The sequence below is a fragment of the Pseudomonas sp. JC1203 genome (assembly GCF_056175065.1).
The window spans coordinates 169,746-277,141 of the sequence record NZ_JBWCAM010000007.1; the positions used below are offsets into that span (position 1 = coordinate 169,746).

Sequence of the window (107,396 nt, forward strand, 5' to 3'; positions counted from 1 at the left end):
CATCAACGTGCGCGCCACGGAGATCCAGATGTCCGACCGTTCCACGGTGATCGTGCCGAACTCGCAGTTCATCACCCAGAACGTGCGCAACGTGACCATGGGCAACGCCCTTGGCGTGGTCGGCATTACCCTGACCCTGCCGTTGGACACCGATGTGCTGAAAATCCGCGAGCTGCTGCTCAACGCGTTGAATGCCCATGAGTCGATTCTGGATGCGCCGGCGCCGTCGGTGTCGTTCAAGGACCTGACCACCAGTGGGTTGATCATCAGCGCCAGCGGGTATGTGAACAGCCCTCGTTCGGTGTCGGGGGCGCGGAGTGATCTGCTGTTTACCATTCTGGGTCAACTGCGTGAGATGGGCGTGGCGCTGTCTTCGCCGCAAAGCATGCTGCTGATCAATGACGAATCGGGCAAAGCCCCCGTGCCCCTGTAACAGCGGCACCTAGAAGCGTTGCATACGACGCGCTTGTGATCTGCTTGTGATCTGGCTTGTGATCTTGATCTGGCTTTTGATCTTGATTGTATGCCCCGTAAAGCGCCCGGGCCGACTGGAGGCGTCGATCAACGGGCTGCCCGCAGGGCCGAGGCCGCAGGCCGAAGAGACGGTAACCCGCAGGCTTCTATAGCGGGTGCCGTCTGCCCGTTGAGCGGCGCCGGAAGGAGGGGACCCGTAGCGCAGCGGAGGGCCCAAGCAGGGGCAAGCGTTTTTTGCTTACTTTTTTTGGCGTCTGAAAAAAAGTGAGTCGGCGTAAGGCCGAAACGGTCGGTGGTATCCCCGCGAAAATGGATATGTCCGAAATCGCCGAAGCGCGCTACGCCGTGGACCGCTTGGCACGCCTCCAGTCGGCCCTGGCGCTTTATGGGGCACACAATCAAGATCAACGGCCTCACGGGATCAAGATCAAACGCAGTTCGCGGCGTTTCCTGGGCGCGGCTGCGCTGCGCCGCACCGACCATCGGACCTCCCCCCACCCTTCCCATATTAGATTCACTGTGTAATATTATGACCATAATATAAACACCCTCCGAACAACACGAGGCCGCCCGCCATGGACGCTCACGTCACCCCCGCACCCGAAACCACCACCGCCACCCCTGGCGCCAGCCGCAGGAAAGCCCTGCGCCTGGGTGCGCTGGCCCTCGCCGTGCTCGGCGCCCTGGCCTACGGCGGCCATTGGTGGCTGGACGGCCGCTTCATCGAAGACACCGACGATGCCTACGTGGGCGCCGACGTCACCGTGATCAGCGCCAAGGTGCCTGGCTATATCACCGACGTGACAGTGCAGGACAACCAGTTCGTCAAGGCCGGCGACCTGCTGGCGCGCATCGATGTGCGCGACTACCGCGCCGCCCTGGCCAAGGCCGACGGCGCCGTGGCGGCGCAGCAAGCGACGCTGGTCAACCTCGACGCCACCGAGCAGCTGCAGCAAGCGGTGATCAACCAGGCCCGCGCGCAGATTGACGCAGCGGACGCCGAAGCCCAGCGCGCCGGCGATGACCACGTGCGCTACCAGACCCTGGTACGCAGCCAGGCGGTGTCAGTGGAAAGCGCCCAGCGCGTGAACGCCACCTGGAAGACCGCGCGGGCCGACCATGCCCGCGCCGAAGCCGGGCTGCAGGCCGCGCAGCGCCAGCTGGGCGTGATCGACAGCCAGCGCGGCCAGGCCCGCGCCGCGTTGCAGCAGGCACAGGCCGAACGCGACCAGGCGCAATTGAACATCGGCTACACCGAGCTGCGCGCGCCGGTGGACGGCTACGTCGGCAACCGCCGTGCGCGGGTGGGCGCCTTCGCCGCGGCCGGCACCCAGCTGATTTCCGTGGTGCCGGCCAAGGGGCTGTGGGTCGACGCCAATTTCAAGGAGGACCAGCTGGCGCGCATGCAGGTGGGCCAGGGCGTGAGTATCCGCGCCGATATCCTTCCCGGCCGCGAATTCCACGGCCACATCGACAGCCTGGCGCCGGCCACCGGTGCGCAGTTCAGCGTGCTGCCACCCGAGAACGCCACCGGCAACTTCACCAAGATTGTCCAGCGCGTGCCGGTGCGGGTGCGGCTGGACAGCAGCGACGCCGAGTTCGGCGCACTGCGCCCGGGGCTGTCGGTGACCGCACGGGTCGATACCCAGCAACCCGCTGCCGGCGATGACGTGGCCGTGGCCAGCCGGCCATGAACAGCCCGCTGCCCACCCTGAGCACAGGCCAAAAGGTCGCCGCCTTCGCCACCATGTGCGTCGGCATGTTCATTGCGCTGATCGATATCCAGATCGTTTCCGCCTCGCTCAAGGACATCGGCGGCGGCCTGTCCGCCGGCGCCGACGACACCGCGTGGGTGCAGACCGCCTACCTGATCGCCGAAATCATCGTCATCCCCATGTCCGGCTGGCTCTCGCGGGTGATGAGCACGCGCTGGCTGTTCGCCGCCTCCGCCGCCGGTTTCACCCTCACCAGTTTGCTGTGCGCACTGGCCTGGAACATCCAGAGCATGATCGCCTTCCGCGCCCTGCAGGGCTTTCTGGGTGGTTCGATGATCCCGCTGGTGTTCACCACCGCGTTCATGTATTTCACCGGCAAGCAACGCGTTATCGCCGCCTCCACCATTGGCGCCATCGCCTCCCTGGCGCCTACCCTGGGCCCGGCGGTGGGCGGCTGGATCACCGACATCTCATCCTGGCACTGGCTGTTCTACATCAACCTGCTGCCCGGGCTGTTCGTGACCTTCGCCGTGCCGATGCTGGTCAAGGTCGACCGCCCCAACCCCAGCCTGCTCAAGGGCGCCGACTACATCGGCATGGCGTTGATGGCGGTATTCCTCGGCTGCCTGGAATACACCCTGGAGGAAGGCCCGCGCTGGAACTGGTTCAGCGACAGCACCATCGCCACCACCGCCTGGATCGCTGCGGTCAGCGGCGCGCTGTTCATCTGGCGCTGCCTGGAAATACGCGAGCCTATCGTCGACCTGCGCGCCCTGGGCGAGCGCAACTTCGCCCTGGGCTGCCTGTTCTCCTTCATCACCGGCATCGGCATTTTCGCCACCATCTACCTCACCCCGCTGTTCCTGGGCCGGGTGCGCGGCTACGGTTCGCTGGACATTGGCCTGGCGGTGTTCTCCACCGGCATCTTCCAACTGTTGGCGATTCCGGTGTACGCGCTGCTGGCCAACCGCATCGACCTGCGCTGGATACTGATGCTGGGGCTGGCGTTGTTCGCCCTGTCCATGTGGGACTTTTCGCCCATCACCCACGACTGGGGCGCAAAAGAACTGCTGCTGCCCCAGGCTATACGTGGTTTTGCCCAGCAGATGGCGGTGCCGCCGGTGGTCACCCTGACCCTCGGCTCGCTAGCCCCCGACCGCCTGAAGCTGGCCTCGGGCCTGTTCAACCTGATGCGCAACCTGGGCGGCGCCCTCGGCATCGCCGCGTGCGCCACGGTGCTCAACGACCGCAGCAACCTGCATTTCCTGCGCCTGGCCGAACACCTCAATACCCGCAACGAGAGCATGAACACCTGGCTCGAACAGCTGACGCTGAACGCCCAACTGCTGGGCCAGAACAGCCTCGACGCCAGCCAGACCGCGCTCCGCCAGCTGTGGGCGCTGACCTGGCGCGAGGCGCAGACCCTGACCTACGCCGACGCGTTCCTGATGATCATGACCTGCTTCATCGTCGCCACGGCACTGGTGCCACTGATGCACAAGGTGCAGCCGCCGCCGCAGCCGTCGGCAGATGCCCATTGAACGCGAGGGTGCCGGGACGCAGCCTTCGGCAGCTGCTACGGGTTTTGTGTGCAGCTCGCTTCCCTGTAGCAGCGGCCGCAGGCCGCGTCCCGGCAACGCGGATCCGCAGGCTCGCCGCCGGACGCAGCCTTCGGCTGCTATTTCCTGTGGGAGCTGGCTTGCCAGCGAGCTGTTTGGGCCATAAAAGCTCGCTGGCAAGCCAGCTCCCACAAGACAGTTGCTGCTACGGCGTCAGCGTTGGGGCGCCACCAGGCGGAATTTTATTGCGATGTCGTCCGACACCATGCTTTCCGCCCACTCGCCCTTACCCACGTTGAAGTCGCTGCGCTTGAGCGTCAGTTCACCCTCGAAAATGCCGATGCCGCCCTCGGCCTTCAGCCGAAAAGGCACTGTCACCTCGCGGGTGATGCCGCGCAGGGTAAGCTTGCCGGTGACCTGGTAGCGATTGTCGCCCAAGTCCCGGGTGGCCGTGGATTCGAAGGTGGCCTGGGGGTTGGCGGTGGTGTCGAACCAGGCGGGTTTCTGCAGTTCGGTGTTGGCGGTCTCGCTGCCGGCGTCGATGCTGGCAAGCTCGATCACCAGCCGTGAATGCGCAGCCTGGGGGTGCTCGGTGTCGAAATCCAGGGTGCCGACAAAGGTCTTGAAGGTGCCGTAGACCCGCGACCCCATCTGGCTGAAGGTGAAGCTCAAGGTGCTGGCCGTGGGGTTGACGGTGGTGTATTGCGCCGCAGCGGCAGCGCCGGTAAACCCGAGGGCAGCCACTACCGCGAAACAGCGCAAACGATTCATGGCACGCTCCACAGCCTTGGCATACCCCTAACTGTAGCAGCGGCCGCGAGGCCGCGTCACAGGCAACGCGCAGCCTTTGGACGCCGCCTGCGGCAGCTGCTACGGGGGCTATTGCAGAAGTTCACCGCCGCCCATGGCGGTCTTGGCCAGGCCGGCGATCACCCGTTCGCCGGTTTCTGCCGCCAGTTCCTGGTACCAGGCCTGGGTGGCCTGCGGCTCGCCGCCATGGGTAACGGCCGAACGCGCACGGGCGCGCTGCATGATCTGCGCGGTGCGCTCGGCGCGGGCGGCGTCATAGCATTGCAGCGCGGCATCAAGGCCTGGGCCAGCGCCGTCCAGGCAGCGCGCCAGCACCCAGGCGTCCTCCATGGCCTGGCAGCCACCCTGCCCCAGGTCCGGGGCCATGGGGTGGGCAGCGTCGCCGAGCAGCACCACGCGGCCTTTGACGAAGCTGGCGATAGGCGCCATGTCGTGGATTTCCACCCGGCTGACGATGCCTGGGTCCAGGCGTTCGACCAGCCGTTGCACCGGCGCCGCCCAGCCGCTGAAATGCTCCGCCAGGTCGTCGCGGTAAGCCTCGCGCTGGTTGGGCGTGCCGGCCGGCAACGGCACGTCGAAGAAGAAATACAGCTGGCCGTTGCCCATGGGCATCAGCGACACACGCTTGTGGTCACCCACGAACTGCGTCCACTCCCCCTCGGCGGCCAGGTCGGCGGCAGCGTCGATGCGGCCGTTCCAGTTGACGTAGCCACAGTACTCGCGCTGCACCTCGCGCCCCACCACATGGTTGCGCAGGCGCGAGTGGGTACCGTCGGCGGCCACCACCAGGTCGGCCTTGATCTGCTGGCCGTCGCTGAAGGTCACCCGCACGCCATCGTCCAGGGGCTCGACGGTTTCATAACTCACCCCCAGGGTGACATTCTGCGGCCCGCAGGCCTCCAGCAGAATCGCCTGCAAGGCGGTGCGGGCGATCGGGCAGGCACGCTGGCCGACGCTTTCATACAGCGGTTCCAGGCTGAAGCGGGTCAACAGCTCGCCTTCGGCGGTGCTGTAGCTCATGCCACGCATGTTGCCGCTGGCCGCCTTGATCGCAGCGCCCAGGCCGAGTTTGGCCAGCACGTTGACGCCGTTGGGCCAGATGGAAATGGCCGCGCCGGCCGGGGTCAGCTGCGGCACCCGGTCGAACAGCCGCACGCGGTGGCCGCCGCGCTGCAGGGCGATGCCGGCGGACAGGCCACCGATGCCTGCGCCGATGATAACGATGTCGAGGGGGCGGGAAGATGGGGACATGGCGAAGTACCTTGATAACAAACCTGATCGATTGGTCAGGTATTGCAGGTTGCTTGCCAGCTCTGCCGGTCGCCACATGAAGCTTGTGCCAGAGCCCTCGCGGGCCTTTATCGGCGGGGCCATGAGGGCGTTGCCCAGCATTCGCACCGGGAGCAAAAAATGCCACACGCCGGAGCGCAGCGCTGCAGGGCGCCCCAAGGTGGGGCGTCACCGCGCCGGTTGCAGCAGCTTGAACTGCCGCTGATACTCGTCCGTCACCTCGCGCGCTTCGCTGTTGTTGGTCACCACCCGTGGGGTGATCAGAACGATCAACTCGGTGCGCCCCTTGCTGCGCGTGGTGGCGCCGAACAGCCAGCCCAGGCCGGGGATGGAACCCAGGTACGGCACCTTGTTCACCGTCTCGGTGTTGTCCTGCTTGATCAGCCCGCCCAGCAGCACGGTCTGGCCGCTTTGCACCGCCACCTGGGTGGCGATGGAGCGCGTGGAAATGCGCGGGTTGACGTCGGCGCTGGTGGTGGTGCCGGCGTCGCTGACCTGCTGCTTGATGTCCATGTACACCAGGCCACCGGGGTTGATGCGCGGCACCACGTCGAGGATCACCCCGGTCTGCACGTATTCGACGCTGCTCAGGGTAGTGTCCGAGGCAATGGTGTTCACCGTGGTCTGGCTGATGGGAATGTCGTCGCCCACCTGGATCTGCGCCTGCTGGTTGTTCATCACCACCAGCGACGGCGCCGACAGCACCTGGGTCTTGCCACTGGCTTCGAGGGCACGAATGGCGATCTGCAGGTTATTGCCAACGAAGGAATAGAACAGCGCATCAGTGGCGCCCAACCCCGCGCCGCCACTGCCCAACGCACCCTGGCTGCCTGCGACGTCACCAATGCCGGTGGTAGTGGAGTTGCCGGCCAGGCGCCCCAGGTACCATTGCACGCCCAGGTCCAGTTCGCCGGTCAACGACACTTCAAGAATGCGCGTCTCGATCTGTACCTGCATGGGCGGGTTGTCCAGCCGGCGAATGGCGCTTTCAATCTCGGCCCATTGGCTGGGGCGGGTGCGGATCAGCAGCTGGTTGCTGCTTTGCTGGGCAGTGATGCGGGTGCTGTCGTCGAGGCTCTTGCGGCCGCCGCTGGTGGCGGTGTCGGCGTTGTCAGTGTCATCGGTATTCGCGCTGCCGTTGGCCGCGCCCTGCCCCTGTTGGCCGTAGCCCTGGGTCTGGGTATTGGCGCCCTGGATGATCGGGTTGTTGCCCTGGCCAATGGCGTTGCTACGGCTCAGGCTGCTGAGGCCGCCGCCGCCCATGCCGCTGCCGTTGCTGCCGATGGGCGTGCCCAGGGTGGTGGTGGTCAGCCCCGGCGCCACCTCGGCGGCGGCCTCTTCCTTGATGGCGCCGCTGCCGTAGATCTGCCGCAGGTAGCGGGCCAGGTCGCTGGCCTTCATGTTGCGTACGTCGTACACGTACAGCTGCGGCTCGTTGCCGCCGCCGTTGTCGATGGTGCGAATCCACTCGCCCACCTCTTGCAGGTACTGCGGCTGCGAGGAAATCGCCACCACCGAATTGGTCCGTTCGATGGGCATGAAGCGCAGCATGCCAGCCAGCGGCGTGCCGCTGTCGGGGCCGAAGACCTTCTGCAGCTCAGGCATCAGTTCCGCCACCGTCGCGCGTTGCAGGCCGAACACGCCGATGGACATGCCACGCAGCCAGTCAACGTCGAAGGTGCTGATGCTGGCCTGGTAGTTGGCCAGCTCATCGCTGGTGCCGGCCATGCCCAGCACGTTGCGCGCGGGGTCCACCAGCAGGAAAGCATTTTCGCGGGCAAACGGCTTGAGCAGCTTCTGCATTTCCGTGGCCGAGATGAAGCGCAGCGGGAACAGCCGCACCGACAGCCCCGCCGCCGGCTGGCGCAGTTCCATGGACGGCACCAACTGCCCGGCTACCGCCTGGCTGGCCGGCAGGATCAGGTAGCGGTCGCCCTGGCGGATCATGGCGTTGTTGGTCCACGACAGCAGCGACTGCAGGATGGCCATGGACTGGGCCTTGTCCACCGGCTTTGAGGTGGAGAACGACACGTCGCCCGTCACCCCTTGGGCGATGCTGTAATTTTCCTGCAACAGGTCGCCCATGATGGTGTTGATCACGGCGACGATGGACTGGTTGTTGAAGTTGAACATCACCCCACCGCTGCCATCGCCCTGGCGCGCCGCACCCGGGGCCGCCACCGGCCGGCCAACGGTGTTGCCAGGGCCCTGGACGAAGCGCTGGTTGCCCTGGATGATCTGCCGCTGGCTGCCGCTGACGGTGCCCGGCGGGTTGGCCACGGGGGCCGGCATGGGCGTGGGCGGCACCGACCCGCGCTGGTCGCCGGTGCCGCGCAGGGCCTCGCGTTCCAGGCTGTAGTCGTTGTCCAGGCTGTGCGGCGCGGTGGAACAGGCGGCCAGGATGAACACGGCGAGCAGGACGGGAACGAAGGACGATGGCATATTCAATGACCCCCGGGGGCTGGCGGTGAAGGCGCGGGCCCGTTTGGCAGTATGGACGACGGCGAAGGCTTCACCGGCATATTTGGCAGGCGTGGTGCGGGCAGTTGCAGGCGCCGGCTCTCGCCGTTCAGCTCCAGTTGCACGGCCTGGTTCTCGACGTGCAGCAGGCGCCAGCCGTTGGCCAGTTGCGCGCCCTCGCGCAGGCTCAGGTCGCGGCCGTCGGCCTGCTTGAACAACGCCCGGCGCACGCTGCCGTCGATCACCACGCCGGTCAGGCGCAAGCCGTTCAGGTCTGGCGCCGCCTTGGCAGCCTGCACGGCCCGGTCGGGCGCGCGGTCAGGGCTGAACAACGGGCTTTGCCAGGTGTTGCCCAGCTGCTGCAGTTCCGGCGCCTCGGGCAAGGCCGGCGCCTCGGCGGCCACCACCGGTGCCGGCTGGGCCTGGGTGGGCGGCCACTGCGGCTGGCTGCCTACGCCGCTGCACAACCAGGCCAGGGCGGCCGCCAGCAACAGCGCCAGCAGCGCCAATGCCTGCACCAGCGGCCGCCGCCAGGCAGTCATTGCGCCGGTTCCTCGGTGGGCGCGGTGGCAGGCGCAGCGCTCAGGTATCCACTGACCAACAGGTGCACCACCAGCCGCCCGGCGCCACCGGCGGGCGGCGCGTTATTGGCGCGATGCACGTTGAGTTCGTCGACGAACAGCAGCGGTTGCGCCGCCTCCAGCTGCTGCAGCAACACCGTCAGCGGTTCAATGGCGCAGTCCAGGTCCAGGCTCAGGCGCACCTGGCGGAACGGCGCCGTGGCCTGGTCCTGGGTGACGATGGGCATGCGCTGGGTCAGTTGGCAGCCAGCGCCACGCCCGGCCAGGTCCTTAATGCGCTGGGCGACATCCTGCATCAGGTCGGCGGCCACCGCGCTGGGGTCGTCGCCGGGCAGCAGGCCGACATCATCGCCCTGGGCAGCCTGCAAGCTCTGCTCCAACGCCGGGCGCTGGGCCAGCAGTTGCTGGTAGCGCTGGCGTTGCTGGGCCAGGGCCTGCGCCTGGGCGTCGAGTTCTTGCGCGGGGGCCACGTACAGCGGCCAGATCACCAGGCCATACACCAGCGCCAGCAGCGCCGCCAGCAGCAGCCAGGCGCCAATGCGCCGTTCACGGGGCGTCAGAGTGCGGCGCATCGCCGGCCTCCCCGCGCGCCCGGGCGCGCATGTAGAAACGGTCGCGGCCACTGGCCTCGTCGGGCTGGATGACCCCCTGGTATTGGGCGTCGACCAAATGCGGGCAGCCCTTGATCTGGCCAATCAAGGCGCTGGCCCGGGCGCTGAACCCGGCCAGGTCGACCTGCCCGTCGGCGTGCACCTCCAGGCTTTGCAACCAGGTATCCGCCGGCAGGCAGGCCGTAAGTTCGCTGAGCAGCAACGCGCGGCCCGGCTGCACCTGGCGGCGCTTGCCGAGGAACTGCGCGGCGCCCTGGGCGGCGTCCAGCGAGGTGCGCAGCGCCGCCACTTCCCCTGCCTGCTGGCGCAGCGCCTGGACCTCTGCGTGCATGGCAGCCACGGCGGTGCCGCGGTTGTGCAACCACACCGCCGGCAGCGCCAGCGCCAACACCAGGCACAGCAACGCCAGCCCCGGCACCAGGTAGCGGCCGCGGCCGCTGGCCACCGCCTGATGGGTGCGGGGCAGCAAATCCAGGCCCGTCGGCAAGCCCTGGGCATCGAGTACTTCGATGCCGTCCAGCACCAGGCCGCTTTCACTGCACTGGGCCAGGCACTGCTGCAGCCACTCGCGACGCACCAGCGCCAAGGTCACCCACAGCTGCTCGGCGTCCACGGCTTCGCGGCGCAGCACGTAATGAACCTGGTCGGGTGTAAAGGGGGTGAAACGGTCGAGCTCGAACTGCATGACCTGGGGCAAGTCACGGGCAGCCGCCAGCGGCAACGCCAGGCGCTGGGTCAGTACCAGCTCGGCAGGCAGGTCGAGAATCACCCGTTCGCCAATGGCTGCCGCCGCCGGCTGGGCCGGCAGTGGCCACGGGCAATGCCGGGGCGCACGGCGCGGTTGCAGGCCGCGCCGCAGGGCCGCAGGCAGGCTGGCCAGCAGCTCCCGGCCCCAGGCATGGAAAAAAGCCTGCGCCGGGCTACCATGCCATCGCCCCTTTAGCCGTTCTTGCCAGAGCCACAGAGTGACTGCACGCATGGGCCGGGGTCTCATTCGTTATAGCGCACGATACGGAACGGCCGCGCGCTGTCCTCCATGCCTGACAGTAGCACCGTGCTGTCGATCACGGCGGTGAATCCGTCGGGCAGTTGCGCCTGGCTGCGAATGTTCAGTACTTCACCGGCCTCCGCACCCAGGCTGGCGACCCTGGGCAACCCCAGGGCCTGCTGCAGCGCCGGGCTGGCGAAAGCCGGGTCTGGGCTTTCCTGGCCGCTCCACACCGTGACCTGGGGCAGCAGCGCCTGGTACAGCGCAGCGCTCATGCCGGGCAGGTCGCGCAGCTCTTCCAGGGCGCGCAGCGGTGGCTGGTTGTCGCCCCGGCGCTGTTCCAGCGCCACCGCCAGCGCCCTCCCCTGGGCGGGCGAGGCGCCCAGGGCCTGGGCCAGGCGGGCGAAGTCGGCGGCCGGGGCGGCATTGAGGTCAAGCTTGCCGCGCTCGCTGCGCACGCTCACCAACAGCCGCGCGTCGTCGAATTGCAGGGTTCGCACGCGGCCATCGGCCAGCCAGCGGCGCTGGCCGTCCTGGTCACTGAGGGCGCGCACCGCCAGGTTCAGCCCGGCCTCGGCGGCAAGGCTTGCGCGGGTGTGCTCGCGCTGCCACAGGCTCAGCCGCGCCTGCTGGCGCACCTCCAGCACCAGCCCGCCCAGCAGCATGGCCAGCAGCGCCAGCGCCCACAACACCAGCAGCAGTGCCATGCCCTGTTGTCGACGGTTCATGGTGCCCCCTGCTGTTCGCTGAGTTCCAGGCGCAGGGCGATGGTTTGCGTGGCCCAGGGCACTGCGTCACCGCTGCCAAGGTCAATGCGCACCGCCTGTGGCAGCCGCGCAGGCCAGGGCCAACGCGGCAGCCAGGCGGTAGCGCGGCCCCGGTCGTCACGGCCGCGGTAGCTCAGGCGCAGGTCGTGCACATCGTCCAGCAATACCTGGGGCTGGCCCCACGGGCGTGGGCCGTCGCGCTGCATCTGGGCAAAGCGCACCTGCAGCGCCTGGTGGCCGTCCTGCCCCACCAGTTCCACCGTGTGCACCTGGATGCCACCGCCCAGGGCGCTGTTGAGCCCGGCGGCGAACACCAGGCGCTGGGGTTCGCCATCGAACACCCGCAGCTGCTCGCCACTGGTGCCCGGAACGTCCACCGGCAGTGCCCCCTGCAGCGCCCGGTAGAGAAAATCCTGGCTGGCGCGCACCTGCGCAAGCCGCTGGCTGTAGCGCTCGCCCTTGAGCAGCGCGCGGTTGGCACCGATCAGCGCGGTGCCAACCAGGCCCAGCAACACCGCCAGCAGGGCCAGCGTCAGCAGCATCTCCAGCAGCGTGAACGCCTGTACGCTGCGCTTCATCGGCGCGCTTCCAGGGGGGGCTGCGCCTGCACCGCCAGGGTGCTCAGGCGCAGCTTGCGCGAGCCTTCGCGCACTTGCAGGTCCAGGCGCAGCAGCGGCAGCAGGTTCGCCGCGCCGGGCTCGCGGCTGACGCGCAGGCGCCAGGCCACGCCGGCCTCCACGCCCTGCTGTTCACCCACCTGCCAGGGCTGGCCGCGCCGGGCGTCGATCAGGCTGCGCGCCACCAGGCTCAGGTGGTCGTTGCCGCGCACCTGTTCGAGGGTTCGCGCGGCCTGCCCGAACGCTACCAACAGCACCGTGCAGCCAAGGGCGAACACTGCCAGCGCAGCGAGCATTTCCAGCAGCGTGAAGCCGTGTGCACGGCGTTTCATTGCAGCGCCCGCAAGCGTACATCGCCCAGCAGCCAGCCGACGTCGATACGCCACGTCTGCGTGCCACGCGCCAGCAGCAGGTGGCCGCCGCTGGAGCTGCCGTCGGGGAAGAACGCCACCGCCGCGCCCAGGTCGGCCGCCGTGGTCAGCTGCAGGCCAAGGTCAGCCGGCCAGTGCCCCGGCGCCTGCCCAGGGGCCTGGAAACGGTGGCCCGGCAGGTCGAAGCGCACCTGCTGCGGCACGCCACTGAGTACTGACTGGGTGCGCGCCTGACGCAGAGCGCCGACGATGTCGCGCAGCGCCTGGCGCTCGCGGGCGGCCTCCAGGCCACGGCCCAGGCCGAAGCTGAGTACGCCCAGGGCCACCGCCATCAGGGCGATGACCAGCAGCAGTTCCAGCAGGGTGAAGCCGGCGGCTTTCACTCCCAGTTCCCCAGGTCGGCGTTGTAGCCCTCGCCGCCCGGCTGGCCATCCTGGCCGTAGAAAATCAGGTCGAAGGCGCCATGCTGGCCGGGGTAGCGATAGCCGAAGGGGTGGCCGAACGGGTCCTTGAGGTCGGACGGCTTGACGTAGGGGCCGGCCCAGTGGCTGGCACCCGCCGGCTTGTCCACCAGTTGGTTGAGGTCGCGAGGGGGTGCGCCCATGTCCAGGCCGTAGCTTTCGACCTTCATCGACAGGCTGGCCAACTGCGCCTTGCCCGCGCCGTACTTGCCCTTGTCAACGTTGCCACCCACTTGCCGCACGACAATGGTGGCGACGATGCCCAGCAGCACAATCACCGCCAGCATCTCCAGCAAGGTGAACCCACGCGTACGTGACAGCCTCATGGTCAGCCCTCAGATATTACTGGTCAGGCTCATCAGCGGCAGCATGATGGCCAACATGATGAACGCCACCAGCACCGCCATGACAATGGTCAGGGTGGGTACCAGGGCGGCAAGCAACCGCGCGATGCTGCGCCGCGCCTCGGCGTCGAACACCTCGGCCACCTTCAATAGCATGCTGTCGAGCTGGCCGGCCTCCTCGCCCACCTCAATCATCTGCAGCGCCAATTCCGGCAGCACGCCATGGCCGCTCAGCGCCACGGCCAACGGCCCGCCACCCTTGACCTGCTCGGTAGCGGCTACCACCTGGGCGCGCACGGCGCGGTTGCCGGCCACCTCGCAAGCAATTTTCAACGCCGCCAGCAGCGCCACGCCGTTGTGCAGCAGCGTGCCCAGGGTGCGCGCCAACCGCGCGGCTTCCAGGCGCTGCAACAGCCCGCCCAGCACCGGCCAGCGCAACAGGCGGCGGTCCCAGCGCAGGCGTAGCGCCGGCCGCTGCCAGGCACGGCGGCCCACCACCGCCAGCACCACCAGCGCCGCCAGCAGCACCAGGCCGAAGCGGTTGAAGAACTGCCCCAGCCCGAGAATAAACTCGGTCACCAGCGGAATCGGCACACCCAAGTCCTGGAAGATCGGCACGAACTGCGGCACCACGTAGGCCAGCAACAGCACCAGCGAACCGAGCACGCCCACCACCAGGAACGCCGGGTAGATCAGCGCGTTGACCACCTCGCCACGCAGTGCCTGGCTGCGCTCCAGGTAGTCGGCCAGCTGTTGCAGGCTGTCCTGCAGCGCCCCGCCCGCCTCGCCGGCACGCACCAGGCTCAAGTACAACGGGCTGAACTGCGCCGGCTCCTGGGCCAGCGCCGCCGACAGTGGCTGGCCGGCCTTGACCCGTTCGCGCACCCGGGTCACCAGCGCCCGCACGGGCGCCTGGGCCTTGCCGGGCTGATGAATGAGGATGCCCAGGGCGCGGTCCAGCGCCAGGCCGGCGTTGAGCAGAATCGCCAACTGCGCGGTGAACGCCACCAGCGCCGCGCCACTCAGGCTGCGCCGTGGCTGCCAGGCCAGCCAGCGCTGGCCCGCCGGCTCGATGTGCAGCACCAACGCGCCCTGGCGCTGCAACTGCGCCGCCAGCGCTTGCGGGTCGGCGGCTTCCAGCACGCCCTGGCGGGCGCTGCCATCGGGGTCGAGAATGCGGTAGCGAAACCTGGCCATGGGCGCCGTTCACTCGCTGCGCGTGACGCGCAGCACCTCTTCCAGCGAAGTGGTGCCGGCCAGCGCCTGGCGCAGGCCGTCTTCGTACAGGGTGCGCAGGCCGCCGCGGCGCGCCGCCTGTTCCAAAGTAGCGGCGTCGGCGTGGTTCATCAGCAGGCCGCGCAGCTCATCGTTCATCACCAGCAGCTCGGTAATGGCGCAACGCCCGCGGTAACCACCGCCCGGGGCGTCGGCCTGGGGCCGGTACAGCAGAATCGGCCGCTGCCCGGTAAAACGCTCAAGCCCATGCTCGGCCACCAGCGCCGGCGGCGCCTCGAACGCCTGCGCATACTGCGGGTCGAGCCGGCGCACCAGGCGCTGGGCGAGGATGCCGATCACCGTGGAAGCAATCATGTAGCTTTCCACGCCCATGTCCAGCAGCCGCGTGATGCTGGCGGCGGCGCTGTTGGTGTGCAGCGTCGACAGCACCAAATGCCCGGTGAGCGAGGACTGGATGGCGATGCGGCAGGTTTCCAGGTCGCGCATCTCGCCAATCATGATCACGTCCGGGTCCTGGCGCACGATAGAGCGCAAGGTGGCGGCAAAATCCAGGCCGATGGCGGGCTTGACCTGGATCTGGTTGATGCCCTCGATCTGGTACTCCACCGGGTCTTCGACGGTAATGATCTTGCGCTCGCTGGTGTTGAGCCGGGTCAACGCGGTGTACAGCGTGGTGGTCTTGCCCGAGCCGGTGGGCCCGGTCACCAGCAGGATGCCGTGGGGCCGCTCCAGCATGGCCAGGAAACCCTGCAGGCGTTCGCCATCGAAGCCCAGGCTGGGCAGGTCGAAGTTCACCGTCTGGCGGTCCAGCAGGCGCATCACCACCGACTCGCCGAAACTGGTGGGCACTGTCGACACGCGCAGGTCCAGCTCGCGCCCCTGCATGCGCAGCATGATGCGGCCGTCCTGGGGCAGGCGGCGTTCGGCGATGTCCAGGCGCGCCATGATCTTCACCCGGCTGATGACCGCCGGCGCCGAGGTGGCCGGCGGCGCCTCGCCGTCCAGCAGCACGCCGTCGATGCGGTAGCGCACCTTGAACTGGCTTTCGAAGGGTTCGATGTGAATGTCAGAGGCGCGCTGTTCCACCGCGCGCTGCAAAATCAGGTTGACCATGCGGATCACCGGCGCCTCGCTGGCCAGGTCCTTCAGGTGTTCAATGTCGTCGGCCTGCTCGCCAGTGCCGCCGTCGAGGTTCTCGATCAGGCTGCCCATGGCCGAGCGCCCCTGCCCGTAATAGCGCTCTATCAAGCTGTCGACGTCGCTGCGCGTACCCACCCGCGGCTGCACCGGGCACTGGCAGGCGAACGCCACCGCGCGCAACGGGTAGCCATCGGCCGGCTCGCTCACCACCACCTGCAGCTGGCCGTCGGCCCAGGCCAGCGGCACCAGGTGGTGGTGGCGCAGAAACCGCTCGCTCAGCGCAGGCACAGGGTCGAGGCTGACAGGGGCTGTGTCGGCGGCCTGCAGTGGCAGCTGCAGCACCGCCGCCCAACCCCGGGCCATTTCCGGCTCGGAGACAATGCCCAGCCGAGTCAGCAGGCCCGGCAAGGCCAGATGCGGGTTGCCTGGCGGTGCCAGGCGCGTGGCGCGTTCAAGGTCGGCAGGCTTCAAGCCCGCATGGTGCCCCAGCCACTGGCACAGCGCGGTAACCGCTTCACCCTCAGGGTTTGCCGGCGCTGGTGCTCTGGACGGTTGGGCGCCCACCCCTGGTGTCGTCGCCATGTTCAATGCCTGCCGCCTTGCTGTCGTGGGTCAGGGTCAGGACGCTAGCGTCCAGGGCGCCGGAGGTATTGTCGGTGTCCTCACCATAGGCCAGGCCGGAAACAACCATTAATGGAACAACCAGCACTATCATCGTGGATATTTTCATCGTTATCTCCACCTTAGTTAGCCAGGCAATAATCGCTACCGCCCGCCCTCCGCCAAACTCCTGTAGAAATAGCATTTACCTTAGTCCCCCTATGGGTACTTGGCAACTTCGCTACTCATGCTCCAATGATTCGACAGACGCACTTCTCAGACCAATTTATAATAACCATTGCACCATCAATGTTTTACAGAACGCCGCGAAAACGGATCCAACGCGCAACTTTCAGCACATTGGATTAAAACAGCACCCTGTTTCATTTCATTAACAATGTGCCTGCACTTCGAGGTTAATTAGCGCAGCGGGGCATTGAGTGTTGCCGCCATCGACGACAATAGTGCGGGATACTTCAACTGCACTTCCGGGGAAGAAAGTGGCGATATTGAAAGTATTTCAGGTCAACGCAGGAGGGAAAAATGCAAGACACAGCCTGGCGGCGGATGGCCGCCAGGCCGCGTCAGGGGTGCTTACACCAGCGCGCTGCGGCGCTTGAGTTCGCTGTTGAGAATGAAGTCATTCTCGGAGTAATCGACCGGGCAGTCGATCACGTGCACGCCCGGGGTGGACAGGCACTGTTCCAGCAGCGGCAGGAAGCCTTCGGCGCTTTCCACGCGGTGGCCCTTGGCACCGTAGGACTGCGCGTACATAACGAAGTCCGGGTTGCCGTAGTCCAGGCCGTAGTCGGTGAAGCCCATGTTCGACTGTTTCCAGCGGATCATGCCGTAGCCGTCGTCACGCAGGATGATGACGGTGAGGTTCATCTTCAGGCGTACCGCGGTTTCCAGTTCCTGGCTGTTCATCATGAAGCCGCCGTCGCCGCACACGGCAACCACCGGACGGTCCGGGTACACCAGGTGCGAGGCCATGGCCGACGGCAGGCCGGCGCCCATGGTCGCCAGGGCGTTGTCCAGCAGCACGGTGTTAGGCTTGTGGGCCTTGTAGTTGCGCGCGAACCAGATCTTGTAGATACCGTTGTCCAGCGCCACGATGCCTTCCGAAGGCAAGGCGCGACGGACGTCGGCGACCATGCGCTGCGGGTAGATCGGGAAGCGGTTGTCGTCGGCGCCTTCGGCGATCTGGCCTTCGTTGGCCTCGCGGATGGTCATCAGGCGGCTGAAGTCCCAGTGCGGCTGGGGCTCCAGGGCTTCGCTGATCTGCCATACGGCGTTGGCGATGTCGCCCACCACTTCGATCTGCGGGAAGTACACCGGGTCCACTTCAGCCGAACGGAAGTTGATGTGGATGACTTCGGTACCGCCACGCACCATGAAGAACGGCGGTTTCTCGATCACGTCGTGGCCGATGTTGACGATCAGGTCGGCCGCTTCTACAGCGCGGTGCACGAAGTCACCGGCCGACAGCGCGGCGTTGCCCAGGAAGCGCGGGTGGCGCTCGTCGACCACACCCTTGCCCATTTGCGTGGTGACAAATGGCACGTTGGTCTTGTCGATCAGTTGGCGCAGGACCTTGGCGGTCATCTTGCGGTTGGCGCCGGCGCCGATCACCAGGATAGGTGCGCGGGCAGCCTTGAGCTTGGCAACGGCAGCTTCGATGGCCTTGTTTTCGGCCAGCGGGCGACGGTGCAGGCTTGGGGTGATCGGCATGCTGTCGGTCTGCTCGGCAGCGATGTCTTCTGGCAGTTCCAGGTGCACGGCACCGGGTTTTTCTTCTTCGGCCAGGCGGAAGGCTTCACGAACGCGCGACGGGATGTTGTCGGCGGAAGCCAGTTGATGCGTGTACTTGGTCAGTGGTTGCATCATGCCGACCACGTCCAGAATCTGGAAGCGGCCTTGCTTGGACTTTTTAATCGGCTTTTGGCCGGTGATCATCAGCATGGGCATGCCGCCCAGGTAGGCATAGGCGCCAGCGGTCACCAGGTTGGTGGCGCCCGGGCCCAGGGTGGACAGGCTGACGCCAGTCTTGCCCGTCAGGCGGCCGTAGGTGGCAGCCATGAAGCCGGCCGATTGCTCGTGACGAGTCAAAATCAGCTTGATCGGCGATTTGCGCAGGGATTCAAGCAGGTCCAGGTTTTCTTCACCTGGAATACCGAACACATATTCGACGCCTTCGTTTTCCAGGCATTGAACGACGACATCTGCGGCCTTGGCCATTTTTATTCCTCAAATCTGGGCATGCGGATGCAGCCCGGGGTCCCTCATTGGCCCCGGGGCTGGGAGTTGCCGGCATAGGTTAGCCGTAACTGGCCGGCGGAGCGAGCCCGGATGTTGGTACACGTACAATTGATCGTTCGGTCAACAAAAACGGCTGGCCAGGCGGCCCCACGCAATAAGCCTGGCGCAGCGCCTGGGCCGCGGTGTCGGCCGCCGCCTCGCAGGCCGCGTGCACCCAGCCCAGTGGCCGCTGGGGCCCCACCGTTTCGCCGACGAATGCCAGGTCGCTGTAGCCCACCGACAGGTCCAACACATCGTCAGGATGGCGGCGGCCGCCGCCCAGTTGCACCACGCCCATGCCCACCGCGCGGGTGTCTATGGCATGGACCTGGCCTGGCTCGGCAGGCCAGACCGGGCGTCTCACCGGTGCCTGCGGCAGGTAATGGCCGGGGCGCTGCACCAGGTCGGCCGGGCCACCCAGGGCGCTGACCATTTGCTGAAAACGCCCCAGCGCCGCGCCGCTGTGCCACGCATGTAATAACTGCGCCCGCGCCGCGTCGGGGTTGCCGGCCACGCCTGCGGCCACCAGCGCCTCCACGCCCAGGGCCAGGGTCACCTCCCACAGCCGTGTGCTATGGACCTGGCCGTGCAACAGAGCAATGGCCTCGGCCACCTCCAGGGCATTGCCGGCGCTGCGTGCCAACGGCTGGTTCATGTCGGTGACCAGCGCGCGGGTCGGCACGCCGGCGCCGTTGGCCACGGCGACGATGCTGGCGGCCAGGGCCTGGGCGTCCTGCTCGGCGACCATGAAGGCGCCGTTGCCGGTTTTCACGTCCATTACCAGCACATCCAGGCCGGCTGCCAGCTTCTTGGCCAGGATCGAGGCGGTGATCAGGTCGATGGACTCTACCGTCGCGGTCACGTCGCGAATGCTGTACAGGCGGCGGTCGGCCGGCGCCAGGTCGGCGGTCTGGCCGATGATGGCGCAGCCGACCGTGGCGACTACCTCGCGCAATTGCATGGCGCTGGGCTGCAGGTTGTAGCCGGGAATGCTGTCGAGCTTGTCCAGGGTGCCGCCGGTGTGGCCCAGGCCGCGCCCGGAAATCATCGGCACGTAGCAGCCGCACGCCGCCAACAGGGGTGCCAGCACCAGGCTGACGAAATCGCCGACGCCGCCGGTGGAGTGCTTGTCCACTACCGGCCCCGGCAATTGCCAGCGCAGCACCTGGCCGGAGTCGCGCATGGCGGTGGTCAGGGCGATGCGCTCATCCAGGTTCATGCCGCGCAGGCACACCGCCATGGCGAACGCCGCCACCTGGCCCTCGCTGAGGCTGGCGTTGGCGATGCCGGCCACGAAACGGCGGATATCGGCCGCTGCCAACGCCCCGCCGTCGCGTTTTATGCGGATGACCTCCTGCGCCAGCCAGCCATCATGCACGGCTGCGACTACTTCAACAGGTTGGGACTGCATGTACACCCTCCATGGAAATACTTCACCAGTAAGTCATCCGCCAGACGATAACCGGCGGCGCGCCGCCAAGCCAGATCAGAATTGGTAGCCCACCCCGAAGTAGTAGCCCCAGCCCGTGGAACGGGCGTTGAAATTGCCGTCGCCGAAGTTCAGTTCGGTGCCGTCCTTCCACTGCCCGCCGTTGTGGAAGTAGCGCCCGGCCGCCATCAGCCGCAGGTGCTTGAAGTTGTACAGCAGCACGTTGGTGGCCACCGTGGCGTTGGCGGTGCGCGAAGCGCCGGCCTCCTCGTGCAGGTCGGAGCCGAAGTCATAGTTGGTGAAGCCGATGTAGGTCAGCGAGGCGCCGTTGTCGAAGTGCTTGAGCGGCAAAATGTACTTGAGCTGCGCCCGGTAGCCGTCCCAGGAATTCTCGTTGGCGGCGCCGTAGTTTTCCCATTGCCGGCGCGCGTACAGGTTGGCCGAGAGAATCACCGGGGTGCCGGTCTTGATGTCGGTGCCCAGGCCGCTGTACAGGGTGTTGGCGCGGTCGGCCTTGGTGTGGCCCATGTCGTAGATCCAGTCGAACGCCAGGTAGAACTCCTTGAACGGCCCGAAGCCCAGCGCGTGGCCGGTGAGTTCGTCGATGGAAATGCGCGGTTCGTGCTCCATGAACACCGGCGAACCCTTGTCCCACTCGCCGCTGTCATGGCTGTTGCCGATGCCTAGCACCTTGGGGGCGTCAATGTAGCCGTACAGCTCATACGGGCCCTTGCGGCCGTAGTACTCGTACTCAAGGTAAATGTCATCGGCAGGCCGGGGGCCGAAGCTGATGTCCTTGCTGCCGATCAGGGTGACGTCCTGGTTGAACCAGGGCGTGTCATCGGGCAGCGGGTTGGCGGCCACCGAGGGGCCGGTAGCGGCCCAACTGGTGGGCGCAACGGCCAGGGTCAATGCGGTAAGGGCCCACACACGCGGGAAAGAACAGTGCTCCACAATCACTTCTCCATAAGTAGCTGCAGGCAAATGCCTTGGCATGACCGGGTTCAGCGATAGCAGGATGTGTGCCAGGGGAAGAAGGCTTTGTGGATCAAATGGATAGCAACCAGGCGCAGTTGGTTTTTTACCAATTGGTCTGGTGTGGAGCACTCGGTTTGTGCGCGCTGCGCCGTGTTGGCGCAGCGCCTGTGGACGCGGCCTGCGGCCGCTGCTACAGGTACCCCCCCCCCGCATCCCCGTAGCAGCGGCCGCAGCGGGCCGGCCGCTCCCCCCGCCCCCCCCCCCCCCCCCCCCGCCCGCCCCCCCCCCCCCCCGCGTCCACAGGCACCACATATCCTCAGGGCTTGAGCAACTGCATCTGCTGCCGGTAATCGTCGGTGGCCTGCCGCGCATCATTGGCACTGGCGACCACGCGCGGGGTGATCAGCACGATCAGCTCGGTGCGGTCCTTGGCCTTGCTGGTGCTGCCGAACAACCAGCGCAGACCGGGAATGCGGCCAAGGCCGGGGACGCTGGACACCGTCTCGCTGTTGTCCTGCTTGATCAGCCCGCCCAGCAGCACGGTCTGGCCGCTCTGCACCGCCACCTGGGTGGACACCGAGCGCGTGGAGATGCTGGGGTTGGGCTGGCTGGTGGTGACGCTGCTGGTGTCGGCGTCGCTGACCTGCTGCTGCACGTCCAGGTACACCAGGCCACCGGGGTTGATGCGCGGGGTGACGTCAAGAATTACCCCGGTCTGCACGTATTCGACGCTGCTCAGGGTGGTGTCCGAGGTGCTGGTGTTGACCGTGGTCTGGCTGATGGGAATGTTGTCGCCGACCTGGATCTGCGCCTGCTGGTTGTTCATCACCACCAGCGATGGCGCTGACAGCACTTGGGTGCGGCCGCTGGTTTCCAGCGCATGCAAGGCCACCTGGAAGTTGCTGCTGACAAAGGAGTAGAACATCGAGTCGGTGGACCCCAGCCCTGCCCCGCCACCGCCTAGCGCGCCCTGCGAACCACTGCTGTTGGCCACCGTGGTGCTGGTGGAGTTGCCGGCCAGCTTGCCCAGGTACCACTGCACCCCCAGGTCCAGTTCACCGGTGAGTTTCACCTCAAGGATGCGCGTCTCGATCTGCACCTGCAGCGGGCGGTTATCCAGGCGCTTGATGGCCGCCTCGATCTCCTTCCATTGCGCCGGCCGCGTGCGCACCAGCAGCTGGTTGGTGCCCTTCTGCGCGGTGATGCGCACGCTTTCTTCGAGGGTTTTCTGCGTGCCCTGGGTAACGGCGCCGCTGTCGTCGGCGCTGGTGTCGCTGTCGCTGTCGTCGTCGCCCTGGGCCTGCTGGCTTGTGCTGCCTTGGGTCGCCAAGCCAGCGGTGGCAGCGGTGGCAGTGCTGGTGCCGCTGGTGCCATTGAGCGATGACAGCGTGGTGGTGCGCAGCCCCGGCGCCACCTTGGCCGCGCTGTCGTCCTTGATGGCGCCGTTGCCGTAGATCTGCCGCAGGTATTTGGCGAGGTCCGTAGCTTTCATATTACGTACGTCGTACACATACATCTGCGGCTCGTTGCCACCGCCTTCGTCGATGGTCTTGATCCAGTCGCCCACCTCCTGCAGGTAGGCCGGCTGCGCCGAAATGGCGACGATGGAATTGGTGCGCTCGTTGGGCATGAACTTGACCATGCTCGCCAACGGCATGCCGCTGTCGGGGCCGAACAGCTTCTGCAGTTGCGGCATCAGCTCGGCCACCGAGGCATGCTGCAGGCCATAGACGCCAATGGACATGCCCTTGAGCCAGTCGACGTCGAAGGTGTCGATGGTGTCCTGGTAGTTGGCCAGCTCCTGCGGCGTGCCGGCCAGGCTCAGCACGTTGCGCGCAGGGTCCACCAGCAGGAAAGCGTTGTCGCGGGCGAAGGGCTTGAGCAGTTTCTGCATCTCGCCGGCGGCGATATAACGCAGCGGGTACAGCCGTGCCGACAGGCCGCTGGTAGGCTGCGCCACCGGCATCTCCGGCACCAGCTTGCCGGCCACCGCCTGGGCGGCGGGCAGAATCACGTAGCGGTCGCCCTGGCGGATCATGGCGTTGTCGCTCCACGACAGCAGCGTCTCCAGGATAGACAGCGCCTGCTGCTTGTTCACCGGCTTGGAGGTGGAGAAGCTGACGTTGCCCTTCACGCCCTGGGCGATGCTGTAGTTGGCGTGCAGCAGGTCGCCCATCACCGTGTTGATCACCGCCTCGATGGGTTGGTCGGTGAAATTGAACATGATGTCGCCGGCCTCCCCTCCCGCCGCAGCCTTCGCCGGGGCCTGGGAATGAATGAAGCGCTGGTTGCCGGTGATGATCTGCCGCGCGGCGGGCGCCTTGACCGGCGCCGGCGTGTCCATGACTGCCGCAGCGGGGGGCAGCACGGGCCGTTGCGCACCGGTGCCGTTCAGGGCTTCATGCATCAGCGCCGGGTCGTTGGCCAGTTCCTGGGATTGCCCGGCGCAACCGGCCAGGGCCAGGGCGGCCGCCAGCCCCAGCGAAGGGGTGCGCAGGCGCGCGGCAAGGGGGGTGAGGCGATAGGTGTGGGTCATGGTGCCGTTACGTGTGGAAGGGTAATGGGGGGTACGGCGGCCGACGCTGGCAGGCGCGGCGCCGGCAGACTCAAGGTGCGGGACTGGCCCTGGCGCTGGAAGGTGGCGGTGGTGGCCTCGACCTGGCTCAACACCCAGCCGCTGTCCAGCGCAGAGCCACGCGCCAGTTTCAGCGAGCGCTGGTCGGCCAGGCGCAACAGCGCCCAGCTGGCCTGGCCGTCCACCACCACGCCGCTCAGGCGCACGCCGTCCAGGGTCTGCGCCGCAGCGCCGGTCCTGGCGGCGTCGGGTTGGCGGCCAGGGCTGAACAGCGGCTGCTGCCAGGCCAGCTGGCGCTGGGCTTCAGGCAAGTCCGCCATGGCCGGCGGCGCGGTGGGGGCTGGCGGCACAGGGGCCTTGCCCTCGGCGGGCAGCCAGGCCACGGGGCGATCGTGGGCTGTCCACGCCCAGGTCAGCCCAGCCAGCAGCAGCGCATTGGCGGCCAACAGCGACAGGCGCTTGCGGGTCATGGCTGTGGCTCCTTCGCTGCAACAGCGCCGCTGAGATAACCGCGCAACAGCAGTTGCACGCTCAGGCGCCCGGCGCCGCCTGCGGCCGGTGCGTCGCTGTTGCGGTGCACGCTGAGCGCTTCGACGAACAGGTACGGCTGGCCATATTCCAGGCCGTGCAGCAGTTGCATCAACGGCTCGCTGGCGCAGGCCAGGGTCAGGCTGACCTTAACCTGGCGGTAGGCCTGGCCGCTGTCGGCTTCGGGCACGATGGGCATGCGCTGGGTAACTTCACAGCCAGGCCCAAGTGCCGCCACCGCCTTGACCCGGTCGACGGCGGCCTGCATCAGGTCGGCCGCCGCGGCACTGGGGTCATTGCCGGGCAGCAGGCTACGCCGCGCGCTGGGGTTCTGCCGGGCCTGGGCCAACGCCGCCTGCACGGCCGGCCCTTCGGCCAACGCGCGGGCGTAGCGCTGGTGCTGGGCCTGCAGGGTGGCCGCCTGTTCAGCCAACTCGGCCATGGGCGCGGCGAACCAGCTGGCGACCAGCACCTGCCACGCTGCCCACAGCAGCAGCGCGAGCAGCGCCATGGCGGCAATGCGCCGCTCATGGCGCGTGGGTTGACGGCGCATCGATGGCCTCCTGGGGCAGTTGGGCAACCAGCGAAAACCGCTCGCTGCCGGTGGTTCCGTCCGGCTGGATCACACCCTGGAAGCGCGGGTCCTGCAGGCTGTGGCAAGCGTGGGCGCGGGTGATCAAGGCGCTGGCATGTTTGCTCTGGCCACTGATGTTCACTTCGCCGCCATCGCGCACCTCCAACTGTTCAAGCCAGGTGTCGTCACCCAGGCACTGGGTCAGCTCGGTCAACAGCGCCGTCAGGGTCGGGCGCGCCTGCTTGAGGCGCGCCAGGTAGCTGGCGGCGCCCTGGGTATCGGTGAGTTCGCGGCGCTGTTGCTCCAGCGCCTGCACCTGCTGGCGTTGCTGCTGCACCTCGGCCTGCATGCGCGCGACGCTGGCCTGGCGGCCGTTCAGCACGACCAGCATCAGCGCCCCCAGCAGCACCACGACGCTCAACGCCAGCACGCGGTTGAACCAGGCGGCCGGCGCCTGGGGGCGCAACTCGGCCGGCAGCAGGTCAACGCCTTGGGCATCAACGCCGGCCACCGGCAAACCTGCCCCGTGGCAGTGATCGAGAATGGCTTGCAGCCGCTGGCGATGCACAGCCACAAGCAGCACCTGCGCCGTGTCGCCACGCCTGCCCTCGACCCGCGCGGCGAACTGCACCTGCTCGGCCGGGTAAGGCGTGTAGCGGTCGATCTCGAAGGCCAGCACCCGCTGCAAATCTGCCGTGGCCGCAACGGGCAGGCTGATGGTCTGCGCCATGAACTCGTGCGCCGGCAAGACCAGCCTGGCAGGCAAGCGCCGGTCGAAGGTGTCAGGCAGCGGCCACGCCAGCCGTTGCGTCAAAGGCGCTGCGGCCAACCGCGTACGCCATGGGGGCGGCAGCAGGCCGAGCAGCTCGTCCAGCCACAGTTGCAGCCAGCGCTGCGCCGGGCTGGCCTGCCAGCGGCGTTGAAGGTCGGCGAGCTGCCGACGAATTCCGCTCAGGTTCATTCTTGCCAGCGCAGGACACGGTATGGCCTGGCGCCCTCCTTTGCCGTGATCAACATCAGGGTTACCTGCAAGGTGGCGTGGTAGCCGCTGGGCAAGGTTGCCTGGCTGACCACGGTGAAAATCGGGCCCGGCTCGGCGCCGCTGTTGCGCACGCGCGGCAGGCCCAGGGCCTGGGCCAATGGCGCGGGCGCCAGCGCCGGGTCGGGTTGCGCCTGGCCAGACCACACCGTCACCCAGGGCAAGGCACAGTGGTACAGCGCATAGGTCATGCCCGGCAGCTCGCGCAACTCGTCCAGGGTGCGCAGCGGCACGGGGCCGTTGCGCTGCCGCTGCAGGGCCTGGACGGCAGACTCGGGCGCGCCGCCGCAGGCCTTCAGCAGCCGTCGCACATCGCCCAGGGCCGCAGCATTGAGGTCGAGCTTGCCGCGCTCGCTGACCACGCTGACCGCCACCTGCGCGCCATCGAACACCAGCGCATGCGCTGCGCCATCGGCGCGCCAGCGGGCCTGCACGTCACGGCCCTGCAGGGCCATCACCGCCTGCCCCAGGCCGGCTTCGGCGGCGAACAGCGCCTGGGCATTGGCCGCCTGCCACAGCGCCTGGCGGTGCTGCAGTTGCACGGTGCCGGCCAGTGCCGCCAGCAAGGTGCCCAGCAACGCCAGCACCCACAGCACCAGCAGCAGCGCCACGCCGCGTTGCCGGTTCATGGCGCCGCCTCGCTGGCCAGGTCCAGGCGCAGGCTGACCTGCTCGCGCACCCAGGGCACCACGCCGCTCAACGTCGCCTCGATGCGCACCGCCCGCGGCAGGCGCTCGGGCCACGGCCACTCGGCCAGCCAACCGCTGTCCTGCGCCAGGGGCGACAGCCCGCGGTAACTGAAAGCCAACTGCTGCACACCACGCACCAGCACCTGGGGCGCGCCAAAGGCGCTGAGGGCCTGGCCGTCCAGGCGCGCCAGGCGCACCTGCAGTTGCTGCTGCACCAGGCTCAACTGCTGCTGGTACAGGCCGCCGCCAATCGAGTCCGGCAGCGGCGCATAAAAGGTCATGGCGCTGGCGTGGCCAATGAAGCGCGCCGGCTTTGCCGTGAGCTCGCCCTGGGCCACCGGCAGTGCCTGGCCGATGGCCCGGCGCACAAAGTTCTGCGCCCCGCGCACCTCGTCCAGGCGTTCGCTGAACACTTGGGCCTTGGCGACTGCGCGGTTGGCGCTGACCAGTGCCGTGCCTACCAGGCCCAGCAGCACGCCCAGCAAACTCAGCACCACGAGAATTTCCAGCAAGGTAAAACCACGCTCACGCCTCACGAGCCGCGCACCCGCAAGGTGCTGAACTGCGCCTGGCGGCCGTCGGCCTGCAGGGTCAGTTGCAGGCGGAACAGCCGCGCCGCGCCGGCCACCGAGGGCACCTGACTGACGTCGCAGGCCCAGGCGATGCCGCCCCATTGGCCCTGGCGGCGGCCGCTGGCCAGCGGGCCTTCGCCCAATTCGTCCATCAGCGAGCGCGCCGCCAGGTTCAGGCGGTCACTGCGCGCGCTCTGCTGCAAGGCGCGCGCGCTTTCGCCGAAGGCGCCCAGCAGCACCGTCGCGCACAGCGCCAGCACCGCCAGCGCCGCGAGCATTTCCAGCAGCGTGAACCCCTGTTGACGGTTCATGGCAGGTCGCGCAGGCGCACGTTGCCGGTCAACCAGGCGACATCGATGCGCCACCGGCGCTGGCCCTGGCTGATCAGCACGTTGCCGCCACTGGCGCCGCCGTCCGGGTAGAACTCGAAACCGGCTCCCAGGCCATCGGCGGTCTGCAGGCGCACCTGCCAGTCACTGGGCCACTGGGCCACCGGTTTGCCCGGCGCCTGCACCGTGCGCGCACGCAGGTCAAAGCGCGTGCGCGCCGGTTGCCCGGTGACAATCGCCTGCACCCGCGAGGCGCGCAGGGCATCGACCATCTGCGCCAGCGCCTTGCGCTCGCCGGCACTGTGCAACCCGCGCTGCAAGCCATAGCCCACCAGCCCTGCGGCCACGCCGATGAGCACGATGACCACGAGCATTTCCAGCAGGGTGAAGCCGCGGGCACGCTGCATGGTTATTCCCAGTTGCCCAGGTCGGCGTTGTAGCCTTCGCCGCCTGGCTGGCCGTCCTGGCCGTAGAAGATCAGGTCGAAGCTGCCGTGCTCACCGGGGAAGCGGTAGCCGAACGGGTGGCCGAACGGGTCTTTCAAGTCCGAAGGTTTGGCGTACGGGCCGGCCCAACTGCCTGCCGTGGAAGGCTTGGTCACCAGCTGGTTGAGGTTGGCGGGCGGTGCGCCCATGTCCAGGGCGTAGCTCTCGACTTTCATGCTCAGGCTGGCCAGCTGCGCCTTGCCGGCGCCGTATTTGCCCTTGTCGACGTTGCCGCCCACCTGCCGCACGACGATGGTGGCGACGATGCCCAGCAGCACGATCACTGCCAGCATTTCCAGCAAGGTGAAACCGCCCTGGCGGCGGCCCGTGTTCATGGTTTTCATGGGGTGTGGTCCTTTAAATGTTACTGGTGAGGCTCATCAGCGGCAGCATGATGGCGAGCATGATCACGGCAACCATCACCGCCATGACCACCGTAAGGGTGGGTACCAGGGCGGCGAGCATGCGGTCGATGCCGCGCTTGGCTTCCACGTCGAACACGTCGGCGACTTTCAGCAGCATGCCGTCGAGCTCGCCGGCCTGTTCGCCGACGTCGATCATTTGGATGGCCAGTTCCGGCAGCAGCGGCTGCTGGCCGAAGGCGCTGGCCAGGGTGCCGCCGCCCTTGACCCAGTCGGTGGCCTGTTCCACCTGGGCGACGATGGCGCGGTTGCTGCACACCTGGCGCACAATCAGCAGCGCCTGCAGCAAGGCCACGCCGTTGCTGAGCAAGGTGCCCAGGGTGCGCGCCAGACGCGCGGCCTCGATGCGTTGCAGCAGCGGGCCGATGACTTTTATCTTCAGCAGGCGCAGGTCGTTGCGCTGACGCCGGGCCGGGTCGCGCAAGGCGATGGCGCTGCCCCAGATAACCACGATAAAGGCGGCGAGAACGACCAGCCCCCAGGCGCTGAGAAACTCGCCCATGGCCAGGATCACTTGGGTAATCAGCGGGATCGGCACGCCCAGGTCACGGAAAATCGGCACGAACTGCGGCACCACATAGGCCAGCAGCAGGGCCAGGGAACCGAGCACGCCGACGACAAGAAACGCCGGGTAGATCAGCGCGTTGATCACCTCGCCACGCAGGGTCTGGCTGCGTTCCAGGTAATCACTGAGCTGCCGTAAAGTGTTTTCCAGCGCACCGCCCGCCTCACCGGCGCGGACCATGCTGATGTACAGCGTGGAGAACTGCCCGCCCTCTTCTTCCAGCGCCTGGGACAGCGGCTTGCCGGCCTTGACCTGTTCGCGGATGCGTTCGATCAGCGCCCGGGCTTTGGCCTCCTGGGTCTGCTTGAGCAGGATGCCCAGCGAACGCTCCAGCGGCTGGCCGGCACCCAGCAAGGTGGCCAGTTGTTGGGTGAAACTGACCAGGGCGGCGCCGTTCATGGCCTGGCTGGCACGGGCGCTGCGCGGGCTGCCGGCTTCAAGGCTCAGTACCAGCCAGCCACGGCCTTGCAACTGGGCCACGGCGGCCTGCTCGCTGACGGCGTCGAGGCTGCCCTTGTGGGCCGTGCCATCGCCGGCCAATGCGCGGTAACGGAATGTCTGCATGTCAGTCGCCGCGTGCCACGCGCAGCACCTCTTCCAGCGAGGTGATGCCAGCCAGGGCCTGGCGCAGGCCATCCTCGTACAGGGTCACCAGGCCGTGGCGGCGCGCTGCCTCTTCGAGGGTCGCGGCATCGGCCTGGCGCATCAGCAGGCTGCGCAGTTCGTCATTCATCACCAGCAGTTCGGTGATGGCGCTGCGGCCGTGGTAACCGCCGCCAGGGCTGTCGGTGGCCGGCCGGTACAGCACAATGGGCCGCTGCGCGGTGTACTGGTCGAGGCGGTGGCGGGCAATCAGCTCCGGCGGTGCTTCGAAGGCCACGCGGGTCGCCGGGTCGAGGCGCCGCACCAGGCGCTGGGCGAGGATGCCCTGCAGGGTCGAGGCAATCAGGTAGTGCTCCACGCCCATGTCCAGCAGCCTTGTGATACTGGCGGCGGCGCTGTTGGTGTGCAGCGTCGACAGCACCAAATGCCCGGTGAGCGAGGACTGGATGGCGATGCGGCAGGTTTCCAGGTCGCGCATCTCGCCGATCATGATCACGTCCGGGTCCTGGCGCACGATAGAGCGCAGCGCTCCCGGGAAATCCAGGCCAATGGCGGGTTTCACCTGGATCTGGTTAATGCCCGGCAACTGGTATTCCACCGGGTCTTCGACGGTGATGATCTTGCGCTCGGCGGTGTTGAGGCGCGACAGCGCGGTGTACAGCGTGGTGGTCTTGCCCGAGCCGGTGGGGCCGGTGACCAGGAAGATACCGTGTGGGCGCTCAAGCAACTCCAGCAGGCTGCGCAGGCGCGGGCCATCAATACCCAGGGTGGGAAAATCGAAACTCACGGTCTGGCGGTCCAGCAAACGCATCACCACCGACTCGCCGAAACTGGTGGGCACCGTCGACACACGCAGGTCCAGTTCCTTGCCCTGGATGCGCAACATGATGCGGCCATCCTGCGGCAGGCGGCGCTCGGCAATGTCCAGGCGGGCCATGATTTTCAAACGCGAGATGACCGCCGCAGCCAGGCTCGGCGGCGGCGCTTCGCCCTGCACCAGCATGCCGTCGACGCGGTAGCGCACCTGCAGCTGGTCTTCGAACGGTTCAACGTGCACGTCGGAGGCACGGTCCTGCACGGCTTTCTGCAGGATAAGGTTGACCAGGCGAATCACCGGGGCCTCGGACGCCAGGTCCTTGAGGTGCTCGATGTCTTCCTGCGCGTCCTGGTCGCCGTCCAGGGATTCGATCAGCGCATCCATGGCACTGCGGCCCTGGCCGTGGAAACGCTCGATCAGCGTATTGACCTCGGCGGCAGTGGCAACCGCCAGCGCCAGCGGGCGTTGCGCACAGTAACGCAGGGCGTCCAGGGCATAAGCCGACAGCGGTGCGCTGGCAGCCACCTCGATATGCCCCGGCTGTGCAGCCAGCACCACCAGCCCGTAGTGGCGCAGAAAGCGCTCGCTGCCCAGCATCGGGGGTGCTGCATCATCAGGCAGCTCTGCCAGCGCCAGGCGCGGCACGCCCAGCAGGGCCGCGCAGGCCTGGGCCACCTCGTCGTCGCGCACCGCGCCCAGGCGCACCAGGGTGCGCAGAATGTCATCTTCGCTGCCAGTTTCCGCCAGGCACAGTTTTCGCGCCCGGTTGATATCCGAGACTTTGACTTCAGTATATTCGGCCAACCACTGGCACAGTTCCAGTTGCGTGGGGAGTTGCACGCAATCGTTCAGAATGATGACGGGGGACACTACATCGCTCGATGGCCAGGCCATGAATCATGAATAACAAAAACACACTTGCACGCCTGCACTTCGCGCACAGAACCGTCCAAGCGAGTCATAAATTCAAATTAAACAATTAAACTTTGAAGGCGTATTTTTCAACGCTGACACAGCTTACCAGAGGCTAAAACCTAACTGCAATTAGGTTTACCAAAACGACCATTAATTGCCGCCTTAAGCCATTAGACACCATTTCATTGCCGAAAATAGCCATTTTTACGCACGCAAACATAACTAATCTCCGTTGTTCATGAAGAATTCAGCTGGTAGCATTCCCCCACCCGCGTGCCCCTTCATCGCTTTTTCGGCCATTTTTATCCGTTCGGAAAAATATCTTTGCGAACATTGAACTTTTAAAGGCATCATCTGGACTTACACTTCGGCGCAACTTCGCCATAACATCGAAGTGCCATCATTTAACCTTTCAATCGAGAATCAATCGATGAACCGACTCATGTTGCCTGTCATGGGCACTGTGCTCTTGTGCGCCCAGAGTTTCTGCGCGCTGGCGGCGGATACAACTTCCACGACCAACACCCACGAACAACTTCGCGAACAACTGGAAGCCAAGCGCGACCAACTGTCCGGCGCCGCCAACGTCAGCAAGGCCGCCCAGGCCACCGCCGCCACCGTCCAGGACAGCCCCGTGGTGACCGACGACGCCCCCAGCCAGGAGCAACAGCAATGAGCATGGTATTCAAACAGGCGCTGAGCCTCAGCGTACTGGCCTTCAGCGTGGCCCAGGCCAACCTGGCGCTGGCCGAAGTCACCCCGGCCACCGGTGACGCGGTGGAAGCGCGGGTCAGCTCGATTCTCGACAACATGAGCACGTCGGAAAAGATCAACTTCACCCGCGTCGACGACGGCCACATGATCCCCAAGCTCACCAAGTGGGGCATCCAGGGCACCGTGGCGTATGACTCGTCCATGGGCGTGCACGTCAACAACGCCACCTTCGGCGCGCAATACCCGTCGCAGTCGGCTATCGCGGCCACCTGGAGCATCAACCGCGCCAAGGAATTCGGCCTGGCCATCGCCTACGAGACGCGCATCTCCGGCGGCCAGCAAATGCTGTCCCCGGGCGTCAACCTGTACCGCACCCCGTACGGCGGCCGCGCGGCCGAATACCTGAGCGGTGAAGACCCTTTCCTGGGCGCCGTGCTGGCCCCGGCCGTGGTCAACGCCATCCAGGCCCAGGGCATCCAGGCCAGCGGCAAGCACTACCTGGCCAACGAGCAGGAAGCCAACCGCCAGGCGGTGAACGTGGTAGTGGACGAGCGCACCCTGCGTGAAATGTACCTGCCGGGCTTCGAGTCGATGGTCAAGAACGCCAACGTGGCGTCGATCATGTGCGGCTTCAACAAGGTCAACGGCGACTACGCCTGTGAAAACCATCACCTGATCACCGACGTGCTCAAGGGCGAATGGGGTTACCAGGGCATGGTGATCAGCGACTTCAACGCCATTCACGATGCGTTCAAGGGCGCCTGGGCCGGCACCGACATCGACATGCCGTCGGGCCTGCAATTCACTGAAGCCAACCTGCTGCCACTGCTGTACAGCGGCCAGTTGACCCAGAACGTGATCGACGACAAGGTCAAGCGCAACCTGCGCGGCATTGTCAGCTACGACCTGCAGGAACACCTGAACACCGCGCAGACCCTGACCCACACCGAGTACGGCGCCAAGGCCGCGCTGGACACCGCGCGCGAATCCACCATCCTGCTGCGCAACGAGAACACCAGCGCCGGCGCCCCGCTGCTGCCGCTGGCGCGCACTGCCAAGATTGCCGTCATCGGTGACTGGGCCTACCAGGCGCCGGGCTCGCCGTTCGGCACCGCCAACTCGCCGCCCAACAGCTACGTGACCGAACTCAGCGGCCTGCAGCAGCTGGCGTCGGACAGCAGCAACGTCACCTACCTGCCGGCCCTGAGCCTCAACCCGCAGGCGTCGGTGTGGTACCAGCCGTCCAGCGGCGAAAGCGACATCAGCAACTCCGGCATCAAGGCCGAGTACTACGCCAACACCAGCTTCTCCGGCGACCCGGCGCTGACCCGCGTGGAGCCAGGCGTCAACCTGAACTGGACCACCAGCACCAACGTCACCAACGCCGGCACCACCACCGTGTCGGGCTTCACCCCCACCGCCGGCGCGTTCTCGGCGCGCTTCACCGGTGTGATCAAGCCTACCGTCACCGGCCCGCAAGTGTTCAAGGTCCGCGCCGACGGCCCGTACAAGCTGTGGGTGAACGATGTGCTGGTGCTGCAGAGCGACGGCGTGCCGTACTCCTCCGACGTGGTCAACGCCATGGTCACCTCGGGCAAGACCGCCTCGCTGACCGCCGGCAAACCTTACACCGTGAAGCTTGAGTACGAGCGCGTGCAAGGCAACTTCACCCCGGCCCTGGGCGGCCTGGCGGGCGTGCAGATGAGCTGGGCGGCACTGGCTGCGCCTAAAGACCTGGCAAGCTACGATGCGGTGGTGGTGTCTGCCGGCACCAATTACGAAAACGAAGGCGAAGGCTCGGACCATGGTTTCGACCTGCCTGACCAGCAGGCTGACCTGATTACCGCGGTAGCCAAGGCCAACCCCAACACCATCGTGGTAATGCACGGCGGCGGTATCGCCAACATGCAGCCATGGGCGAAAAAAGTCGGCGCCACCCTTGAAGCCTGGCTGCCAGGCCAGCAAGGCGGCCAGGCGTTGGCGGAGATCATCTTCGGCAAGGTCAACCCGTCGGGCAAACTGCCAGTCACCATCGACAAGAAAATCGAGGACAACGCCAGCTACGCCTCCTACCCGGACCCGGCGCAGTACCGTGGCGACAACGCCCTCACCCAGCTGACCTACAGCGAAGGCCTGTACCTGGGCTACCGTGCGTATGACAAGAACAACACCAAGCCGCTGTACCCGTTCGGCTTCGGTCTGTCGTACACCACCTTCGGCTACAGCGACCTGAAACTGTCGACCAACGTGCTGACCCCAGGCGCCACTGTCAACGCCAAATTCACCATCACCAACACCGGCTCCAAGGCCGGCTATGAAGTGGCACAGCTGTACGTGCAGCCGGTGAACCCGAGCGTCGACCGCCCCGAGAAAGAGCTGAAGGGCTTCACCAAGGTGTACCTGCAGCCAGGCGAGAGCAAGACCGTGAGCATCCCACTGGATTCGCGTTCGCTGGCCTACTACGTGGACAACACCGACAGCTGGAACGTCGATGCCGGCAAGTTCAAGATCCGCGTGGGCACCAGCTCCGCCGACCTGTCGCTGAGCCAGACGCTGACCACGCTGTACGCCGAGCAGTTGACCACCCGCGACAGCAACCCGCTGCCGCTGCCACTGCGCAAGGCCGTGCAGGTGTCCACCTCGCAGACCTATTAAGCAATTGATGCAGCCTCAAGGATGAGGCTGCAGGTCCTTGGCCAGGCGGCCCAGGTAGGCGTCGAACACCTGCATCACGTCGACGCTTTCCCGCCCCCTGAGCCACTGGATCTGCAAGCCATCCATCACCGAGAACAGCTCCAGGGCCAGCGTCCCGGGCTGCACGTCCGCACGAATCGCGCCGCTGGCCACCAGTGACGCCAGGTGCGCCTGGGCGTGGCCATGCACCACTTCGAATTTCTCCTGGTACCAGGGAAACGCCGGATGCTTGTCCGACAGGCTCTCGACGTTGATCATCAGTGCCGCCTGGCATTCCGCCGCATCTTCCACGCTGAAACCCATGCTCATGCGCAAAAAGCGCAGGAAGCCATCGAGGGTGGGCGCTGTTTCCAGCTCGCTGAAACGCTCGGTCACGCGCTGGTCGCGACGGTCGAGCAAAGCCCGCAGCAGCGCCACCTTGTTGGGAAAATGATGCAGCAGGCCGACGGTGGTGATGCCGGCGATGTCGGCCACGTCCCGCATCGACGCGCCCTGGTAACCGTCCCTGGCGAACACTTGCGTGGCCGCGTCCAGCAACGCCATGCGGCGCATCTCGCCCTTGGGCGCGCGCCGGCGCTTGGGGGCTGGCAGCTGCGCCGCGTCGTGCTGGTTATCCGTATCTGACATAAAAACCCGTTGCACTTGAATTCATTGATTGGCCCGGCGCAGCAGGCGCCAGGCGGTGCCGATTGCCAGCAGCGCCACCACCGCGTTGCCCAGCCACATGCCCAGCACCGCGCCGCTGCCGCCATGGGCATGGGCGCCGGCATAGACCCAGGGCATGGTGCCCAGGGTGCCACGTAGCCAGCCGAAGGTAGGCACCCACCAGGCGCGGCCGAGGGTGAGGAACAGCGGCTGGGCGACGAAGTCCAGGCCGAACAGCACCCACAGGCCCATGCCCAGGCGGGTCACGGTGAGGAAAATATCGCGGCCGGCGCCCTGCAGCTGGAAATAATCGGCCACCAGCGGGCCTGCCGCCAGCACCAGCAGCCAGAACGCCACACCATAGAGGACCACCCAGCGGCCTGTAAAGGCGATGGCCTGGCGCACCCGGACGTGGCGGCCGGCGCCCAGGTTCTGCGCCAGCACCGGCACCAGCGCGGTGGGCAAGGCAAAATAGACGCAGTAGCCCAATTGCAGCACCCGGTCCACCACTGCCATGCCCGCCAAGGCCGAGGCGCCCAGCCCGGCCAGGGTGATCATCAAGTAGCTGATGCCCACCGGCATGGCCAGGTTGCCCAGCATTGCCGGCACCGCTAGCCGCGCCGTGCGGCTGACGTGCAGGCACAGTAACCGGCCGTTCAGGCGCAGCGCCAGGCCCAGGTGGCGCTTGAGCCAGCACAGCCCCACCAGCATCGACACCAGCGCCGCCAGCAGGCAGGACCAGCCCGCGCCTTGCAGGCCCATGCCCAGGCCCAGGATCAGCAGCGGGTCGGCCACCGCCAGGGTCAGTGCGCCGCTGAGCAGTACCAGCAGCGCCAGGCGCACGTGGCCCTGGGCCTTGAGCAACTGCGCGCTCATCTGCGCCAGCGCCACCGGCACGCTGGCGGCCAGGGTCATGCACACGAACGCGCGGGCCGATGCATAGGCGCCGGGGTCGGCACCCAGCCAGCGCGCCAGCGGCGCCATGGCCAGCCACTCCAGCGCCGCCACGCCTGCCGCCACTGCCAGCACCATCAGCAACAGGTGCGTCACCAGCCGCGCCAGGCGCTGGCCGCCATGCTTGCCGATGCGTTCGGACAGCAGCGCGCCGCCGGCAATCACCACCCCGGCGGCGAACGCGCCGTTGAGGAACATCAAGGTCTTGGCCAGGCCCACCGCCGCCAGCAGGCGTTGGTCGCCCAGGCGCGACACGTACACCAGGGTCAGGATATCCACCATGAACACCGCCAGCAGGCTCAGCGCGCTGGTGCTGGCCATGGCCAGCACATGGCGCGCAATCGAGCCTTCGGTGAACCGGGCGTTGGGGGTGGGCATGGGTGGAGTACTCGGGGATGGACACCAATGTTAGCGCGCCCCGGTACCACGCACCAAATCCTGAGACGCGGCCGGCGGCGGATGGCCGCCCCGCCGCTGCTACATCCTGTGGGAGCTGGCTTGCCCGCGCGCTGTTGGGGCCATAAAAGCTCGCTGGCCAGCCCGCTCCCACAACAACGTCGGGGGTACAGGGGCGTGCGTGCTGCGCTATCCCATACCCACATCACCTGACCGATCGCGGCATCGATCTGCGCGCAGGCCACGCCATCGCGCGCCAGGGTCGAGATGCCCAGCAGGAAACTGTCGAACACCGTGGCCAGCACCTGCGCATCGACCGTCTCCCGCAACTCGCCGCTGGCCACCCCGCGCTGGACGCATTGCAGCAACCCGGCCCGGGTGCGCTCGCGTGACGCGGTCAACGGCGCCGCCACAGCGGCGTATTCGGCACTGGGAGCGCTCATCACGCCAAGGCTGACCATGCAGCCCTTGGGGTGGCCGACAGCGCATTGCATGCGGGCCGAGCGCCGCAGCGCCGTTTCAATCGCCTGGCGCGGTGGCAATTCAGCGTCCCACAGGCATTCGGTGACCTGCCCGTGGCTGCCCAGGTAGCGCGCCACTGCCTCGCGGAACAGCACTTCCTTGGAGCCGAAGGCGGCGTAAAAACTGGGCGCGGAGATGCCGCCCATGCTGGCCTTGAGCTGGCTGAGCGAGGTGGCTTCATAGCCGTGTTCCCAGAACAGCAGCATCGCCTGTTCCACGGCGTGGTCACGATCAAAGGAACGGGGACGGCCCATCTGCGCCATGTCGAACTCCCGGTGGCTGACCACTTAAATACTAGTCGATACAGAAGTCATTGACAATCGGGCGCCTTCTCTGGGCATATATATACCGACCGATACACAACTATTTTCAAGGACCCTCCATGAACCCTTCACCCCCCTTGCCCATGGCCGCCCTGCTCGCCCTGGCCATGACCGGCTTCCTGTGCATTGCCACCGAAACCCTGCCCGCCGGCCTGCTGCCGCAGATCAGCGATGGCCTGGGCATCAGCGCCGCGCTGGCCGGGCAGACGATCAGCGCCTACGCCCTGGGCTCGGTGCTCGCCGCCATCCCGCTGGTGCTGGCCACACGCAACTGGTCGCGGCGCAACGTGTTGCTGCTGAGCATCATTGGTTTTCTGCTGTTCAACTCGGTCACCGCCTGGTCCAGCCACTACATCCTGACGCTGGCCGCACGCTTCGGCGCCGGCATGGCCGCGGGCCTGGCCTGGAGCCAACTGGCAGGCTACGCCCGGCGCATGGTGCAGCCCCGGCAACAGGGCAAGGCCATGGCCATCGCCATGGTCGGCACGCCCATCGCCCTGGCCCTCGGCGTGCCGCTGGGCACCTGGCTGGGCACGCTGCTGGGTTGGCGCGCCACCTTCTGGGTGATGTCGGCGGTCACCCTGGGCCTGGTCGGCTGGGTCGTCGCCAAGGTGCCGAATTACCCCGGGCAGGCCAGCCACGAACAGCTGCCACTGCGCCGCGTGCTCACCACCCCAGGCGTGCGCCCGGTGCTGGCGGTGGTCATCGCCTGGATGCTGGCCCATAACCTTCTCTACACCTACATTGCCCCGTTCGTGGCACGTGCCGGCCTGGGCGCGCGGGTGGACCTGGTGCTGCTGGCCTTCGGCGTGGCGGCATTGCTGGGCATCTGGGTCACCGGCCGCCTGGTGGACCACTACCTGCGCCGGGCGGTGCTGTTCAGCCTCGCCACCTTCGCCGCCGTCGCCTTGTTGCTCAGCGTCGCCGGCAGCCACCCGGCAGTGGTAGGCGTGGCGGTGCTGCTCTGGGGGCTGAGCTTCGGTGGCGCAGCGACCCTGCTACAGACCGCCCTGGCCGACAGCGCCGGGCCAGGTGCCGACGTGGCGCTGTCGATGAACGTGGTGGCGTGGAACGGCGCGATCACCGGCGCCGGGGTGTTGGGTGGGGTGCTGCTGGAATACGCCGGCATCGGCGTGTTCCCGTGGGCAGTGTTGGCGCTGCTGGGGGTGGCGCTGGTGATCGCCGCCGGGGCACGGGCGCATGGGTTCCGGCCAGGCGTGCGTGAGCATGGGGTGCCTGTCACAGGCTAACCGAACTCGGAAGGAACCGCTTTGGCACGCAGGCTATCTACACTCGATACCGCACCCCGCCACAAGGATCGCCCCGTGCCCATTCGCCCTTCCGCTTTACTGTGCGGCTTCTCGCTGCTGTGCGCCGCCACCTGTGCTGGCGCCGGCGGCGAGCCGCCGGTGTCACCCACGCCCGAACAACTGGCCGCCAGCGACATCCACCACGCCCCGCGTGCAGACGGCCATTTCGAAAACAACGACGGCCCGCTGGCGCGCGGCAACGTCTGGAAGTGGCGCTGGCACGCCTTCATCAACCGGCTGCCACCGCCGCCGGCGAACAATTACCAGTTTCCCATCGACCACCCCGACGTGGCATGGCTCAAGGCCAACCACAGCGACAACACCCTGACCTGGATCGGCCATGCCAGCGCCCTGCTGCAGATCAATGGCGTGAACATCCTCACCGACCCGGTGTTTTCCGACCGCGCCTCGCCGTTCTCCTTCATCGGGCCCAAGCGCAAGGTGGCGCCCGGCCTTGCCCTGGGCCAGCTACCGCACATTGACGTGGTGCTGATTTCCCACAGCCATTACGACCACCTCGACACTGCCAGCGTGCAGGCGCTGAACCAGCAGGCCGGCGGCCCGCCACGCTTCCTGGTGCCGCTGGGCATCAAGCAGTGGATGGCCGGCAAGGGCATCGACAACGTCGAGGAACTGGACTGGAGCGACCACACCCGGGTGGCCGGCCTGGACTTCTGGTTCGTGCCCGCCACCCACTGGTCCGCGCGCAGCCTGGGCGACCGCAACGACACCCTCTGGGGCGGCTGGGCGGTGAAGACGCCGCCCGCCGCCCAGCGCCCGTTCTCGCTGTATTTTGCCGGCGACACCGGTTACTCCAACGACAGCAAGCGCATCGGCAAGGCCTTCGGTTGCTTCGACCTGGCGCTGATTCCCATCGGTGCGTACGCGCCGCGCTGGTTCATGGGCCCGCAGCACGTGGACCCCGAGCAGGCGGTAAAAATCTTCCAGGACATCGGCGCGAAAAAGGCCATCGGCATTCACTGGGGCACCTTCGAGCTGACCGACGAGCCGCTGGATGAACCACCGAAAAAACTGCGTGAGGCGACCACGGCCGCGGGCCTGGCGGATGATGCCTTCTCGGTGTTGCACCACGGCCAGATGATTCCCCTGGCCAGGGACGGCTGTGGCCATTGAGGCGCCGCGCCGCTATCTGCACACCGCGCCAAGCGGCATTCATGCAATGTGCACGGCGCCCAAGCACTGGACGGCGGCCCAAGCCCTTGGCAAATAACGGATTGTGCCGGTGGTCGAAAGTGGCATAGGCGATGCACCACTCTTTCCAGCTTCTCCCAGGATCGGCGTCAGATCGGTCCATCAACCGTGATAGGGGTACTGGAAAATGAATGCAATCGACATGCTGGTGGCCGACCACGAACGCGTGAAAGCCATTCTTGAGCAACTGAGCGACTCCACCGAGCGCGGCGTGAAAAAGCGCACCGACCTGTTGGCCAAGCTGGAAATGGAGATCACCCTCCACACCCAACTGGAAGAAGAGATTTTGTACCCTGCCTTCAAGGCGGCGGGTAGCAAGGAGCAGGACGTGATGTACTACGAGGCCAAGGAAGAACACCGCACGGTGGACTCACTGGTATTGCCCGACCTGAAGGCAACCGAGCCAGGCACGGTGGAGTTTTCCGGCCGGGTGAAGGTGGTCAAGGAACTGCTTGAGCACCATATCGAGGAAGAAGAAAGCGAGATGTTCCCCCAGGCGCAGAAACTTCTGGGCGACGAGAAGCTGGAAGAACTGGGTGCACAAATGGAAGCCATGAAGAAAGCGGCCCACAAAAAGGCCGCTTGAGTGGGGGCAAGCCCAGCACAACCCGTAGCAGCTGCCGCAGGCGGCGTCCCGCCACTGCGGTGTTGCTGACAAAAATCGACCACGTGAGACGAGGTTGAAGCCCCAGCCACTCAAGCTCCACGTATCACCGCCGATACCATCAGTACCAATCACGATACATGGACTGATGAAATGGATCTTTCTGTCAGCACCACCTCGGCTGCCGCCCTCACGGTTTCCGAGCAGAAAATCACCCTGCAGCCGGTCACAGGTGCCGCCGCGCAAACGCTGCAGGCCGCCAGCGCCGGCCCGGCCGCGGTGTATTACCCCAGCGAAGCGGCGCAGCAACTGGGCCTGAGCATGGAGGCGGTGGAGACCTGGATCGGCCGCGAACAATCGGCGGACTTTCCGCAGAAAGCCGCCGCGCACAAGGTGGCGCACGCCTCGTTGAAAACGGCGTTCGAAGACTTCAAGGCCAACCTGGCGTCGACCTTCCCGGCCATCGCCGGCAAGAAATTCGGCTTTACCGTGCAGGCCGATGGCAGCTTGCAGGCGCTGAACAGTGGCGGCCAACTGAGCGCCGCCGACCTTGCGGACCTGAATACCCTGCTCAATGGCTCTGCCGACCTGAAGAGCGCCGCCGCAACCTACCGCGACGCCGCCATTGAGGTGGTCAACGCCGACTCGCCCTGGAGCGGCAGCTACCTGGGCGGCTACAGCCTGACCCAGGACAACTTCGCCAAGACCATCGACCTGGGCGCCCTGTTCGTCCCCAAAGGCCCCGTCCCGACGAAGGAGTCCATCCAGGGGCTGTTCTTCACCCAGCTATACACCAAGGGCGAGAGAATGACCCAGCAAATGGAAACCGTCATGCTCGCCGGGCGTACCTGACCCCCGTGGGAGCTGGCTTGCCAGCGAGCTTTTCAATCGCCGCAAAGCTCGCTGGCAAGCCAGCTCCCACAGGCATATTCATGCGTACCGATAAAAACCTGTACAAAAAAAGCACCTTTTCCAAACACCCCTGTCATACCTAGGTTACCCCCGCCAAATCCCCCTGCCGCCTGTCGCGCAACTCGTGCTAGCGCCAAAGCTAGCGTACGTTTTCGTATCCATTTGCTATACATGAAGGATCCAATTCGTACAGGATTTTTCGGCGCTGCCGTGTCTGGCAAGCCCGTATCGATCACCACGCCATTTGCTGTGTGGTGACGGAAGAAGCGAAAGGAAGAGCCGATAATGGACAATATCGTCGTCGCTGACAAAGCCACTGCCCAAGTCACTGCCCAAGCGTTTGGTAACGTTGCCCTGCAAGACCCCGCCGTAGTCCAGATCCCCGTGCCACCCGAGCAGGTGGCCTCCGTTGGCCGCAGCGGTGACGCCGCGGTGCTGCACCTCAAGAACGGCGAGCAGGTGCGGGTCGACAACTTCTTCAAGGCCAACCCCCAGGGCGTGCACAGCGACATGGTGTTCCAGGGTGAGAACGGCACCCTGTGGCAAGCGCAATACAACGCCGAAGCCTTCCACGGTTTCACTTTCGCCGAAGTCTCCTCCATCGATGACCTGCTGGCTGGCGTCGCCGTGGTCGGCAGCGCCACGCCCGAATGGGCCATTGCTGGCCTCGGCCTGCTGGGTGCCGGCGGTGCCACGGCGGCGGCCGTGGGTACGGGTGGTGGTGGCGGTGGTGGCAGTGACGACGGCACGGCGGCGGACACCACCGCCCCCGACGCGCCCACCGGCCTTGCCCTTTCCGCCAACGGCCTGACCCTGAGCGGCCTGGGCGAGGCCGGCAGCACCGTCACCGTGCGCGACGCCGCCGGCAATGTGCTGGGCACCGGCACCGTGGGTAGCGACGGCAGCTTCCAGGTGCCCTTGGGTAGCGCGCAAAGCAACGGCCAGACCCTGGACGTGACCCTGACCGATGGCGCCGGCAATACCTCGGCGCCCGGCACCGTTACCGCCCCGGACACCACTGCGCCCACCGCCCCCGCCGACCTGGCGCTGACCGGTGACGGCCTGACCCTGAGCGGCAGCGGCGAGGCCGGCAGCACCGTCACCGTGCGTGACGCCGCCGGCAATGTGCTGGGCACCGGCACCGTAGGCAGCGACGGCAGCTTCCAAGTCACCCTTAGCCAACCCGAGACCAACGGCCAGACGCTCAACGTCACCCTCACCGACGCCGCCGGCAACAGCTCGGCGCCCGGCACCCTGGTGGCGGCCGACACCACCGCGCCGGCCGCCCCCGGCAACCTTGCGGTCAACGCCGACGGCACCACCCTGACCGGCACCGGCGAAGCCGGCTCGGCCATCACCGTCAAGGCTGCCGACGGCACCGTGCTGGGCAGCGCCCTGGTGGCCGGCGACGGCAGTTTCAGCGTGACCCTGACGCCTGCGCAAACCGCCGGGCAGACGTTGACAGTAATCGACACCGACGCGGCGGGGAACGCCTCGCCCGCCGCCACGGCCCAGGCGCCCGATGCCGGCCAGCCCGAAGGCCCCGATACCACGCCGCCCGATGCGCCCACCGATGTCGTCATCAGCGGTAGCGGCACCCTGGTCAGCGGCCATGGCGAGGCCGGCACCACCGCCACCATCATCGACGCCAACGGCGCAGTACTGGGCAGCGGCGTGGTGGGCAGCGACGGCCTGTTCAGCATCGCCATCAGCCCGGCGCAAAGCAACGGCCAGGTGTTGCAGGTGACCCTTACCGACAGCGCCGGCAACGTCTCGGCCAACGTGCCGCTGACTGCCCCCGACACCACCGCCCCCGCGCAACCCGCCAATCTGGTACTGGCTGCCGATGGCCTCACCCTGACCGGCACCGCCGAGCCCGGCTCGCGGGTGCTGGTGCACGACGCCAACGGCCAGGTGATCGGCGCCACCCGCGCCAATGCCGACGGCACCTTCAGCCTGACCTTGGACAGCGCCCAGGCCAATGGCGAACACCTGGACGTCACGGCCACCGATGGGGCCAACAACACCAGCGCGCCGGTGTTGCTCACTGCCGCAGACACAACCGCACCCGACCGGGTGACCGATGTGGTGATCAGCGCCGATGGCCAGGCGCTGTCGGGCCAGGGCGAGCCCGGTGCCACCGTAACCGTGCGCGACATCAATAACGAGGTGCTGGCCACCGGCGTGGTGAGCGCCAATGGCACCTTCGCAGTCACCCTGCAGCCACCCGTCACCGAGGGTGACATCGTGCGTATCACCCAGGCGGACGCCGCCGGCAACGCCTCCCCCACACTCGCCGTCATCGCCCCGGACGCCGATGGCCCCGGCACCCCAACCGACCTGGTGGTCAATGCCGACGGCTCGCAAGTCAGCGGCAGCGGCACCGCCGGCAACCTGATCGAGGTGCGTGACGGCGCCGGCAACCTGCTGGGCTCTGCGGTAGTAGACAACGATGGCCACTTCACCGTGGACCTGGCTACCCCCCAGGCCAACGGCGAGGTACTCAACGTACAGGCCACCGATACCAATGGCGAAGCCTCGGTCAACGTCCCCGTCTTCGCCCCCGACATCACCGGCCCCGCCGCTGCCACCGCCCTGGTGGTCAACGCCGATGGCCTGCTGCTGACCGGCCGCGGCGAAGTCGGCGCCACCGTCACCGTCAAGGATGCCGCCGGCAATGTCCTGGGCACCGCCGTGGTGTCGCCCACCGGCAGCTTCGCCGTCACCCTGGCCAGCGCGCAGATAGACGGCCAGCCCCTGCACGTGACCCTGACCGATGCGGCCGGCAACCCGTCGCCCACCGCCGATGTCGACGCCCCCGACCTGGACGGCCCGCTGCAGCCGGGCAACCTCAGCGTCAATACCGCCGGCACCGTGCTCAGCGGCATGGGCGAGGCTGGCGCGCATATTACCGTCACCAGCGCCAATGGCACCGTGCTCGGCACTGCCGTGGTGGCCGCCGACGGCACCTTCAGCGTTACCCTGAGCAGCCCGCAGCACAACGGCCAGACGCTGCTGGTGGCCGCTACCGACAGCGTCGGCAACGGCGCCGGCCCGGTAAGCTACGTCACCCCCGACACCCAGGCCCCCGCGCCTGTCACCGACCTTGGGGTAAACGCCACTGGGCAGGTGCTGACCGGCAGCGGCGAGATCGGCGCCAGCATCACCGTGCGCGACCCTTCAGGCAGCGTGATCGGCACTGCCACGGTGGACGGCGACGGCCGCTTCACCGTCAACCTCACCACCGCACAAACCAATGCGCAGGCACTGCAAGTGGTACAGGCCGACGCCGCCGGCAACCCGTCGACGCCCGCCGCCGTGGCCGCGCCGGACCTCACACCACCGGCGCAAATCGCCGACGCCGGCATTTCCGCCAACGGCGCGATCGTCAGCGGCCACGGCGAAGTGGGCGCCACCGTCACCGTGCTGGACGCCAGCAATCAGCCGCTGGGCAGCGCCGTGGTGGGCAGCAACGGCCTGTTCCAGGTGACCCTGGGCACCGCGCAAACCAATGGCCAGGCGCTGACCGTGCTGCAGACTGACGCTGCCGGCAACCCCTCGCCTGCCAGCGCCCTGACCGCACCCGATACCCAGGCGCCCGCCGCGCCCACCGGGCTTACCCTCAACGCCGACGGCAACGCACTCCGCGGCACCGGCGAGGTGGGAGCCACGGTGCATGTCTACGCCCAGGACGGTACTGAACTGGGCTCCGTAGTGGTGACCAACAGCGATGGCAGCTTCACTGTCCCTCTCACCACCGTGCAGGCCGATGGCCAGGCGCTGCACGTCAACCAGAGCGATGCGCACGACAACGTTTCCGCCGACGCCGCCTTCACCGCGCCGGACACCACCGCGCCCGGCGCGCTCGCCAACCTGGCGATAAGTGCCAACGGTGCCACGGTTACCGGCACCGGCGTGGCCGGTGATACCGTGTACGTACGCGCCCCCGACGGCAGCCTTCTGGGCAGCGCCGTGGTGGCCGGCAACGGCAGCTTCAGCGTCACCCTGAGCCCTGCCCAGCTGGACGGCCAGACGCTTGCCGTGCACCAGGAAGACGCCAGCAGCAACGCCTCGGCCAACCAGACCGTGATCGCCCCAGACCTGACCGCCCCCGCGCCGGCCACCGACCTGGCAGTGGACCCCACCGGCACCACGCTCACCGGCAACGCCGAGGCCAACAGCACGGTGAAAGTGCTGGACGCCAACGGCAACCTGCTGGTTGCCGTAACCGCCGGCACCGACGGCCATTTCACCGCCATCCTGCCCAGCGCGCAGACCGACGCGCAAACACTGCAGGTCACGGTCTCGGACGGCACCTACACCTCGCTGCCGGCCACCGTTACGGCGCCGGACACCACAGCGCCGGCCGACCCCGAAAACCTTGCCGTGACCCCGGATGGCACCCAGGTGTCGGGCACCGGTGAAGCCGGCAGCACGGTCACCGTGCGCGACGGCACCACCGTGCTGGGCAGCGGCACCGTGGGCAGCGACGGCGTCTTCGTGATCACCCTGACCACCCCTGCCGCCACCGGCAGCACCCTTACCGTCACCAGCAGCGACGCTGGCGGCAACTCGAACGCCATTGGCCTCACCGGCCCCGACGGCACCCAGGTGGCCAGCCCCACCGACCTGGCCCTGGCCAGCGACGGCAGCACCCTCACCGGCAGCGGCACCGCCGGCACTACCGTCAACGTGCTGGACAGCACCGGCGCCAGCCTTGGCACCGCGGTGGTCAACAGCAGCGGGCGCTTCAGCGTACTGTTGCGCATCGCCCAGGTGAACGCCCAAACCCTGCACGTGACCGCCAGCGACGGCAGCCACACCTCGGTGCCTGCCACTGTAGTGGCCAGCGACAGCACCGTGCCCGATGCGCCTACCGACGTCGCCGTGGCGGCCAACGGCAGCATCCTCACCGGCAAGGGCGAAGCCGGTGCCACGGTGTCGGTCAGCGACGCCAGCGGCACCGTGGTCGGCAGCGCGCTGGTGGCCAGCAATGGCAGCTTCGTCGTCACCTTCACCACCCCGCAGCTCAACGCCCAGGCGCTGACCGTGACCCAGAGCGACCCTGCCGGCAACGTCTCGCAGCCGGCCAGCACCGTGGCCCCCGACCTGACCGCGCCGGACGCGGCCGCCAACCTGTCCATCAACAACGTCGGCACCGTGGTCAGCGGCACCGGCGAGGTGGGTGCGGCCGTGACCATACGCGACGCCAATGGCACCGTGCTGGGCACCGGCACCGTGGACCAGAGCGGCAACTTCCAGATCAGCCTCGGCAGCGCGCAGACCAATGGCGCGGCCCTGCATGTGAGCCTGACCGACGCGGCGGGCAACGTTTCCGCCGACGCCAGCCTGACCACCGTCGACACCACCCCGCCGGCCGTGGTCAGCAACCTGACCATCAGCAACGACGGCACCACCCTCAATGGCAGCGGCGAGCCCGGCGCCACCGTGCGCGTCACCGACAGCAGCGGCAACCCGCTGGGCAGCGCCGTGGTGGGCAGCAACGGCAGCTTTTCGGTCACCCTGACCACTGCGCAAACCGCCGGCCAGACCCTGGATGTCAGCCAGGCCGACCCCAGCGGCAACGTCTCGCCATCGGTCACCCAACTGGCCCCCGACACCACGCCGCCCGCCGCCCTCACCCTGGTGGCCATCAACGCCGACGGCGTCACCGTGACGGGCCACGGCGAACCGGGCGCTACCGTGCACGTCTACAGCGCCGACAACACGCTGCTGGGCACAGGCCTTGTGGCCACCAACGGCGCTTTCAGCCTGACCCTGAACACCGCGCAACTTAACGCGCAGGTGCTCACCGTCACCCAGGAAGACCCGCCCGGCAACGTCTCAACGGCGGTGGACATCACCGCCGTGGACCTCACCCCGCCCGCCACCCCCAGCGGCCTTGTGCTCAATGGCGCCGGCCTGCAACTGACCGGCAACGCCGAAGCCGGCAGCACCGTGACCGTGCGCAACGCCCAGGGTACGGTGCTGGGCACAATCACCAGCGGCAGCGATGGCGTGTTCCACGTCACCCTCGGCAGCGCGCAAACCAACGGCCAGGCCCTGACGGTCACCGCCACGGACGCCGCCGGCAATATCTCTACTGCGGCCAGCCTCACCGCCGCCGACACCACCGCGCCGCTGGCGGTCGGCAACCTGGCCGTCGCCAGCGATGGCGCCACCCTGGCCGGCAGCGGCGAAGCCGGTGCCACCGTCACCGTGCGCGACGCCAGCGGCACCCTGCTGGGCACCGTGGTGGTGGGCAGCAACGGCAGCTTCAGCGTTGGCCTGGCCCCCAGTGCCAGCGCCGGCAGTACCCTCAACGTGGTGCAGACCGACGTAGCCGGCAACGCCTCGCCCAATGCCTCGGTGACCGCCCCCGGCACCCTGGCCGAGCCTGCCCCCGCCAACCTGGTGCTCAGCGCCGATGGCCTGACCCTGACCGGTACCGCCACCGCCGGCAGCACCGTCAGCGTGCACAACGCCGCCGGCACGCTGCTGGGCACCACCCAGGTGCTCAACGACGGCACCTTCAGCGTCACCCTGGCCAGCGCGCAACTGAACGGCGAGGTACTGACAGCCAACGCCACCTCAAGCGATGGCATCAACTCGTTGCCCGCCGGCCTCACGGCTACCGACCTGACACCGCCAGCGCCGCTCAGCGACCTGCACCTGGCCGCCAATGGCGCCTCGCTGGCCGGGCGTGGCGAAGCCGGCGCCACTGTCACCGTGCTGGGCCAGGGCGGCATCGAGCTGGGCACTGCCGTGGTCGCCGCCAACGGCACGTTCAGCATCACCCTGAGCACTGCGCAAACCAACGGCCAGGTACTCAGCCTCAGCCAGAGCGATGTGGCCGGCAACGAATCGAACAGCGTCAACCTCACCGCGCCCGACCTGGTCGCCCCCACTGCGCCTGCCGTCAGCGGCGTCAGCAGCGACGGCCTGGTGCTGTCGGGTAGCGGCGAAGCCGGCGCCACCGTCAAGGTCCTGGGCACCGACGGCACGCTGCTGGGCACCGGCACCGTGCGCCTGGACGGCACTTTCCAGGTCACCTTGAACACACCGCAGGCCAACGGCCAGACCCTGGCCGTGACCCTCACCGATGCCGCCGGCAACACCTCGCCGGCCACCAGCCACGTGTCGGTGGACACCACCGCGCCCGCCGTGCTCACGCAACTGGCCATCGGCAGCGATGGCGCCAGCATCACCGGCCACGGTGAAGCCGGGGCCACGGTCACCGTCAGCGACGCCGACGGCAACCCGCTGGGCCAGGCGGTGGTCGGCAGCACCGGCACCTTCACCCTGGTACTGGTTACCCCACTCACCAACGCCGAAGTGTTGACCCTGGTACAGGCCGACGCCGCTGGCAACGTGTCGCCGGCCACCAACCTGACCACCCCGGACTTCACCCCGCCGGCGGACCTGGCAGGCGTCACCATAAACAGCGCCGGGAGCGTGATCACCGGCACGGGTGAAGCCGGCGCCACCGTCACCGTAAAAGACGCCGCCGGCGTTGAGCTGGGCCGCACCACCGTGCTTGGCGATGGCACCTTCACCGTCAGCCTGAGCACCCCGCAGGTCAACCATGAAACGTTGGCCGTGCAACAAGCCGACCCGCCCGGCAACGTCAGCAACCCCTTCCAGGTCATTGCACCGGACCTGACCCCGCCGGGCGTGCCCACGCAGTTGCTGTTCAACGCCACCGGCACCACGATCAGTGGCACCGGCGAAGCCAACGCAGACGTGACCATCAAGCTGGCCGACGGCACTCAGATCGGCACCGGCACGGTCGACAGCACCGGGCACTTCCTGGTGACCCTGGATGCCGGCTATGCCCAGACCAACGGCCAGGGCGTGTGGGTAACGCTCACCGACAGGGCCGGCAACACCTCGGCGCCGGGCACCCTGAGCGCCCCCGACATCACCGCGCCTGACCCGGTAGCGGGCCTGACGCTGAGCGCCAGCGGCCTGCTGTTGAGCGGCACCGGTGAAGCCGGCGCCACGGTCACGGTCACCTCCAGCAGCGGCTCTGCCGTGGGCACCGGCACCGTGGCCGCCGATGGCACCTTCAGCATCACCCTGGACAGCCCGCAACTCAACGGCCAGACACTGGCGGTGGTGCAGCAGGACGTGGCGGGCAACAACGCTGTCGCCACGCCGTTCACCGCACCCGACGTGACCGCGCCAACCGCGCCACTGGTCACCGCGCTGAGCAGCGACGGCCTGACCCTGACCGGCACCGGCGAGGCCAACGCCACGCTGGTGGTGACCACGGCCAGCGGTTCGGCACTGGGCACCACCACCGTCAACGCCGATGGTACGTTCAGCGTCACCCTTGGCAGTGCGCAATTGAACGGCCAGGCCCTGACCCTGGTGCAGACCGACGTGGCCGGCAACCATGGCACGCCACTGGTCTACACCGCTGCCGACGTCACTACACCCGACGCCGTGGCCAACCTTGCGGTCAGCCCGAACGGGCTGGTGTTGACCGGTACCGGCGAGGCCAATGCCACCGTGCGCGTCACCTTGGCCGGCGTCGAACTGGGCACCGCCACGGTGGCAGCCGACGGCACCTTCAGCGTCAACCTGAGCGGTGCGCAGATCAACGCCCAGCTGCTGAGCGTCACCCAGGCCGATGCGGCCTTGCACGTATCGACGGCGGCCACTGTCACTGCCCCGGACATGACGGCGCCGGCAACCCCTGCCGTCACCTCGATGACCGCCAGCGGCGCCACCCTCAATGGCACCGCCGAGCCCAACAGCACCATCACCGTCACCAACGCCGCCGGTACCGTGGTGGGCACCGGCACTACCGGCACGGACGGCATCTTCCATGTCACCCTGAGCCCGGTCCAGGCCAACGGCGAGGCGCTGTCGGTGGTGGCGACCGATGCTGCCCAGAACCATTCCACAGCCCTGGGCTACGCAGCGCCGGATATCACCGCACCTTTGGTGGCCACTAACCTGAGCATCAGCGCCGACCACAGCGTGCTGGCCGGGCGCGGCGAAGTCGGCGCCAGCGTCGTGGTCACCAATGCCAGCAACACTGTGGTGGGCAGCGGCACCGTGGCCGCCAACGGCAGCTTCCTGGTCAACCTGGACCCCGGCATTGCTGCCAACGCCGTGCTGACAGTGAAACTCAGTGATGGCACCAACGTGTCTGCTGGCGCCGACCTGACCGTGCCGGTCAACCCCGCGCCCGATGCGCCGGACAACCTGGTACTGGCCGCCAATGGCTTGACCCTCACCGGTACCGCCGCAGCCTCCAGTGTCATCACTGTGTACAACGCGGCGGGCACCTTGCTGGGCAGCGCCACCAGCGTCGGCGGCGTGTTCACCGTGACCCTGGATACCGCGCAAACCAACGGCCAGACCCTGTCCGTGGTCGCCACCACGACCCTGGGCGGCGCCTCGCTGCCCGCCTCCGTGGTGGCAGCCGATACCACCGCCCCCGACGCCCTCGACAGCCTGGCGGTGAACGCCACCGGCCTGGTGGTGACCGGGCATGGCGAGGTGGGCGCCACAGTGACCCTCACCTCCAGCACCGGCAGCGCCCTGGGCAGCGGTATCGTGGCGGCCAACGGCACCTTCAGCATTACCCTGGGCAGCGCCCTCACCAACGGCCAGTTGATCAACGCAACCCAAGCCGACAGTGCCGGCAATGCCTCGGCGAATGCCACCGTCAACGCGCCCGACACCACCGCGCCCGTCGCACCCAGCGTGCTGGGCCTCAACGCCGCCGGCCTGGTGCTGTCGGGCGTGGGCGAAACGGGCGCCACCGTCACCGTGCGCAACGCAGCAGGCGACGTGCTCGGCACCGGCAGCGTGGTGGCCGGCGCCTTCGCCGTCACCCTCAACGCAGCCCAACTCAACGGCCAGACCCTCAGCGTCAGCCAGGCCGACGCCGCCGGCAACGTCTCCGCCAGCGGCACCCTGGTGGCCAACGACACCACCGCCCCTGCCGGCCTCACCAACCTGGCGCTGAGCAGCAGCGGCCTGCAGGTCACCGGCAGCGGCGAGGCCGGTGCGACGGTGACCGTGGCCAGCGGCACCACCACCCTGGGCACCGCCGTGGTCAACGCCCAAGGCACCTTCACCGTGACCCTCAACAGCGCCCAGCTCAACGGCCAGGTGCTGAGCGTGTCGCAGGCCGATGCCGCGCTGAACGTGTCGCCCATCTCGACCCTCAACGCCACCGACGTGCAGGCGCCCACGGCGGCGACCGGCGTCAGCCTGGCCGCGAACGGCCTGACCCTGACCGGCACCGGCGAAATCGGCGCCACAGTGGCCGTCACCAACGCTGCGGGCACATCCTTGGGCACCGGCACCGTAGGCGCCGGCGGCACCTTCACCATCACCTTGAACAGCGCGCAGCTGGACGGCCAGGTGCTGACCGTGCGCCTGACCGACGCCGCCAACAACGTCTCGGCCGGCGCCAGCGTGACTGCGCCGGACACCACCGCTCCGGCCGCGCCCACCGGCATTGCCGTGAACGCCAGCGGTACCCTGGTCAGCGGCACCGGCGTCGCCGGCTCCACGGTCAAGGTGCTGCTGGGCGCCACTGTGCTGGGTACCGGCACGGTCGCGGCCAATGGCAGCTTCTCGGTGGCGATTGCCGCGCAAACCAACAGCCAGGTGCTGACCGTCACCCAGGCCGACCCCACCGGCAACGTCTCGGTGGCCGCCACGGCTACCGCGCCCGACCTCACCCCGCCTGCCGCCGCCAGCGGCCTGGTGGTAGCTGCCGACGGCCTGTCCCTGAGCGGCACCGGCGAGGCAGGCAGCACGGTCACGGTCAAGACCGCCGCCGGCCTGGTCCTGGGGACGACCAGCGTCGGTAACACCGGGCTGTTCACCGTCACCCTGGGCACCGCGCAAAACCACGGCGAAACCCTGACCGTCAGCCTGGCCGACAGCAGTGGCAACGTCTCCAGCGGCGCCACCGTGGTCGCCACCAACATCGACGCCAACATCCCGCTGGTGGCCAGCAACGACCTGGCCACCGCCACGGTCAACCTGGCGCCGGTGAGCACCACCACCCACTACGCCGACTCGTTCAGCACCCTGCTGTCGGGCTTCTCCAAAACTTACTCGTTCAGCATCAGCGCGGGTACCACTGGCACCCCAACCCTGACCCTGACCGCCAGCAGCCTGGTGTCGCTGCTCAACGGCGTGGTCTACGCCCTGCAGGTCAAGGATGCCAGCGGCGCCTGGGTGACCCTGGACATCAACGGCAACGGCGGCCTGCTGGACCTGCTGACCCTGGGCTCGCAACAGGTGCAGGCGAAGATCGGCACCTTGCTGGCCGGCGACTACAGACTGGTGGTCTCCAGCACCGGCATCGGCCTGCTGACCACGGTCACCAGCGACCTGTCGCTGCAGACCACCAGCCTCACGCAGTTCACCGGCACCGCCGGCGCTGCCACCCTTGGCAACGTGCTCACCGACCTGGGCACCAGCGGCGTCGCCGACCAGCTGGGGCCCAACAACCTCGCCGTGCTCAAGGTGCTGGTGAACGGCAGCTACGTCACCGTCGCCAGCGGTGCCGGCACCACGGTGCAGGGGCTGTACGGCACGCTGGTGATCCATGCCGACGGCAGCTACACCTACACCGCCAACGGCAGCACCAGCAGCGTGGGCAAGGTCGACACCTTCAGCTATGAGCTGGTGCACCCCACCGCCGGCACCGCCACCGCCACCCTCTATGTGCGCATCGACAGCCCCCAGGCCACGGAAACCTGGAGCAGCACCAACCTCGCCAGCCCGGCCGTGGTGGTCGACGCCACCAACGACATTGCCAGCACCAGCATTACCCTGGCGGCCAAGGAGGTCACCACCACTTCCACCCTGGGCACCCTCAACGTGCCGCTGTTGGGCGGTAGCGCCACCTACACCACCAGTGTCGCCAGCAACACGGTCAGTGACCTGACCGTGACCCTCAACGCCAGCAACCTGCTGAGCGTGGCCGGTGGCTTGACGGTGACGCTGTACAAGCAGAACACCTCCGGCGTCTACGTGGCGGTGAAGACCGTCAGCGGCAGCTCGCTGCTGAGCCTGGGCAGCAACAACTACGGCGTCACCTTCGAAGATCAGACCGCGGGCAGCTACCAGGTGAAAGTGGCAGTGACCGGGCTGGGCATTCTCAGCACCATCACCACCAGCCTCACCAACGTCGCCACCTACACCAACCAGAACGTGGTGGGCACCTACACCCCGGTCAGCGGCAACCTGCTGACCGACACCGCCGGTGGTGGCGTGGACGTGCTGGGCTCGGCCTACACCGTGCTCAGCGTGCTGCTGGCCGGCACCTACGTGACGCCGGGCTACAACGGCACCACGCTGACCGGCACCTATGGTTCATTGCTGGTGCACGCCGACGGCAGCTACGTGTACACGCTCAATGCCGGCCTGACCGACGCGGTCATTGGCCACAGCGACGTGTTCACTTACGAACTCACCCACCCCAATGGCACCACCGACGTCGCCACCCTGACCATCGGCCTCAACCAGGCCAGCGCGGTGGCCACGTTCTCGGCCCTGTCGCTGGTCAGCGACGACAGCACCGCCGCCGCCACTGCGGCGGTGGCCAGCACCACCGAGGTCATCCAGGGCACCAGCGGCAACGACACCCTGGATGCCGGCCACGGCGGCGCGGTGACCCTCAACGGTGGCGCCGGCAACGACACCCTGATCGTCCACGACCAGAACTTCACCTCGGTGGACGGCGGCACCGGCACCGACACCCTGCAGTGGGCCGGTGGCGACGCCACCATCGACCTCGGCAACCTGGCCAGCCGCATCCACAACATCGAGATCCTCGACCTCAACACCACCGGCACGGTGAGCCTGACGCTGAACCTGGCGGACATTATCGCGGTCACCGAAACCGGCGCCGACAAGCTGATCATCAAGGGCGGCAGCAACGACAGCGTGCACATGACCGGCAGCACCTGGGTGGCCGACGCCAGTGAACAATCAGGCGGCGTGGACTATACCCAATACACGCCACAGGAGGATCCAAGTCATCACCTTTGGGTACAGAGCGGGGTGCATGTGGTGTAACCCACCCGTTCTGCCGTTCTGTGGGAGCTGGCTTGCCAGCGAGTTTCAGGGCCTCAACAGCTCGCTGGCAAGCCAGCTCCCACAAGGGCCCGGGGGTATAGGTTAATTCAGGAAGAACCTAATAACAGTAAGGGAACCCAGTGAAGCCAGTTCGCCTTTCGAAGTTGTCGGCGGTCGTGCTGTCCGTCGGCCTGCAGCATTGCATCACGGTGTCGGCCCTTGCCGACGATCATCTGGAACCCGGGCTCAGCGTCATCAGCCCGACCAAACTGCAACCCAACCCCGGCAAGCCCGCCCGCGCGCCCGCGGCGCCGCGCACGGTCAGCGCCAGTGAACAGCGCCTGGGCCTGGAACAAGCCATCCGCGTGGCCGTGGACTGGCACCCCAGCATCGCCGAGGCCGTGGGCACCCTGATGCAACAGGGCGAGAACATCAACGTCGCCCAGGCCGGCTACTACCCCCAGGTCACCGGTGGCATCAAGGGCGGCTACGACAGCGGCTATGACGGCGACCGCAACACCCAGGCCATCAGCATTTCCCTCAAGCAGATGCTCTACGACTTCGGCAAGGTCGACAGCTCGGTCGACGCCGCCCGCGCCAAGGCTGCGCAGAGCCAGGCAAACATTCTGCTGTCCATCGACCAGGTGGCGCGCGACACCGCCTACGCCTACATCGAGGTGCAGCGCTACCAGAACCTGCTGGGCACCGCCCGCGACCAGATCAAGGGCATCGGCGACATCGTCGAACTGGCCCAGCAGCGCAGTGACATGGGCGCCAGCACCCGTTCCGACGTGGTGCAGGCGCAGTCCCGGGCCGACGGCGGCCTGGCCACCCTGCAGGACTACAAGGCCCAGTACGCGCGCTGGCAGACCACCCTGGCGAACCTGCTGGGGCAACGCAGCGTGCCCCAGGTCACCGACGCCTTCGCCCCCGGCCTCAACCAGTCGTGCCAGGCCCCCGACAACGGCGATGCCCTGCCCGCGGTGCTGGCCGCCGTGGCCCAGCGCACCCAGGCCCAGGCCGAGCTGGCCAACGCCAAGGCCCAGGCCTACCCCACCCTGTCGCTGGAGCCGTCGCTGAACCAGTACCTGGACAACGACTACAACCAGAACAACCCCGACATCAACCGCACCCAGGTGGGTATCTTCCTCAACCTGGAAGTGCCGATCTACCAGGGCGGTGCCACCAGCGCCCGCACCCGCGCCGCCGGCCACGCGCTGAGCGCCGCCGACTCGGCCGAGGACGCCGCCCGCCTGCAGGCGCGCCAGGGGCTCACCGAAGCCCAGGCGCAAACCTCCAGCCTGAACCGCCGCCTCGGCGCGCTGCAAACCCGCGAAGCCAGCATCAGCCAGGCCCGTGAACTGTACGGCAAGCAATACCTGGAACTGGGCACCCGGCCGCTGCTGGACCTGCTGAACGCCGAGCAGGAGATCTACCAGTCACGCTTCGACCTGGAAAACACCGTGGCCGACATGCGCCGCCTGCAAATCGATTGCCTGTACAACAGCGGCGGCCTGCGCCGCGCCTTCGGCATCGACCACAGCACCATCCAGCACGTGGAGATCCTGCCATGACCGACGCCATCGTCATCCCCCACGACCCTGCCGCGCCACCGCCGCGCGCCGACTACGCGCCGTGGCTGGAAGCGGTGCTGACCATCGCCCGCCATTACCGCCTGGACGTGTCCCCGGAAAGCATCCGCATTGCCTCGCAGCAACCCGACGCACGCCTGGAAGACGTGGTGCGGCACATGGCGCGCCAGGCGGGCTTGAGCGTCAAGTTCGCCGGCTTCGACCGCCGCAGCCTCAGCCGCTGGCGCGCGCCGCTGGTGGTGCAGCTGCGCGACGGCCAGGTGGGCGTGGTGGAAAGCGTGGGCGAGGACGGCGAGCTGGGCATCGTCTTCAGCGGCGACCAGGGCCTGCAAAGCCGCATCGACCCGGCCACCCTCGCCGGCCAGGCCATTCGCACGGTGGTGCTGCGCCCCACCCAGGTGCTCAGCGACGTGCGCACCGACGACTACGTCAAACCCTTCGACGAACACTGGTTCCGGCGCATCGTGCTGCGCGACCTGCGGCCCTACACCCAGGTAATGATCGCCTCGCTGGTGGCCAACCTGCTGGGCATGGCCGGCGTGCTGTTTTCCATGCAGGTGTACGACCGGGTGATTCCCGCCGAGTCGCTGCCCACCCTCTACGTGCTGTTCGGCGGCGTGCTGCTGGCAGTGGTGTTTGACTTCGTGATGCGCATCATGCGCCTGCGCATCACCGACCTGCTGGGCAAACGCGCCGACCTGCGCGTGTCCGACCTGGTGTTCGGCCACGCCCTGCGCCTGCGCAATTCGGCGCGACCGCGCTCCACCGGCTCGTTCATTTCGCAGCTGCGCGAGCTGGAGCAGATCCGCGACCTGATCACCTCCAGCACCGCCACGGCGCTGGCCGACCTGCCGTTCTTCCTGATGTTCCTGCTGGTGTTCTACCTGATCGGCGGCGCGCTGGTCGCCATCCCCATCGTCGCCCTGGTGCTGATGGTGCTGCCCGGGGTGCTGGCCCAGCGCAAGCTGGCGCGGCTGGCCAACGAGTCCATGCGCGAGGCAGCCCTGCGCAACGCCATGCTGGTGGAGGCCATCCAGGGCCTGGACGACATCAAGGCGCTGCAGGCCGAACAGCGCTTCCAGCAGCAGTGGAACCACTACAACGCCGCTTCGGCGGAAAGCAGCCTGCGCCTGCGCAACCTCACCAACAGCCTGGTGGCCTGGACCCAGAACGTGCAGAGCGCGGTGTTCGCCGTGGTCATCGTGTTTGGCGCGCCCATGGTCATCGCCGGCGACCTGACCACCGGCAGCCTGGTGGCCGCGTCCATCCTGTCATCGCGGATGATGGCGCCCATGGCCCAGCTCACCCATGTGCTCACCCGCTGGCAACAGGCCAAGGTGGCGTTGCAGGGCCTCAACCGCATCATGCAGCTGCCGGTCGACCACCCCCAGGGCAGCCAGCGCGTGCACCTGCCGGCGATTCGCGGCGAATACCAGTTCCGCCAGGCCGGCTTCCGCTACAGCGAAGAAGCGGCGCCGGCCCTCAGCGGCATCAACCTGACCATCCGCCCCGGCGAACACATCGCCATCCTGGGCCGCAACGGCGCCGGCAAATCCACGCTGTTGCAGGCGCTGGCCGGCGGCATGGACCTGAGCACCGGCGAAACCACCCTTGACGGCATCGCCCTGGCCCACCTGGACCCTGCCGACCTGCGCCGCGACGTCGGCCTGCTGGCCCAGCACGCGCGGCTGTTCCACGGCACCCTGCGCGACAACATCACCCTGGGCGCCGGCCAGGCCAGCGACCAGGAGATCCTCGCCGCGCTGTCGCACACCGGCGCCCTGGATTTTGTGCGCATGCTGCCCAAGGGCATGGACCACGTGATCCTCGAAGGCGGCCAGGGCCTGTCGGGCGGGCAACGGCAAAGCCTGCTGCTGTCGCGCCTGCTGTTGCGCCAGCCGCAGGTGCTGCTGCTGGATGAGCCCACCGCCAGCCTCGACGACATCACTGAACGGCGGCTGCTGGAACAACTGGCGCAATTCACCCAGGGCCGCACCCTGGTGGTGGCCACCCACCGCATCAGCCTGCTGCAACTGGTGGAGCGCATCATCGTGGTGGACGGCGGGCGCATCGTCATCGACGACCACCGCGACGCCGCCCTCGCCCGTCTCAAGCAACCGCAAGGAGCGCAGGCATGAGCACTTACGAACACGCGTCATACCTGGACGGCGACGACGACCGTGGGCTGGTGCGTGGCGCCCGGGTGATCTGGGGCTGCGCGATCATGCTCGGCTGTTTCTTCGCCTGGGCCTACTGGTTCCAGGTGGTGGAAGTGTCCACCGGCACCGGCAAGGTCATCCCCAGTTCCCACGAACAGGTGATCCAGTCCATGGAGGGCGGCATCGTCAAGCAGTTGAACGTCAGCGAAGGCGCGCTGGTGGAGCGCGGCGAGGTGCTGGCGCAGCTGGACCCGGTGAAAAACGAGTCCAACGTCGGTGAAAGCGAGGCCAAGTACCGCGCCGCCCTGGCCAGCGTCAACCGCCTGCAGGCCGAGGTAAATGACACGCCGCTGAAATTTGCCCCTTCGCTGCAAGGCTACCCCGACCTGATCAGCGCCGAGACCGCGCTGTACACCACCCGCCGGCGTGGCCTGGAGTCGACCCTGGCGGGTATCCAGGAGTCGCTGCGGCTGGTGCGCAGCGAATTGCAGATTACCGAGAACCTGGCGAAGATCGGCGCCTCCAGCCGTGTCGAAGTGCTGCGCCTGAACCGCCAGCGCTCGGAGCTGGAACTGAAGGCCACCGAGGCGCGCTCAGACTACATGGTGCGCGCCCGCGAAGACCTGGCCAAGGCCAACGCCGAGGCGGACATGCTGGTGGCGGTGATTCGCGGCCGCAACGATTCGCTGGAACGCCTGACCCTGCGCTCGCCGGTGCGCGGCGTGGTCAAGGACATCGAGGTGACCACCGTGGGCGGGGTGATTCCGCCCAACGGCAAGCTGATGGAAATCGTGCCGCTGGACGAGCAGTTGCTGATCGAGACGCGCATCGCCCCCCGCGACATCGCCTTCATCCACCCCGACCAGGAAGCCAAGGTGAAGATCACCGCCTACGACTATTCCATCTACGGCAGCCTCGACGGCAAGGTGGTGACCATCTCCCCCGATACTATCCAGGACGAGGCCAAGCCGGAGATCTTCTACTACCGGGTGTTCATCCGCACCAACGCCGACGTGCTGCGCAACAAGGCCGGCAAGACCTTCGCCATCGTCCCAGGGATGATCGCCACGGTGGACATCCGCACCGGCGAGAAGACCGTGCTCGACTACCTGATCAAACCCCTGAACCGCGCACGCGAGGCGCTGCGCGAACGATAAGGCATTGCATCAGCGGCTGGCCAGGTTGGTCGGCGCCTTCAACGGCTGCGACTGCGCCAGGTAACGGTTCCACTCGCGGGTGATCTCGGCATACGGCAGGAAAATGCTCACCCGTGGCTGATTGGCAAGGTCGGCACGCTTGAGCCCTGCCAGGTCGCCCTGGGTGAGGTACGCCACGTTGATCCCCACCACCTTGCCATCGGCGGCAAACACCGGCCCGCCGGACATGCCCTTGGCCGTGGGCGCATCGTTGGTGGCGTACATCACGTTGCCTTCCTTCGCGTCCAGCCGCACCATGGCCGACAGTGCGCGGCCCTGGCCTTTCACCGGCACGTAGAGGGAATTGAAGCCCACCGCCGTCAGCGTCTCGCCTGGCACATAGGCCCGCCACAGCGGCGCACCGTCGGCCTTGTGACGGAAGAACTGCACGTCCGCCTGGCCCTGATAGACGGCGCCGGGCAGGTATGGAATGTGTTTCACCGTGACCGCATAATCGGCGTTCCACTGCACCGCCGTGCCCATCAGCATAAAGGGCAATGGCCCCCCTGAATGAACGACGAAGGCTTGGTCATAGACGGGGTCCGTGGTGTAAGCGGTCGGCATTCCATTGCACCCGCTGAGCAGCACACAGGCTGCCAGGAGCGACTTGAGGGGGTTCATTTCTGCACGCTGAGGTGAGTGAGTGATGGCAGGAATATATCAGTGTGCCATCACTGGGTCGATAGCGTGAGCCTACCGTTCGGCTGGATCCAATTTATTTTGGGTATCGTCTGACTAATTGAATTTTTCCGCCCGTGATACCCAAACAAGGGAGATCAACCCACCCGGAGATCCCCATGCCCGTCACGAAACAATCCTTCCCCGTCGCCAACGTCCGCCACTTCCTGGAACCCGGCCCCATCGTGCTGCTGTCGTCGCGCTGGCGAGACCAGACGAACATCATGACCCTGGGCTGGCACATGGACACCGCCCCGTAGCAGCAATTTTCTTGAAGCCGCGTTGCCTGCATCGCGACTAAAGTCGGCTCCTACGCCGTGCGTGGTAGGAGCCGGCCTTGGCCGCGATGCAAACGATGCCGCCCTGTAGCAGCTGCCGCAGGCGGCGTCCGCCGCCAATGATTAACCCGGAATCACCGCAATCACATCAATCTCCATCAACCACTGCGGCTGCCCCAGCGCCGACACCACCAGCCCGGTGGAAATCGGGAACACGCCCTTCAGCCATTTTCCCACTTCCTGGTACACCGGCTCGCGGTAACGCGGGTCGATCAGGTAGGTGGTGGTCTTGACGATGTGCGACAGGTCCGAGCCCGCCTCTTCCAGCAATTGCTTGACGTTTTTCATTGCCTGCTCGGCCTGGGCGCGGGGGTCGCCGAGGCCGACCAGGTTACCCTCGAAATCGGTGCCCACCTGGCCGCGCACGTACACGGTGTTGCCGGCGCGCACGGCCTGGCACAGGTCGTTGTCCAGGGATTGGTTGGGGTAGGTTTCCTTGGTGTTGAACATGCGAATACGGGTATGGGTTGGCATCGGTGGCTCCTTGGCAAATGGCAGAAATCAGGCGCTGACAGTGGTTTTTTCCGCGACCGGGGCCTGACGCAGGCTGGCATCACGGTGGTAGGCGGCGTACTGGCGCTGGATGGCGATCTGGTCGGCAATGTACTTGGCGTCGTGCCACACGCCCCAGATGAACGACGAACCGCGCCGCGACTGCCACGGCAGGCCCAGGAAATACACGCCGGGTTCGGTGGACACACCGCGCTGGTGCGTCGGCTTGCCCTTGGCGTCGAAGGCGTCCACGGCCAGCCAGGTGTAGTCGGTGGCAAAGCCGGTGGCCCAGATGATGGTGCTGACGCCGGCTGCCAGCAGGTCCAGTTGCTGCAGCGGCTGGCTGATGCACGGCGCATCGGCGAACACCCGGCGCGCGCCGGGCTCGGGCGCAAGGTCGATGCCGTTGCGCTCGATGTAGGCATCGGCGGCGTTCAGCAGCGCCAGGTAGTTGTCGTCGCCGCGCTTGAGGTTGTCGACCAGGTCGGGCTGGAAGCGCGCCACCGCGCCGTCGAAGGCCTGGGTCAGGCCCACCAGGGTCATGCCCTGCTGCGCCAGTTCGCGGAAGTCCACGGTGCGCCCGCCATGGGCGCCGCTGACGGCGATGGTGACGTGCTCGCGGCCCGGTTTCATGGCCGCCGCGTCCCACTCGCCCAGCACCCCCAGCCACCAGCAGAAATCCCGCCCGCGGTAGGCGCGTGGCGGCCGGTCGTGCTGGCCCACCGACAAGTACACATCGCGGCCGGCGCGGCGCAGTTCATCGGCGATCTGCACGCCGGAGGACCCGGCGCCCACCACCAGCACGCCGCCGGCCGGCAGCTGCTGCGGGTTGCGGTAGTCGGCGGAGTGGAGCTGCGTCAACGGCACGTTCCTGGGGGCAATGGCCGGAATCACCGGCACCTGGAACGGGCCGGTGGCGACCACCACGCGGTTGGCCTCGATGACGCCCTCGCTGGTCACCACGGTGAAGCCGGGGCGGCCGACGTTGCGCTGCACCTTCTTCACCTCCACGCCGGTGCGGATCGGCGCGTTGAATTTGCGTGCATAGGCTTCGAAGTAGTCGGCCACGCGCTCCTTGGGGGCAAAACCGTCGGGGCTCAGGTCATCGAATTCCATGCCGGGAAAACGGTCGTGCCAGGCCGGGCCGTTGGCCACCAGCGAATCCCAGCGGCCGGTGCGCCAGCGCTCGGCGATGCGGTTGCGCTCCAGCACCAGGTGCGGCACACCCAGCTTGCCCAGGTGCTCACTCATGGCCACGCCGGCCTGGCCGGCGCCGACGATAAGCGTATCGATTTCCACGGTTGCCACTGTCATGTCTGTGTCCTTCTCAAAAGCGTGCCGAAGTGGTTCGGTCAGGTGGGTGCTCTTGAGCGCATTCTGTGCAAGGACGGTGGCGGGCGAAATGAGGTTTTTTGTGGTCGCAGGGCAGGAAAAAGCTAGGCGGCCGAAGAACCGCGTCGCTAGTGACGCAGCCTCCGGCAGCTGCTACAGCGCGTTACCTGTAGCAGCGGCCGTCAGGCCGCGTCACTAGCACCGCGCAGCCAGCAGGCCATGGCACAGCAGCCCGAGCATGGCGCGCATGTGCGCGGCATGGGCGGCGCGATCGGGAGCAGGCTCGGTGGCCAGGCGGATAAACGCCAGGTTCGCATACTGGTTGAACAGCGTCGCCGCGACGTCAATGTCCACCTCGGCGCGCACCTTGCCCAGGCGCTGGAAGTGCGCCAGCAACGCGCGGGTCTCGGCCACCACCGCGTCGTTCCAGGGCTGCAGCACCGCGGCAAATTCGCCGGTGAACAGGAACGGCGCCAGCTCGCGCCACAAGGTGGCCGGCATGGCCTGCAGCTGGTAGCGGGTCATCAGCCCTTCCAGTTCGCACAGGGCTTCCAGCGGGTCGGAGTCGTCGCCCAGGTGCGCCCGCGCCTCTGCCATGGCCTGCTGGTCGGGGCCCTTGAGCAGGGTCAGCAAAATCTCCTGCTTGCCGCCGAAATAGTTTACCACCGTGGGCGCCGAGACCCCGGCGCGGTTGGCGATCTGCTCAAGCGTGGTGGCGACAAAGCCCTGGCTGATGAACAACGCCAGGGCCGCCTCTGCGATGATCTGGCGGCGCTGTTCTTTCTGTCTTTCGCGTAGACCGGTCATGGGGGCTCTGGGCTGCGGCATGGGAGCCCCTAGGGTAAGGGTTTGTCTTTTTCCTGCAAAATATTTTGTTTACAAAAATATTTTTGGCTGCGAATAATTTATCCATACCCCGCCGCCACAGGAGCCAGGCAATGTCCGACCAGACCCGCCCCACCCGCAGCACTCGTGATTACCAGGCCGCCGACGCCGCCCACCACATCCACGCCTTCGTCGACCAGAAGGCCCTGAACGCCGAAGGCCCGCGGGTGATGGTGCGCGGTGAGCGCCTGGCCCTGTGGGACAACGAAGGCAAGCGCTACCTGGACGGCATGTCCGGCCTGTGGTGCACCAACCTGGGCTACGGCCGCAAGGACCTGGCCGCTGCCGCCAGCCAGCAGCTGGAGCAACTGCCGTACTACAACATGTTCTTCCACACCACCCACCCGGCGGTCATCGAACTGTCCGAGCTGCTGTTCAGCCTGCTGCCCGGCCACTACAGCCACGCGATCTACACCAACTCTGGCTCCGAGGCCAACGAGGTGCTGATCCGCACCGTGCGCAAGTTCTGGCAGGTGCAGGGCAAGCCCGAGAAGAAAATCATGATCGGCCGCTGGAACGGCTACCACGGCTCCACTCTGGCCGCCACCGCGCTGGGCGGCATGAAGTTCATGCACGACATGGGCGGCACCGTGCCCGACGTGGCGCACATTGACGAGCCCTACTGGTACGCCCACGAAGGCAACCTGACGCCGGAGGAATTCGGCCTGCGCGCGGCGCGGCAGCTGGAAGAAAAAATCCTGGAGCTGGGCGCCGACAAGGTCGCCGCCTTCGTCGCCGAACCCTTCCAGGGCGCCGGCGGCATGATCATCCCGCCGGCCACCTACTGGCCGGAAATCCAGCGCATCTGCCGCAAACATGACGTGCTGCTGTGCGCCGACGAAGTCATCGGCGGCTTTGGCCGCACCGGCGAGTGGTTCGCCCACCAGGCGCTGGGCTTCGAGCCCGACACCCTGTCCATCGCCAAGGGCCTGACCTCGGGCTACATCCCCATGGGCGGGCTGATCCTGTGCAAACGCATGGCCGAGGCGCTGGTGGAGCGCGGCGGCGTGTTCGCCCACGGCCTCACCTACTCCGGGCACCCGGTGGCGGCGGCGGTGGCGATTGCTAACCTCAAGGCCCTGCGTGACGAAGGCGTGGTCGCCCAGGTAAAGAAAGACACCGGCCCCTACCTGCAGAACACCCTGCGCGAGGTGTTCGGCAACCACCCGCTGGTGGGCGAGGTGCAAGGCATCGGCCTGGTGGCGGCGCTGCAGTTCACCCAGGACAAGGCCACGCGCCAACGCTTCGCCAACGAGAACGACATCGCCTGGCGCTGCCGCACCATCGGCTTCGAGGAAGGCCTGATCATCCGCAGCACCCTGGGGCGCATGATCATGGCCCCGGCGCTGGTGGCCACGCGGCTGGAGCTGGACGAACTGGTGGACAAGACCCGCATCGCCGTGGACCGCACCGCACGCGAGATCGGCGTGCTTTAACGTGTGCGCGGTGCCCGTCAGGGCCAGCGCAGCCTGCGGCAGCGGCTACTGGGTGTAGCCGCTGCCGTAGGCTGCGCTGGCCTTTTTGGGCACAGGCGATTATTCAGTTACAGAGCTTTTTACGAACCTGCGACGATAAAAATCCTCGTTTCGCCCGCCCGGGGCCATGGCCATGATGGTCTTGAGCACTCAACAGGACGAACCCCCATGACGTTTTCCATCGTCGGCCGCTGCGCCGAAACCGGCCAGCTGGGCATTGCCATCAGCTCTTCCAGCATCGCCGTGGGCGCCCGTTGCCCGTGGCTGCGCCCAGGCGTTGGCGCGGTGTCCACCCAGAACATCACCCTGCCGGCCCTGGGCCCGCAGGTGCTTGACCAGCTGGAACAGGGCCTCACCCCCGCCCAGGCGCTGGACAAGGCGCTGACCAGCAACGGCTACAGCCAGTACCGCCAGGTCACCGCCCTGGACCACTTGGGCAATGCCGCGCACTTCAGCGGCAGCGAAACCCTGGGCACACACAACGCCGTGGCAGGCGAACAATGCGTGGGCGCCGGCAACATGCTCGCCGACCGCAGCGTGATCGACACCCTGGTGCGCACCTTCGAAACCAGCGAGGGCCAACTGGCCGACCGCCTGCTGGCCGCCATGCAGGCCGCCGTGGCCGCCGGTGGCGAAGCCGGGCCGGTGCATTCGGCCGCGCTGGTGGTGGTGGGCGAGCTGACCTGGCCCATCGTCGACCTGCGCGTGGACTGGGCCGACGAGGCGCCCATCGATGCCCTGGCAACGCTTTGGCACGCCTACCGCCCGCAGTTGCAGGACTACCTGACCCGCGCCCTGGACCCCACCAAGGCCCCCAGCTACGGCGTGCCCGGCGATGAATAGTCGCGCCCTGCTGGCCGACCTGATCGCCTTCGACACCACCAGCCGCGAGTCCAACCTGCAACTGATCGAATACGTGCGCGACTACCTGGCCCGCTTCGATGTGCCCTGCCAGCTGATCTTCAACGAGCAGCGCAGCAAGGCCAACCTGTTCGCCACCCTGGGCCCGGACGACCGCCCCGGCATCGTGCTGTCGGGCCACACCGACGTAGTGCCCGCCGACGGCCAGGCCTGGAGCGTGCCGCCATTCAGCCTCACCGAGCACGGCGGCAAGCTGTACGGCCGTGGCACCGCCGACATGAAAGGCTACATTGCCTGCGTACTGGCGGCGGTGCCGGCGTTGCTGGCCGCGCCGCTGCGCCTGCCGGTGCATATCGCCTTGAGCTACGACGAGGAAGTAGGCTGCCTGGGCGTGCGCTCGCTGCTCGCCGAACTGGCCCAGCGGCCGCACCGGCCGCTGCTGTGCATCATCGGCGAGCCCACCGAACTCAAGCCGGTGCTGGGCCACAAGGGCAAGCTGGCCATACGCTGCGACGTGCACGGGGCGGCCTGCCATTCGGCCTATGCACCGCAGGGGGTTAACGCCATCGAGTACGCCGCCCAGCTGATCGGCGAGCTGGGCCGCATCGGCGCCGGGCTGCGCGCGCCGGCGCTCCATGACGAGCGCTTCGACCCACCGTTCAGCACCGTGCAGGCCGGTGTGATCAGCGGCGGCAAGGCGCTGAACATCGTGCCCGAGGACTGCCGCTTCGACTTCGAGGTGCGCGCCCTCCCCGCCCAAGACCCGCGCCAGGTGGCCGAACAGCTGCAACGCTACGCGCGCACTGAAGTGCTGCCGCGCATGCAGGCGGTGCACGCCGACAGTGCCATCCACTTCCGCGAACTATCGGCCTACCCGGGCCTGGCCACCGACCGGCACAGCCAGGCGGCGCAGTTGATTGCGCAGTTTTGCGGCAGCGACGCCTTCGGCACGGTGGCGTTCGGCACCGAGGGCGGGCTGTTCGACGCCCTTGGCATCGCCACGGTGGTGTGCGGGCCGGGCAGCATGGACCAGGGGCACAAGCCCGACGAGTTCGTCAGCGTGGCGCAATTGGAGGCGTGCGATGTGATGCTGGGGCGTATTGCCGAGTATCTGCATACGCCGTAACGCAACCACCGCAGGAGCCGGAACTGCCGAGGTTTTTTATCGAGGCGGAGCACATTTTTACTAATTTCCTGCCCGCCACGCATCGCCCAGTATCACCCCATCAACCGTGGACATGGATTCTGGAGACCACCGTGACCGACCTCAGCACCTGGCAACGCCTGGCCCGCGAACAACGCTTCATCAGCACCGCCCACATCGACGGCCGCGCCCATGCGGCGCTGTCGGGCGAGACCTTCGCGGTCATCAATCCCGCCACCAACGCCCTGCTCGCCGACGTTGCCGCCTGTGGCGACGCCGACGTCGACCTGGCCGTGCAGGTGGCGCGCAACAGCTTCGCCAACGGCCCGTGGGCGCGCATGGCACCGCGCGAGCGCAAGGCGGTGCTGCTGCGCCTGGCCGAGCTGATCCTGGCGCACCGTGAAGAACTGGCGCTGCTGGACTCGCTGAGCATGGGCAAGCCAGTGATGGACGCCTGGAACATCGACGTGCCCGGCGCCGCCCAGGTGTTCGCCTGGTACGCCGAAAGCCTCGACAAACTCTACGACCAGGTGGCGCCCACCGGGCCCGGCACCCTGGCCACCATCACCCGCGAGCCGCTGGGGGTGATCGCCGCCGTGGTGCCGTGGAACTTCCCGCTGGACATGGCTGCCTGGAAGCTGGCCCCGGCGCTGGCCGCCGGCAACAGCGTAATCCTCAAGCCCGCCGAACAGTCACCGTTCTCGGCCCTGCGCCTGGTGGAACTGGCCCTGCAGGCCGGCGTGCCCGAGGGCGTGTTCAGCGTGGTCACCGGCCTCGGCGAGCAGGCCGGCCGTGCCCTGGGCCTGCACCCGGACGTCGATGCCCTGGCGTTCACCGGCTCCACCCAGGTGGGCAAATACTTCATGCAGTACGCCGCGCAGTCCAACCTCAAGCAGGTGTGGCTGGAGTGCGGCGGCAAGAGCCCGAACCTGGTGTTCGCCGACTGCCAGGACCTGGACCTGGCCGCCGAGAAAGCCGCCTTTGGCATTTTCTTCAACCAGGGCGAGGTGTGCTCGGCCAACTCGCGGCTGCTGGTGGAGCGCAGCATCCATGATGAATTCGTCGAACGCCTGGTGGCCAAGGCCCGCGACTGGCAGCCCGGCGACCCGCTGGACCCGGCCAGCAAGATGGGCGCCATCGTCGACGCCAGCCAGGCGGCGCGCATCATGGAACATATTGCCGACGCCGACGCCAGCGGCGCCCGCCGCGTGGCCGGTGGCGAACGCCTGACCTTCAACGGCTCGAACAACTTCATCCAGCCGACGCTGTTCACCGGGGTGAGCGCCGACATGCGGCTGGCTCGCGAAGAAGTATTCGGCCCGGTGCTGGCCATCAGCGCCTTCGACCACGAGGACGAAGCCGTGCACCTGGCCAACGACCACATCTACGGCCTGGCCGCTTCGTTGTGGACCGATGACCTCAACCGCGCCCACCGGGTGGCACGGCGCTTGAATGCCGGCACCGTGTCGGTGAACACCGTGGACGCCCTGGACGTGTGCGTGCCCTTCGGCGGCGGCAAACAGTCGGGCTTTGGCCGTGACCTGTCGCTGCACTCGTTCGACAAGTACACGCAGCTGAAAACCACCTGGTTCCAGCTGCGCTGATCGCCACCACGACACTGACTTTTTATTGTGGGAGCGGGCTCTGCCCGCGAAAAGAACACCGCGTAAACACCGCCATACCGAGGTGTCGCTTTCGCGGGCAGAGCCCGCTCCCACAAAACAATAAAAACCCTGCCGCCCGTCCTTGATTTATCTGCCCGCCACCCATAGAGCGAACGCATGCCATGAATCACCCCACCCCCAAGCCCGCCACCCTGGAGCTGAGCACCATCCAGCCCATTGCCGCCGACCAGCGCCACGGCCGCGCCCGCGACCTGTTCACCATCTGGTTCGGTTCCAACATCATGCTGCTGACCGTGGTCACCGGCGCCCTGGCGGTGACGGTGTTCAAGCTGCCCTTCATCACCGCCATGCTGGCGCTGGTGGCCGGCAACCTCATCGGCGGCGTGTTCATGGCCCTGCACTCGGCGCAGGGCCCGCAGTTGGGCGTGCCGCAGATGGTGCAGACCCGCGGCCAGTTCGGTTCCTACGGCTCGTTGCTGGTGGTGGCCCTGGTGGTGATCATGTACCTGGGCTTCTTCGCCTCCAACCTGGTGCTGGGCGGGCAGTCGCTGCACAGCCAATACACCCTGGTCAGCACCAACCTGGGCATTGTCCTGGTGGGGCTGATCAGCGTGGTGGCGACGGTGTTCGGCTACCGCCTGATCCACGCCTACACGCGAGTGATGTCCTACCTGTCGGGCGCCATCCTGCTGCTGTGCTTCATCTGGATCGTCGCCGTGCACGGCCTGCCCGCCGACTTCCTGCAACGCAACGTCTTCAACCTGCCCGGCTTCCTCGGCACCCTGTCGGTGGCGGCGCTGTGGCAGCTGGCCTATGCGCCCTACGTGTCGGACTACTCGCGCTACATGCCCGCCGACACCGGCGGCCGCTCGGCCTTCTGGTCCAGCTACTGGGGCTGCTGCCTGGGCTCCATCCTGCCCATGGCCCTGGGCGTGATCGTCGGCCTCAGCGTTGACGGCGACATCATCGCCGGCCTGATCGAACTGACCGGCCCCATCGCCACCCTGGTGGTGGCCGTGTTCTCTGTGGGCATCGCCGCCACCAATGCGATGAACCTGTACTGCGGCACCCTGTCGGCCATCACCGTGGGCCAGACCCTGGTGCCGAAATGGTCGGCCGGCGCCCTGTCGCGCACCGTTACCGCACTGGTGCTGTTCGGCATTTCCCTGGCCCTGGCGCTGCTGGGCCAGGATGACTTCATGGCCAACTACACCAACTTCATCCTGTTGCTGCTGTACGTGCTGGTGCCCTGGACCGCCATCAACCTGGTGGACTACTACCTGGTGGCCCACGGCAGCTACGACGTGGCGTCGTTCTTCCGCCGCGACGGCGGCATCTACGGCACCTTCAACTGGACCGCGGTGGGCTGTTACGTGCTGGGCGTGCTGGTGCAGGTGCCCTTCATGGCCACCGAGCTGTACACCGGCGTGGTGGCCAAGGCCATGGGCGGCGCCGACATTTCCTGGATCGTCGGGCTGCTGGTGATCTCACCGGTCTACTACCTGCTCAGCCGTCGCTTCCGCGCGCCGGCCCTGCGCACTGCCGGGAGAAACGCATGAATACCGATTTCGACTACATCATCGTCGGCGCCGGCTCTTCGGGCTGCGTGCTGGCCAACCGGCTCAGCGCCGACCCCGCCGTGAAGGTCTGCCTGATCGAGGCCGGCGGCCACGACAACAGCCCGCGCATCCAGACCCCGGCGGGCACCATCACCCTGTACAAAAGCCGAAAATACAGCTGGAACTTCTTTTCCGCGCCGCAGAAAAACCTCGCCAACCGCTCACTGCACACGCCGCGCGGCAAGGCCCTGGGCGGCTCCAGCTCGATGAACAGCATGATCTACATCCGTGGCCACGCCAGCGACTACGACCGCTGGGCGCAGCCGGGTTGGGACTGGGCCAGCGTGCTGCCGTACTTCAAGCAGTCGGAAAACAACCGCCTGGGCCAGGACCCGGCCCTGCACGGCAGCGGCGGTGAACTGAACGTGGAAGCGGCGCGCGACCCCAACCCGGTGTCGGCGCTGTTCGTGAAGGCCGCGGAAAAGATCGGCATTCGCCGCAACGACGACTTCAACGGCCGCCAGCTGGAAGGTTGCGGCATCTACAACCTGACACAGAAAAACGCCAAGCGCCTGTCCAGCTACCGAGCCTTCGTGGCGCCGGTGCTGGCGCGCGCCAACCTTACCGTGGTCACCGACTGCACGGTGCTGCAAGTGGTGCTGGAGCAGAAGGTAGCCAAGGGCGTGGTGGTGGACAGCGACGGCGTGCAGACCTTCCTCAAGGCGCGCCGTGAAGTCATCCTCAGCGCCGGTGCACTGGGCAGCCCGCAGCTGCTGCTGGCCTCGGGCATCGGCCCGGCGCAGCAGTTGCAGCAGGCTGGCCTCGAGGTGCGCCACGACCTGCCCGGCGTCGGCAAGAACCTCCAGGACCACCTCGACGGCCTGGTCACGGTGCGCTCGAAAAGCCCGCTCACCCTGGGCTTTTCCGCGGGCGCCCTGCCGGCCATCCTCGCCGCGCCCCTGCGCTACGTGGTGAGGAAAATGGGCTGGCTGACCACCAACTACGTGGAAGCCGGCGGCTTCGCGCGCACCCCCTTGGCCGAGGGGCTGCCGGACGTACAGTTTCACTTCGTGCCCGGTTACCGCAGCCACCGTGGGCGGCTGTTCGAATGGGGCCACGGCTACGCGGTGCACACCTGCGTGCTGCGCCCCGGCAGCATCGGCGAGCTGCGCCTGGACCGCGACGGCAAACTGGTGATCGACTTCAACTTCCTCAGCGACCCGCATGACGCCAAGGTGCTGGTCGAAGGCATCAAGCTGGCGCGGCGAATTCTGGCCGACTCCACCTTCGACGCCATCCGCGGCAAGGAAATGCTGCCCGGCGCCCAGGTGCAGAGCGACGCGCAACTGCTGGACTACGTGCGCAACCATGCCGCCACGGTGTTTCACCCGGTGGGCACCTGCAAGATGGGCAGCGACCCGCTGGCCGTGGTCGACCCGCAGCTGCGCGTGCACGGCGTGCGCGGGCTGCGGGTGGTGGATGCGTCGATCATGCCGACGCTGATCAGCGGCAACACCAATGCGCCGTGCATCATGATTGGCGAGAAGGCGGCGGCGATGATGCTGCAGCCGACAACGAGCCCGAACCTGGCGCACGCTGAAGCCTGACACTCACTTGTAGGAGCCGACCTTGGTCGCGATAGGGCCACCGCGATTGCGCGTCGCCTGCATCGCGGCCAAGGCCGGCTCCTACAAAAAACCGACCTGCACCGAACAACCTTTTTCCTCGCTAGCGACCACATATTTCATCGTTTTCCTGCCCCGCCACATGGGCCAACATCGACCCTGCCGCACAGAGGCAAAAGGTCCGTCAGAGACCCCACGTTGAACGTTTTTGGCGTTACGCCCACTGCCCCGAGAAACCACGTAGAAAACCAACATTCCGGGAGTGTCACATGATCAAGTCTTTCGTTTCGCGCTGCGTGCGCCCGCTGGCCCTCACCGCCCTCGCCGCCGGCATCGCCAGCGGCGCCCAGGCCGGCACCCTGTCCATCGGCCATACCACCTGGGTCGGCTACGGCACCCTGTACCTGGCCCAGGACCTGGGCTATTTCAAGGAAAAGGGCCTGACCGTCGACCTGCCGACCATCGAGGAAGCCTCCATGTACATGGCGGCCCAGGCCTCGGGCAAACTGTCCGGCTCGGCCTCAACCCTCGACGAAATCCTCAAGTACCGCCCGCAGTTCTGCTTCAAGGCCGTGGCCGCGCTGGATGAAAGCCACGGCGGCGACGGCGTGCTGGTGGGCAAGGACGTCAGCAGCCTGCAAGACCTCAAGGGCAAGGCCGTGGCTGTCAACGAAGGCTCGGTGTCGCAGTTCTGGCTGGCCTACCTGCTGAAGAATGCCGGCATGAAAATGAGCGACCTGACCATCCAGAACATGACCGCCGACGACGCCGCCACCGCCTTCATCGCCGGCCGCGTGCCTGCCGCCGTCACCTGGGAGCCACACCTGACCAGCGTGCGCGACAAGAACGTGGGCAAGGTGCTGGTGGACAGCAGCAGCACCCCCGGGGTGATCGTCGACGTGGTGGCGCTCAACTGCGACGTGGTGGAAAAGCAGCCAGAAGACGTAAAAGCCCTGGTGGCCGGGCTGTACAAGGCCGTGCAGTACACCCAGGAACACCCCAAGGAGGCCTACGCGATCATGGCCAAGGGCGTCGGCGGCTACCTGGCCGACCCGGCCGAGCTGGCGGCCGCAGCCAAGGGCGTGCGCTTCTATGACCAGGCCATGAGCGAAAAACTGCTGGGCACCGCCGGCAGCACCGGCGACGCCGCCACCGTGCTCAAGCTGGCCAACCAGACCGCCAGCGACCTGCAGGGCAAACCGTTCAACGTCAGCTACAGCGACCTGATCGACAACCGCTTCGTCACCCCACGATAGGAGCCTGGCATGTCCAAGCGCAACTCATGGCTCAACCGCTGCCTCACACCCAAGACCAGCCTGCCGGTGCAGGTGGTGTGGAGCGCCAGCGGCCTGGCCTGGATCCTGCTGATCGGCCTGTGGGCCTTCCTCTCCTACGGCGGCGTGGTGCCGGCGATGTTCCTGCCCAGCCCCGGCGCGGTGTGGGACGCCGCCGTGCGCCTGGCGCGCGACGGCACCCTGGGCACCCACGTGTGGGCCAGCGTCGAGGTGGTGATGGTCGGCTTCGTGGTTTCCTCCATCGTCGCCGTGCCGGTAGGGCTGCTGATGGGCAGCTTCCGCGTGGTGCAGGCGTTCCTGGAGCCGCTGGTGAACTTCATTCGCTACCTGCCGGTGACCTCGTTCGTGCCACTGTTCATCCTGTGGATCGGCATCGGCCTGGAACAGCGCGTGTCGATCATCATCTTCGGGGTGTTCTTCCAGCAGCTGGTGATGATAGCCGACGTCTCCAAGGGCATTTCCAAGGACCTGATCAACGCCTCGTACACCCTGGGTTCCAGCCGGGTGGACGCGGTAGTGCACGTGATCGCCCCGGCTTCGGTGCCGGGCATCCTCGATACCCTGCGGGTGACCATGGGCTGGGCCTGGACTTACCTGGTGGTGGCTGAACTGGTGGCGGCCTCCAGCGGCCTGGGCTACCTGAGCCTGAAGGCCATGCGTGGCTTCCAGGTGGACGTTATTTTCCTGGCGATCGCGGTCATTGGCCTGTTGGGCCTGATCACCGATCAACTGTTCCGTTTCCTGCGCATAAAGGTGGCCGCATGGGCTCAGTAACCGCAACCTCACCCCGGCTGGTGACGCCCGTGGCCCCGGCCCCCAACGCCGCGCCGCGGCTGCAGGTGGACAAGGTCTGCCTGCAGTACAAGACGCCCTCGGGCGACACCTTCACCGCGCTTGAGCAGGTGTCGTTCCAGGTGCCCGACCAACAGTTCGCTGTGCTGGTGGGGCCTTCGGGCTGTGGCAAGTCGAGCCTGCTGTACCTCACGGCCGGCCTCGCCGAGCCCACCAGCGGCGCCATCTACGTGGGCGGCCAGCAGGTGGAGGGCCCCGGCGCCGACCGCGGCATGGTGTTCCAGAGCTACACCCTGTTCCCCTGGCTCACGGTGCGGCAGAACATCGAGTTCGGCCTGAAACGCCGGGGCATGCCGGCGGCCGAGCGCAAGGACATCGTCGAGTTCTACCTCAACGAGGTAGGCCTGCAGCGCTTCGCCGACAACTACGCCAAGCAGCTGTCAGGCGGCATGATGCAGCGCGTGGCCATCGCCCGCGCCCTGGCCAACGACCCGCAGATTCTGTTGATGGACGAACCCTTCGGCGCGCTGGACAGCCAGACCCGGCTGCAGATGCAGCAGCTGTTGCTGAAGGTGTGGGAACACAGCAAGAAGACCGTGCTGTTCGTGACCCACGACATCGACGAGGCGATTTTGCTGGGCGACCGTATCTTCGTCATGGGCGCACGGCCCGGGCGCATCAAGCAGGTGCTGGACGTGCCGATCGAGCGGCCGCGCAACCTGGACATGGTGATGGACGCGGACTTCATCCGCATGAAGCGCGAGATCTTCCACCTGCTGCACGACGACGCTCATTGAGCCCTTGTGGGAGCTGGCTTGCCAGCGAGCTGTTGAGGCCCGAAAGGCTCGCTGGCAAGCCAGCTCCCACACAATTTACGGCAACACGTGCGTCAACGGCTTGCCCAGCTCGGTGATGTAGGTGCTGACGATCTCAGTTTCTTCAGGCCCGTTCTTGACGATGTGCGGCGCGTTCGCCGGGGTCTCGAACGTGTCACCGGCGTGCAGCACATGCTCGGGCTGGCCATCGATGGCGATGGTCACCGAACCACGGGCCACGTAGCCCGATTCCAGGCCCGGGTGGGTGTGGTGCGGGGAGTTGGTGTTGGCCGGCAGCACGATGCGAATCACGTTCACCTCATAGCCTGCCGGGTACACCACGTGCTGCAGCACCGTGCGCGAACCGGCGGCGGGCTTGGCCGCAGGGGTCATCGAGGCGCAGCCGCCGATTGCCAGGGCCGTGGCCAATACAGCACAAGTCTTGCCATTGAAGCCAAACATCGTGGGGGTTCCCTTTCCAATACGAAGAACAAAGACAACAGGATACCTGAGAAAAAATGAATTACCGCGCAAAGCGGCCGGTCAAGACCTATGTACAGGTAATCTGACGAGGCAATTCCCATGACGCTCGAAGCAGACACACTGGCAGAACTTACCGTGGCCTTGCAGCAACGCGGGCTCATTCTGGTGCGCGACGTGAAGTTCACGCGGGCGCCTTACCGGCATGACCATCACTGGATTTGCAGTGTGGCGTGACGCGGCCTGCGGCCGCTGCTACATGTCTTGAAATGGCGGCGCCTGCATCGCGACTAAAGTCGGCTCCTACGCCGTACGTGGTAGGAGCCGGCCTTGGCCGCGATGCAGGCGACGCGATCGAGGAGATCCAAGGGGCCCTGTAGCAGCGGCCGCAGGCCGCGTCCGGGCTTACGGCAACGGCTCGAACTTCAGCTCCGCCAGGCTTTGCACCTTGTCTTCGCGGACCATTTTGTAAGGCGTTTCAGGCCCGATCCAGCGGTTCCAGATGCTGTCGATCTCGCCCGCCTGGTCCATGGCGCGCAGGGCTTCGTTGACCTTGGCCAGGAACGCCGGTTCGCCCTGGCGCATGCCGGCGCCGATGGGTTCCAGGGCCATCGGGTCCTTGGCGATGGCCAGGTTCACCCCGCCCTCCTTCGCCTGGCCCACCAGCTTGATGGCGGTCATGGTGTTGGTCACCAAGCCCACCACCTTGTTCTGCTGCAGGGCCATGTAGGCCGAGCCGGTGTCCTGGAAGGTTACCGGGGTGGCGTTGGCCATGCGAATCGACTGCTCGGAGGTGGAGCCCTTGGTGGAGCTGATTTTCTTGCCGGCGAAGAACTCGCGCGGCTGGTCGGCGTTGGGCGCGCGCACCACCAGGGTTTCCTTGGCGATGTAGTACGGGTCGCTGAACTGGATCTGTTCGGCGCGGCTCTTGGTGTACGCCAGGTTGGCGAAGATCAGGTCGACGCGGCCCATCTTCACCTCTGGAATGCGCGCTTCCACCGACATCGGCTTCAGCTCCAGGGCCACGCCCAGGCGCTTGGCCAGCGCGGTGCAAAGGTCGACGTCCATGCCCACCAGCTCGCGGGTCTGCGGGTCGGGCGCGGAGAACGGCGGCACGTCGGCGTAGACGCCGCAGCTCAGGCTTTTCTTCGCCATCACGTCCGCCAACTGGTCGGCCTGGGCCACCGAGATTGCCAAGGGGGCCAACGCCAGTGCCGCCATCAGTTTGTTCATAGCCATGGGCTTACTCCAGTTCAATCAAGGTGAATTCAGTGGGCACGCAGGTCAGCGATGAAACGCTGCGCGCGCGGGTGGGACGGCTGGCTGAAGAACTGCTCGGGCGTGCCTTTTTCCAGGATCTGCCCGGCGTCCATGAACCAGATGGTGTCGGCCACCTCGCGGGCGAAGTTCATTTCGTGGGTCACGCACATCATGGTCATGCCCTCCTTGGCCAGGCCCTTCATCACGCTCAGCACCTCGCCGACCATTTCCGGGTCGAGGGCGCTGGTGGGTTCGTCGAACAGCATCACCGGCGGCTCCATGGCCAGCGCACGGGCAATGGCCACGCGCTGCTGCTGGCCGCCCGACAATTGCGCCGGGTAGGCCTGGGCCTTGTGCGCCAGGCCCACGCGGTCCAGCAGCTGCATGGCGTGGGCGCGGGCCTCGCTGGCTTTCAGGCCGCGCACCTTGGTGGGCGTGAGGATGATGTTGTCCAGCACCGACAAGTGCGGGAACAGGTTGAAGCTCTGGAACACGAAGCCGACGCGGCTGCGCAGGCGGTTGAGGTTGGCGTCGGTGCCATTGACGTCCTGGCCGTCGAACAGAATCTGGCCCTTCTGGATATCTTCCAGGCGGTTGACCGTCCGGATCAGCGTCGACTTGCCCGAGCCCGAGGGCCCGCACAGCACCACCACTTCACCGCGCTTGACCTCGGCGGTGACGTCGGTAAGCGCCTGGTACTCGCCGTACCATTTGTTGATGCTGGAAAACATGATCATCGGATGCATGAAGGCAACCCTCTTCAGTTATCGGTGGTCAGCAGGGAAGCCTGCGGGGCGGCTGGGGTGGCCTGGCCCAGGCGCTTGCGGGCGATGCGCCCTTCAAGCACGCCGGCCAGGCGGGTCAGGCCGTAACACAGTACGTAATACGTAATGGCAAGAATGAAGAACACCTGAAACGGCTTGGTCAGCAGCTGGTTGTTGACCTGGTTGGCGGCGAACGTCACCTCCTGCACGTTGATCACATAGCCCAGGGAGGTTTCCTTGATGATGGAAACGAACTGGCTGATCAGGCTGGGCAGCGCGTTGTACAGCGCCTGGGGCAGAATCACCCATAACGTAGTGCGCACATAGCCCAGGCCCAGGGCCCGTGCGCCTTCGTACTGGCCGCCGGGCAACGCCTGGATGCCACCGCGGATGATCTCGCACAGGTAGGCGCTCTGGTACACCACCAGGGTGCAGAGCATGGTGGTGAAGCCGGTGATGTTGTGGCCGATCAGCAAGGGCACCAGGAAGTAGGTCCAGAAGATCACCATCAACAGCGGGATGCCGCGCAGCACGTACACCCACACCGTGGCCGGGTAACGCAGCCAGCGCCACGGCGACACCCGCGCCAGTGCCAGCAGCAGGCCCAGTGGGAACGCCAGCACCAGTGCCGCGGCCGCCAGGATCAGCGTGCTGGCCAGGCCGCCCAGGGGGCCGTGAGGGTATTGGCCGATGAGGAACAGCGGCCAGTTGTCGTGGACAATCTTGAACAAATCGAACATGGCCGCCTACCTCGCCAGGGCTTTGCTGAAGTGCCGTGCCACCAGGGCGCCAGCGCCCATCAGCAACAGCGAGAACGCCAGGTACACCACCGTGGCCACCAGGTACGACTCGAACGTGCGGAAGGTGTAGTTCTCCACCTCGCGCGTGGCGTACGTCAGCTCCACCACGCCGATGGCCATGGCCAGGCTGGTGTTCTTGAACAGCAGCACGCTGTGGTTGATCAATGACGGCAGGCAGTTGCGCACGCCCTGGGGCAGGATCACGTAGCGCAGCGAGCGCACGTAGCCCAGGCCCAGGGCGCGGGCGGCCTCGGTCTGGCCGTTGGGAATGGCGCGCAGGCCACTGCGAATGTCCTCGCTGAAATACGCCGCCTGGCACAGGCCCAGGGCGATGATGGAAAACAGGTATTCGCTGCTGTAGTTGGCCAGCCACACCTGGGTGTTGTCGCTGAGCAGCGTGGGGATGCCGAAGTACCACAGCATCAGTTGCACCAGGGTAGGTACGTTGCGGTGGTAGGACACGTAGGCCGCCACCAGGCGCTCGGCGTATTTGTTACCGGTCAGGCGGATGGACACCAGCAGCAGGGCCAGGACCATGGCCAGGCACCAGGCGAACAGCGCCAACTGCAGGGTCATGCCAATGCCCTTGAGGATCAGCTCGGCGTATTCGCCGTGCAGAATCGCGGCAAGATTGAAGTCGTGCGTCATGGTCAATTCCCATCGACTGGCGTGGGGCAGAAGCAAGGCGCCGGGGCGAACCCGACGCGGGCGCAGCAATGACGGCTAGGGCCGTTCTTCTTCATGGGCCGGCGCTTCAGCCCTGCCACTCCTGGGGCCGCGCGGTGGACAAGCCGCCGGGCACTTGCAGGGTGGGGGTGATTTCCATGTGGCCGACGTTCATCGACACCGGGGCGGCGATGGCGAAGGCAATGGCGTTGGCAATGTCCTTGGCTTCCGGCAGTTCGAAGCCCTCGATGAAGCGCTTGCGCACCTCCTCGGAGTCGCCGTGCACGTGGGCGAAGATGTCAGTGGCAACGCGGCCCGGGCAAATCTCGGTGACCCGCACGCGCTTGCCGAAGGCGTCCACGCGCAGCTGCTTGGAAAGCATGCTCACCGCCGCCTTGGTGGCGTGGTAGGTGGCGTTGCCGCCGAAGTTGTAGGCGGCGGCAATCGAACTGATGTTGATGATGTGGCCGCAGTCGCGCTCCACCATGCCCGGCAGCGCCAGGCGCGCCAGGTGCAGCACGGCGCGCAGGTTGACGTCCACCAGCAGGTCGATGCCTTCGGCGTCGGCCTTGAGCAGCGAGCCCGGGCGGTCGACGCCAGCGTTGTTGACGAGGATATCGAAGCGCTGGCGCTGGAACAGCGCGGTCAGCCCGGCAAGGTCAGTGACGTCGATCGGGTGGGCGATGCAGCCGGTGCGCTCGGCCAGTTCCGCCAGCTTGTCGGCGCTACGCGCCAGGGCGTGCACTTCGATGCCCTCGGCGCACAGGCGCTCGACCACGGCGGCGCCGATGCCGGACGAAGCGCCGGTGACCAGTGCGGTTTTGTAATCGGAAAATGGCATGGGGAAACTCCTTGAATCCTGCGTCTGCCTTGGACTGTACCGAGCACCGCTCGAACCGACCAAGACGCATTGGTTGTGTGGCAATAAGGTGCGCTTATGACCGCACCAGTTGGCTGATCGGGGTGATGACGGCGCCCTGCCCTTCGATGAACGCGCGCAGGTCGCGGGCCAGGTCCACCGCGCCCGGCGTGTCGCCGTGCAGCAGGATGGAGCTGGCGTTGACCTTGACCCGCTGGCCGTCGAGGGTGGTGACGGTGCCGTCCTGCAACAGCTGGGCAACGCGTTCGCGCACCTGGGCCGGGTCCTTGATCACCGCGCCGGGCGTGCCGCGCGGAACCAGCAGGCACTGCGCGTCGTAGGCGCGGTCGGCCAGGAAGGTGGTAGCCACCGGCAGGCCGTGCCGGTCGGCAGCCGCCTCAATGGCCTGGCTGCTGGACGAGCTGATGATCAGCCCGGGGTCGAACTGCGCCACCGCGCCCACCAGCACGTCAGCCATGGCGGCGTCGGCGGCCACGCGGTTGCCCAGCGCGCCGTGAAAACTCATGTGGGTCATGCGGTAGCCGGCCACCGCCGCCATGCCGGCCAGGGCGCCCAATTGGTAGACCACGTAGGTGGCCAGCTCCGCCAGGTCGATGTTCATGGCACGGCGACCGAAGCCCTGCAGGTCGGGGTAGCCGACGTGGGCGCCAAGGTCGATGCCCAGGGCCTTGGCGCGGCGTACGGTGGTGTCCATGATCAGCGGGTCGCCGGCGTGGAAGCCGCAGGCCACGTTGGCCGAGGAAATGATTTCCATCAGCGCCTGGTCTTCGCCCATGGTCCACGGGCCAAAGCCCTCGCCCAGGTCGGCGTTCAAGTCGATACGCATAGGGGCCTCCTCAGCCGGCCAGGTCGAAAAGCGGTTGGCCGTAGCCCACCTGTTCACCTTCGGCGGCGCGCACGGCGCTCACCTGCCCGTCCTGCTGGCTGCGCACCGGCAGCAGCAAGTGGCCAATCTGCAGCACGCCCACCAATTGCCCGTTGCGCACGCTGTCGCCGGGCTTGACCCAGGGCTTGCGCTCATCGGGGTGGTGGCTGAAGAACAGCCCCGGGCCGCTGGCCTTGATCGACGCCAGCGGCACCTCGGCCAGGGCCGGTTGCTCAGTGTGCACCTGGGCAGGCGCCACCTGCGGCGCAGCCGACCCACGGCGCAGCAGCAGGTCGAAGCCGGGGCGCTGGATGTGCAGCATGCTGAGGTTGGCGGCGCCGAGCCAGCCGGCCAGCTGGCGAATTTCCTTGATGTTCATGGCAAATTCCTCAAAGGCTGTGCAAGGTCAGCAGGCGGCGGGTGGCATCAAGGAAGGCACGGTTGGCCTCCAGCGCGTCCAGGGCCTGCTCGTAGCTGCAATGGATGAACCGCACGCGGCTGCCGATGGGCGCCTGGCCCAGGCGCCAGAGGTCGGCCTCGATCACCGTGCCGAACTTGGGGTAGCCGCCACTGGGCTGGGCGTCGCGCATCTGGATGATCGGCTGGCCGCCGTGGGGCACCTGGATCACGCCGGGGACGATGCCGTGCGAGCGCACTTCCAGCGGCTTTTCCGGCAGCAGCGGCTGGCCTTCCAGGCGGTAGCCGTAACGGTTGCTCTGGGTGGTGATTTTCCACTCCCCAGCCCAGAACGCCGCTTGCGCCTCGGCACTGAAGCAGTCGTATTCAGCGGCCGGCAGCACGCGCATGGCCGGCACACCGTCCACTTCCAGACGCAAGGCGCGGGTCGCCAGGCTGACGCCGAAATCACTGTTGCCGGCGTGGCCGGGGCGGCCCGCAGGCAGGCGGTCGCCCTGCTGCAGCATGCGCCCATTCAGGCCACCGAACTCGCCGCGCAACTGGGTGCTGCGCGAACCCAGCACTTGCGGCACATCCACGCCACCGGCCAGGCACACGTAGGCTCGGCTGCCCGCCGAGGGGTAACCCAGTTTCAACACCTGGCCGGCGCGGGCCTGGGCCACCCAGTTGGGCGGCAGCGCTTCACCGTCCAGGGTAGCGCCGCAGGCCGCGCCGGTAACGGCGAACGCGCAGTCCTCGATAAAGCGTGCCTCGAACGGGAACAGCGGAATCTCGATGGCGGCCGCGCCCTCTTCGTTGCCCAGCAGCAGGTTGCCGAGCACCAGCGACAGGCTGTCCATGGCCCCGGAGGTGCCCACGCCGTAACCCAGGCTGCCGTGGCGCCCCAGGTCCTGGACGGTGGCCAGGGCGGTAGCACTGATGATTTCGATCATCGAATGATCCTCTCGATACGAAAGCGGATGTGGTCGCCGGGTTGCAGCAGCGCCGGGGGCGATTGTTCGGCGTCGAAGAACACCATGTCGGTGTGGCCAATGGTGTTCCAGCCGCTGGGGCCGGCCGAGGCCGACACGCCGGTCTGCACGCCACCGATGGACACCGCGCCGGCGCCGATGCTGAGCACCGGCACCTGGCGCCGTGGCGTGGCCAGGCGTGGGTCCATGCCGCCCAGGTAGCAATAGCCGGGGTGGCTGCCCAGGGCATACACCGGGTACAGCGGCTCGGCGTGCAGGTTGGCGATGGTCTCGATATCAAGCCCGGAATGGGCGACCACGTCGGCCATGTGCGGGCCATGTTCGCCACCGTAGATCACCGGCAGTTCGATGATGCGGCCTTCCAGCGGCAGCGGCTGGCATTGCTCCCAGGCCTCCAGCAGGCGGCTTTTCAGGCCTTGCAGGTCGCGCGGCGGCGTGGCGAAGGTCAGCATCAGGTTGTTCATGCCCGGCACGGCTTCAGCCACGCCGCCCCAGTCCTGGGCCAGGCGGGCCAGGGCCCAGATGCGTTGCTGCGGCGGCAGGTCAAGGCTGCCCGGTGCTTCCAGCAGCAGCGCGGTGGTGCCCAGCAGGCTGATGCGCGGGGTGGCGTCCATGTGCATGGCACTCATGATGCGGTCCTCTGTTGCAGCCAGCGTTCAAGGTGGTGAATATCGACGCCGCCCTCGCAGAAACCCGGGTCCTGGAGAATGTCGCGGTGCAGCGCGATGTTGGTGCTGATGCCTTCCACGCGCATCTCGCCCAGGGCCAGGCGCATGCGCGCCAGGGCCTCTTCGCGGGTGGCGCCGTGGGTGATGACCTTGGCCACCATCGAGTCGTAGTACGGCGGCACGCGGTAGCCATGGCTGACGTGGCTGTCGACGCGCACGCCGTAGCCACCGGGAATTTCCCAGCGGCTCACCTGGCCCGGGGTGGGCATGAAGGTGTCGGGGTCCTCGGCGTTGATGCGGCACTCCAGGGCATGGCCGTGCACGCCGATGTCGGCCTGGGTCAGCGTCAGGCGCTCGCCCTGGGCCATGCGAATCTGCTGCTGGACGATGTCGATACCGGTGGTCATCTCGGTCACCGGGTGCTCCACTTGCAGGCGCGTGTTCATTTCAATGAAGTAGAACTCGCCGTGCTCGTAGAGGAATTCGAAGGTGCCCACGCCCACGTAGCCGATCTGCCGGCAGGCCGCGGCGCAGCGTTCACCCACCTTGGCCACCAGCGCTGGGTCGATGCCGGGCGCCGGTGCTTCTTCCAGCACTTTCTGGTGGCGGCGCTGCATGGAGCAGTCCCGCGCGCCCAGCCACAAGGCATTGCCGTAGGCGTCGCAGAGCACCTGGATTTCCACGTGGCGCGGCTGACCGAGGAATTTCTCGATGTACAGCTCCGGGTTGCCGAAGGCGCGGCGCGCTTCTTCGCGGGTCAGGTTGATGGCGTCGAGCAGCTTGCCCTCCTGCTCCACCACGCGCATGCCACGCCCACCGCCGCCACCGGCGGCCTTGACGATCACCGGGTAGCCAATGTCGCGGGCGATGGCCAGGATGCTCTCGGCATCGTCCGGCATGCTGGTGTCGGGGCCCGGCACGCAGGGCACGCCGGCTTCGCGCATGGCGCGCTTGGCCGAAACCTTGTCGCCCATGGTGCGGATGCACGCGGCGCTGGGGCCGATGAAGGTCAGGCCGGCCTGCTCGACGCGCTCGGCGAAGGCGGCGTTCTCGGACAGGAAACCGTAGCCGGGGTGAATGGCCTGGGCGCCGCTGAGTTCGGCGGCGAACAGCACGGCGGCGTGGTCCAGGTAGCTTTGGCCGGGCTGCGAGGGGCCGATGCAGATGGCCTGGTCGGCCAGTTGCACGTAGCGAGCATCGCGGTCGGCTTCCGAAAACACGGCCACGGTCTTGAGCCCCAGGCCCTGGCAGGCACGCAGGATGCGCAGGGCAATTTCGCCGCGGTTGGCGATGAGTACGGTATCAAACATCACACGGCCTCCAGGCGGAACAGCGGCTTGCCGGCGGCGACTTCCTCGCCGCTGGCGGCCAGGATGGCCCGCACGATGCCGGCGCGTTCGGCCTTGAGCGGGTGGAACATTTTCATGGCCTCCACGACCGCCAGGGTCTGGCCGGCCTCGACCGCATCACCCACCTGCACGAACGCTGGCTGGTCGGGCGCGGGGGTCAGGTGCAGCACGCCGTAGAGGGCGGCGCTGGCGTCAAAGGTATCGCTGCCCGCAGCCGGTGTTGCGGCGGCGGCCTTCACCGGCGCTGCGGCGGCCGCACACTGTGGCGCTGCGGCCACGGCCTGGCCGTCGCGCAGCAGGCGCAGCTGGGTGTCGCCCTCGTTGAGGCTCAGTTCGCTGAGGTCGGATTCGGCCATCAGGTCGATTAGCGCTTTAATGCGTTCCGGGTTCATGCAATGGCCCCTGCCGTGAATAGTAAAAGTGGCTGGATGAACTCTATCGAGCGCACAAAAACACGGCCAAGACGGTTTGACTGTGGGGAGATAAGGGTCGCTTATGACAGTTTTCAGGCCTGGACGGAAACCAGGTTCCCGCGCATCTCGGCAATCAACTCCAGCAAGATCGCTTTCACTGCCTGGGCCGGCACCGACAGCGGCAAATGCCCCGACAGGCACAGCGCCAGCGGCGCCTCGATATCCGGCGCGGTGATGCGCAGCAGGTGCGCCTCGTGCACGGCCACCAGGGCGCGGGCGGCGGATTCGGGCAGGATGGTTGAACCGAAATGCTCGCTGACGGCGGTGGCCAGGGTGGTGGACGACTCCACCTCGGCGATCACCCGGGCGCTGAGGCCGATCTTCAGGAAAGCTTCGTCCACCAGGCGGCGCATGGTGTTGTAGGTGCGCGGCAGCAGCAGCTCCAGCTCGGCCACTTCGGCCAGGCCGATCTCGTCGCGGCTTTGCAGCTCGGGGTCGGCGCTCACCAGGTACAGCTGTTCGCGCATCAGCGGCACGAAGGTCAGGCCGTGCACTTCGCGGCCGCCGTACAGCACGGCCATGTCCATGCGGCCGTTCATGATCAGCTCGCTGAGGGTGGTGCCGAAGTTCTCGTTGAGGTACAGCAGGATGCCGGGGTGGCGCTCGCGCACCCGGCGCAGCAACGGCAGCGACAGCGCCGAAGCCGCAGTGCCCGGGGCCAGGCCCACTGACACCTGGCCGGACAGGGCGAAACCGGTGGCGTTGACGTCACTCTGGGCCTGCTCGCACTGGCGCAGAATCAGCTGCGCGTGGCCGTACAGCACCTTGCCGGCCTCGGTGGGCGTAACGCCCCGCTTGGTGCGGATAATCAGTTGCTGCTGCAGCTCGGCTTCCAGCGTTACCAGTTGCTGGCTCAGCGCTGGCTGGGCGATGTGCAGCACGTCGGCGGCCTGGGTCAGGCTGCCGACATCGACGATCTTCACGAAGTATTTCAAACGGCGCAGGTTCACGGGCAACACTCGAAACAGGGCAGAGGCATTGCCATAGCAAAAGGCGCGCCACCACCCCGTAGCAGCGGCCGCAGGCCGCGTCCGACGCGCCGCAGTGTACCTGAAATTACCGTGCCGAGCCCGGACGCAGCCTGCGGCAGCTGCTACGGCAGAAGGCGCCACGCACATCCCGTAGCAGCGGCCGCAGGCCGCGTCCCAGCCGCCGCGGTGTACCTGGAATGATCGTGTCGGGCCCGGACGCAGCCTGCGGCAGCTGCTACGGCAGAAGGCGCCCCGCACATCCCGTAGCAGCGGCCGCAGGCCGCGTCCCAGGCGCCGCGGTGTACCTGGAATGATCGTGTCGGGCCCGGACGCAGCCTGCGGCAGCTGCTACAGGCATAAGTGTTTGCTATGGGTGTGCGACTTGCGGTCGCAGGGGATGCGGGGCGACCCCGCAAATGCTGACTCGCACCCTTTTGGTGCGCAGCGGTCATAAGCTGTGCCTATCAAACCAGAACAAACTTGTCTTATCAGCCCCGCCGCCCCGCCTCGTAACGTAGCCGTCATCAGGCCACCACCGAGGATTCCCCCGTGACCGCTTCCCGCATCGCCGCCCGAGTGCACCGCATCAAACCCTCGCCCAGCAGCGCCGCTGCCGACCGCGCCAACGAACTGCGCCGCGCCGGCAAGTCGATCATCAACCTGGTGGTGGGCGAGCCCGACTTCGACACCCCGGCGCATATCCGCCAGGCCGCCTGCGCCGCCATCGACAACGGCGACACGCGCTACACCCAGAACGCCGGCACCCCGGAGCTGCGCCAGGCCATCGTCGCCAAGCTGCAGCGCGAAAACGGCCTGGCCTACACGCCGTCCCAGGTGGTGGTCACCAACGGCGCCAAGAGCGCCATCTACAACGCCTTCTCCGCCACTCTGGGCCCGGGCGACGAGGTGCTGATTCCCGCGCCCTACTGGGTGTCGTACCCGGACATGGTGCTGGCCTGCGAAGGCGAACCGGTGACCCTGGCCTGCACCGAGGAACACCACTTCAAGCTCACCGCCGAGCAGCTGCGCGCCGCCATTACCCCACGCACCCGCTGGCTGCTGCTGAATTCGCCGAGCAACCCCACCGGCGCCGTGTACCACGCCGAAGAACTGCGCGCCCTGGCCGACGTGCTGCTGGACTACCCCGACGTGCTGGTGATGACCGACGACATCTACGAGCACATCCGCTACGACGACCGCCCCGCCACCCACATCCTGGCCGTGGAACCGCGGCTCAAGGACCGCGTGCTGGTGATCAACGGCGTGTCCAAGTCCTACGCCATGACCGGCTGGCGCATCGGCTTCGGCGCCGGCCCTGCCGACCTGATCACCGCCATGGCCACCCTGCAGTCGCAGTCCACCAGCAACGCCTGCAGCGTCAGCCAGGCCGCCGCGGTGGCCGCCCTCAACGGTGACCAGAGCTTCATCGAGCAAAGCCGCGCGGTGTACCGCCAGCGCCGCGACCGCTGCCTGGAACTGATCAACGCCATCGACGGCCTCAGCTGTATCCCGCCTGAAGGCGCCTTCTACCTGTACGTCAACTGCGGCGCCGTGCTGGGCAAGCGCACTCCGCAAGGCCAGGTGCTGGCAAGCGACAGCGACTTCATCCTCTACCTGCTGGAAAGCCAGGGCGTGGCGGTGATTCCCGGCAGCGCCTACGGCCTGGCACCGTTCTTCCGCATGTCCACGGCCTCGGCCATCGAGACCCTGGAAACCGGCTGCCAACGCATCGCCACCGCCGTCGCGGCGCTGGTGTAAGGGGCTCGATGATGACGATGCCGAGCCACAGTGCCCTGACCTTCAAGCAAGCCTTGCTGGCCATGCTCGGCATCTCCCTGGTGCTGATGCTCTCGGCCCTCGACCAGACGGTGATCGGCAACGCCTTGCCGAGCATCGTCGCCCAGTTGCAGGGCTTCGAGCTGTACGCCTGGGTAGCCACCGGCTACCTGCTGGCCTCCATCGTCACCATCCCGATTTTCGGCCGCCTGGGCGACTACTACGGGCGCAAGCCCTTCGTGCTGGCGGCCACGGTGATCTTCACCCTGGCGTCGCTGGTGTGCGCCCTGGCCAACGACATGCTGGTGCTGGTGCTGGGCCGCGCCCTGCAAGGGGTGGGCGGCGGCATGCTGATCGGCACTGCGTTCGCCTGCATTCCCGAACTGTTTCCCGACACCCGCCAGCGCCTGCGCTGGCAGATCCTGCTGAGCGCGCTGTTCAGCGTGGTCAACGCCATCGGCCCGGGCCTGGGCGGCTATTTGACCGGCGCCTTCGGCTGGCGCTCGGTGTTCTATATCAACCTGCCGCTGGGCGCGGTGGCGCTGTTCTTCGCCTGGCGCTACCTACCACACTACCGCCCCCTGCAAAACCGTGCCATCCGCCTGGACTGGCTGGGCGCGCTGCTGATCGCGGTGGCCTTGGGCAGCCTGCAGCTGTTCGTCGAATGGCTGGGCCAGGCCCGCGTGTGGGGCAGCGCCGTGCTCGGCCTGGTGTGCCTGGCCGCAGCCCTGGGCCTGTGGTGGTGGGAGCAGCGCTGCAGCGACGCGCTGCTGCCGGCCGCGCTGTTCCGGGCGCCCAGCGTGCGCCTGCTGTTCGTGCTGTCGCTGCTGGCCGGGGCCATCATGTTCAGCCTGCTGTTCTACCTGCCGCTGCTGCTGCAAGGCAGCTACGGCTATTCGCCCCAGGACGCCGGCCTGCTGATCACCCCACTGGCCTTGAGCATCACCCTGGGGGCCATCGTCAACGGCCGCATCATCACCCACCTGCGCAACCCCAACCTCATCCCCCTGGCCGGCTTCGCCGTGCTGCTGGTGGCGTGCGCAGGGTTGGCGCTGGTGGGCCTGGACGCCTCGTTCCACGCGTTGCTGGGGCTGATTCTGCTGGCCGGGCTGGGCCTGGGTTTCATCCTGATGAACCTCACGGTGTTCACCCAGACCCTGGCCGAGCGGCAGTTCCTGGGCATCGCCACCGCCCTCACCCAGTCGCTGCGCCTGGTCGGCGGGCTGCTGGGCACGGCCGTGATGGGCGTGCTGATCAAGCTGCTATACGCCTGCCACCTGCAAGGCGCGCTCATTGCCGCAGGCCAGGCGCAGGCCCTGCCACTGTTCAGCGACCCGCAAGTGCTGCTCAAGGCCGGCGGTGACCCCGCCCTGCTGCACCTGGCGCGCCAGGCCCTGGCGCAAGCCCTGGGCACTGGCCTGCTGCTGTGCGCAGGCCTGGGCGTGCTGGCCCTGTGGGTGCTGTACCGCTTGCCGCCGGTGGCGCTGACCCGCGCTGCCGCACCCGTTGCTCCTGTTGCTCCTGAAGAACAATAAAAACCTTTACTGCCGCCACTGCACCTGCCTCTCACAACATTGACTACAGCATGAGGAATTCCCGATGGTGCTCTTGAATCGCGCAGCTTACCGCGCACCCGCAATTCTGGCCGGCCTGTGCGGCCTGGCCATGGCGCAACCAAGCAACGCCGAAGGCTTTATCGAGGACAGCACCGCGAGCATCCTGGCGCGCAACTTCTTCAGCAACGCCGACAACCGCAGCGGCGCCGCCAACCCCAACTACACGCAGGAGTGGGGCCAGGGCTTTATCCTCAACTTCAAGTCCGGCTACACCCCGGGCACCGTCGGTTTCGGCGTTGACGCCATCGGCATGCTCGGCATCAAGCTGGACTCGGGCAAAGGCACCCACTACAACCCGTCGGGCACCGCCTTCAACGGCAACATTTTCCCCACCGACAACGGTCGCGCCGCCGACGAGTTCGCCAGCCTGGGGGCCACGGCGAAGATGCGTTTCGCCAAGACCGAAGTGCGCGCCGGCGCCCTGGTGCCGATGCTGCCGGTGGTGATGTCCACCGACCGCATGCTGCAGCAGACCTTCAACGGCGAGCAGATCCAGTCCAAGGACCTCGACCACTTCACCTTCATCGCCGGCCAGCTGGACAGCGTCAAGGGCCGTGGGTCGACCAACCAGATGGGCATGTCGATTCCCGGCTCCAACAGCCGCCTCACCGGCAAGTTCGTGCACAAGTTCCAGTACGCCGGTGTCGACTGGAAAGCCACGCCCGACCTGTTGCTGCAGTACTACTACGGCGGCCTGGAAAACTTCTATAACCAGAACTTCCTGGGCTTGGTGTACAACTGGAAAGTGGGGCCGGGCACCCTGCGCAGCGACCTGCGTTACTTCAACAACAGCTCGGCCGGCAAGAACGACAACGACCCGGACTACTACACCGCCGGCTACTACGGCGACGGCGTGACCAAGGGCAAGGTCGACAGCCAGCTGTCCAGCGCGCTGTTCACCTACCTGGTGGGCCCGCACACCATCGCCGCCGGCTACCAGCAGGTGACCGGCGACAGCGACGCGGTATGGCTGAACCAGGGCGACGGCTCCACCGCCTACTTCATGACCGAGTCGATGATCGGCAAGTTCCAGCGTGCCGGCGAGCGCACCTGGCAAGTGCGTTACGGTTATGACTTCGCCGCCATGGGCGTGCCGGGGCTGACCTTCATGGGCATGTATGAAAGCGGCTCGGGCGCACGCACCGCCACCGGCGACAAGAGCGAGTGGGAACGCAACCTGACCCTGACCTACACCGTGCAATCGGGCCCGGCCAAGGACCTCAGCGTGGCGTTGCGGCACGCCTCCATGCGCACCGAATTCACCGGCGTGCGCGACCAGGACGAGCACCGGGTGATCGTCACCTACCCGATCAATCTGTTCTGACCGTGGTTGTGGGAGCTGGCTTGCCAGCGAGCCTTTAAAAACTCGCTGGCAAGCCAGCTCCCACACACTCTTCCTGCAGCGACAACAGGTACTCGCCAAACCCCTCGCGGCACTTGAAATCGCGGCGCGCGCTGGTGACCACCGAGGTGGTTGCCGTCCACACGATGCGCGCGCCGATGCGCTCCAGGTCCGCCACCAGTTGCACGTCTTCATGGGCCGCCAGGTGTTGGAAGCCGCCGGCCCTGGCATAGGCCTCGGCGCTCAACCCCAGGTTGGCGCCATGAATATGCCGGTGCCCCTCCTCGAACCGGTAGCCTGCCAGATACTTCGCCTGCGCCTGCTCGGTGTGTTCGGCCCAGCTGTCCACCGCCACCGTGCCGCATACGGCGTCGGCCTGGAACGCCAACTGCCGCGCCAGCCAGTCGCTCGGCACACGCGTGTCGGCATCGGTGAATGCCAGCCACTGCACACCTGCCTCCAGCAGCACCTGCGCGCCGTAGGCTCGCGCCTTGCCGACGTTGCGAAAGCCCACCTCCAGCACCTCGCACCCGGCGGCGGCAGCCAGCAACCCGGTTTCGTCGCTGCAATGGTCAAGCACCACCAGCACTTTCACCGTCATGCCCGCCAGCTGCGGGTGCCGCGCTGCCGCCTGGATAGAGGCCAGGCAAAGGGCGATGTAGCTTGCTTCATTGTGCGCAGGAATCACCACACCGATCATGAGTCGCCCTCTTCTGCCCGAGCCCGTCTGTACCCAATCGACCCAGGCGGTTCGCAGAAGGTTTAAAAAATTTTCATCGGCAGAAAAACTGAACGAACGCCTGGCCGGCTGCCTCCATTGTCGTGATTCGATTGGGCAAGAGAGGAAGTCCACCATGGCAACTGAAAACCAGTATTCGATGCAGAACCCACTGACCCAGTATCCGCAGCCCGAATTTCCCAAACAGCCCCAGGGCGCGCCCGGCACCGTGCACAAGATGACGCCTGCACCGGACCACGGCGAGCACAGCTACAAGGGCTTCGGCCGCCTGCTGGGGCGCAAGGCACTGATCACCGGCGCCGACTCCGGCATTGGCCGCGCGGCGGCGATTGCCTATGCCCGCGAGGGTGCCGACATCGTCCTCAATTACCTGCCTGAAGAGGAAAGCGACGCCCGCGAAGTGGTGAAGCTGATCGAAGCCGAAGGCCGCAAGGCGGTGGCCATTCCCGGCGACCTCAAGGACGAAGCGTTCTGCCAGGCGCTGGTGCAGAAGGCGGTGGCCGCCCTGGGCGGCCTGGACATACTGGTGAACGTCGCCGGCAAGCAGCAGGCGGTGGAAGCCATCGCCGAGCTGACCACCGAGCAGTTCGACGCCACCTTCAAGTCCAACGTCTACGCGCTGTTCTGGCTGTGCAAGGCGGCGCTGCCGCACCTGCCAGCGGGCGCCACCATCATCAATACCGCGTCCATCCAGTCCTACAGCCCGTCGCAGAACCTGCTGGACTATGCCTCGACCAAGGCCGCTATCGTCGCCTTCACCAAGTCGCTGGCCAAGCAGGTGATTGCCCAGGGCGTGCGAGTCAATGCCGTGGCGCCGGGCCCGGTGTGGACGCCGCTGCAGCCCAGCGGCGGCCAACCTCAAGAGAAAATCCCCACCTTCGGTTCGCAGACGCCCATGGGCCGCCCCGGCCAGCCGGCCGAATGCGCGCCGCTGTATGTGTTCCTGGCCACCCAGGAATCCAGCTACATCACCGGTGAAACCTTCGGCGTGACCGGCGGCAACCCGCTGCCATGACCGGCCGGCCGCCCGGCAGGAACTCCTGGCCGGGCGGCGGCTCAACCGTGCATACACCCCAGGAGACCATCATGAGCACAGACAACCGCCCCGAAAACGCGCCGCCCACCGACACTTCCGGCAAACCGGTGAACGTGGTGAAGCGCGACCTGGAAGACCGCGACGACGACACCCGTGGCGTCGATGAGGTCATCACCCCCTCCTCCACCCGCGCCAAGGAGCAGGACGCCGAGACCCTGCAAAAGAAAACCGCCGAAATCGAACGCAAGGTCGCCGACGGCAACTGACCCCACCCCCGTAGCAGCTGCCGCAGGCGGCGTCCGGGCGCGCCCCGGTATCGGCAGCGGACGCAGCCTGCGGCAGCTGCTACGGGGTTTGGCGTCCTGGCGAACGCGTGGCATGCTATCCACTCCGACACAATCAGCTGGCTGGAATACTGCCGTGACTCCCTCCCTCGACCTGCGTAGCTACAGCGGCGAATGCGCCCACCACCAGCACGGCTTTACCCAACTGGTGCTGCCCGTGGTCGGCGGCATGGAGATGGAGGTGCAGGGCCGTGGCGCGCGGCTGGACCTGTCCATGGCAGCGCTGATCGCCCCCGGCGCCGCGCACGGCCAGCGCGCCGACGGTGCCAACCGTTTCCTGGTGCTGGACTGCCCCAACGGCTGGTTCGAGGCACGCACCCTCGACGCCCTGGCGCGGCGGACTTATGTGCCGGTGTCTGCCGCCACCCGCCGCCTGATCGAGTTCGCCGACCTGCTGGGCCCGCAAGGCTTGCCCGGCAGTGCCGCGCACCTGCTGCCGCTGTTGCTCGACAGCCTGGGCCGTGACGCAGGCCAACCGGCCAGCGGCATGGACTGCCTGCTGGCGCACCTGGAAGCCGACCCTGGCCAGGCCTGGGGCAACGAGGCCATGGCTCGCGTCGCAGCCATGAGCGTCAGCCAACTGCACCGGCGCTTTGCCGAACGCTATGGGCAAGCACCCCAGGCGTGGCTGGCGCAACTGCGCATGCGCCATGCCTGCCGCTGGCTGGCCGAAAGCCGCCTGCCACTGGCCGATGTCGCCCAAAAGGTCGGGTTCAGCGACCAGGCCGCCCTCACCCGCGCCATGCGCCGCCTGTGCGACACCACGCCGGCGGCCTACCGCCACGCCATGCGCAAGCCTGGGTAAAGCACTCGGCAGCCTGGGCCAATACCCCGGCGCGTGAAGCCGGCACACTGCGCGCCTTTCCATCAGGCGGTTGCTTCATGACAACTCATCCATCCTTGGCCAAGGGTATTGGCTGCGGCGTCGCGGCGGGCATGTGCTGGGGCGTGATCTTTCTCGGCCCGGCGCTGACGCCGCAGCTGTCGGGCCTGGAATTCGCGGTGCTGCGTTTCCTCGCCTACGGGCTGTTCTCGCTGGCGTTGCTGCTGCCACGCTGGCGCAGGGTACGTGCGCAGCTGACCCGCGCCGATTGGCAGGCACTGTTCTGGCTGAGCCTGGTCGGCACGCTGATCTACTACACGCTGGTGGGCAGCGCCGTGCAGCGGGTCGGCGTGGCCACGACGTCGCTGGTGGTCGGGCTGATCCCGGTGCTGGTGGCCCTGGCGGGCCGTCGCGACACCAACGCCGTGCCTTTCGGCCAACTGCTGCCGTCGCTGGCGTGCGCCACGGCGGGGGTGACGCTGATCAGCCTGCACGCCATGCAGGGTGCCGCACTGGGCAGCATTCTCGGCCTGCTGTGCGCGTTCGGCGCATTGTTCACCTGGAGTTGGTACGCAGTCAGCAACGCCCGGCGCCTGGCGCTGACGACCGTGTCGGCGCAGGACTGGGCGCTGCTGACCGGGGTGGTGACCGGCGCCCTGGCGCTGCTGCTGGCGGTGCCGGTGCTGGGCAGCCGCGTGGCCAGCCTCAACCTGCACGCCGTGCTGGTCACCGCCGGGGTGGCGCTGCTGGCCTCGGTGATCGGCGGCGCGTTCTGGAACCAGGCCAGCCGCCTGCTGCCCCTGGCCTTGAGCGGCCAGGTGCTGGTGATCGAAACCCTCAGCGCGCTGTTGCTGGGTTTCCTCTGGGAGCAGCGCTTGCCCGACAGCCAGGAGGTCGTCGCCATGGTGCTTCTGGTGGTTGGCGTGGCCTGGTGCCTGCGCAGCCACCAACGCCACAGGGTCACGCCTTGATCGCGGCCTCGATGGCGGCCACGTCAATCTTGCCCATGGTCATCATTGCCTCGAACGCGCGCCTGGCCGCCTCGCGGTCGCTGCCGGTGAACGCCGCCGTCAGCACCCGCGGGGTGATCTGCCACGACAGCCCCCACTTGTCCTTGCACCAGCCGCATTCGCTGGCCTTGCCGCCGTTGCCGACGATGGCGTTCCACAGGCGGTCGGTCTCGGCCTGGTCCTCGGTGGCCACCTGGAAGGAGAAGGCCTCGCTGTGGGGAAACCCCGGGCCGCCGTTCAGACCCAGGCACGGGATGCCCATCACGGTGAAATCCACCGTCAGCACGTCGCCCTCCTTGCCCGCCGGGTAATCCCCGGGCGCGCGGTGCACCGCGCCTACCGCGCTGTCGGGAAAGGTTTGCGCGTAAAAGGTCGCGGCGTCCAGCGCCGTGCCGTCGTACCACAGGCAAATGGTGTTCTTGTTCATGGGTGCGCTCTCCAGGCAATCAATCCACCCCCTCAAGCTTAGCTCCCGCGGTTGTGTGATAATTGCCGCTCATACCCTTTTCCAGCCAAGAGGCCGCGCATGCCTTACCGGGCCCCACGGGACCTTGCCCTAGACCTCGCCCTGCGCAGCCTGCTGGAGAACCAGGTGCGCGAGGGGCACTACGCAAGCGTCGAGGAAGCCCGCCAGGCGGCGCAGCAGATCCTGCACAGCCCTCCCGCCGAAGCCCGCGACGTCACCGCCGAGCAACCGCGTGAAACCGCCCTGCACGACTCCATGGACTTCGCCCGCCTGGCGCTGTCCGCCGTCAGCGGCGTGGGCGTGTGGACCTACGAGGTCTCCAACGACTGCTTCTACTGCGACGCGGGTATCAGCGAGCTCTACGGCATCGACCCGGTGCAGGCGGCGCTGGGCATCAAGCGCAGCGACTTCCTGGCCAACGTGCACAGCGACGACCTGGCCGCGCTGCGCAAGACCATGGCCGGTGGCCTGGTGAACAGCGGCGACCTGGAGCTGGAATACCGCATCGTCCACCCCGACGGCTCGGTGCGCTGGGTGCTGTCGCGCGGCCACACCTACTTCAGCAACGCTGGCGAGCCAGTGCGCCGCACCGGCGTGGGTGTCGACATGACCGCCCAGCGCCTGCTGGAACAGCAACTGCGCCAAAGCCAGAAGATGGAAGCCGTGGGCCAGCTCACCGGCGGCCTGGCCCACGACTTCAACAACCTGCTGACCGGCATCATGGGCAGCCTGGAGATGATCCGCCTGCGCATCGCCAAGGGCCGTTTCGCCGAGACCGCGCGCTATATGGATGCCGCCCAGGGCGCCGCACGCCGGGCTGCGGCGCTGACCCACCGGCTACTGGCCTTCTCGCGCCGGCAAACCCTGGACCCTACCCCCACCGACGCCAGCCGCCTGGTGATGGGCATGCTGGAGCTGATACGCAGCACCGTGGGCCCGGCGGTGCAGGTGCAGATCCATAGCGAAACCCCGCTGTGGCTGACCCAGGTGGACGCCAACCAGCTGGAAAACGCCTTGCTCAACCTGTGCATCAACGCCCGCGACGCCATGCCCCTGGGCGGCACCCTGAGCATTCGCACCGGCAACTGCAGCCTGGCCGCCAAGGCCGCCACCGAGCGCGACCTGGTGCCCGGCGAATACTTGACCCTGAGCGTGAGCGACACCGGCAGCGGCATGAGCAGCGACATCATCGCCCACGCTTTCGACCCGTTCTTCACCACCAAGCCCACGGGCAAGGGCACCGGCCTGGGCCTGTCGATGATCTACGGTTTCGTGCGCCAGTCCGGCGGCAGCGTGCACATCCAGTCGCAGCTTGACCAGGGCACCACCATGACCCTGTACCTGCCGCGCTCGCGGGATGAGGCCAGCACCGCGCAGCCGCCGCCCCCAGCCGCGCACCTGCCACAGGCCGAACAGGGCGAGACGGTGCTGGTGATCGACGACGAACCCACCGTGCGCATGCTGATCATCGAGGTCCTGGGCGAACTGGGCTACACCGCCCTGGAAGCCGCCGACGGCGCCAGCGGCCTGGACATCCTGCAATCGAACCGGCGCATCGACCTGCTGGTCACCGACGTCGGCCTGCCCGGTGGCATCAACGGCCGCCAGGTGGCAGACGCCGGCCGCAGCCTGCGCCCGGGCCTGAAGGTATTGTTCATTACCGGCTACGCCCACAACGCCGAGGCCTGGGAACAACAGCTGGAACCGGGCATGCACCTGCTGACCAAGCCGTTCACCATGGAAGACCTGGCCAGCCGCATCAACAGCGCCATCACCGCCGCGTAACCCCGGCCTTGTGGGAGCTGGCTTGCCCGCGCGCTGTTGGGGCCCTAAAAACCAGCGGGGCAGCCCCCCCCCCCCCAGGGTTGGTGGGGTGTGGGCTGGCCGGCGCGGTTTTATGGCCCCAACAGCTCGCGGCCACCCCAGCTCCCACAAGGTTTACGAGGCGAGGTGCGCGTGCTGGTGCCGCCGGGCGGCCCACACCACCCCGCCCACCAGCAGCGCAATCGAGGCAAGCTCCATCAGCCCCGGCGCGCGCTGGCCGTAGACGAAGCCATACACGCAGGCAAACAGCGTCTCGAAGACGATCATCTGCCCACTCAGCGAGGTGGCCATGCGCCGCGAGCAGGCGTTCCACAGGCTGTTCGCCAGCCACGAGCCGCACAGCGCCAGGAACAGGCACACCCACAGGAAGGTCATCCAGCGGCCGTGCTCGATCTGCGCCGGCACCAGGTTGGGGAACAGGCACAGGGCAAGCACACCCACCACCACGGCAACGCCGCCAGTGACGATGCCCAGCAGGGTCGACCATTCGCTGCTGTTGAAATGACTGTGCTTGAGGTAGCGAGCATTGTGGGTGGCGTACCACGACCAGCACACCACGCCGCTGAGGCCGCAGGCCAGGCCCAGCAGCTGGCGGCCCAGCGAGGCGCCGGCTGCCTGGCCGCCGGCATGCTGCAGGCTTACCGATACGATACCGAGGAATACCATCAGCAACGGCAGCTTGAGCCGGTTCAGTGGCAGCGAGCCGGCGTCGGCACGCCCCAGGAAGGTGATGGCCACCGGCAGCATGCCGTTGATCAGCGCCGCCGTGGTCACCCCGCTCAGCTGCACCGAGGCGCCCAGCAAGGCGAAGTTGAGCACGTTACCGGTGAGCGACAGGCGCAGCAGCATGGACAGGTCGCGGCGGTTGAGACGCGCCAGCAGGCGGGCGGCCATGGGCAAGGCCACCAGCAGGGAAAACAGGCCGTACAGGGCAAAACGCACGCTGCTGATCAGCACGGCATTGAACTCGGGCAGCAACGACGGGGCAATGATCACCCCACCCCAGATGGCCCCGGCCAACACGGCAAACACTATCCCACGGTTCATTGTCTCGACTCTGGCAGTTAACGCTAATGGCGCGATTCTAGCCGTGGACAGCGCCCGCCACCTGCGATAAAAAGTGGGCTACCCATTCCCCCAGGGAATGCCTGCGAGGAGCACCATCATCAACCGTTACCTGCGCACCCTGCCGCCGCTGGAAACCCTGATCACCTTCGAAGCCGTGGCCCGCCATGCCAGTTTTACCGCCGCGGCAGGCGAGCTGTTCCTCACCCAGAGCGCGGTGAGCAAGCAGATGCGCCAGCTGGAAGACGCCATGGGCGTGCCGCTGTTCGAGCGCAAGCCGCGCGGCGTGGCCCTGACCGGCGCCGGCGACGAGTTGCTGATGACCGTCAACGTGCTGCTGGGCACCCTGTACCAGAGCGTCACGCGCATCCGCAACGTGCACCAGAGCAACGCCGTGTCGGTGCTGGCCACCCATGCCCTGGCGCAGTTCTGGCTGTTCCCCAAGCTCATCGAGTTCAACAAGGCCTACCCCGACATCGCCGTGCACGTACACGCCATCAACGAATTCGACGACACCAGCCTCAACGACTTCGACCTGGGCGTACTGTACGGCGACGGCGACTGGGCGACCCTGGACAGCGATTTCCTGCTGCCGGAAATCGTCTACCCGGTGGCCCACCCCGGCCTGGACGTGGCCGCCATCGACAGCCTGGCGCAGCTGGCCAAGGCCAACCTGGTGCAGATCGACACCCGCGCCTGGCAGTGTATGGACTGGCCGCAATGGTTCGGCCACCTGGGCGTGGATTACACCCCACGCGACAAGGCGCCGGTGTTCAACCAGCTGACCCTGGCCTACCGCGCCGTGCAGCAAGGCATGGGCATTGGCCTGGCGTGGTCGTTCATGGCCGATGAAGCATTGGCGAAGGGCGAGCTGCAGCGGGTGACAGGCTTCGAATGCCGCACCGGCAAGGGCGAATACCTGGTGTCGGTGAAGCACCGTGGGCGCTCGGCGTGCGCGGCAGTGTTTCGCGAGTGGCTGCTGGCGTCGATGGTGGAATGACGGCCAACAAAAAACCCCTGACGCCTTGCGGCTATCAGGGGTTTCGGAAGTTGTGGTGCCCAGAGACGGAGTCGAACCGCCGACACGAGGATTTTCAATCCTCTGCTCTACCGACTGAGCTATCTGGGCAACGGGGCGCATTAAACGTGTTTTCAGCCGGTGCGTCAAGCGCCAAATCAAAAAAAGTGCAACGAATACCAAAACTTACGCCTGTGGGAGCTGGCTTGCCAGCGAGCTGTTGAGGCCCGAAAAGCTCGCTGGCAAGCCAGCTCCCACGGGGTGGTGCTCCACTAGAAAATCGACGAAGGCGCGGACGCGCGCCGGCATGGCCGCGCCGCCGATGAATACCGCGTGGATCGGCTCGCGGTCGCCGGGGTTGAACGCTTCGAGCAGCGGCACCAGGCGGCCGTCGCGCAGCTCTTGCGCCACGCTGAAGGCGCCGATGCGCGCGATGCCCGCACCCAGGCAGGCGAACTGGGACAGCGCCTCGCCGCTGTTGCCTTCCAGGCTGCCGCTGACCTTCAGGGCGAAATGCACGCCGTCGCGGCAGAACGGCCAGTCGCTGGTGGCACGGCGGAAGTTGAAACGCAGGCAGTTGTGCGCCAGCAGGTCTTCGGGCACCTGCGGGGTGCCGCAGCGGGCCAGGTACTCGGGGGATGCAACCACCACCTGGCCGGTGTCGCCGATCAGCCGCGCGGTCAGCGGGCTATCGCCCAACTGGCCGAAGCGGATGGCGACGTCGGCCTGGCCGCCGAGAATATCGACCACCTCGTCGCCCAGCATCAGGTCTACCAGAATGGCCGGGTAGCGAGCGCTGAACGCCGCCACCAGCGGCACAATGGTCTGCCGGCCATGGGCGAGCGCGGCGCTGACCCGCAGGCGGCCGCGCGGCACGCCCTGGTCGGTGATGGCATCCTCGACCTCGGCCAGGTCCGCAAGAATCCGCCGCGCGCCGCGCAGGTACGCCTCGCCTTCGGCAGTGAGGGTGATGGCGCGCGTGGTACGAATCAGCAGCCGCGCGCCCAGGCGCTGCTCGGTGCGGGCAATGATGCGGCTGACCGACGACGGCGTCAGCCCCAACGCCCGCGCGGCACCCGACAGGCTGCCGGCCTGGGCCACCCTGACGAACACTTCCATTTCCCCTGAACGCCCAGTGATGTCCATTTGTGCTTCCTACGCAAAGGTGTTGGTCCCGAACAGGGACTACCGCCGTAAAAGCCTCGATCGTAGCATTCGCTGCATAGATGAGGAGTAACCCAATGCGTATCAATCCACCGTTAATTGCCCTGTCAATCGGCGCCTTTGGCATCGGCGTCACCGAGTTTGCGCCCATGGGCATGCTGCCGGGCATCGCCGCCGACCTGGGTGTGTCGATTCCCAGCGCCGGCCTGCTGGTCAGCGCCTACGCCCTGGGCGTGCTGATCGGCGCGCCGTTGATGACCCTGGCCACCGCCCGCGTGCCGCGCCGCCAACTGCTGATCGGGCTGATGGCGATCTTCACCCTTGGCAACCTGCTGTCGGCGCTGGCCAGCAACTACGAAACGCTGCTGATGGCGCGGGTGGTGACTTCGCTCAACCACGGTGCGTTCTTCGGTATCGGCTCTATTGTCGCCGCCAGCGTGGTGCCGCCGGACAAGCGCGCCGGCGCCGTGGCGGCGATGTTCATGGGCCTGACCCTGGCGACCATCGGCGGCGTGCCGCTGGCTACCTGGTTCGGCGAAACCTTCGGCTGGCGCACGGCGTTCTGGGGCATCGCCAGCCTCGGTGCGGTAGCCATGGCCTCGCTGTGGTATGCGCTGCCCAACGTGCCGGCGCCGAAGGGTGAAGGCTTGATGGCGGAAATTCGCGTGCTGGGCCGTGGCCCGGTGCTGTCGGCGCTGGCGTTGACCGTGGTGGGCTCCAGCGCCATGTTCACGGTGTTCACCTACATCGCGCCCATTTTGCGCGATGCCACCCACGCCTCCACTAACTTCATCACCGGCATGCTGGTGCTGTTCGGCATCGGCCTGACCCTGGGCAACATCTGGGGTGGCAAGGCCGCCGACCGCTCGGTGGACCGCACGCTGATCGTCTCGCTGGCGGTGTTGATCGTGGTGCTGCTGGCCTTCGCCGTGCTGATGCGCTGGCCGCTGGCCGCCGCCCTGGCCATCGTGGTGTGGGGCGCGGCGAGCTTCGCGCTGGTGCCGCCGCTGCAAATGCGCGTGATGGAAGCGGCCAAGGACGCCCCCAACCTGGCGTCGGCAGTGAACATTGGTGCGTTCAACTTCGGCAACGCCATCGGTGCGGCCCTGGGTGGCGCGGTGATCAACGCAGGCCTGGGCTACCCGGCCATTTCCCTGGCGGGCGCCGGCATGGGCGCGCTAGGGCTGGTGATGGTGCTGGCCATGACCTGGCGCGCCAGGCGCGCATCCCCCGCCTTCGCGTGAACCCACCCCCGTAGCAGCGGCCGCAGGCCGCGTCCCCAAGCACCGCGCTCTGCCAGGCTCAACGCGGGGGCCTCGGACGCAGCCTGGCGGCAGCTGCTACGGGTGTTCCGGGTGCTGATATTGCCGCGGGGTGCAGCCGAACTCACGGCGGAACACCGTATGCAGGTACTGCGCCGAGGTGAACCCGCAACGCCTGGCGATCTCGGCGATTGCCACCGCGCCGTCCTGCAACTGGCCGGCCGCCGCTGCCAGCCGGAAGCGCAGAATCTCGTCGTGCACCGTGCAGCCACGGGCCTTGCGAAAGTGCGACTCCAGCGACGAGCGCGACACCCCCACATACCCCGCCACCTGCGCCGTCTTGATACCCTGGCAGGCGTACTGCCGAATGAAGTGCAGCGCCTGCATCACGTAAGGGTTGTCCAGCGGCTGGTGCAGACTGGACGCCTGGACGTTGACCGCGTCCGGCGGCACCAGAATCTGCTGCGCCGTTGAAGGCATGCCATGAAGCATCTGGTGCAGCAGGTGCGCGGCGGTGCGGCCCATGGTTTCCGTGCCCTGGATGACCGAACTGAGCGGCACCCGGGTCAGGCTGCGGGTCAGCGGGTCGTTATCGATACCGATCAGCGCCACCTGCCCCGGCACCGCAACGCCGGCTGTCAGGCACGCCTGCAACAGCTGGCGGGCGCGGGCGTCGGTGACGGCGATGATGCCGATGGGCTTGGGCAGGCTGTGCAGCCAGGCGATCTGCTGTTCCACGGCGCTGTCCCACAGTGGCGCGCTGGTGCCCAGGCCGCGGTACACCTCGGCGTGCAGACCGTCACGGCGCATCAGCTGGCGGAACGCCGTTTCCCGTTCCTGGGCCCAGCGGTTGGCCTGGGCCGGCGGCAGGCTGAAACAGGCGAAGCGCGTCAGCCCGGCCTCGATCAGGTGGTCGTAGGCCAGCTTGATCAGCGCCGCGTTGTCGGTGGCCACGTAGGGGATGTGCCGCGGGTAGGCGCTGGCGTCCTGGTACGAGCCGCCCACCGCCACCACCGGCAGGCGGCTGTGGGCCAGGGCCTCGCCGATCTGCGGGTCGTCGAAGTCGGCGATAATGCCGTCGCCCTGCCAGCGCTCGATGCCGTTCAGGCGGCAGAGGAAATCCTCTTCCAGGAACAGGTCCCAAGAGGCGCGGGTGCTGCTCAGGTAGTTGCCGATGCCGCTGATGATGCCGCGGTCGTAGACCTTGCTGCCGTTGAACAGCAGCGCAATGCGGTGGGCAGGAGGCAGGTTTTTCATTGTTGTTGTCCTTGGCCAGTGCTTCCAGCCTAGGCCGCAAACGGCAGAAGCTCAACGCAAAATCGCACTGCCTGTTGGTGATTTTCATGATCGGCGCAGGCCGGGGCCTCGCTACCATCAGCACACCGCCAAGAACAACAAAGGAAACGCGAATGTCCTACTTCCCCGCTGTCGACAAGATTCGCTACGAGGGCCCGGCCAGCGAGTCGCCCCTCGCCTTCCGCCACTACGATGCCGACGCGCTGGTGCTGGGCAAGCCCATGCGCGAGCACCTGCGCATGGCCGCCTGCTACTGGCACAGCTTCGTCTGGCCGGGCGTGGACATGTTCGGCGTGGGCACCTTCAAGCGCCCCTGGCAGCAGGCGGCCGCCCCCTTGGAAATGGCCATCGCCAAGGCCCAGGCCGCGTTCGAGTTCTTCTCCAAACTGGGCATCGACTACTACAGCTTCCACGACACCGACGTGGCCCCCGAAGGCGGCTCGCTTGCGGAATACCGCAACAACTTCGCGCACATGGTCGACCGCCTCGAACGCCACCAGCAGGACACCGGCATCCAGCTGCTGTGGGGCACCGCCAACTGCTTCAGCAACCCGCGCTTCGCCGCCGGCGCCGCCAGCAACCCCGACCCCGAGGTATTTGCCGTGGCCGCCGCCCAAGTGTTCAGCGCCATGAACGCCACCCAGCGGCTCAAGGGCGCCAACTACGTGCTGTGGGGTGGCCGCGAAGGCTACGAGACCCTGCTCAATACCGACCTGAAACGCGAGCGCGAACAACTGGGCCGCTTCATGACCATGGTGGTGGAGCACAAGCACCGCATCGGCTTCCGTGGCGACCTGCTGATAGAACCCAAGCCCCAGGAGCCTACCAAGCACCAGTACGACTACGACAGCGCCACGGTGTTCGGCTTCCTGCAGCAGTACGGCCTGGAGAAAGAGATCAAGGTCAACATCGAGGCCAACCACGCCACCCTCGCCGGCCACAGCTTCCACCACGAGATCGCCACCGCCGTGTCCCTGGGTATCTTCGGCAGCATCGACGCCAACCGCGGTGACCCGCAGAACGGCTGGGACACCGACCAGTTCCCCAACAGCGTCGAGGAAATGACCCTGGCCACCTACGAGATCCTGAAGGCCGGCGGCTTCCGCACCGGCGGCTTCAATTTCGACTCCAAGGTGCGCCGCCAGAGCGTCGACGACACCGACCTGTTCCACGGCCACGTGGCCGCCATGGACGTACTGGCCCTGGCGCTGAAGCGCGCTGCCGCCATGGTCGAGAACGACCAGCTGCAACGCTTCAAGGACCAGCGCTACGCCGGCTGGCGCCAACCCTTCGGCCAGGCAGTGCTGGCCGGCGAGTTCAGCCTGCAGGCACTGGCCGAGCATGCCTTCGACAACAACCTCGACCCCCAGGCTGTCAGCGGCCGCCAGGAACTGCTGGAGGGCGTGGTCAACCGGTTTATCTACCCCTGAGGGCGGCGGTTACATTCGCGCGACAATTCTCTGCGCGCGGGTGTAAATCACGCTCTACAGTTTCAGGCGACAAGTAGTGTCTCAAACAACAATAAAAGGACGCACAGCATGAAATCGTTCAAACGCACGCTATTGGCCAGTGCCCTCGCCCTGCTTTCGCTGCCGGTGATGGCCGACGCCGCCCACCCCAAGATCGGCTTTTCCATCGACGACCTGCGCCTGGAGCGCTGGGCCCGAGACCGTGACTATTTCGTGGCGGCAGCGGAGAAAATGGACGCCAAGGTCTACGTGCAATCGGCCGACGCCAACGAGCAGAAGCAGATCTCGCAGATCGAAAACCTCATCTCCCGCGGCGTCGACGTCATCGTCATCGTGCCCTTCAATGCCACCGTGCTCACCAACGCCGTGGCCGAGGCGAAGAAGGCCGGCATCAAGGTGGTGTCCTACGACCGGCTGATCCTCAACGCTGACATCGACGCCTACATTTCCTTCGACAATGAGAAGGTCGGCGAAATGCAGGCCAACGGCGTGCTGCAGGCGGCGCCCAAAGGCAATTACTTCCTGCTGGGTGGCGCGCCCACCGACAACAACGCGAAAATTCTGCGTGAAGGCCAGATGAAGGTGCTGCAGCCGGCCATCGACAAGGGCGACATCAAGATTGTCGGCCAGCAGTGGGTGAAGGAATGGAACCCTACCGAGGCCCTGAGCATTGTCGAGAACGCCCTGACCCGCAACGGCAACAAGATCGATGGCATCGTCGCCTCCAACGACGCCACCGCCGGCGGCGCGATCCAGGCGCTGGCGGCGCAGAAGCTGGCCGGCAAGGTGCCTATCTCGGGCCAGGACGCCGACCTTGCGGCAGTGAAACGCGTGCTTGACGGCACCCAGACCATGACCGTGTACAAACCGCTGAAGCTGATCGCGTCCGAGGCTGCCAAGCTCTCGGTGCAGTTGGCCCGCAGCGAGAAGCCCACCTACACCTCGCAGTACGACAACGGCAGCAAGAAGGTCGACACCATCCTGCTCACCCCTACCCCGCTGACCAAGGCCAACATCGACCTGCTGGAGAAGGACGGGTTCTACAGCAAGGCGCAAATCGCCGGGCAGTGATAACCCGTAACGCGGCCTGCGGCCGCTGCTACGCCCCCCGCGCCACGGGCCCCGGCCGCCGGCCCCCCCCCGAGGCCAGCCCCCCCTCCAGGGGCCGGGCGGCGGCTGGCCCCCCCCGGGGCTGCGCCCCCCTGCCCGCGTCCCTCCCCCTTCGTCGAGCCCGCAGTCATGTCCGAATTCCTCCTGCAAATGAACGGCATCGTCAAGAGTTTTGGCGGTGTGAAAGCCCTCAACGGCATCGACATCAAGGTCAGGGCCGGCGAGTGCGTGGGCCTGTGCGGCGAGAACGGCGCCGGCAAATCCACCCTGATGAAAGTGCTGTCGGCGGTGTACCCCCACGGCACCTGGGAGGGCGAGATCCTCTGGGACGGCCAGCCGCTGCGCGCGCACTCCATCAGCGAGACCGAGGCGGCCGGCATCGTCATCATCCACCAGGAACTGACCCTGGTGCCCGACCTGTCGGTGGCCGAGAACATCTTCATGGGCCACGAACTGACCCTGCCCGGCGGGCGCATGAACTACCCGGCCATGATCCATCGCGCCGAGGCGTTGATGCGCGAGCTGAAGGTGCCGGACATGAACGTGTCGCTGCCGGTGTCGCAGTACGGCGGCGGCTACCAGCAGCTGGTGGAGATCGCCAAGGCGCTGAACAAGCAGGCGCGCCTGCTGATTCTCGACGAGCCCTCCTCGGCCCTGACCCGCTCGGAAATCGAGGTGCTGCTGGACATCATCCGCGACCTCAAGGCCAAGGGCGTGGCCTGCGTGTACATCTCGCACAAGCTCGACGAGGTGGCAGCGGTGTGCGACACCATCGCCGTGATCCGCGATGGCAAACACATCGCTACCACCGCCATGGCCGACCTCGACATCAGCAAGATCATCACGCAGATGGTCGGCCGCGAGATGAGCAACCTCTACCCCACCACGCCCCATGCCATCGGCGAGGTGATATTCGAGGCGCGCCACTTCACCTGCTTCGACGTCGACAACCCGCGGCGCAAGCGCGTCGACGACATTTCCTTCGTGCTCAAGCGTGGCGAGATCCTCGGCATCGCCGGCCTGGTGGGCGCCGGCCGCACCGAACTGGTGTCGGCGCTGTTCGGCGCCTACCCGGGCAATTACCACGGCGAGGTGTGGCTGGACGGCCAGCGCATCGACACCCGCACACCGCTGAAATCCATCCGCGCAGGCTTGTGCATGGTGCCCGAGGACCGCAAGCGCCAGGGCATCATTCCCGACCTGGGGGTGGGCCAGAACATCACCCTGGCGGTGCTGGACAACTACTCGAAAATGACCCGCATCGATGCCGAGGCCGAGCTGGGCAGCATCGACCAGGAAATCGCGCGCATGCACCTGAAGACCGCCAGCCCGTTCCTGCCCATCACCAGCCTGTCGGGCGGCAACCAGCAGAAGGCGGTGCTGGCGAAAATGCTGCTCACCCAGCCGCGGGTACTGATTCTCGACGAGCCCACGCGCGGCGTCGACGTGGGCGCCAAGTACGAGATCTACAAGTTGATGAGCGCCCTCGCCGCCCAGGGCGTGTCGATCATCATGGTGTCGTCCGAGCTTGCCGAGGTGCTGGGGGTGTCCGACCGCGTGCTGGTGATCGGCGAAGGCCAACTGCGCGGTGACTTCGCCAACCAGGGCCTTACCCAGGAACAGGTGCTCGCCGCCGCCATCACTCAACCCCCAAGCCCTGCCAACCAGAACGGGAAGTTCGCGTAGATGAACCAGGTCAAACAGTTGTTCACCCGCTATAAAATGCTCGCGCTGGTGATTGCCGTGGCCATTATCTGGCTGTTTTTCAGCTGGCAGACCGAGGGCGGCTTCGTCACCCCGCGCAACCTGTCGAACCTGCTGCGGCAGATGTCGATCACCGGCATTCTCGCCTGCGGCATGGTGCTGGTGATCATCAGCGGCGAGATCGACCTGTCGGTGGGCTCGCTGCTGGGGCTGCTGGGCGGCGTGGCGGCGATTCTCGACGTGGTCTACCACATGCCGCTGCTGGGCAACCTGGCGCTGGTGGCGGTGTGCGGGCTGGCGATCGGCCTGGCCAACGGCTACATGACCGCGTACCTGCGCATTCCCTCGTTCATTGTCGGCCTGGGCGGCATGCTGGCGTTCCGCGGCATTTTGCTGGGGGTGACCGGCGGCACCACGATTGCGCCGGTGTCGGCGCCGCTGGTGTACGTGGGCCAGGGTTACCTGCCGCCCACCGTGGGGCTGGTGCTGGGCGTGCTGCTGTTCGCCCTGACGCTGTACCTGACCTGGCGCCAGCGCCGCAACCGCGCCCTGCATGGCCTGGCGGCGCGGCCGCTGCTGCGTGACGGGCTGCGCGTGGTGCTGATTGGCGCGGTGCTGGCGGGCTTCGTCTATACGCTGAACAGCTACGACGGCATTCCGGTGCCGGTGCTGCTGTTGCTGGTGCTGCTGGGGGTGTTCAGCTACGTCACCAGCCAGACCGTGTTCGGCCGGCGCATCTATTCGGTGGGCAGCAACATGGAGGCCACGCGCCTGTCGGGCATCAACGTGCAGGCGGTGAAGTTGTGGATCTTCGGCATCATGGGGGTGATGTGCGCCCTGGCCGGGCTGGTCAACACCGCGCGGCTGGCGGCGGGTTCGCCGTCGGCGGGCAACATGGGCGAACTGGACGCCATCGCCGCCTGCTTCATCGGCGGCACCTCCATGCGCGGCGGCTCGGGCACGGTGTACGGCGCGCTGCTGGGCGCCCTGGTGATCACCAGCCTGGACAACGGCATGTCGATGCTCGACGTCGACAGCTACTGGCAGATGATCGTCAAGGGCAGCATTCTGGTGCTGGCCGTGTGGGTCGACGTCAGCACCCGCAGCGGGCGGCGTTGAGCGCTTATAGCGTGAGCACGAAGCCTTCGGCGCCGGGCACGAAGCCTGCGCGTTGCAGTACCGCCCGCGAGCCCAGGTTGCTCTCGTACACCTGGGCCACCAGCTGCGTCAGTTGCCAGCGCCCCCGCGCCTCGTCGATAAGCCGCCGCAGCGCCAGGGTCGCCAGGCCCTGGCCGCAGGCATGCTGGGCGACGCGGTAGCCGACTTCGGCGCTACGGGTGTGCCGGTCGATGTCCTTGAGGTTGGCGCGGCCGACGATGGCCTGCTTGGCGTCGACGATCACCAGCGGGTGCCAGGTGCCCTGGGCGAAGCCAGTGAGGTATTGATCAATGTGCGCGGCCACGCCGGCCAGGCAATAGAAGCCCGGATCGCGCGGGTCGATATGCGCCTCGAACCAGCCGCGGTTCGCGGTTTCGAAAGCCAGCAGGGCTGGTGCGTCGGTGCGTTCAAGCGGGCGAATGTCCAGGGGTTGCATCCGTGCGTCTCCAATCAATTTCAGAGGTAAGCCTATGTCGCTCCTGTGGGAGCTGGCTTGCCAGCGAGCTTTTCAGGCCCAAAAAGCTCGCTGGCAAGCCAGCTCCCACAACTGCACACTC

At 67.0% G+C, this 107,396-nt stretch carries 92 protein-coding genes, 1 tRNA gene and 1 pseudogene (1 of these 94 only partly in view); 38 read left to right on the forward strand and 56 right to left on the reverse strand.

Annotation, left to right across the window (positions count from 1 at the left end):
* From AC0SZ7_RS12865 to AC0SZ7_RS12875, 3 genes are all read left to right on the forward strand, one after another.
* Positions 1–433, forward strand: partial view of a DUF3772 domain-containing protein gene (locus AC0SZ7_RS12865; protein WP_475504765.1) — the 3' end only. The gene continues 1,967 nt to the left of window position 1, outside the view; 433 of the gene's 2,400 nt are visible here — the last part of the coding sequence; the start codon falls outside the window, past its left edge; the stop codon is at positions 431–433.
* 616 nt (positions 434–1,049) lie between these two features.
* Positions 1,050–2,168, forward strand: a complete 1,119-nt coding sequence (locus AC0SZ7_RS12870) for an HlyD family secretion protein (protein WP_475504766.1) — start codon at positions 1,050–1,052, stop codon at positions 2,166–2,168.
* The gene (locus tag AC0SZ7_RS12875) at positions 2,165–3,730 is read left to right on the forward strand and encodes a DHA2 family efflux MFS transporter permease subunit (protein WP_475504767.1); all 1,566 of its coding nucleotides are present in this window, start codon (positions 2,165–2,167) and stop codon (positions 3,728–3,730) included. The genes AC0SZ7_RS12870 and AC0SZ7_RS12875 overlap by 4 nt, the downstream gene beginning before the upstream one ends.
* Positions 3,731–3,961: 231 nt before the next feature.
* On the opposite strand, the gene AC0SZ7_RS12880 is transcribed toward AC0SZ7_RS12875, so the two are convergent.
* The 28 genes from AC0SZ7_RS12880 to gspE (AC0SZ7_RS13015) all read right to left on the reverse strand — a co-directional run bounded on the left by AC0SZ7_RS12880 (position 3,962) and on the right by gspE (AC0SZ7_RS13015) (position 30,821).
* Complete coding sequence (locus AC0SZ7_RS12880) at positions 3,962–4,519, reverse strand: YceI family protein (RefSeq protein ID WP_475504768.1); 558 nt, start codon at positions 4,517–4,519, stop codon at positions 3,962–3,964.
* Positions 4,520–4,627: 108 nt separating this feature from the next.
* A complete protein-coding gene (gene hpxO, locus AC0SZ7_RS12885) occupies positions 4,628–5,809 on the reverse strand; it encodes an FAD-dependent urate hydroxylase HpxO (RefSeq protein ID WP_475504769.1) in 1,182 nt (393 codons plus the stop codon).
* 207 nt (positions 5,810–6,016) lie between these two features.
* Positions 6,017–8,290, reverse strand: coding sequence for a type II secretion system secretin GspD (gene gspD, locus AC0SZ7_RS12890; protein ID WP_475504770.1), 2,274 nt, complete (start codon positions 8,288–8,290; stop codon positions 6,017–6,019).
* A 2-nt stretch (positions 8,291–8,292) separates the two neighbouring features.
* The gene (locus AC0SZ7_RS12895; protein WP_475504771.1) at positions 8,293–8,850 is read right to left on the reverse strand and encodes a hypothetical protein; all 558 of its coding nucleotides are present in this window, start codon (positions 8,848–8,850) and stop codon (positions 8,293–8,295) included.
* Positions 8,847–9,461: a type II secretion system protein GspM gene (gene gspM, locus AC0SZ7_RS12900; RefSeq protein WP_475504772.1), complete on the reverse strand. Its 615-nt coding sequence runs from the start codon at positions 9,459–9,461 to the stop codon at positions 8,847–8,849. Before gspM (AC0SZ7_RS12900) ends, AC0SZ7_RS12895 begins: the two co-directional genes overlap by 4 nt.
* Positions 9,436–10,479, reverse strand: a complete 1,044-nt coding sequence (locus AC0SZ7_RS12905; RefSeq protein WP_475504773.1) for a PilN domain-containing protein — start codon at positions 10,477–10,479, stop codon at positions 9,436–9,438. The genes gspM (AC0SZ7_RS12900) and AC0SZ7_RS12905 overlap by 26 nt, the downstream gene beginning before the upstream one ends.
* A gap of 11 nt (positions 10,480–10,490) precedes the next feature.
* The gene (locus tag AC0SZ7_RS12910) at positions 10,491–11,216 is read right to left on the reverse strand and encodes a type II secretion system minor pseudopilin GspK (protein WP_475504774.1); all 726 of its coding nucleotides are present in this window, start codon (positions 11,214–11,216) and stop codon (positions 10,491–10,493) included.
* Complete coding sequence (locus tag AC0SZ7_RS12915; RefSeq protein ID WP_475504775.1) at positions 11,213–11,833, reverse strand: type II secretion system protein GspJ; 621 nt, start codon at positions 11,831–11,833, stop codon at positions 11,213–11,215. The genes AC0SZ7_RS12910 and AC0SZ7_RS12915 overlap by 4 nt, the downstream gene beginning before the upstream one ends.
* Positions 11,830–12,204: a type IV pilus modification PilV family protein gene (locus tag AC0SZ7_RS12920; protein ID WP_475504776.1), complete on the reverse strand. Its 375-nt coding sequence runs from the start codon at positions 12,202–12,204 to the stop codon at positions 11,830–11,832. The genes AC0SZ7_RS12915 and AC0SZ7_RS12920 overlap by 4 nt, the downstream gene beginning before the upstream one ends.
* The gene (locus AC0SZ7_RS12925) at positions 12,201–12,626 is read right to left on the reverse strand and encodes a GspH/FimT family pseudopilin (protein WP_475504777.1); all 426 of its coding nucleotides are present in this window, start codon (positions 12,624–12,626) and stop codon (positions 12,201–12,203) included. Before AC0SZ7_RS12925 ends, AC0SZ7_RS12920 begins: the two co-directional genes overlap by 4 nt.
* The gene (gspG, locus tag AC0SZ7_RS12930) at positions 12,623–13,030 is read right to left on the reverse strand and encodes a type II secretion system major pseudopilin GspG (protein WP_475504778.1); all 408 of its coding nucleotides are present in this window, start codon (positions 13,028–13,030) and stop codon (positions 12,623–12,625) included. Before gspG (AC0SZ7_RS12930) ends, AC0SZ7_RS12925 begins: the two co-directional genes overlap by 4 nt.
* 9 nt (positions 13,031–13,039) lie before the next feature.
* A complete protein-coding gene (gspF, locus tag AC0SZ7_RS12935) occupies positions 13,040–14,245 on the reverse strand; it encodes a type II secretion system inner membrane protein GspF (protein WP_475504779.1) in 1,206 nt (401 codons plus the stop codon).
* A gap of 9 nt (positions 14,246–14,254) precedes the next feature.
* Positions 14,255–16,006 (reverse strand): type II secretion system ATPase GspE, encoded by a 1,752-nt coding sequence (gene gspE / locus AC0SZ7_RS12940; RefSeq protein ID WP_475504780.1) that lies wholly within the window; start codon positions 16,004–16,006, stop codon positions 14,255–14,257.
* A complete protein-coding gene (locus AC0SZ7_RS12945; RefSeq protein ID WP_475504781.1) occupies positions 15,945–16,154 on the reverse strand; it encodes a hypothetical protein in 210 nt (69 codons plus the stop codon). The genes gspE (AC0SZ7_RS12940) and AC0SZ7_RS12945 overlap by 62 nt, the downstream gene beginning before the upstream one ends.
* Positions 16,155–16,618: 464 nt before the next feature.
* Positions 16,619–18,262 (reverse strand): acetolactate synthase large subunit, encoded by a 1,644-nt coding sequence (locus tag AC0SZ7_RS12950; RefSeq protein ID WP_475504782.1) that lies wholly within the window; start codon positions 18,260–18,262, stop codon positions 16,619–16,621.
* Between the two features lie 79 nt (positions 18,263–18,341).
* Positions 18,342–19,733, reverse strand: a complete 1,392-nt coding sequence (gene deoA / locus AC0SZ7_RS12955) for a thymidine phosphorylase (protein WP_475504783.1) — start codon at positions 19,731–19,733, stop codon at positions 18,342–18,344.
* 75 nt (positions 19,734–19,808) lie between these two features.
* Positions 19,809–20,615, reverse strand: a complete 807-nt coding sequence (locus AC0SZ7_RS12960; protein ID WP_475504860.1) for a nucleoside-specific channel-forming protein Tsx — start codon at positions 20,613–20,615, stop codon at positions 19,809–19,811.
* Between the two features lie 430 nt (positions 20,616–21,045).
* Entirely contained in the window at positions 21,046–23,265 is a 2,220-nt protein-coding gene (gene gspD, locus AC0SZ7_RS12965) for a type II secretion system secretin GspD (RefSeq protein ID WP_475504784.1), read from the reverse strand.
* Complete coding sequence (locus AC0SZ7_RS12970; protein WP_475504785.1) at positions 23,262–23,774, reverse strand: type II secretion system protein N; 513 nt, start codon at positions 23,772–23,774, stop codon at positions 23,262–23,264. The genes gspD (AC0SZ7_RS12965) and AC0SZ7_RS12970 overlap by 4 nt, the downstream gene beginning before the upstream one ends.
* Positions 23,771–24,385, reverse strand: a complete 615-nt coding sequence (gene gspM, locus AC0SZ7_RS12975) for a type II secretion system protein GspM (RefSeq protein WP_475504786.1) — start codon at positions 24,383–24,385, stop codon at positions 23,771–23,773. Before gspM (AC0SZ7_RS12975) ends, AC0SZ7_RS12970 begins: the two co-directional genes overlap by 4 nt.
* A complete protein-coding gene (locus AC0SZ7_RS12980) occupies positions 24,360–25,367 on the reverse strand; it encodes a type II secretion system protein GspL (RefSeq protein WP_475504787.1) in 1,008 nt (335 codons plus the stop codon). Before AC0SZ7_RS12980 ends, gspM (AC0SZ7_RS12975) begins: the two co-directional genes overlap by 26 nt.
* Positions 25,364–26,074 carry a type II secretion system minor pseudopilin GspK gene (locus AC0SZ7_RS12985; protein WP_475504788.1) on the reverse strand — a complete coding sequence of 237 codons (711 nt, stop codon included), beginning with the start codon at positions 26,072–26,074 and terminating at the stop codon, positions 25,364–25,366. Before AC0SZ7_RS12985 ends, AC0SZ7_RS12980 begins: the two co-directional genes overlap by 4 nt.
* Positions 26,071–26,670, reverse strand: a complete 600-nt coding sequence (locus tag AC0SZ7_RS12990) for a prepilin-type N-terminal cleavage/methylation domain-containing protein (RefSeq protein ID WP_475504789.1) — start codon at positions 26,668–26,670, stop codon at positions 26,071–26,073. The genes AC0SZ7_RS12985 and AC0SZ7_RS12990 overlap by 4 nt, the downstream gene beginning before the upstream one ends.
* Entirely contained in the window at positions 26,667–27,017 is a 351-nt protein-coding gene (locus AC0SZ7_RS12995; protein WP_475504790.1) for a prepilin-type N-terminal cleavage/methylation domain-containing protein, read from the reverse strand. Before AC0SZ7_RS12995 ends, AC0SZ7_RS12990 begins: the two co-directional genes overlap by 4 nt.
* The gene (locus tag AC0SZ7_RS13000) at positions 27,014–27,442 is read right to left on the reverse strand and encodes a prepilin-type N-terminal cleavage/methylation domain-containing protein (RefSeq protein WP_475504791.1); all 429 of its coding nucleotides are present in this window, start codon (positions 27,440–27,442) and stop codon (positions 27,014–27,016) included. Before AC0SZ7_RS13000 ends, AC0SZ7_RS12995 begins: the two co-directional genes overlap by 4 nt.
* A gap of 2 nt (positions 27,443–27,444) precedes the next feature.
* Positions 27,445–27,855: a type II secretion system major pseudopilin GspG gene (gene gspG / locus AC0SZ7_RS13005; RefSeq protein ID WP_475504372.1), complete on the reverse strand. Its 411-nt coding sequence runs from the start codon at positions 27,853–27,855 to the stop codon at positions 27,445–27,447.
* A gap of 22 nt (positions 27,856–27,877) precedes the next feature.
* Positions 27,878–29,071 carry a type II secretion system inner membrane protein GspF gene (gene gspF, locus AC0SZ7_RS13010; RefSeq protein WP_475504792.1) on the reverse strand — a complete coding sequence of 398 codons (1,194 nt, stop codon included), beginning with the start codon at positions 29,069–29,071 and terminating at the stop codon, positions 27,878–27,880.
* A gap of 1 nt (position 29,072) precedes the next feature.
* Positions 29,073–30,821, reverse strand: coding sequence for a type II secretion system ATPase GspE (gene gspE, locus AC0SZ7_RS13015; protein WP_475504793.1), 1,749 nt, complete (start codon positions 30,819–30,821; stop codon positions 29,073–29,075).
* Between the two features lie 463 nt (positions 30,822–31,284).
* Here gspE (AC0SZ7_RS13015) and AC0SZ7_RS13020 point away from each other — a divergent pair, with 463 nt between their 5' ends.
* Both AC0SZ7_RS13020 and AC0SZ7_RS13025 read left to right on the forward strand, forming a co-directional pair.
* On the forward strand, positions 31,285–31,518 hold the full coding sequence (locus AC0SZ7_RS13020) for a hypothetical protein (protein ID WP_475504861.1): 234 nt from the start codon (positions 31,285–31,287) through the stop codon (positions 31,516–31,518).
* Positions 31,515–34,211, forward strand: coding sequence for a beta-glucosidase (locus AC0SZ7_RS13025; protein WP_475504794.1), 2,697 nt, complete (start codon positions 31,515–31,517; stop codon positions 34,209–34,211). Before AC0SZ7_RS13020 ends, AC0SZ7_RS13025 begins: the two co-directional genes overlap by 4 nt.
* Before the next feature lie 15 nt (positions 34,212–34,226).
* On the opposite strand, the gene AC0SZ7_RS13030 is transcribed toward AC0SZ7_RS13025, so the two are convergent.
* The 3 genes and pseudogenes from AC0SZ7_RS13030 to AC0SZ7_RS13040 all read right to left on the reverse strand — a co-directional run.
* A complete protein-coding gene (locus tag AC0SZ7_RS13030) occupies positions 34,227–34,877 on the reverse strand; it encodes a TetR/AcrR family transcriptional regulator (protein WP_475504795.1) in 651 nt (216 codons plus the stop codon).
* Between the two features lie 21 nt (positions 34,878–34,898).
* Positions 34,899–36,227, reverse strand: coding sequence for an MATE family efflux transporter (locus AC0SZ7_RS13035; RefSeq protein ID WP_475504796.1), 1,329 nt, complete (start codon positions 36,225–36,227; stop codon positions 34,899–34,901).
* Positions 36,228–36,426: 199 nt separating this feature from the next.
* Positions 36,427–37,030: pseudogene (locus AC0SZ7_RS13040) on the reverse strand (TetR/AcrR family transcriptional regulator); the annotation flags it as partial.
* A 119-nt stretch (positions 37,031–37,149) separates the two neighbouring features.
* Here AC0SZ7_RS13040 and AC0SZ7_RS13045 point away from each other — a divergent pair.
* The 4 genes from AC0SZ7_RS13045 to AC0SZ7_RS13060 all read left to right on the forward strand — a co-directional run bounded on the left by AC0SZ7_RS13045 (position 37,150) and on the right by AC0SZ7_RS13060 (position 41,068).
* Positions 37,150–38,340 carry an MFS transporter gene (locus AC0SZ7_RS13045; protein WP_475504797.1) on the forward strand — a complete coding sequence of 397 codons (1,191 nt, stop codon included), beginning with the start codon at positions 37,150–37,152 and terminating at the stop codon, positions 38,338–38,340.
* A gap of 75 nt (positions 38,341–38,415) precedes the next feature.
* Positions 38,416–39,534, forward strand: coding sequence for an MBL fold metallo-hydrolase (locus tag AC0SZ7_RS13050; RefSeq protein ID WP_475504798.1), 1,119 nt, complete (start codon positions 38,416–38,418; stop codon positions 39,532–39,534).
* Between the two features lie 205 nt (positions 39,535–39,739).
* The gene (locus AC0SZ7_RS13055) at positions 39,740–40,198 is read left to right on the forward strand and encodes a hemerythrin domain-containing protein (RefSeq protein WP_475504799.1); all 459 of its coding nucleotides are present in this window, start codon (positions 39,740–39,742) and stop codon (positions 40,196–40,198) included.
* Between the two features lie 171 nt (positions 40,199–40,369).
* Positions 40,370–41,068 (forward strand): hypothetical protein, encoded by a 699-nt coding sequence (locus tag AC0SZ7_RS13060; protein WP_475504800.1) that lies wholly within the window; start codon positions 40,370–40,372, stop codon positions 41,066–41,068.
* Between the two features lie 32 nt (positions 41,069–41,100).
* Here AC0SZ7_RS13060 and AC0SZ7_RS13065 read toward each other — a convergent pair whose 3' ends face one another.
* On the reverse strand, positions 41,101–41,421 hold the full coding sequence (locus AC0SZ7_RS13065; RefSeq protein WP_475504801.1) for a hypothetical protein: 321 nt from the start codon (positions 41,419–41,421) through the stop codon (positions 41,101–41,103).
* Here AC0SZ7_RS13065 and AC0SZ7_RS13070 point away from each other — a divergent pair.
* From AC0SZ7_RS13070 to AC0SZ7_RS13085, 4 genes are all read left to right on the forward strand, one after another.
* Positions 41,414–54,190: a BapA/Bap/LapF family large adhesin gene (locus tag AC0SZ7_RS13070; RefSeq protein ID WP_475504802.1), complete on the forward strand. Its 12,777-nt coding sequence runs from the start codon at positions 41,414–41,416 to the stop codon at positions 54,188–54,190. The two genes, AC0SZ7_RS13065 and AC0SZ7_RS13070, sit on opposite strands and share 8 nt — an antisense overlap.
* Positions 54,191–54,330: 140 nt before the next feature.
* A complete protein-coding gene (locus AC0SZ7_RS13075) occupies positions 54,331–55,764 on the forward strand; it encodes a TolC family outer membrane protein (protein WP_475504803.1) in 1,434 nt (477 codons plus the stop codon).
* Positions 55,761–57,920 (forward strand): type I secretion system permease/ATPase, encoded by a 2,160-nt coding sequence (locus tag AC0SZ7_RS13080; protein ID WP_475504804.1) that lies wholly within the window; start codon positions 55,761–55,763, stop codon positions 57,918–57,920. The genes AC0SZ7_RS13075 and AC0SZ7_RS13080 overlap by 4 nt, the downstream gene beginning before the upstream one ends.
* Positions 57,917–59,098, forward strand: a complete 1,182-nt coding sequence (locus AC0SZ7_RS13085) for a beta-barrel domain-containing protein (RefSeq protein WP_475504805.1) — start codon at positions 57,917–57,919, stop codon at positions 59,096–59,098. Before AC0SZ7_RS13080 ends, AC0SZ7_RS13085 begins: the two co-directional genes overlap by 4 nt.
* Positions 59,099–59,107: 9 nt before the next feature.
* On the opposite strand, the gene AC0SZ7_RS13090 is transcribed toward AC0SZ7_RS13085, so the two are convergent.
* Positions 59,108–59,758, reverse strand: a complete 651-nt coding sequence (locus tag AC0SZ7_RS13090; RefSeq protein ID WP_475504806.1) for a trypsin-like peptidase domain-containing protein — start codon at positions 59,756–59,758, stop codon at positions 59,108–59,110.
* A 176-nt stretch (positions 59,759–59,934) separates the two neighbouring features.
* On the opposite strand from AC0SZ7_RS13090, the gene AC0SZ7_RS13095 reads away from it, so the two are divergent.
* Positions 59,935–60,075: a hypothetical protein gene (locus tag AC0SZ7_RS13095; protein WP_475504807.1), complete on the forward strand. Its 141-nt coding sequence runs from the start codon at positions 59,935–59,937 to the stop codon at positions 60,073–60,075.
* 141 nt (positions 60,076–60,216) lie between these two features.
* Here the strand turns inward: AC0SZ7_RS13095 and AC0SZ7_RS13100 are convergent, their stop codons facing one another.
* From AC0SZ7_RS13100 to AC0SZ7_RS13110, 3 genes are all read right to left on the reverse strand, one after another.
* On the reverse strand, positions 60,217–60,627 hold the full coding sequence (locus AC0SZ7_RS13100) for a RidA family protein (RefSeq protein WP_475504808.1): 411 nt from the start codon (positions 60,625–60,627) through the stop codon (positions 60,217–60,219).
* 27 nt (positions 60,628–60,654) lie between these two features.
* Positions 60,655–61,959, reverse strand: coding sequence for a flavin-containing monooxygenase (locus AC0SZ7_RS13105; RefSeq protein WP_475504809.1), 1,305 nt, complete (start codon positions 61,957–61,959; stop codon positions 60,655–60,657).
* A gap of 213 nt (positions 61,960–62,172) precedes the next feature.
* Positions 62,173–62,784, reverse strand: a complete 612-nt coding sequence (locus tag AC0SZ7_RS13110; RefSeq protein WP_475504810.1) for a TetR/AcrR family transcriptional regulator — start codon at positions 62,782–62,784, stop codon at positions 62,173–62,175.
* 131 nt (positions 62,785–62,915) lie between these two features.
* Here AC0SZ7_RS13110 and AC0SZ7_RS13115 point away from each other — a divergent pair, with 131 nt between their 5' ends.
* From AC0SZ7_RS13115 to AC0SZ7_RS13155, 9 genes are all read left to right on the forward strand, one after another.
* Entirely contained in the window at positions 62,916–64,298 is a 1,383-nt protein-coding gene (locus tag AC0SZ7_RS13115) for an aspartate aminotransferase family protein (RefSeq protein WP_475504811.1), read from the forward strand.
* Positions 64,299–64,505: 207 nt separating this feature from the next.
* Entirely contained in the window at positions 64,506–65,180 is a 675-nt protein-coding gene (locus AC0SZ7_RS13120) for a DUF1028 domain-containing protein (protein WP_475504812.1), read from the forward strand.
* The gene (gene argE, locus AC0SZ7_RS13125) at positions 65,173–66,324 is read left to right on the forward strand and encodes an acetylornithine deacetylase (RefSeq protein ID WP_475504813.1); all 1,152 of its coding nucleotides are present in this window, start codon (positions 65,173–65,175) and stop codon (positions 66,322–66,324) included. Before AC0SZ7_RS13120 ends, argE begins: the two co-directional genes overlap by 8 nt.
* Before the next feature lie 131 nt (positions 66,325–66,455).
* A complete protein-coding gene (locus tag AC0SZ7_RS13130; RefSeq protein ID WP_475504814.1) occupies positions 66,456–67,946 on the forward strand; it encodes an aldehyde dehydrogenase in 1,491 nt (496 codons plus the stop codon).
* A 182-nt stretch (positions 67,947–68,128) separates the two neighbouring features.
* On the forward strand, positions 68,129–69,526 hold the full coding sequence (locus AC0SZ7_RS13135) for a purine-cytosine permease family protein (protein WP_475504815.1): 1,398 nt from the start codon (positions 68,129–68,131) through the stop codon (positions 69,524–69,526).
* A complete protein-coding gene (locus tag AC0SZ7_RS13140) occupies positions 69,523–71,133 on the forward strand; it encodes a GMC family oxidoreductase (protein WP_475504816.1) in 1,611 nt (536 codons plus the stop codon). Before AC0SZ7_RS13135 ends, AC0SZ7_RS13140 begins: the two co-directional genes overlap by 4 nt.
* A 287-nt stretch (positions 71,134–71,420) precedes the next feature.
* Complete coding sequence (locus AC0SZ7_RS13145; protein WP_475504817.1) at positions 71,421–72,407, forward strand: ABC transporter substrate-binding protein; 987 nt, start codon at positions 71,421–71,423, stop codon at positions 72,405–72,407.
* Between the two features lie 9 nt (positions 72,408–72,416).
* Positions 72,417–73,220 (forward strand): ABC transporter permease, encoded by an 804-nt coding sequence (locus AC0SZ7_RS13150; RefSeq protein WP_475504818.1) that lies wholly within the window; start codon positions 72,417–72,419, stop codon positions 73,218–73,220.
* Entirely contained in the window at positions 73,208–74,035 is an 828-nt protein-coding gene (locus AC0SZ7_RS13155) for an ABC transporter ATP-binding protein (RefSeq protein WP_475504819.1), read from the forward strand. The genes AC0SZ7_RS13150 and AC0SZ7_RS13155 overlap by 13 nt, the downstream gene beginning before the upstream one ends.
* A gap of 75 nt (positions 74,036–74,110) precedes the next feature.
* Here the strand turns inward: AC0SZ7_RS13155 and AC0SZ7_RS13160 are convergent, their stop codons facing one another.
* Positions 74,111–74,515 (reverse strand): cupin domain-containing protein, encoded by a 405-nt coding sequence (locus AC0SZ7_RS13160; protein WP_475504820.1) that lies wholly within the window; start codon positions 74,513–74,515, stop codon positions 74,111–74,113.
* 120 nt (positions 74,516–74,635) lie between these two features.
* Here AC0SZ7_RS13160 and AC0SZ7_RS13165 point away from each other — a divergent pair, with 120 nt between their 5' ends.
* On the forward strand, positions 74,636–74,770 hold the full coding sequence (locus AC0SZ7_RS13165) for a hypothetical protein (RefSeq protein WP_475504821.1): 135 nt from the start codon (positions 74,636–74,638) through the stop codon (positions 74,768–74,770).
* Between the two features lie 168 nt (positions 74,771–74,938).
* On the opposite strand, the gene AC0SZ7_RS13170 is transcribed toward AC0SZ7_RS13165, so the two are convergent.
* From AC0SZ7_RS13170 to nac, 12 genes are all read right to left on the reverse strand, one after another.
* The gene (locus tag AC0SZ7_RS13170) at positions 74,939–75,772 is read right to left on the reverse strand and encodes an ABC transporter substrate-binding protein (protein ID WP_475504822.1); all 834 of its coding nucleotides are present in this window, start codon (positions 75,770–75,772) and stop codon (positions 74,939–74,941) included.
* 29 nt (positions 75,773–75,801) lie between these two features.
* On the reverse strand, positions 75,802–76,530 hold the full coding sequence (locus AC0SZ7_RS13175; RefSeq protein ID WP_475504862.1) for an amino acid ABC transporter ATP-binding protein: 729 nt from the start codon (positions 76,528–76,530) through the stop codon (positions 75,802–75,804).
* Positions 76,531–76,553: 23 nt separating this feature from the next.
* Entirely contained in the window at positions 76,554–77,297 is a 744-nt protein-coding gene (locus tag AC0SZ7_RS13180; protein WP_473006502.1) for an ABC transporter permease subunit, read from the reverse strand.
* 6 nt (positions 77,298–77,303) lie between these two features.
* Positions 77,304–78,005 carry an amino acid ABC transporter permease gene (locus tag AC0SZ7_RS13185; protein WP_475504823.1) on the reverse strand — a complete coding sequence of 234 codons (702 nt, stop codon included), beginning with the start codon at positions 78,003–78,005 and terminating at the stop codon, positions 77,304–77,306.
* Positions 78,006–78,111: 106 nt separating this feature from the next.
* Entirely contained in the window at positions 78,112–78,864 is a 753-nt protein-coding gene (locus tag AC0SZ7_RS13190) for an SDR family oxidoreductase (RefSeq protein ID WP_416424007.1), read from the reverse strand.
* A gap of 94 nt (positions 78,865–78,958) precedes the next feature.
* The gene (locus tag AC0SZ7_RS13195) at positions 78,959–79,729 is read right to left on the reverse strand and encodes a LamB/YcsF family protein (protein ID WP_475504824.1); all 771 of its coding nucleotides are present in this window, start codon (positions 79,727–79,729) and stop codon (positions 78,959–78,961) included.
* A gap of 10 nt (positions 79,730–79,739) precedes the next feature.
* The gene (locus tag AC0SZ7_RS13200) at positions 79,740–80,147 is read right to left on the reverse strand and encodes an acetyl-CoA carboxylase biotin carboxyl carrier protein (protein ID WP_475504825.1); all 408 of its coding nucleotides are present in this window, start codon (positions 80,145–80,147) and stop codon (positions 79,740–79,742) included.
* A gap of 10 nt (positions 80,148–80,157) precedes the next feature.
* Positions 80,158–81,117 (reverse strand): 5-oxoprolinase subunit C family protein, encoded by a 960-nt coding sequence (locus tag AC0SZ7_RS13205; protein WP_475504826.1) that lies wholly within the window; start codon positions 81,115–81,117, stop codon positions 80,158–80,160.
* The gene (gene pxpB, locus AC0SZ7_RS13210) at positions 81,114–81,785 is read right to left on the reverse strand and encodes a 5-oxoprolinase subunit PxpB (RefSeq protein ID WP_475504827.1); all 672 of its coding nucleotides are present in this window, start codon (positions 81,783–81,785) and stop codon (positions 81,114–81,116) included. Before pxpB ends, AC0SZ7_RS13205 begins: the two co-directional genes overlap by 4 nt.
* Positions 81,782–83,134: an acetyl-CoA carboxylase biotin carboxylase subunit gene (gene accC, locus AC0SZ7_RS13215; RefSeq protein WP_475504828.1), complete on the reverse strand. Its 1,353-nt coding sequence runs from the start codon at positions 83,132–83,134 to the stop codon at positions 81,782–81,784. The genes pxpB and accC overlap by 4 nt, the downstream gene beginning before the upstream one ends.
* Positions 83,134–83,565: an acetyl-CoA carboxylase biotin carboxyl carrier protein gene (locus AC0SZ7_RS13220; protein WP_475504829.1), complete on the reverse strand. Its 432-nt coding sequence runs from the start codon at positions 83,563–83,565 to the stop codon at positions 83,134–83,136. Before AC0SZ7_RS13220 ends, accC begins: the two co-directional genes overlap by 1 nt.
* A 113-nt stretch (positions 83,566–83,678) precedes the next feature.
* Positions 83,679–84,596 (reverse strand): nitrogen assimilation transcriptional regulator NAC, encoded by a 918-nt coding sequence (gene nac, locus AC0SZ7_RS13225; RefSeq protein WP_475504830.1) that lies wholly within the window; start codon positions 84,594–84,596, stop codon positions 83,679–83,681.
* A gap of 570 nt (positions 84,597–85,166) precedes the next feature.
* On the opposite strand from nac, the gene AC0SZ7_RS13230 reads away from it, so the two are divergent.
* The 3 genes from AC0SZ7_RS13230 (at position 85,167) to AC0SZ7_RS13240 (ending at position 89,333) form a co-directional block, all read left to right on the forward strand.
* The gene (locus tag AC0SZ7_RS13230; protein ID WP_475504831.1) at positions 85,167–86,375 is read left to right on the forward strand and encodes an aspartate transaminase; all 1,209 of its coding nucleotides are present in this window, start codon (positions 85,167–85,169) and stop codon (positions 86,373–86,375) included.
* An 11-nt stretch (positions 86,376–86,386) separates the two neighbouring features.
* Positions 86,387–87,928 (forward strand): MFS transporter, encoded by a 1,542-nt coding sequence (locus tag AC0SZ7_RS13235; RefSeq protein ID WP_475504832.1) that lies wholly within the window; start codon positions 86,387–86,389, stop codon positions 87,926–87,928.
* Between the two features lie 64 nt (positions 87,929–87,992).
* The gene (locus tag AC0SZ7_RS13240) at positions 87,993–89,333 is read left to right on the forward strand and encodes an OprD family porin (RefSeq protein ID WP_475504833.1); all 1,341 of its coding nucleotides are present in this window, start codon (positions 87,993–87,995) and stop codon (positions 89,331–89,333) included.
* Positions 89,334–89,367: 34 nt separating this feature from the next.
* Here AC0SZ7_RS13240 and AC0SZ7_RS13245 read toward each other — a convergent pair whose 3' ends face one another.
* On the reverse strand, positions 89,368–90,051 hold the full coding sequence (locus AC0SZ7_RS13245; protein ID WP_475504834.1) for a glycosyltransferase family 2 protein: 684 nt from the start codon (positions 90,049–90,051) through the stop codon (positions 89,368–89,370).
* Between the two features lie 154 nt (positions 90,052–90,205).
* Between AC0SZ7_RS13245 and AC0SZ7_RS13250 the strand changes: the two genes are divergently transcribed.
* The 4 genes from AC0SZ7_RS13250 (at position 90,206) to AC0SZ7_RS13265 (ending at position 93,264) form a co-directional block, all read left to right on the forward strand.
* The gene (locus AC0SZ7_RS13250) at positions 90,206–91,105 is read left to right on the forward strand and encodes an SDR family oxidoreductase (protein WP_475504835.1); all 900 of its coding nucleotides are present in this window, start codon (positions 90,206–90,208) and stop codon (positions 91,103–91,105) included.
* 71 nt (positions 91,106–91,176) lie between these two features.
* A complete protein-coding gene (locus AC0SZ7_RS13255; protein ID WP_416423995.1) occupies positions 91,177–91,392 on the forward strand; it encodes a hypothetical protein in 216 nt (71 codons plus the stop codon).
* A 154-nt stretch (positions 91,393–91,546) separates the two neighbouring features.
* Positions 91,547–92,275: a helix-turn-helix transcriptional regulator gene (locus AC0SZ7_RS13260; RefSeq protein ID WP_475504836.1), complete on the forward strand. Its 729-nt coding sequence runs from the start codon at positions 91,547–91,549 to the stop codon at positions 92,273–92,275.
* 77 nt (positions 92,276–92,352) lie between these two features.
* Positions 92,353–93,264 (forward strand): DMT family transporter, encoded by a 912-nt coding sequence (locus tag AC0SZ7_RS13265; protein WP_475504837.1) that lies wholly within the window; start codon positions 92,353–92,355, stop codon positions 93,262–93,264.
* Here the strand turns inward: AC0SZ7_RS13265 and AC0SZ7_RS13270 are convergent.
* Entirely contained in the window at positions 93,254–93,730 is a 477-nt protein-coding gene (locus tag AC0SZ7_RS13270) for a VOC family protein (RefSeq protein WP_475504838.1), read from the reverse strand. The genes AC0SZ7_RS13265 and AC0SZ7_RS13270 overlap by 11 nt on opposite strands.
* Positions 93,731–93,829: 99 nt before the next feature.
* Here AC0SZ7_RS13270 and AC0SZ7_RS13275 point away from each other — a divergent pair, with 99 nt between their 5' ends.
* Positions 93,830–95,554: an ATP-binding protein gene (locus AC0SZ7_RS13275; RefSeq protein WP_475504839.1), complete on the forward strand. Its 1,725-nt coding sequence runs from the start codon at positions 93,830–93,832 to the stop codon at positions 95,552–95,554.
* A 153-nt stretch (positions 95,555–95,707) separates the two neighbouring features.
* On the opposite strand, the gene AC0SZ7_RS13280 is transcribed toward AC0SZ7_RS13275, so the two are convergent.
* Entirely contained in the window at positions 95,708–96,640 is a 933-nt protein-coding gene (locus tag AC0SZ7_RS13280; RefSeq protein WP_475504840.1) for a DMT family transporter, read from the reverse strand.
* Positions 96,641–96,737: 97 nt separating this feature from the next.
* Between AC0SZ7_RS13280 and AC0SZ7_RS13285 the strand changes: the two genes are divergently transcribed.
* Positions 96,738–97,658, forward strand: coding sequence for a LysR substrate-binding domain-containing protein (locus AC0SZ7_RS13285; RefSeq protein WP_475504841.1), 921 nt, complete (start codon positions 96,738–96,740; stop codon positions 97,656–97,658).
* 53 nt (positions 97,659–97,711) lie between these two features.
* On the opposite strand, the gene AC0SZ7_RS13290 is transcribed toward AC0SZ7_RS13285, so the two are convergent.
* A tRNA-Phe gene (locus AC0SZ7_RS13290) sits at positions 97,712–97,787 on the reverse strand.
* A 75-nt stretch (positions 97,788–97,862) separates the two neighbouring features.
* The gene (locus AC0SZ7_RS13295; protein ID WP_475504842.1) at positions 97,863–98,822 is read right to left on the reverse strand and encodes a LysR substrate-binding domain-containing protein; all 960 of its coding nucleotides are present in this window, start codon (positions 98,820–98,822) and stop codon (positions 97,863–97,865) included.
* A 95-nt stretch (positions 98,823–98,917) separates the two neighbouring features.
* Here AC0SZ7_RS13295 and AC0SZ7_RS13300 point away from each other — a divergent pair, with 95 nt between their 5' ends.
* Complete coding sequence (locus AC0SZ7_RS13300; protein ID WP_475504843.1) at positions 98,918–100,084, forward strand: MFS transporter; 1,167 nt, start codon at positions 98,918–98,920, stop codon at positions 100,082–100,084.
* A gap of 96 nt (positions 100,085–100,180) precedes the next feature.
* Here AC0SZ7_RS13300 and AC0SZ7_RS13305 read toward each other — a convergent pair whose 3' ends face one another.
* On the reverse strand, positions 100,181–101,359 hold the full coding sequence (locus tag AC0SZ7_RS13305; RefSeq protein ID WP_475504844.1) for a XylR family transcriptional regulator: 1,179 nt from the start codon (positions 101,357–101,359) through the stop codon (positions 100,181–100,183).
* 152 nt (positions 101,360–101,511) lie between these two features.
* Here AC0SZ7_RS13305 and xylA point away from each other — a divergent pair, with 152 nt between their 5' ends.
* From xylA to AC0SZ7_RS13325, 4 genes are all read left to right on the forward strand, one after another.
* A complete protein-coding gene (xylA, locus tag AC0SZ7_RS13310; protein WP_475504845.1) occupies positions 101,512–102,828 on the forward strand; it encodes a xylose isomerase in 1,317 nt (438 codons plus the stop codon).
* Positions 102,829–102,936: 108 nt separating this feature from the next.
* The gene (gene xylF / locus AC0SZ7_RS13315; RefSeq protein ID WP_475504846.1) at positions 102,937–103,938 is read left to right on the forward strand and encodes a D-xylose ABC transporter substrate-binding protein; all 1,002 of its coding nucleotides are present in this window, start codon (positions 102,937–102,939) and stop codon (positions 103,936–103,938) included.
* Between the two features lie 168 nt (positions 103,939–104,106).
* The gene (xylG, locus tag AC0SZ7_RS13320) at positions 104,107–105,663 is read left to right on the forward strand and encodes a D-xylose ABC transporter ATP-binding protein (RefSeq protein WP_475504847.1); all 1,557 of its coding nucleotides are present in this window, start codon (positions 104,107–104,109) and stop codon (positions 105,661–105,663) included.
* Positions 105,664–106,800, forward strand: coding sequence for a sugar ABC transporter permease (locus AC0SZ7_RS13325; RefSeq protein WP_475504848.1), 1,137 nt, complete (start codon positions 105,664–105,666; stop codon positions 106,798–106,800).
* Positions 106,801–106,804: 4 nt separating this feature from the next.
* Here AC0SZ7_RS13325 and AC0SZ7_RS13330 read toward each other — a convergent pair whose 3' ends face one another.
* Entirely contained in the window at positions 106,805–107,275 is a 471-nt protein-coding gene (locus tag AC0SZ7_RS13330; RefSeq protein WP_475504849.1) for a GNAT family N-acetyltransferase, read from the reverse strand.
* Positions 107,276–107,396: the final 121 nt, after the last annotated feature.

Bases quoted from the DNA above. Each gene is read 5' to 3' on its own strand.
- AC0SZ7_RS12915 (WP_475504775.1), bottom strand. From the start codon at position 11,833: ATGAAGCGCAGCGTACAGGCGTTCACGCTGCTGGAGATGCTGCTGACG.
- gspD (WP_475504784.1), bottom strand. From the start codon at position 23,265: ATGACCCACACCTATCGCCTCACCCCCCTTGCCGCGCGCCTGCGCACC.
- AC0SZ7_RS13025 (WP_475504794.1), top strand. From the start codon at position 31,515: ATGAGCATGGTATTCAAACAGGCGCTGAGCCTCAGCGTACTGGCCTTC.
- AC0SZ7_RS13105 (WP_475504809.1), bottom strand. From the start codon at position 61,959: ATGACAGTGGCAACCGTGGAAATCGATACGCTTATCGTCGGCGCCGGC.
- AC0SZ7_RS12905 (WP_475504773.1), bottom strand. From the start codon at position 10,479: ATGCGTGCAGTCACTCTGTGGCTCTGGCAAGAACGGCTAAAGGGGCGA.
- AC0SZ7_RS12980 (WP_475504787.1), bottom strand. From the start codon at position 25,367: ATGAACCTGAGCGGAATTCGTCGGCAGCTCGCCGACCTTCAACGCCGC.
- gspG (WP_475504372.1), bottom strand. From the start codon at position 27,855: ATGAACACGGGCCGCCGCCAGGGCGGTTTCACCTTGCTGGAAATGCTG.
- AC0SZ7_RS12985 (WP_475504788.1), bottom strand. From the start codon at position 26,074: ATGAACCGGCAACGCGGCGTGGCGCTGCTGCTGGTGCTGTGGGTGCTG.
- AC0SZ7_RS13250 (WP_475504835.1), top strand. From the start codon at position 90,206: ATGGCAACTGAAAACCAGTATTCGATGCAGAACCCACTGACCCAGTAT.
- xylA (WP_475504845.1), top strand. From the start codon at position 101,512: ATGTCCTACTTCCCCGCTGTCGACAAGATTCGCTACGAGGGCCCGGCC.
- AC0SZ7_RS13110 (WP_475504810.1), bottom strand. From the start codon at position 62,784: ATGACCGGTCTACGCGAAAGACAGAAAGAACAGCGCCGCCAGATCATC.
- xylG (WP_475504847.1), top strand. From the start codon at position 104,107: ATGTCCGAATTCCTCCTGCAAATGAACGGCATCGTCAAGAGTTTTGGC.
- AC0SZ7_RS13155 (WP_475504819.1), top strand. From the start codon at position 73,208: ATGGGCTCAGTAACCGCAACCTCACCCCGGCTGGTGACGCCCGTGGCC.
- AC0SZ7_RS13240 (WP_475504833.1), top strand. From the start codon at position 87,993: ATGGTGCTCTTGAATCGCGCAGCTTACCGCGCACCCGCAATTCTGGCC.
- AC0SZ7_RS13090 (WP_475504806.1), bottom strand. From the start codon at position 59,758: ATGAACCCCCTCAAGTCGCTCCTGGCAGCCTGTGTGCTGCTCAGCGGG.
- AC0SZ7_RS12950 (WP_475504782.1), bottom strand. From the start codon at position 18,262: ATGGCCAAGGCCGCAGATGTCGTCGTTCAATGCCTGGAAAACGAAGGC.
- AC0SZ7_RS12870 (WP_475504766.1), top strand. From the start codon at position 1,050: ATGGACGCTCACGTCACCCCCGCACCCGAAACCACCACCGCCACCCCT.
- AC0SZ7_RS13085 (WP_475504805.1), top strand. From the start codon at position 57,917: ATGAGCACTTACGAACACGCGTCATACCTGGACGGCGACGACGACCGT.
- AC0SZ7_RS13095 (WP_475504807.1), top strand. From the start codon at position 59,935: ATGCCCGTCACGAAACAATCCTTCCCCGTCGCCAACGTCCGCCACTTC.
- AC0SZ7_RS13160 (WP_475504820.1), bottom strand. From the start codon at position 74,515: ATGTTTGGCTTCAATGGCAAGACTTGTGCTGTATTGGCCACGGCCCTG.
- AC0SZ7_RS13120 (WP_475504812.1), top strand. From the start codon at position 64,506: ATGACGTTTTCCATCGTCGGCCGCTGCGCCGAAACCGGCCAGCTGGGC.
- AC0SZ7_RS13195 (WP_475504824.1), bottom strand. From the start codon at position 79,729: ATGCGTATCGACTTGAACGCCGACCTGGGCGAGGGCTTTGGCCCGTGG.
- xylF (WP_475504846.1), top strand. From the start codon at position 102,937: ATGAAATCGTTCAAACGCACGCTATTGGCCAGTGCCCTCGCCCTGCTT.
- AC0SZ7_RS13235 (WP_475504832.1), top strand. From the start codon at position 86,387: ATGACGATGCCGAGCCACAGTGCCCTGACCTTCAAGCAAGCCTTGCTG.
- AC0SZ7_RS13295 (WP_475504842.1), bottom strand. From the start codon at position 98,822: ATGGACATCACTGGGCGTTCAGGGGAAATGGAAGTGTTCGTCAGGGTG.
- AC0SZ7_RS13185 (WP_475504823.1), bottom strand. From the start codon at position 78,005: ATGACGCACGACTTCAATCTTGCCGCGATTCTGCACGGCGAATACGCC.
- AC0SZ7_RS13305 (WP_475504844.1), bottom strand. From the start codon at position 101,359: ATGAAAAACCTGCCTCCTGCCCACCGCATTGCGCTGCTGTTCAACGGC.
- AC0SZ7_RS13000 (WP_475504791.1), bottom strand. From the start codon at position 27,442: ATGCAGCGTGCCCGCGGCTTCACCCTGCTGGAAATGCTCGTGGTCATC.
- gspE (WP_475504793.1), bottom strand. From the start codon at position 30,821: ATGGCCTGGCCATCGAGCGATGTAGTGTCCCCCGTCATCATTCTGAAC.
- AC0SZ7_RS13285 (WP_475504841.1), top strand. From the start codon at position 96,738: ATGCCTGCGAGGAGCACCATCATCAACCGTTACCTGCGCACCCTGCCG.
- AC0SZ7_RS13150 (WP_475504818.1), top strand. From the start codon at position 72,417: ATGTCCAAGCGCAACTCATGGCTCAACCGCTGCCTCACACCCAAGACC.
- AC0SZ7_RS13070 (WP_475504802.1), top strand. From the start codon at position 41,414: ATGGACAATATCGTCGTCGCTGACAAAGCCACTGCCCAAGTCACTGCC.
- gspF (WP_475504792.1), bottom strand. From the start codon at position 29,071: ATGCAGACATTCCGTTACCGCGCATTGGCCGGCGATGGCACGGCCCAC.
- gspD (WP_475504770.1), bottom strand. From the start codon at position 8,290: ATGCCATCGTCCTTCGTTCCCGTCCTGCTCGCCGTGTTCATCCTGGCC.
- AC0SZ7_RS13330 (WP_475504849.1), bottom strand. From the start codon at position 107,275: ATGCAACCCCTGGACATTCGCCCGCTTGAACGCACCGACGCACCAGCC.
- gspM (WP_475504772.1), bottom strand. From the start codon at position 9,461: ATGCGCCGCACTCTGACGCCCCGTGAACGGCGCATTGGCGCCTGGCTG.
- pxpB (WP_475504827.1), bottom strand. From the start codon at position 81,785: ATGAGTGCCATGCACATGGACGCCACCCCGCGCATCAGCCTGCTGGGC.
- AC0SZ7_RS13325 (WP_475504848.1), top strand. From the start codon at position 105,664: ATGAACCAGGTCAAACAGTTGTTCACCCGCTATAAAATGCTCGCGCTG.
- AC0SZ7_RS13080 (WP_475504804.1), top strand. From the start codon at position 55,761: ATGACCGACGCCATCGTCATCCCCCACGACCCTGCCGCGCCACCGCCG.
- gspG (WP_475504778.1), bottom strand. From the start codon at position 13,030: ATGAGGCTGTCACGTACGCGTGGGTTCACCTTGCTGGAGATGCTGGCG.
- AC0SZ7_RS12920 (WP_475504776.1), bottom strand. From the start codon at position 12,204: ATGAAACGCCGTGCACACGGCTTCACGCTGCTGGAAATGCTCGCTGCG.
- AC0SZ7_RS13245 (WP_475504834.1), bottom strand. From the start codon at position 90,051: ATGATCGGTGTGGTGATTCCTGCGCACAATGAAGCAAGCTACATCGCC.
- AC0SZ7_RS13030 (WP_475504795.1), bottom strand. From the start codon at position 34,877: ATGTCAGATACGGATAACCAGCACGACGCGGCGCAGCTGCCAGCCCCC.
- AC0SZ7_RS13255 (WP_416423995.1), top strand. From the start codon at position 91,177: ATGAGCACAGACAACCGCCCCGAAAACGCGCCGCCCACCGACACTTCC.
- AC0SZ7_RS13115 (WP_475504811.1), top strand. From the start codon at position 62,916: ATGTCCGACCAGACCCGCCCCACCCGCAGCACTCGTGATTACCAGGCC.
- AC0SZ7_RS13300 (WP_475504843.1), top strand. From the start codon at position 98,918: ATGCGTATCAATCCACCGTTAATTGCCCTGTCAATCGGCGCCTTTGGC.
- AC0SZ7_RS13275 (WP_475504839.1), top strand. From the start codon at position 93,830: ATGCCTTACCGGGCCCCACGGGACCTTGCCCTAGACCTCGCCCTGCGC.
- gspF (WP_475504779.1), bottom strand. From the start codon at position 14,245: ATGGCCAGGTTTCGCTACCGCATTCTCGACCCCGATGGCAGCGCCCGC.
- AC0SZ7_RS12970 (WP_475504785.1), bottom strand. From the start codon at position 23,774: ATGACCCGCAAGCGCCTGTCGCTGTTGGCCGCCAATGCGCTGCTGCTG.
- AC0SZ7_RS13035 (WP_475504796.1), bottom strand. From the start codon at position 36,227: ATGCCCACCCCCAACGCCCGGTTCACCGAAGGCTCGATTGCGCGCCAT.
- AC0SZ7_RS13220 (WP_475504829.1), bottom strand. From the start codon at position 83,565: ATGAACCCGGAACGCATTAAAGCGCTAATCGACCTGATGGCCGAATCC.
- AC0SZ7_RS13265 (WP_475504837.1), top strand. From the start codon at position 92,353: ATGACAACTCATCCATCCTTGGCCAAGGGTATTGGCTGCGGCGTCGCG.
- gspM (WP_475504786.1), bottom strand. From the start codon at position 24,385: ATGCGCCGTCAACCCACGCGCCATGAGCGGCGCATTGCCGCCATGGCG.
- gspE (WP_475504780.1), bottom strand. From the start codon at position 16,006: ATGGCGACGACACCAGGGGTGGGCGCCCAACCGTCCAGAGCACCAGCG.
- AC0SZ7_RS13270 (WP_475504838.1), bottom strand. From the start codon at position 93,730: ATGAACAAGAACACCATTTGCCTGTGGTACGACGGCACGGCGCTGGAC.
- AC0SZ7_RS13045 (WP_475504797.1), top strand. From the start codon at position 37,150: ATGAACCCTTCACCCCCCTTGCCCATGGCCGCCCTGCTCGCCCTGGCC.
- AC0SZ7_RS13140 (WP_475504816.1), top strand. From the start codon at position 69,523: ATGAATACCGATTTCGACTACATCATCGTCGGCGCCGGCTCTTCGGGC.
- AC0SZ7_RS12875 (WP_475504767.1), top strand. From the start codon at position 2,165: ATGAACAGCCCGCTGCCCACCCTGAGCACAGGCCAAAAGGTCGCCGCC.
- AC0SZ7_RS13180 (WP_473006502.1), bottom strand. From the start codon at position 77,297: ATGTTCGATTTGTTCAAGATTGTCCACGACAACTGGCCGCTGTTCCTC.
- AC0SZ7_RS13205 (WP_475504826.1), bottom strand. From the start codon at position 81,117: ATGATCGAAATCATCAGTGCTACCGCCCTGGCCACCGTCCAGGACCTG.
- AC0SZ7_RS13200 (WP_475504825.1), bottom strand. From the start codon at position 80,147: ATGAACATCAAGGAAATTCGCCAGCTGGCCGGCTGGCTCGGCGCCGCC.
- AC0SZ7_RS13020 (WP_475504861.1), top strand. From the start codon at position 31,285: ATGTTGCCTGTCATGGGCACTGTGCTCTTGTGCGCCCAGAGTTTCTGC.
- AC0SZ7_RS13055 (WP_475504799.1), top strand. From the start codon at position 39,740: ATGAATGCAATCGACATGCTGGTGGCCGACCACGAACGCGTGAAAGCC.
- AC0SZ7_RS13145 (WP_475504817.1), top strand. From the start codon at position 71,421: ATGATCAAGTCTTTCGTTTCGCGCTGCGTGCGCCCGCTGGCCCTCACC.
- AC0SZ7_RS13135 (WP_475504815.1), top strand. From the start codon at position 68,129: ATGAATCACCCCACCCCCAAGCCCGCCACCCTGGAGCTGAGCACCATC.
- AC0SZ7_RS13190 (WP_416424007.1), bottom strand. From the start codon at position 78,864: ATGCCATTTTCCGATTACAAAACCGCACTGGTCACCGGCGCTTCGTCC.
- hpxO (WP_475504769.1), bottom strand. From the start codon at position 5,809: ATGTCCCCATCTTCCCGCCCCCTCGACATCGTTATCATCGGCGCAGGC.
- AC0SZ7_RS12895 (WP_475504771.1), bottom strand. From the start codon at position 8,850: ATGACTGCCTGGCGGCGGCCGCTGGTGCAGGCATTGGCGCTGCTGGCG.
- AC0SZ7_RS12880 (WP_475504768.1), bottom strand. From the start codon at position 4,519: ATGAATCGTTTGCGCTGTTTCGCGGTAGTGGCTGCCCTCGGGTTTACC.
- AC0SZ7_RS13060 (WP_475504800.1), top strand. From the start codon at position 40,370: ATGGATCTTTCTGTCAGCACCACCTCGGCTGCCGCCCTCACGGTTTCC.
- AC0SZ7_RS13170 (WP_475504822.1), bottom strand. From the start codon at position 75,772: ATGGCTATGAACAAACTGATGGCGGCACTGGCGTTGGCCCCCTTGGCA.
- AC0SZ7_RS13165 (WP_475504821.1), top strand. From the start codon at position 74,636: ATGACGCTCGAAGCAGACACACTGGCAGAACTTACCGTGGCCTTGCAG.
- AC0SZ7_RS13100 (WP_475504808.1), bottom strand. From the start codon at position 60,627: ATGCCAACCCATACCCGTATTCGCATGTTCAACACCAAGGAAACCTAC.
- accC (WP_475504828.1), bottom strand. From the start codon at position 83,134: ATGTTTGATACCGTACTCATCGCCAACCGCGGCGAAATTGCCCTGCGC.
- AC0SZ7_RS13175 (WP_475504862.1), bottom strand. From the start codon at position 76,530: ATGATCATGTTTTCCAGCATCAACAAATGGTACGGCGAGTACCAGGCG.
- deoA (WP_475504783.1), bottom strand. From the start codon at position 19,733: ATGCAGTCCCAACCTGTTGAAGTAGTCGCAGCCGTGCATGATGGCTGG.
- AC0SZ7_RS13280 (WP_475504840.1), bottom strand. From the start codon at position 96,640: ATGAACCGTGGGATAGTGTTTGCCGTGTTGGCCGGGGCCATCTGGGGT.
- AC0SZ7_RS12945 (WP_475504781.1), bottom strand. From the start codon at position 16,154: ATGAAAATATCCACGATGATAGTGCTGGTTGTTCCATTAATGGTTGTT.
- AC0SZ7_RS12995 (WP_475504790.1), bottom strand. From the start codon at position 27,017: ATGAACCGTCAACAGGGGTTCACGCTGCTGGAAATGCTCGCGGCGCTG.
- AC0SZ7_RS12910 (WP_475504774.1), bottom strand. From the start codon at position 11,216: ATGAACCGTCGACAACAGGGCATGGCACTGCTGCTGGTGTTGTGGGCG.
- argE (WP_475504813.1), top strand. From the start codon at position 65,173: ATGAATAGTCGCGCCCTGCTGGCCGACCTGATCGCCTTCGACACCACC.